Here is a 115,343-nt window from a genome sequence, read left to right as displayed (position 1 = left end):
GCCGCGCGTGTTCACGATGGTCTTCGCCGTCGGCACCGCGCTCGCCGCGCTCGGCGGCGTGATCGGCGCTCCGCTCGCCGTCATCGAGCCGGCGATGGCCGACGCGATGGGCCCGATCGTGTTCGTCGTCGTGGTAATCGGCGGTCTCGGATCGCTGGGCGGCGCGCTCGTCGCGTCGATATTGATCGGCTGCGTGCAAACCTTCGCGGTGGGCGCGAGCGTGTCGGCGGGCAGCGTCGCCGCATCGCTCGGCTTCGTTCTGCCGCCCGCGTGGGGCGCGTTGACGCTCGCGCAGCTCGCGCCCGTGCTGCCTTATCTCGTGCTCGTCGCGATGCTGGCCGCGCGGCCGCGCGGACTCTTCGGCGAGCGCACGCAAGATGCCTAGGTTTCTCGCGCTCGTCCTCGCGCTCGCGCTGCCGCTCTTCTTCGATGAAACCTGGCTGCTCGCGTATTGCGCGCAGACCGCGACGCTCATTGTCTTCGCGCTTTCGTACAACCTGCTGCTCGGCGAGACCGGCTTGCTGTCGTTCGGCCACGCCGTGCATTCGGGGCTCGGCGCGTTCGCCGCCGCGCACGTGTTCAATCGCTACGGCGTGCCGTTGCCGCTCTTGCCGATCGTCGGCGGATGCGCGGCGATGCTCGTCGCCGTCGTGTTCGGCGCGATCTCGACGCAGCGCGCGAGCACGGCTTTCGCGATGATCACGCTCGGCATCGGCGAGCTCGCCGCCGCGTGCGTCTGGCTCGTGCCGGGATGGTTCGGCGGCGAGGGCGGCGTGACGATCGATCGCGCGAGCGGGCCGTCGTTCTTCGCATGGACGTTCGGGCCGCCGCGCGAAGCCTATGCGCTGATCGCGTGCTGGTGCGTCGTGGCGGCGCTCGCGATGTTCGCGTTTTCGCGCACGCCGATGTGCCGCCTCGCCAACGCCGTGCGCGACAATCCCACGCGCGCGGCGGCGATCGGTTTCGCGCCCGCGCGCGTGCGATTCACGATGCTCGTCGTGTCGGCGTTCTTCGCGGGCATCGCGGGCGTGCTGGCGTTGATCAACGTGGAGCTGGTGTCGTCGGAAAGCGTGGGCCTCGCGCGCTCGACGAGCGTGCTCGTTGCCACCGTGATCGGCGGAACGGGCGCGTTCTTCGGGCCGGTGATCGGCGCGGTGCTGCTGACGTTTTTCAGCGTGGCGGTGGCGAGCGTGACCGCCGCGTGGCCGATGTATCTCGGTCTCTTCTTCGTGTGGATCGTGATCGCCGCGCCGGAGGGCGTCGCGGGGTTGCTTCGGCGCGACGCGCGATCGCTGTGCTTCGGCGCGTTCAGCGCGATGGTCTGGGGCGTCGCGGTCGTCGTACCGGTCGAGGCGCTCTATGCGGGACGAATCGATATACATGCGTGGCTCATTGCATTGCCGTGCGCATTGCTGGGTCTCTGGCTCGCGCGACGCACGAGGGCCGCGCGATGAACGCGCTCGAACTGCACGGCGTCACCCGGCGTTACGGCGCGACGCAGGTATTGCGCGGCGTCGATCTGCACGTCGCGCACGGCGAACGGCACGCGCTCATCGGACCGAACGGCGCGGGCAAGTCGACCCTCTTCGATCTGATCTCGGGACGTGCGCGGCCGGATGACGGACGCATCGCCGCGAACGGAATCGACATCACGGGCAAGCCGCCGCAGCGTGTGTCCCGAACGCTTGCGCGCAGCTTCCAGACGACGAGCGTGTTCGGGGGTTTGTCCGTGCTCGACAATCTGCGTTGCGCGGCGCTCGGCGCGGCGTCATCGCGCCTTATCGACCGATGGCGGCCTTCGAGAAAAGTCGATGCGCGCGCACACGCGATGCTCGACGCCATTGGCCTGGCCGAACGCGCCGGCGAACTTGCCGCGCGCCTCACCTACGCGGAGCAACGCGCGCTCGATCTCGGCATCGCGCTCGCGACCGATGCGCCGCTCATCCTGCTCGACGAACCCACTGCCGGCATGAACCGCGCGGAAGCGACGCGTGCGCTCGCGTTGATTCGCGCGACGACGGAAGGGCGCACGCTGCTCGTGATCGAGCATGACATGGACGCTGTGTTCAGTCTCGCGGATCGAATCTCGGTGCTCGTGCGAGGGCGCGTGATCGCGACCGGCACGCCTGCCGCGATACGTGCGAATCGCGATGTGCGGGAAGCCTATCTCGGCGGAGTCGCGACATGAGCGCGCCATTGCGCATCGACAATCTGCGTGCGTGGTATGGCGCGGCGCAGGTGCTGCACGGCGTGAATCTTCGCATCGGCGAAGGGGAAGTGGTCGCGCTCGTCGGACGCAACGGCTCGGGGCGTTCGACGCTCGCGAAGGCGATCATGGGACTCGTGCGATGCGCGGGCGATATGCGTTATGGCGATGTCCATCTCGTCGGTCTGCGGCCGCATCGCATCGCGCGGCTCGGCATCGGTTACGTGCCCGAAACGCGTGACGTGTTTCCCGCGCTGACCGTGCGTGAAAACCTGTTGCTCGGTGAAAGGAAAGGCACGCGTTTTTCGCTGAGCGACGCGTATGGGCTGTTTCCCGTGCTCGAAGAACGCGCGTCGGTGAAAGCGGGCGCGCTATCGGGCGGCGAACAGCAAATGCTTGCGCTTGCACGCACGTTCACGGGCGATCCGTCGCTCGTCGTCATCGACGAACCCGGCGAAGGGCTCGCGCCGCAAGTGCTCGCGCAAGTGGCCGCGTGTCTCGCGGCGCTGCGCGAACGCGGTGTGGCGATGCTGCTGATCGAAGAGAGATTGACGATCGCGCGCATGCTCCATGCGCGCGTCGCGGTGATGGGGCATGGGGCGATTCAGTTCGATGGGGCGTTCGCGGCGCTTGCTCAGAACGAGCAGGTCATGCGCGAATGGCTTTCCATCGGCTAGGTCGACGCCTTGCTATCCCTCTCCACGATCCACTCATGCTTCGGATCGTTCTTGAAGTGCCACGTGCGCTTGCTGCCCGCCATCACGTTCAGATAGTAGTTGTCGTAGCCATACGGCACGACCACCGGATGATATCCGCGCGGGACCATCACGACATCGTGATTTTCGACGGCCATGGTTTCGTCGAGATCGCGCTCGTCGGTATAGACGCGCTGAAACGCAAAGCCTTGCGGCGGATTCAATCGATGGTAATACGTCTCTTCGAGCGAACTCTCGACGGGCACGTTGTCCTGATCGTGCTTGTGCGGCGGATAGCTCGACGCATGACCGCCCGGCGTGCGCACTTCGACCACGAGCAAGGACTCGGCCGCTTCCGTTTGCGGAAGAATGTCGCACACGTAGCGCGTATTCGCGTTTTTGCCGCGCGTCGAGCGCTTCATCTGCGATGGCTCGATCAGCCGCGGCGGGAACTCGCCCTTCGCGGGCGCGCTCGCTACGCCGATTTCCGCATCGCGCTCCGCACGCACGATCGCCGCGAGCTTCGGCGGCACATAGACCGCATAGGGCGCCGCGTCTTCGAACACGCTGTCGCGCGAACCGATCGACTGATAATGCTCGTCGCCCGCCTCGACGCTCACGGTGCCCGTCAACACGACGATGCAGCTTTCGCGATCCGCGTCGTACACATGCACGACATCGCCCGCGTTCAGGCGATACGCCGCGAACCCGACATGCTTCCAGCCCGCGGAATCGGGCGTGACGCGCGCGATGGTTTGTCCTTCGCGCGATGCTTTCACCAGCAGGCTCATGCCGCCTCCTTGAATGTTCCGTCGACGAGCGCGCGCAGCGTGCGATAGCCCTTGTCGGCATACGCATAGCTCGGCGCGATCACCGGATCCTGTTCCGCTTCCACGACGAGCCAGCCGTCGTAATCATGCTGCGCAAGACACGCGATGATGCCCGGATAGTCCACGCAGCCATCGCCCGGCACGGAGAACGCGCCGTTGATGACCGCATCGAGAAAACTCCAGTTGCGATTGCGCGCGAGCTTCACGATGTCCGGGCGCACGTCCTTGCAATGCACATGACACACGCGGGCGATGTGTTTTTGCAGCACGCAGAGCGCATCGCCGCCCGCGAACGTGATGTGTCCCGCGTCGAAGAGCAGACCGACTGCATCGCTGGTCAGGGCCATCAGGCGATCGACGTCCGCGGGCGTTTCGACATACGCGCCCATGTGATGATGATAGGCGACGCGCACGCCGCGTGTGAGCGTGAATTCGGCGAAGCGGTTCAGGCGCTCGGCGTATTCGTTCCATTGTGCATCGGAGAAGAAGCGCGGACGTTGGTAGAGCGGACGCGGCGCGCCCTGGATCGAATGCGCCACTTCGCCGTAGACCATCACGGTTGCGCCGTTTTTTGCGAGCAGATCGAGGTGCGGGCCTACGGCTTCGATTTCCTCCTCGGCGGTGCGCTCGGCGAGCCTGCCTGAGTACCAGCCGGATACGAGGGCGAGATCGTATTGGGCGAGCAGCGTCTTGAGCGCTTGCGGTTCGCGAGGGAACTTGTTGCCTAGTTCAAAACCTTCGTAGCCGATCTGTTTTCCTTCGCTTAGTGCGGTAGACAGAGGGGTCTCTCCGCCGAGCGAGGGCAGGTCGTCGTTCATCCACGACAGTGGGTTTATGCCTATGCGTACGTTTATGGGCATGGTTTGGTCCTCGGGTTTTCGTTTGCCTGGGTTTTTTGCTTTTGCTTTCGCTGGATCCCGTATTGGTGTTGGTTTATTAGCACTGCCCCTATGCGGGGCGGCAGTCACTTTCTTTGCTGCTGCAAAGAAAGTAACCAAAGAAAGCAGCTCGAGACGCCCGCGGTCACACGCAGTTTGGCCATGCTTGCCAGGTGATCGTGGGCTACCTAAGTGTCGCCCCCACAAGACTAATCGGGCTTGGCTCGCGCACGGTCTGTCACCGCGCATCGCACAGCGGAGCGGTTCAGCACCAAATGGCTCCAGCCCGCTTCGCGGCTGACCGGTCCATCGGGTCTGCCCGTACTCTTTTTGCTAACGGCTCTATCTCGCTGCATTGGTAATTCGTTGGTTTTCGTTGCAAACCCAGCGGCAGCGCGTAGCGCTGTGCCGGCGCTGTTTTGTGCTGAACCAGCGCGTTTGAACAACTAGCTTGTCAGACCGTGCGCGATCCAAGCGCGGTTGGACCTGTGAGGGCGACACTTAGGCAGCCCACGACCGGCTGGCAAGCATGGCCAAACTGCGTGTGACCGCGGGCGTGTGGAGCTGCTTTCTTTGGTTACTTTCTTTGCAGCAGCAAAGAAAGTGACTGCCGCCCCGCACAGGGGCAACGCTAATAAACCAACAACAAAGCAGGCTTCCACGAAAAACCCCTTAAAGTCCCCTAGCCTCAAGCGCCCGCTCATAAGCCTCACGAGCAACGACGACCGCCGCGCGGTCCGATACTTCCGGCACGGCGACTTCCCACCACCATCCGCCTTCTTCGGTAGGCCGAGCCGGATCGGTATCGATCGAAATCAGATAGCTTCGATCCGCCGCCCGCGCGCGTGTCATCGCGTCTTGCAATTCATCGATGCCAGACACATGCTCCGACAACGCCCCAAGCGCCCGCGCATGCATCGCGAAATCGATCTCAGGCGCACCGGGCGCGCCTTGCCTGCAGTTATCGATGAGATTGTTGAACGGCGCCCCCCCACAAGCCCGCTGCAATCGATTGATGCAACCGAACCCGCGATTGTCGAGCAGTACCACGATCAACTTCGCGCCCAGCATCACGGAGCTGGCGAGTTCGCTATTCATCATCAGATAGCTGCCATCGCCGACGATCACGATCACCTCGCGCTCGGGCCGCGCGAGCTTCACGCCCAGCCCGCCCGCAATCTCGTAGCCCATGCACGAATAGCCATACTCGACGTGATAGCCACCCGGCCGTCCCGTGCGCCAGAGCTTCTGCAAATCGGCGGGCAGGGTGCCGGCCGCGCACACGACGATATCGTTCGCAGGCGACTCATCGTCCGAACGCTGCACCGCGCCGATGACATCGGCTTCGCGCGGCAACATGCCATCCGCGACAGGCGTGTTCGTCACGTGAGCGACGGTCTCGCGCCATTCGTTCGCGAGCCGATGCGCACGCGTCGTCCATTGGGGCGATGCGCGCCAGTCGCCGAGCGCAGCCGATAGCGCATCGAGCGCGACGCGCGCATCCGCCTGCAGGGCGACGGCGTTCTGCTTCAAGGCATCGAACGGATTGGCATTGATCGCGACGAGCCGAGCCTGCGCGAAGAGCGTGTTCGATCCGGTCGTGAAATCCTGCAAGCGCGTGCCGACGGCGAGCACGCAATCGCTCGCATGGGCGAGTTCGTTTGCGCCCGATGCGCCCGTCACGCCGATGCCGCCGACGTTCAACGCATCGTCCCACGCAAGCGCGCCTTTGCCCGCCTGCGTTTCCGCAACCGGAATGCCGTGTTTGTGCGCGAACGTGCGCAGCGCATCGGCCGCGAGTCCGTACAGCACGCCGCCGCCCGATACGATCATCGGCTCGCGTGCTTCGCGCAACATCGCGGCGGCGCGTTCGATCTCGCGCGGAACCGGCGCGGGCGCATGAAACTCGACGACCGGCGGCGCGAAGAACGACGCCGGATAGTCATACGCCATCGCCTGCACGTCTTGCGGCAGCGCGAGCGTGACGGGGCCGCACAGCGCCGCATCGGTGAGCACGCGAATCGCGCGCGGCAATGCGCTCAGCAATTGCGCGGGATGCACGATGCGATCGAAGTATCGCGAGACCGCTTTCAACGCATCGTTCGCGGATACGCCGCCGTCGTGAGCGTCCTCGACTTGCTGCAGCACCGGGTCCGGCGCGCGCGACACGAAGATATCGCCGGGCAACAGAAGCACCGGCAGACGGTTCACATGCGCAAGCGCGGCGGCGGTCACGAGATTGGTCGCGCCCGGACCGATGGACGTCGTCACCGCCATCATGCGGCGGCGCATGTGCGCCTTCGCATAGGCGATCGCGCTATGCGCCATCGCCTGCTCGTTGTGCGCGCGATACGTCGGCAATTCATCGCGATGCCGATACAGCGCCTCGCCCATGCCCGCGACATTGCCGTGCCCGAAGATCGCGAACACGCCGCCGAAAAGCGCTTCGCCATGTTCCGTGCGAAGCGCCGCGAGATAGCGCACGACGGCCTGTGCGGCGGTCAGTCGAATGGTGGCGTTCACGCCAGTTTCAGTTTGCGTTGCACGCTGGTTCATGCGGCCTGCTCCTGTTTGATCTGACGATCTTCCACATGCGACGCTCCACGCGCATCACGCCATGCGCCGATCAAGGTCTCGAACGTGCGGCGCACACGCGCGATCAATTCGCGGTCGTCGATTTCGTTTGCGAGCCACGCATGGCTCGGTTCGTGAAAGATCGTGCGTCCGACGGTGAAGCCCTTGCAAGTCTTCGACGCTGCCGCCGCCTTGAACCCGTCGCGCAACTGATCGACGGCCGCCGACAGCCCGAGCAGCACGACGCCGCGGCAATACGGATCGCGTTCGGCGATCAGCGCATCGATCGCCTGCCATTGCTTCGCGCTCATCGGTTCGAGCTTCCACCATTCAGGATAGATGCCGAGGTTGTAGAGACGCTTCAACGCGCGATTCACGGTGTCGTCGTCCACAGGCGGTCCGTTCTTCGGCACGATCACTTCGAGCAGCAGTTCGTTGCCGCTTTCCTGCACGGCATCGTAGAGCGCGCGCAACTGCGCTTCCTGTTCGAGCCGCACGTCATGCGGATGATCGGGGTGATAGTGCACGAGACACTTCGCGACCTGCTCGCGCGGCCATTGCACGAGCGTCGTGCCGATCGAGCGGCCGTGATCGAACACGAGCGGCATCGAGCCGGGCAATTCGACCGGACGCCCGATCCACCAGCCGCGGCCCGTCGCCGCGTTCAACGCATCCTGGCCGTAGCGATCGTCGATCAGCACGCCGATGCGTCCTTCGAGCGCGAGTTCTTTCTCCGTCTGCGCGACGGCTTCGACGAACAGGTTCTTCAAAGTCGCGATGCGCGTTTCGCTCGCACCCGTCTGCTGCGCGAGATCGAAGAACTGATTGCGATGATCGAACGCGAAGCCGAGCACTTCATCCCATTGCTTGCGCTTCGGGCTCACGCGATGCAGGCGTGCGAGCGTCGCATCGCGATCCGGCCGGCGCATGCGTGCGGGATCGGCCTTGGCCGCGGCGAGAAAGTAATCCAGTTCGGCGGGCGTGGGCATCGCGGGCGCGCAGCCGTGACGCGACACGACCAGCGCGCCGCATGCATTGGCCGTGCGCGCGCACGCTTCGAGCGGTTCGTCGCGCAGCCAGCCGGAGAGAAAACCGGACGCGAACGCGTCGCCCGCGCCGAGCACGTTGAGCACTTCCACTTCGACGCCGCCGTGTATCGGCGCATCGTCGATGGAAGCGGGCACCGCACCCTCGATGATCGAGCAGCCGAGCGGCCCGCGCTTCACGACGAGCGTCGCGCCCGTGACTTTGCGGACCATCGCGAGCGCATCGATCAAATGATCCTCGCCGCCCGCGATGCGAAACTCTTCTTCCGTGCCGATCACGAGATCGATCAACGGCAGAATGCGCTGCAAGTGCGCGGTGACGCCTTCGTTCGCGACGAAGCGCGTCTCGCCGTCGGCCTTGCCCGCGAGTCCCCACAGCACCGGCCGATAGTCGATGTCGAGAATCGTGCGCACGTTATTGCGCCGCGCATAGTCGAGCGCGCGGCGGCTCGTGCGGTTCACCTGCTCGGTCGAGAAGTGTGTGCCCGTGATGAGCAGCGCCTTCGACGACGCGATAAACGCTTCGTCGAAATCGGCTTCGTCGACGGCCATGTCCGCGCAGTTCTCGCGATAGAACACGAGCGGGAACGTGTCGCGATCTTCGAGGCCGAGCAGCACGAGCGCGGTGAGCCGTTCGGGATCGATGCGCACATGGCTCACGTCGCAGCCTTCGCGTTCCAGAGTCTCGGTGAGAAAGCGCCCCATGTGATCGTTGCCGACGCGCGCGAGCATCGACGATGCGAGACCGAGCCGTGCGCAGCCGAACGCGATGTTCGCCGACGAGCCGCCGAGATATTTCGCGAACGTCGATACGTCTTCGAGGCGCGCGCCGACCTGCTGCGCGTAGAGATCGACGGCGAGGCGGCCGAGGCACACGATATCGCGTGTGCGATCCGGCGCGAAGCGAGAGGTAATTTGTGTTGGCATGGCTTGGTGTCCTCAGATCGTCGCGCCTTCGAGTTCAGTCATCATCTGCTGCATTTCCGCGCCGCCCGCCATCATGTCGAGCACTTCGTTCTTGCTGATGGTGTCCTTCGTGTACGTGCCCATCGAGCGGCCGCGATTGAGCAGCGTGAACGAATCGCCGATCGGATACGCGTGATGCACGTTGTGCGTGATGAAGATCACCGAGATGCCTTTTTCGCGCGCCTTGTGGATCAGCTTGAGCACGTTGAAGCTCTGCTTCACGCCGAGCGCGGCTGTCGGTTCGTCCAGGATCAGCACGCGTGCGCCGAAGTGGATCGCACGCGCGATCGCGAGGCATTGCTTCTCGCCGCCGGACATCGTGCCGATGGGCTGATGCGGATCGCGCACGCTGATGCCCATTTCCGCGAGCTTGGCGCGCGAGGTTTCGGCGGCGAGATCGAGGTCCATCACGTTGATGAAACCGAAGCGCTTCTTCTGCGGCTCGCGTCCCATGAAGAAATTGCGCGCGACGGAGAGCAGCGGCACGAGCGCGAGATCCTGATACACCGTCGCGATGCCGAGATCCAGCGCTTCCTTCGGCGAATCGAAATGGACCGGCTTGCCATCGACGAGATAGTCGCCGGAAGAGGGCGTATGCACGCCGGCCAGCGTCTTGATGAGCGTGGACTTGCCCGCGCCGTTATCGCCGAGCAGGCAATGCACTTCGCCGCGCTTGAGCCGCAACGTGACGCCGTTGAGCGCGATTACCTTGCCGAAAAACTTGCTGACGTTCTCGAGTGCGAGGATGTTGTCGTCGTTCATGTCGGTTCTCCTCTCATTGAGCCTGCGAGACGCGGCGGCGCACGTAGTGGTTGAAGAGCACGGCGATCAGCAGCATTACGCCGAGGAACACGCGGAACCAGTCCGAACTCACGTTCGTATAGGTGATGCCGATCTGCACGACACCGAAGATCAGCGCGCCGAAGCATGCGCCGACCACCGAGCCGTAACCGCCCGTCAGCAGCGTGCCGCCGATGACCGCCGCGATGATCGCTTCGAATTCCTTTTGCAGACCGCGGTCGGCCGCCGCGGAACCGATGTCGCACACTTGCAGCACGGCGAACAGGCACGAGCAGAACGCGGTCAGCACGAAGAGCGATATCTTCACGCGCTTCACCGGCACGCCGACGTTCTTCGCGGCGTTAGCATCGCCGCCGACCGCGAGAATCCAGTTGCCGTAGCGCGTCTTGGCGAGCACGAACGCGCCGATCGCCGCGAGCACGAGCCACCAGATGATGACCTTCGGAATGCCGGGCACGAGCGGCTCGCCGCTATCGAGCAGCTTGCCGATGCCCATGTGCGCGAGCCACGTGAACATGCCGTGCAGCGCGACGCCATGAAAGAGCGTGTTGGCGATCGGATCGGCCTGCGCGAGATCGCCCACGCCTGAGATGATGGTGCGGTCCGCGAACATGATCGACAGCGCGAGGGTCAGGCCGCGCAGGATGAACAGGAACGCGAGCGTGACGATGAACGACGGCAGGCGCGTTCGCATCACGAGATAGCCGTTCAGTGCGCCGAGCAGCATCGACATGACGAACGCGAAGAGAATCGAAATCGACAACGGCCAGTGAAAGTAGACCGAAGGCAACGCGACCATCATGCCCGCGAAACCGATCATCGAACCGATGGACAAGTCGAACTCGCCCGCGATCATCAAGAGACACGCGCCGACCGCGAGCAGCCCGAGATAGGCGGCGACCTGCGACCAGTTCATGACGCCGTCGAGGTTGAACATGCCCGACGAGCCCGCGCCGAAACCGAAGATGATAAACACGAGCACGGTGCCCGATATCGCCGCGAATTCAGGGCGGTTCAGCAAATGGCCGAACCACGATTGCCGACGTACGCGCTCATCGGAAGGCTTTGCCGTGTCAGGTGTGTCAGCGTTGTCCTGCTGAGGGTTCACGTGATGAGGGTAATGCTTGCCGGCTACGCCCATGATGGCTCCTTGAGACTCGATACGAAGTACAGTCCAGTCGCGATGCGCGTGTCTTTACCGCGTCCGTGAACGGACGCGGTAAAGACACAATGGACTTGAGAAAAGCGGGCGGTTCGTGGCTTACCGAAGCCGCCCGAAGAAGGTCATGCCGGTTTCAACGATATTGACCGGCGTACTTCACGACCTTGTCGAGATTTTCTTTGGTGATGAAGCCCGGTCCCGAACGAATGTTCTTGGGACCATAGGACGGTTCCAATCCGTAGGTTGCGAGGCGCGCCTTGAACTTCGGATTCGCTTCGAGAATCTGACGGATCTTCGCCGGATCGGTGGTGTGCTCCTTGTGCACGATCGCGAGCACAGCCACCGGGATATAGCCTTGCAGATACGGCTGCTGATCGATCGCGAACTTGATCGTGCCGTCCTTGATCGCCTTCGCGATGTCGTCGGAGAAGTCGAAGGTCACGAAATAGATCTTGTTTTGCAGACCCATTTGCGCGACTGCCTTGAGCGTCGCGGAAGCGGGCGTCGGTCCGAGCGTGAGGATCGCGCCCGTGTCCGGATGATTGCGCAGATACGCCGATACCTTCGATTGAATCTCGGTCGGGTCTTGTCCCGAATCGATCGTCGAGGCCTTGTAGTCGATGCCGAGCGCATCGGCGAAGCCCTTGCATCGATCGAACGAAACCGTGTTGGTCGCGATGTGATTCACGCACAGAAACGACTTCACGCCCGCGGCCTTCGCCTTTTCTCCCGCCGCTTTGCCGGCGACATATTCCGGCTGGCCGACGTGCATGATCGCGCCCAGTTGCGCGCTCTGTTCTTCGGTGCCGGAGTTGATCGTCACGAGCGGAATCTTCTTCGCGGTGACCTTGTTGAGCGAACTCTTCAGCACGTCGAAGTCGGCGATGGTAGTGATGACGCCGTCGTAGTTGCGCGCGGCGGCCTGCTCGATCAGACGCGACATGTCCGCGATATCGCCGTTGGGCGGATTGCGATAGTCCGTCTGCACGTTGAAGTCTTCGTCCGCCTGCTTGATCGCGTTCTTGATGGTGTTCCACCAGGAATCCGAATCCGGCGCGTGGCTGATCAGCACGAACTTCGCGTCCGGCGCCGCCTGAGCGGGACTCGCCGCCATCAACGTTGCGCTGCACAACGCAGCAGCAGCCACCAGCGCGCGCAGCGCGGCCCGACCGTTGCAAATGGTCATTGTCTCCACCTATCTCGGTTGTTGTTTGGTGTGATGTCTCGCGAGCCGACTTTTTGATGTGCCGTGCTCAGGACCAAGAGTAGGTCAGTTTCAGGAGCTCTGCAATAGATATTTTATTGGTGCGGCAAATGGAAAATACGTTCCAATTTGCGGGCCGCCTTCCTATAATCGGTCCTACAACGAACATCGAAAGAGCCTGTGATGGATGACGCCAGCACCGACGTACAAAGCGTCGACGAACTCATGCAGCGGATCACCGACGCCTACGACTCCCTGCCGCGCCAGTTGAAGAGCGTCGCGACTTATATCGAGCAGCATCGGCCAAGCGTGATGATGGATCGCACGAGCGATATTGCGAATGCGTGCGGCGTACACGCGTCGGCGGTCGTGCGTTTCGCGCAGCGCTTCGGCTTTTCCGGCTTCTCCGACTTGCAGGCCGTGTTCAGACAGGCCTACACGGGCGCGGGCGGCTCGCAGCAGAGCTATCAGCAGCGTATCCGCAAGCTCATCGACGAGAAGGCGGGCGAGGCGTCGGGGCTGTCGGTGGCGCGCGAATTCATCGCGGCGAGCCGCGCGGGTCTCGACGAGCTCGAAGCTGGCCTCGACGACGAGCAGTTCGAAGCCGCCGTCGACATGCTCTCGCAGGCCGAGAACATCTACGTGATCGGCGTGCGCCGGTCGTTCGCGGTGGCGAGCTACATCGTCTATGCATTGCAGCACACGAAGAAGCGCGTGCATCTGATATCAGGCTTCGGCGGCATGTTCCGCGAGCAGGTCCGCAGCGTGAAGAAGGGGGACGTGGTGGTCGCGATCAGCTTCGCGCCCTACGGCAAGGAGACGCAATATTGCGTGCGCGCCGCGCAGCATCACGGCGCGAAGACCCTCGTCATCACCGATAGCCAGCTTTCGCCGCTCGCGCGACATGCGAGCGCGAGTCTGTTCGTGAAGGAAGGCAGCGCGTTCGCGTTCCGTTCGCTCACGAGCACCATTTGCCTGTGCCAGGCGTTGTTCATCGCGCTCGCGTACCGGCTGGAGTTGAATGTCGAGGAATCCAAGGAGACAGGTGGCTATGACGATTGATGTGGCGGTGTTCGGGGCAGGACGCATCGGCAAGATTCACGCGGCCAATCTCGCGCGGCAGCCGGGCGTGCGTTTGAAATACGTCGTCGATGTGAACCGTGACGCGGCTTCGGCGTTGGCAGCTTCATATGGCGCGCAGGTCGCCGATGTCGACGGCGCAATGGGCGATGCGTCCATCGGCGCGACCGTCGTGTGTTCGAGCACTGATACGCACGCGGATCTGATACTGGCGTCGGCGGCGCAGAAGAAGCATGTGTTCTGCGAGAAGCCCGTCGATCTCGCGATCGAGCGAGCGCGTGCATGCGCCGACGCCGTCGAGAAAGCGGGCGTCGTCTGCATGATCGGCTTTCAGCGCCGCTTCGATCCGAGCTTTTCGGCGCTGAAGGCGCGCATCGATGCGGGCGAGATCGGCGAACCGGAGATGCTGATCGTGACAAGCCGCGATCCGGGCGCGCCGCCCGTCGAGTACATCAAACATTCGGGCGGCATCTTCAAGGACATGCTGATCCACGATTTCGACATCTTCCGCTGGATTCTCGACGACGAAGCCGACACGCTGCACGCCACGGGCAGTTGCCTGAGCGATCCGGCCATCGCCGATGCGGGCGACATCGATTCGACGGCGGTGACGATCCGCACGAAGCGCGGGCGGCTGTGCCAGATCAACACGGCGCGGCGCGCGGCGTATGGCTACGATCAGCGCTTCGAATTGCTCGGCAGCGCCGGCATGCTGCAAGCGGGCAACGTGCGGCCGACCGAAGTCACCGCTTATACGTCGACGGCGGTGTCGAGCGACAAACCCGAGGCGTTCTTTCTGGAGCGCTATCGCGCGGCGTACGCGGCGGAAATCGCGCATTTCTTCGATGCGGTCGAGACGGGCAAGCCGGTGCGCACCACGGTCGCGGACGGATTGAAGGCGCTGGAACTGGCCGAAGCCGCGACGTTGTCGTGGCGCGAGAAGCGCATCGTGAGGCTCGGGGAGAACGTCGCATGAATCCGTTGCGCGTCGGTATCGTCGGACTGGGGCGGCTCGGGCGCCGGCATGCGGAAAATCTCGCGTGGCACGTGCCGGGCGCGAGACTCGTCGCGGCGTGCAGCCCGGAAAAGGAAGAGCGCGCGTGGGCGGAGGCGTCGTTGCCCGAGTCGTCTCTGTACGCGAACTTCGACGAACTGCTCGCGGATGCTTCCATCGATGCCGTGTGGCTCGTCACGCCGACATCGCTGCACGCGCGGCAGATCATCGCCGCGTTGCGCGCGGGCAAGCATGTGTTCTGCGAGAAGCCGCTGTCGCTCGATCTCGCCGAATGCGATGCCGTGCTCGAAGAGCATGCGCGTCATCCGCATCTGCATGTGATGATCGGCTTTGTGCGACGCTTCGATGCCAGCTATCGCGATGCGTTCGACGGCATCGCGAAAGGCGCGATCGGCCGGCCCTTCATGGTGCGCTCGCAGACTTGCGACAAGAACGATCCCGACGGCTTCTTCGTGCGATTCGCGCCGACATCGGGCGGGCTCTTTCTCGATTGCAGCGTGCACGACATCGATCTCGCGCGCTGGCTGCTCGGCAATCCGCGCGCGCGACGCGTGTATGCGAGCGGTACCATCGCGATTCACGACGGCTTGCGCGAGTGCGGCGACATCGACAATGGCGTGGGCACGATCGAGTTCGACGACGGGCGGCTTGCGGTGCTGTACGCATCGCGCACGATGGCGCATGGGCACGACACGCAGACGGAAGTGATCGGCACGGCGGGCGCGCTGTCGGTGGGGCGCAATCCGCGCGCGAACCGCGTTGAAATTGCGGATGCGCACGGCATGCGCAATGCCTGCACGCCGACGTTCTTCGAGCGCTTCGAGGATGCGTTCTTGCGCGAGGCGCAGGCGTTCGTGGCGTGGCTGAAGGATGGGAAACCGACCGGGCTTACGCTGGACGACGCGAGGGAAGCGACGCGTATCGGCATCGCGATGCGACAGGCTTATGAAAGCGGGCGGCCGGTAGAGTTGTGACTGCTGCGCTAGAATCGAACCTTCACCGAGCGCTCACCCCCAGGCAAAGAAAGGTTCAATCGCGATGGAAGTTCACAAGGAAGTCGACGCGCGCGGGCTCAACTGTCCGTTGCCGATTCTGCGGGCGAAGAAAGCGCTCGCCGACATGACGAGCGGTCAGATTCTGAAAGTGCTCGCAACCGACCCGGGATCGCAGCGCGATTTCGCGGCGTTCGCCAAGCAGACCGGCAACGAGATCGTCGAGTCTTCGGCGCAGGACAAGACGTTCATCTTTCTGATGCGCCGGCGTTGAAAGACGCAAGCAGGCGCCCAAAAACAAAATGCCCGTCACGCAGGTGACGGGCATTTTTTTCAGCCGGATCGGCCAGTGCTTCAGCCTTCGAGAATCGGCGCGAGGTTGCGCAGGTACTCTTCGAAGTCCGCCTTCACTTCCGGATGACGCAGCGCGAATTCCACCGTGGCCTTCAGATAGCCCAGCTTGCTGCCGCAGTCGAAACGGGTGCCGTGGTACTTGTACGCGAGCACTTGCTCGTCCGAAAGCAGGGATTGAATCGCGTCCGTCAGTTGCAGCTCGCCGCCCGCGCCCGGCTTCAGCGCGCGAATGTGATCGAAGATGCGCGGCTTCAGCACGTAACGGCCGACCACGCCCAGGTTCGACGGCGCCACGGCCGGTTCCGGCTTCTCGACGATGCCCGCGAGCTTGAAGATGTTGTCTTCCCACTCCTTGCCGTCGATGACGCCGTAGGACTTCGAATCCTGAGCCGGAATCTCTTCGACGCCAATCACCGAGCTGTGATAGTGGTCGAACACTTCGATCATCTGCGTCATCACGGGCGGCTTGCCGTACAGCAAGTCGTCCGCGAGGATCACGGCGAACGGATTGTCGCCGACGAGCTTTTCAGCGCAGAGCACCGCGTGCCCGAGACCGAGCGCTTCGGCCTGACGCACGTAGAAGCAGTCCACGTGGCTCGGCTTGATGCTGCGCACGAGCTCGAGCAGCTTGTCCTTGCCGCGCGCTTCGAGTTCCGCTTCGATCTCGTAGGACTTGTCGAAATGGTCTTCGATGGCGCGCTTGCTGCGGCCGGTCACGAAGATCATTTCGGTAATGCCGGCCGCCATCGCTTCCTCGACCGCGTACTGAATCAGCGGCTTGTCCACGACTGGCAGCATTTCCTTCGGGCTTGCCTTGGTCGCGGGTAGGAACCGCGTGCCCAGACCTGCGACGGGGAAAACCGCTTTGGTAACTTTTAGCATGTGATGACCCTGATCCTCTTAAATCATTGAAACGTCGAGACAACCGGAACGGATCGATAAATGATTCGAACCCCCAATTCAAGCCGGCAGACGCAATAATTGGGCCTGAAGTTTCTCGATAGTGGTTCCGTATTCTGCCAGCCTTTTGCGCTCCTGTTCAACGACAGACGCCGGCGCTTTTGCAACAAAGCTTTCATTGCCGAGCTTCGCATTACATTTCGCGATTTCGGCATTCAGACGGTCCACTTCCTTCGTGAGACGCTCGCGCTCCGCGGCGACATCGATCTCGACTTTCAGCACGAGCTTGTTCGTGCCGACGATCGCGACCGGCGCGCCGTGCGCCTCTTTGTCGAGGGCGGCTTCGTCGTCGATGATCTTCACTTCGGAAAGACGCGCGAGGGCGGCGATATACGGTGCGAACGCGGTGAGGCGCGCCGCGTCGCCGTGCGCGAGCAACGGCACCTTCACCGCGGGCGACAGATTCATTTCGCCACGCAGATTACGACACGCATCGATGACACTCTTCAGTTCGGCGGCCCACTGTTCGGCGGATTCATCAATCTTTTTCTGCGCGGCGCGCGGGTAGGGCTGCGTCATGATCGACACGTCGCCTTCCTTCGCGCCCGACGGGAACGCGTCGGTCAACGGGGCGACCTTCTGCCACAGCGCCTCGGTGATGAACGGAATGATCGGATGCGCGAGGCGCAGCACCGTTTCCAGCACGCGCAGCAGCGTGCGGCGCGTCGCGGTCTGCTGTTCCGGCGTCCCGGTCTGGATCTGCACCTTCGCGAGTTCGAGATACCAGTCGCAGTATTCGTCCCACACGAACTTGTAAATCGCGCTCGCGACATTGTCGAATCGATAGTCCGCGAAGCCCTTCTCGACTTCCGCTTCCACGCGCTGAAGCAGCGACACGATCCAACGGTCGGCCTGCGAGTAGTCCGTGTAGCCGCCCGGACCGCAATCGCCCGGCTTGCATGCGCCGGGATTCGCGAAGCCGCAATCGTGACCTTCGCAATTCATCAACACGAAGCGCGTGGCGTTCCACAGCTTGTTGCAGAAGTTGCGATAGCCCTCGCAGCGCGCGAGGTCGAAGTTCACGTTGCGGCCTAGCGTGGCCATCGACGCCATCGTGAAGCGCAGCGCGTCCGTGCCGAACGACGGAATGCCTTCAGGGAATTCCTTGCGCGTCTTTTTCTCGATCTGCGCGGCCGCCTTCGGGTTCATGAGGCCCGTGGTGCGCTTCGCGACGAGCGATTCGAGATCGATGCCATCGACGATGTCGATCGGGTCGAGCGTGTTGCCCTTGCTCTTCGACATCTTCTGGCCTTCGGCGTCGCGCACGAGGCCGTGCACATAGACGGTGTCGAACGGCACCTTTCCGGTGAAGTGCGTCGTCATCATCACCATTCTGGCGACCCAGAAGAAGATGATGTCGAAGCCGGTCACGAGCACGGAAGAGGGCAGGAACGCCTCGAGTTCCTTCGTCTCGTTCGGCCAGCCGAGCGACGAGAACGGCACGAGCGCCGACGAGAACCATGTGTCGAGCACGTCTTCATCGCGCTTGAGCGGGCCTGCGTAGCCTTGCGCGTCGGCATCGGCGCGGGCTTCTTCCTCGGTCTTCGCGACGAAGATCTCGCCGTTCTCGCCGTACCATGCGGGAATCTGATGGCCCCACCACAACTGACGCGAGATGCACCAGTCCTGGATATTCTCGAGCCATTGATAGTACGTCGTGGTCCAGTTCTCGGGCACGAATTTGATCTGGCCGTTTCTCACGACATCAAGCGACGTCTCCGTGATCGACTTGCCCGGATTGAACGTGCCTTCGGGCGCTGCCTTGGTCATCGCGACGAACCATTGGTCCGTGAGCATCGGCTCGATCACGACTTGCGTGCGATCGCCGCGCGGCACCATCAGCTTGTGCGGCTTGACGGATTCGAGCAGGCCGAGCGCTTCGAGATCCTTCACCACTTCCTTGCGCGCGTCGAAGCGGTCCATGCCGCGATATTTCTCGGGCGCGTTGTCGTTGATTTTCGCGTCGAGCGTGAGGATCTCGATCTGCGGCAGCTTGTGCCGCTGGCCGACGGCGTAGTCGTTGAAATCATGCGCGGGCGTGACCTTCACGACGCCGGTGCCGAATTCGCGATCGACGTATTCATCGGCGATGACCGGGATTTCGCGATCGCACAGCGGCAGCACGACCGTCTTGCCGATCAGATGCCGATAGCGCTCGTCCTCCGGATGCACCATCACGGCGACGTCGCCGAGCATGGTTTCGGGACGCGTCGTCGCGACCGTCAGATGGCCCGAGCCGTCCGGCAGCGGATACTGGATGTGCCACAGGCTGCCGTTCTCTTCCTCGCTCACGACTTCGAGATCCGACACGGCCGTGCCGAGCACCGGATCCCAGTTCACGAGGCGCTTGCCGCGGTAGATGAGTCCTTGCTTGTAGAGCGTGACGAACACGTCGCGCACGGCGGCCGACATCTTGTCGTCCATCGTGAAGTATTCGCGCGACCAGTCGATCGACGCACCGAGGCGGCGCACCTGATTCGTGATGGTCGAGCCGGACTGCTGCTTCCACGCCCAGACGCGCTTCAGGAATTCCTCGCGGCCGAGGTCGTGGCGCGAGACGCCCTGCGCGTCGAGCTGGCGTTCGACGACGATCTGCGTCGCGATGCCCGCGTGGTCCGTGCCCGGCACCCACAGCGTGTTCTCGCCGAGCATGCGGTGATAGCGCGTGAGACCGTCCATAATGGTCTGGTTGAACGCATGCCCCATGTGCAGCGTCCCGGTCACGTTCGGAGGCGGCAACTGGATGGAGAAATTCTTCGCGCCTTCTTTGAACGTGGGCGCTGCGAGCCCGCGTTTTTCCCATTCCGGGCCCCATTGGGACTCGATGTTTTGAGGCTCGAAGCTTTTGGCAAGCGTGTTGTCGCTCATTGTGGAATCTGCCGAGAGATGCGTGAAAAAATGCGGGGGAATCTCCAATTATAAGGTTCCGCGCGGGCCGTCGGACGAATTCGGCCCGTCGGCAGGGGCGTTGCGGCGGCCGGCGGCTCCATCGGCGCGGTCTTATAATGACCGGCCCGTCGCCAGAATTATTTCTGGCCCGCTCTTCTGCCGCTGCACTTTCCCCATGCCCGACCTGCTCGCGAACCTCAACCCCGAACAACTCGCCGCCGTGACGCTGCCGAACGAGCCCGCGCTCATTCTCGCGGGCGCCGGCAGCGGCAAGACGCGCGTGCTCATCACGCGCATCGCATGGCTGATCCAGCAGGGCTATGCGTCGCCGCCGACCGTGCTGGCCGTCACCTTCACGAACAAGGCGGCGCGCGAAATGATGGCGCGCCTCTCCGCGCTTTTGCCGATCGACACGCGCGGCATGTGGATCGGCACCTTTCACGGCCTGTGCAACCGCATGCTGCGCGCGCATTACCGCGACGCCGGCCTGCCGCAGACCTTCCAGATCCTCGATACCGCCGATCAGCTTTCGGCCATCAAGCGTCTGATGAAGGGCCTGAACGTCGACGACGAAAAGTATCCGGCGAAGAACCTGCAGTACTTCATCAACAACGCGAAAGAGCAGGGCCTGCGTCCGAAAGACGTGGACGCCACCGACGCGTTCAATCGCAAGTTCGTCGAGCTCTACGAAGCCTACGATCAGCAATGCCAGCGCGAGGGCGTCGTCGATTTTCCGGAGCTGCTGCTGCGCTGTCATGAGCTGCTCGCGCACAATCCGCCGCTGCGCGCGCACTATCAGGCGCGCTTTCGCAACATTCTCGTCGACGAATTCCAGGACACGAACAAGCTGCAATACGCGTGGCTGAAACAGCTCGCAGGCGAGCACAACGCGATCTTCGCGGTCGGCGACGACGACCAGTCGATCTACGCATTTCGCGGCGCGAACGTCGGCAACATGCACGACTTCGAGCGCGAGTTCCGCGTGCGCAATCTCATCAAGCTGGAGCAGAACTACCGCTCGCACGGCCATATTCTCGACACGGCGAACTATCTGATCGCGAACAACGCGCGGCGGCTCGGCAAGAATCTGCGCACCGACGCGGGCCACGGCGAGCCGGTGCGCATCTACGAAGCCGCAACGGATTCGCAGGAAGCGGGCTGGATCGTCGAGGAGATCAAGGCGCTCATCAATACGGGCGTGTCGCGCGGCGAGGTCGCGGTGCTTTATCGCAGCAACGCGCAGTCGCGGACCATCGAGCACACGCTCGTGAACGCGGGCATTCCGTATCGCGTGTATGGCGGCCTGCGCTTTTTCGAGCGCCAGGAAGTGAAGCATGCGCTCGCGTATCTGCGTCTGATCGACAACCCGAACGACGACACGGCGTTCGCGCGCGTCGTCAATTTCCCGACGCGCGGCATCGGTGCGCGTTCCATCGAGCAACTCGCCGACGCCGCGCGTCTCTATAACTGTTCGATGGCCGCCGCCGTGCCCTATGTCGCCGGGAAGGCCGGCTCGAGCCTCGGCGCGTTCGCGACGCTCATCGCAAAGATGCGCGCCGAAACGCAGCAGATGAGCCTGCCGGAAACGGTCGAATACGTCGTGCGCGCGAGCGGCCTCGCCGCGTTCTACGAAACCGAGCGCGAAGGTCAGGATCGTCTCGAGAACTTGCAGGAACTCGTGAACGCGGCGGCTGCATTCGTCAGCGAGGAAGGTTACGGGCTCGACACGCCCGCGCGCTCGATTCCGCTGCGTCCGGGCGCTACGGCTGTGCCGGAGATCGTCAGCGAGGACGGCGAGATCGAAGTGCTCGACGCGCCCGGCATCGCCGATCCCGCGCAGAATCCCGACACGATGACGCCGCTCGCCGGTTTCCTGTCGCACGCATCGCTCGAAGCGGGAGACAACCAGGCGCAGGCCGGCCAGGACGCAGTGCAACTGATGACCGTGCACGCGGCGAAGGGCCTCGAATTCACGGCGGTGTTCATCACCGGGCTGGAAGAGGGCTTGTTCCCGCACGAGAACAGCGCGCAGGAATCTGACGGGCTGGAGGAAGAGCGGCGTCTCATGTACGTGGCGATCACGCGGGCGAAGGAGCGGCTCTATCTGTCGTTCGCGCAGAGCCGCATGCTGCACGGCCAGACGCGCTACAACATCCGCTCGCGCTTCTTCGATGAGTTGCCCGAAGGCTCGCTCAAGTGGCTCACGCCGAAGGTCGAACCGGGTGCGCGCTGGGGCGGTCGCGCGGACAACGCCGGCTGGGGCCGCGACTGGTTCGCGCGTCCCGGGCAGGAGCGCGGCGGGTCCACCTACGGCGGCAGTCAGACGAGCGCCACGCTGCCTGCGTTCGCGAACGAGCAGCGCGCGGCCGAGTCCGGCTTCAAGGTCGGCCAGGCCGTGTTCCACACGAAGTTCGGCGAGGGCACGGTGACGGCGCTCGAAGGCTCCGGCGGCGACGCGCGCGCGCAAGTGCGCTTCAAGCGCCACGGCGAGAAGTGGCTCGCGCTGTCGGTCGCGAAGCTTCAGGCCGTCGAATGAACGTGAAGCGGCTCGGGATCATGGCGGCGCTGCCGCAGGAATTGGGCGATCTGATCGCGCAGATGCAGGCGGCGGGCGAGGTTCGCACGGTCACGCTCGGGCGGCGCGAGTACTACGCCGGCGATGCGCATGGCCGGTCCGTCGTGGTCACGCTCGCGCGCATCGGCAAGGTGGCGGCGGCGGCGACCGCGAGCGCGCTGATCCATGTGTTCGAGGCCGATGCCATCGTCTTCACCGGCGTCGCGGGCGGCGTTCGGGCGGATGTTCAAGTGGGCGATATCGTCGTCGCGGATGCGTTGATGCAGCATGATCTCGATGCGTCGCCGCTCTTTCCGCGTTACGAAGTGCCGCTGCTCGACCGCGCGCGATTCGACGCCGATCGCGCGCTGTCCAATGCGCTCGCCGCGGCCGCCGATGCGTTCATCGACGAAGAAGGCGGCGCGCTCGAACGGCGCTTCGCCGTCGCCGGGGCGCGCGTGCATCGCGGGCTCGTCGTGAGCGGCGATCGCTTCATCGCGAGCCATGACGCGCTCTTCGCGTTGCGCGATGCCTTGCCGGACGCGCTGGCGGTCGAAATGGAAGGCGCGGCCATCGCGCAGGTCTGCTACGAGCATGACGTGCCGTGCGCGGTCGTGCGCACGATTTCCGATACGGCGGATGCCGCCGCGCCCGCATCCTTCGCCGGATTTCTGACGTCGATCGCTGCGACATACTCGTCGGGCATCTTGTCGCGGTTTCTGCGCGACGCGGCCTGAATACGCCCGCCTTCCTCAAAATTCCCGCTTGTAGTTGAGAATGATTCTCAATACAATGACCCGCACGACGTGAGGCAGTCATCGAGCAAACAGGAGGTCCGACGACATGACCAACGATTTCACCGCCATCGGCATGAAGGAAGGTGGACGCGGCGAACGTTGCGCCATTTCGGCGAACGCCGCCAAAGTCCTCGAAACGACGCGCCGCGCATGGAACGACGCGGCGACCCACGCGCCAAACGAGGCGACGCAACGTCCACCGCGCGTCACGCAACCCAAGAAACGTGTGGTGCCGCGCCGTTCGCGCTGGCCGTCGCTCGTCGCCGCGCTGAACTACTGGAGCCCGAAACCGCTGTGAACGCCGCCGATTCCACTTCGACATCCATGACGCCGCCCTCGCTCACGCTCGACGAGCGCCTTTTCGACACGAGCCGATTCCCGCTCGTGCGCCTGCGTCCTCGCGCCGTGAAACCGGGCTATGCGTTCGCATGGAGCACGCAGATGCGACGCCTCGTGGCGCTATCTACGCCCTTCGTGCTGGTCGCCGAGCACGACGAAAACGAAACCGCCGACGACGCGCGGCTGCGCGCCGCATGGATGCGCACGCATCGCGCAATGCTCGCCGCTTATTGCCGTGGCCTGATCGTGATCGAGCCGCGTATCGCGGCGCGCGCCACCACGCGCGAAACCTTGCGCGCGCTGACCGAAGGCATCGGCGTGCGCACGGTCGTCGTGTCGAGCATCCGGGTCGCGGGTGAACTCGCGCCGGTGCTGCTCAAGCATTCGGCCCCCGAGGCCACGCCCGTTCCCGCCACGCGCAGCCGGGCGATCTGAGCGATGATCGAACCGATCGGACCGATCAGGGCGCGCCCTGTCTAGCAAGGGTTCGGTGGCTGCTCTATCCTGTGTCGACCGGAGTCGGCGCTTCGATGCTTTCTCCGGTCCCATGCACCGCATTTGAAGCCAGCCAACGCCGCTTTGCAGAGGACGCGCATGCCGACTTACCAGGAAGCGTATCGAAGATCGACCGACGAGCCCGAAGCGTTCTGGGCCGAGCAAGCCCGACGCATTCATTGGCAGACGCCGTTCGATCAGGTGCTCGACCGCAGCAAGCCGCCGTTCGCGCGCTGGTTCGTCGGCGGCAAGACCAATCTGTGTCACAACGCGGTGGATCGCCATCTGGCGTCGCGCGCGCAACAGGACGCGCTCGTCTACGTGTCGACGGAAACGGGCATCGAGCGACGCTACACCTACGCCGAATTGCACGCGGAAGTGAACCGCATGGCCGCCGTCATGCGTTCGCTGCATGTGAAGAAGGGCGACCGCGTGCTCATCTATCTGCCGATGATCCCCGAAGCGCTCTTCGCGATGCTCGCGTGCGCGCGGATCGGCGCGATTCATTCGGTCGTGTTCGGCGGCTTCGCGGCGCCGAATCTCGCGGCGCGCATCGATGACGCCGAGCCTGCGCTCATCGTCACCGCCGATGCCGGCGCGCGCGCGGGCAAGGTGATCGACTACACGCCGCTCGTCGACGAAGCGCTGTCGCGCGCCGAATACAAGGTGCCGCAAGTGCTGCTGATCGACAGGCAACTCGCGCCCGAACGTTTGCAGGCGAGCTATCTCGTCTCGTACGAGCCGCTGCGCGAGCAATTTTTCGATGCCCACGTGCCCTGCGAATGGCTCGAATCGAACGAGCCTTCGTACGTGCTCTACACGTCCGGCACGACGGGCAGGCCGAAGGGCGTGCAGCGCGATGTCGGCGGCTATGCGGTGGCGCTCGCTGCATCGATGGAGCACATCTTTCAGGGCGCGCCGGGCGACACGATGTTCACCGCATCGGATGTCGGCTGGGTCGTCGGGCACAGCTACATCATCTACGCGCCTCTGATCGCCGGATTGACGACGGTGATGTACGAAGGCACGCCGATCCGTCCCGATGGCGGCATCTGGTGGCGGCTCGTCGAGCAGTACAAGATCAACCTGATGTTCACCGCGCCGACCGCGATCCGCGTGCTCAAGAAGCAGGATCCGGCGTTGATGGAGAAGCACGATCTGTCGAGTTTGCGCGCGTTGTTTCTCGCGGGCGAGCCGCTCGACGAGCCGACCGCGCAGTGGATCCAGAGCGCGTTGAAAAAACCCGTCATCGACAATTACTGGCAGACGGAAACCGGCTGGCCGATGATCGCAATTCCGCGCGGCATCGAGGAACTGCCGACCAAGCTCGGCTCGCCGGGCGTGCCGTCGATGGGCTTCGACCTCAAGCTGCGCAACGAAGCGACCGGCGATGTCTGCGCGCCGGGCGAGAAGGGCGTCGTCACGCTGTCGTATCCCTTGCCGCCGGGCTGCATGCAGACCGTGTGGCGCGACGACAAGCGTTTCGTCGATACCTACTGGCAGAGCGTGCCGGATCAGATGGTCTACTCGACCTTCGACTGGGGCGTGCAGGATGAAGACGGTTACGTGTCGATTCTCGGGCGCACCGACGACGTGATCAACGTCGCGGGACATCGGCTGGGGACGCGCGAGATCGAGGAGGCGTTGTCGGCGCATCCGGCGGTGGCCGAAGTGGCGGTCGTCGGTATCGCGGATTCGGTGAAGGGGCAGGCCGCGGCGGCGTTCGTCGTGCTGCGCGACGCGGATCGCATCAATGCGCCCGGCGCGCGCGAAGGCATGGAGGCGGAGTTGTGTCACGCGGTCGATTCGCAGCTCGGGGCGATCGCGCGCCCCGCCCGAGTGCACTTCGTGACGATGCTGCCCAAGACGCGCTCGGGCAAGTTGCTGCGAAGAGCGATCGCAGCGCTGGCGGAAGGGCGCGATCCGGGCGAGTTGCCGACGATCGAAGATCCGGGCGCGTTGATGCAAGTGAGAGAAGCGTTGGGAAACTAAGCGCCTGAAACGCGACGGGCGCGCGGTTCGCTGAGGAACCGGCGCGCCCGCCGCGATACATCACCACGTAGTGCGATCAGCCCTTCGCATGCGCCTCATGTGTCTTCGGCAGCAACACCGTCAGCACGCCGAGCAAGGGCAGGAACGCGCAAACCTTGTACACGTAATCGATGCTGGTGGCATCGGCGAGATGGCCGAGCACCGCCGCGCCGACGCCGCCCATCCCGAAGGCGAATCCGAAGAACAGGCCCGCGACCATGCCGACCTTGCCCGGAATCAACTCCTGCGCATAGACCAGAATCGCCGAGAACGCCGAAGCCAGCACGAGCCCGATGATCACCGACAACACGCCCGTCCAGAACAGATTCGCATAAGGCATCAGGAGCGTGAACGGCGCGACGCCGAGAATCGACACCCAGATCACCGCCTTGCGCCCGACCTTGTCGCCGACCGGCCCGCCGATGATCGTGCCCGCCGCCACCGCCGCCAAGAACACGAACAGGTGAATCTGCGCGGCCTGCACCGACAAGCCGAACTTGCTGATCAGATAGAACGTGAAGTAACTCGTGATGCTCGCGAGATAGAAATACTTGGAGAACACGAGCAGCACGAGCACGCTCATCGCCATGACGACCTTGTTGCGCGGCAGCGTCGCGTGCGCAACTTGCGCGCGGCCTTTCTTCGTCGCCGGATGACGCTTGTACCAGCGGCCGATATTCGCCAGCACGAACATCGCGACGAGCGCCGCCGCCGAGAACCACGCGATGCTCTTCTGCCCGTGCGGAATGACGATCAGCGCGGCGAGCAGCGGCCCGAGCGACGAGCCCGCGTTACCGCCGACCTGAAACAGCGACTGCGCGAGCCCGTGTCGGCCGCCTGACGCCATGCGCGCGACCCGCGACGACTCCGGATGAAACACCGACGATCCGCAGCCGACGAGCGCCGCCGCGATCAGCAGCGTGCCGAAATTGCCCGCGACCGACATCAGCAGCAGACCCGACAGCGTGAAGCCCATGCCGACGGGCAGCGAGTAAGGCTTCGGATGCTTGTCCGTATACAACCCGACGAGCGGTTGCAGCAGCGAAGCCGTGACCTGATACACCAGCGTGATGAGGCCGATCTGCCCGAACGAGAGCGCGAACTCGCTCTTGAACATCGGATAGATCGCGAGGATCAGCGACTGGATCATGTCGTTCAAAAGGTGCGAGAAGCTGATCGCGCCCAGAACGGAATAGACGGTGCGTTGCGTGCCCGTGCTCGCGGAAGCCGCGGCGGTTGCGCCGGCCGATGCGCCGGAAGGCGACAAAGCGCCCTTGTCGATGCTCGTTTGCATGATGAATAGCTGATGAAGGCGGAAAACGTCCGGGAATTTTTTGATCTGTTTCAGTGCGGCATTTATGCGCAAGCTGAATTTCTGACAAGTGTAGGCTGTCCTCGTTGCATTGTCCTGCCAAGCTTTGTCGCGAATCGGACAGGATAAACGCTGGCGTTACCGGCGTTTCGTCTTACGCAAGGATTTTTGGCCGGTTATAAAAAAGCGCGGTGGCGAACGCGTGTTCGCTTTCCGATAAAAAGGCTCAAGAAAGCCGGCAAACTTGCCGTACTCCCGGCAGGGGACCAGACCAGGACTCGCCGCACGATGGCCCAAGTCCGCAGATCAAATCGGGGAATCGATCGATGAAACTGTTTTCGCTACGCGCCGCAAAAGACGCGGGCTTCGTGGCGCACGCCGACGCCGCGGCGACCGAAGCACCGACACGCGCGGGCACGCCGACGAAGCGCGCGCTGTCCGTCAAGGCATCGCTCAGGCTCGCGTTCGGGCTCGTGCTCGCGGGCACGCTCGCTATCGGCGCAATTTCGCTCACGCAGATAAGCCGTCTGAACGGCGCGACCGAATCCATCTATACGCAGGGCTATGTCGCGAGCCGCGCGGCCGAGGAAACGCGCGGCTATCTGCTGCGCGCGAGCCGCTCGCAGAAGATGCTGCTCACCGCGTCCACCGCGAAAGAGCGCGACGATCTCGGCGCGCAGATCGAGCAATCGCTCGCGGATATCGGCCGTGAGCAGGCGCAACTCGCGCAATATGTCGATCACACCGACAAGGACGCGCTCGCGCAGCAAAAGAGCTTCTCGACCGCGCTCGCGAAGTGGAGCGACAACCTGCGCACCTTCGTGAAGCTCGTGAAAGAGCAGCCGCTCGATCTCTCGCAGATGAACTGGCAAGTCGGCACGCAGGACGTGTCGCTGCTCGTCGAAACGGGCAAGCTCGAAAAGATGGTCGACGATCTCGTGGCGCGCCGCGGCGCCGCGGCCAAGGCGACGATCGATTCCGCCGCGTTCATCTTCCATTCGTCGTTCGTGATGGTGTCGGTGCTCACGCTCGGGCTGTTCGTGCTCGCGATCGTCGTCTCCGAATGGGTCGTGCGGCGCCTCGCCGGACAACTCGGCGGCGAGCCTGCTTATGCGAAGGACATCGCGCGGCGCATCGCGTCGGGCGATCTCGCGTATCCGGTCAGGTTGAAGCGCCGCGACGATGCCTCGATGCTGCACGCGCTCTCCGAAATGCAGGCGGGCCTTTCGTCGACGGTCGGCGATATCGCCGCGAGCGCAGAGGCGATCGCATCGGCGTCGAGCGAGATTTCCACGGGCAACGTCGACCTGTCGCGCCGTACCGAAGAGCAGGCGGTCGCGCTGGAGAAGACCGCGGCCAGCATGGAGCAGCTCACGTCGACGGTGCGTCAGAACGCCGACAACGCGAAACAGGCGAGCACGCTCGCCGCGAACGCATCGGCGATCGCGGAGAAGGGAGGCGCGGTCGTCGGTCGCGTCGTCGAGACGATGCAGCGCATCGACGCCAGCGCGAAGAGCATCGGCGACATCATCGGCGTGATCGAAGGCATCGCGTTTCAGACCAACATCCTTGCGCTGAACGCGGCGGTCGAGGCCGCGCGCGCGGGCGAGCAGGGGCGCGGCTTCGCGGTCGTCGCGGGCGAGGTGCGCAGTCTCGCGCAGCGCTCGTCTTCGGCGGCGAAGGAGATCAAAGGCCTGATCGATACGTCGGTGTCGCGCGTGTCGGACGGCTCGGCCTACGCACAGGAAGCCGGTGCGACGATGGAGGAAGTCGTGAAGGCCGTGCGCCGCGTCACCGACATCATGGGCGAGATTTCGGCGGCATCGGCGGAGCAAAAGACGGGCATCGAGTCGATCGGCGATGCCGTCACGAAGATGGACGCCAACACGCAGCAGAACGCCGCGCTCGTCGAAGAGGCGGCAGCGGCGGCGCAATCGCTCGACGATCAGGCGCGGGCGCTGAAGTCGCTCGTCGGCAAATTCCAGTTGGCCTGACGCAAGACGTCGATATAGAATCGCGGACGGGCGCGGCAGGGCGCCCGGTCTCGCGAAAGTCTTACGCACCTGCCACGCTTCGAATCAAACCTGGATCGAACCGCAACGTCGAACCTTTATAGCCGCAGCGAGAACGGCGCAACAAAGGAACAACGTCATGTGGTCCACATCCTGTCCGGTTTCTTCTTCCGTTTCCAACAGCGACTTTCTGCGCGAACACGCGCGGCGTCTGCTTCGCCACGCGCGCGACGGCGACACGAGCGCATCCATGCCCGTCTTGCGCCGGCTGCTTGCGGCAAACGTCACGCGCGCGCAACGTCTCGCCGGCCTGCACGCGATCCGTCACGATCTGCAACTGAAGCATCTCCTTGCGATGCTCGCCGCCGAACTCGGCTACGCGAGCTGGGACGCTTGCAAGCTGGATATCGACGAACAAACGGGCGCGGCGATCGACCGCTATAGGCTCGACGCTGGCGCGTTCAACGACTATGAAAAGAACTGGTTCGCGAACGAGGCCCGCGCGCTCGAATGGCAGCGCGCGCACGGTGGCTATATCGTGCGATACGGCGAGCAGGCCGTGGCGATCCTGAAGAGGGAATGAGGCGATGCGCGCAAGAAGGAAGCCGATCAGATCAGCTCGACTTCCTTCCAGTTCGCGCTAAGAAAAAAACGGCTCAGCTCCTTCGTGAGCTCGTTCAGCGCGCTCATCTCGGGCGCCGAGATTTTGCGCACGTGCTGCGGGGACGTCCAGTCGCCGTAGATGAGCGCGACGGTCGAATCGTTCGATTTCACCGGCAGCAGCACGAAAGCCTGCGCCTCGCCGAGCGTCTCCTTGTACCAGCGCGGCAGGCGCGCGTCGATACGCGCGTCGTGCGCGTTCTCGATGAAGATGCCGACCGGATTCGTGATCGCGAGATGGAACACGTCGGGCCGGAAATCCGCCGAGAAGCGCAGTTGCGAGAGCATCGGCTCGACGCCGCCGCCGAGCGCGAGACGCGCCTGGAACTCGTTGTTGGCCTGGCGCACGAATACCACGGTGCGCGACAGGTGCAGGCTCCCCAGAATCGACTCCGAGGCCATCGCAAGCGCGGGCGCGAGCGCATTTTTCGACGGCAACGCGCGCAAGTCCTCGACGCTCGCGCCGATGCGCGCTTCCGCCGATACCTTCGCGCGCGCCATGGCGTCGGCGTTCGCCTGCAACTCGGAGATCTCGCGGATCACGCCGTCGCTCGCTTCCTCGTTCGCGAGCGCGAGGCTCATCGTGGTGAGCGTGTCGGCGTCGGTCTTGAGCGGGCCGCTGTAACGGCTGGCGATATCGAAGAGCACCGATTCGCGGCCGTCCACGGCCACGTTCTGCGTGGTGAGCGCGTCGGCGACTTCGGTCGAATAGTTGGAGATGGCGCGCAGCCAGCGCACGTGCTTCGGCACGGTTTCATCGACGGGCGCGTTCGGATCGGTCGCGCGCATGCCTTCGCGGATCGTCTCGGGCAGCCGCCAGCGATCCGCCGCTTCGAGGCCGATTTCGTCGAAGGTGACGCCGAGCAGCGCCGCGCACGCGTCGCTGTCCGGAATGTTCTCCGACGCCGCCTTGCGCCGCAATTGATCCCACTCGTGCTCGAGATAGAACGCGACGAGCAGCTTGCCGATCTGCCGCATCAGCGTGCAGACGACCGCTTCCTCGGCGGAGCGCAGATCCTTGTGCTCGGTGAGCTGCCGCGCGACCGCGCCCGAGAGCAAGGTGCGGTTCAGTTCGAGCTTCGCGTCGATGCGGCGCGGCGCGCTCTGATGAAAGTGATCGACGAGCTTCAGTCCCACGACGAGATGGCCGACCGCGTCCATGCCGAGGACCATCAGCGCGCGCGTGACGGTGGTGATGTTGCCGCCGAACGCGATGTACATCGCCGAATTGGCGAGGCGCAGCACCTTCTGCGTGAGGCCGACGTCCGACAGCACGACATGCACGAGCGACGTGAAGTCGAGGTCGTTGTCGCTCATCGCGGACACGGTGGTGCGCAGCGCCTGAGACAGCATGGGGAAGTCCCCGCGCTCGCTCATGCGCGCCCACAGCTTGTCCAGTAGTTCGGCCTTGGTGCGTGCCATTGCTAAAAGTAAGAAGCCTGTTCGTTACGCGACGGCTAACCCGAGGCGGCCCAGCAAAATTCAATCCGCCCTGACAACGAAATGTACACGTTATTAGGGAGTTACGGCGCGTCGTTCGATTAGAACACGAACTATCGCCCGTTCATCACGGCTCATGCAACACGAGCGAATTCGACTTGAACGAGCGCGCCAGCTCGTCCGACGGCAACGCATGGCTGATGAGCCAGCCCTGAATATGATCGCAGCCGAGGTCCGCCAGCAAATCGCGCTGCGCCTCCGTTTCGACGCCTTCCGCAACCAGTTCCAGCCCGAGCGATTGCGCGAGCCCGACAACGGCGCTCACGATCGCGCGGTTGTTGCGGGACGTAATCAGGTTCTCGACAAAGCTGCGGTCGATCTTGAGCTTCGAAAGAGGAAAACGTTGCAAATAGGCGAGGCTCGAATAACCGGTGCCGAAATCGTCGACGGCGAAGCGGATGCCGATCGACGTCAGCGCTTCCAGAAGGCGCGTCGCTTCTTCCGGGTCGTGCATCAGCAAGCTCTCGGTGATCTCGAAGACCAGCCGGCGCGCGTCGATGCCGGTGAGCGCGAGCGCTTCCTTCACGGCCGCGGTGAAGCGCTTGTCGCGGAACTGCTGCGGCGACACGTTCACCGACACGTAATCGAGCCGGATGCCGATCGCATCCCACTGCGTGATCTGCATGCACGCGGCCTTCAGCACCCAGTTGCCCAGATAGTTGATGAGGCCGATCGATTCCGCGAGCGGGATGAACGTCGACGGCGGCACGAGCCCGTGCACCGGATGATTCCAGCGCATCAGCGCTTCCACGCCGACCACCGCGCCCGTGAGAATCTTCGTGATCGGCTGGAAGTAAAGCGAGAACTCGCCGTTGCGCACGGCTTCGTACAGGTCCGCTTCGAGCTTAAGGCGTTCGGCGTCGGCGAGGTTGTCGTCGATCGTATGGAAGACGAGCGTGTTGCCGCCCGATTCCTTCGCCTGCGCGAGCGCGTGATCGGCCATGCGCAGAAGACTCGTCTGCGCGCCGCTCCGCGCGTTCTTGCCGCTCTGATCCGGATACAGCGCGACGCCCACGCTCGCCGACAAATGCGTGTGCTGTCCGCGATGCCGGTACGGCTGCGCGATCGCGGTGAGCAGACGCCGCCCGAGACTCTCGGCGAGTTCCGCCGTGGTGCCGGCGGGCAGGAGCACGGCGAATTCGTCGCCGGCCACGCGTGCGACGCGCTCGCCGTGCCCGGCCGTGTGCTGGATGCGGCGCGCGGTTTCGCGCAGGAGTTCGTCGCCGGCGTCATAGCCGAGCGCGCGGTTGATGCGCTGATAATCGTCGATGTCGAGCAGCACGAGCCCGGCGTGCGTGCGCATGAGTTCGGCTTCGTCCTGCGCCGCGCCGATCGCCGTCTTGAGCGCGACGAGGTTGTCGAGGCCCGTGAGCGCATCGTGATTGAGCGTGTGCGTGAGTGACGCCTCGCGTTCCCGCCAGTGCGTCACGTCGAACGCGGCGAGCGCGAAGCCGGGCGTGCCGCGCGCGGCCGTCGATACGAGCCGCAGCTCGACGCAGATCGGATAGGTGAGCGACTTCACGACCGTCAGCGTTGCCGATTCGAGCTTGCCGCTCGCGCGCGCCCGGGCGACGAGCGCGTGCAGCTCGTCGGCCTCTTCGGATGCGACGAGATCGTGCAGCGTCAGCATGCTCAAATAGTCGCGGTGATAGCCGATGAACTCGATGCTCGCATCCGACACATACTGAAAGCGCAGCGCGTCGTCGAGCTGCGCGAGGAAATCGACCGCGCCGAGCGCGGCTTCGGTCGCGCCGGCGAGCGCGGGCGCGGCGATGACGGCAGCCGTCGCGCTCGTCGCGGCGTCGCCGGACGGCTCGGGCGGGCTTGCCTCGGGATGCGGGTCGGGCGCGTTGTCGGGGCGCTCGCGCGTGGCGCTTGCCCATGCGCGTGCGAGCGCATCGAGCGCGGTGCGCCAGGGCGCGCGGCGGGAGACGTTGATCCGGTTCGCTTGCATGGTCTCGTAGGGTTCTGGCGGCTGCGCTCGCCCGTGTCGGGCGAACGGCGGCGCGCGAAACGCCGCGTCTCGCGGGTTCCGGAAGGGACGTGCCGCAAGGCGCGCGGCACGCTCTATCAGGCGAGTTATCGGCGTTGCGGGGGATTTCTTTAACCGGACACGCAAGTGCAACAATTCCAGTTGGGCATCAAGTTTGTCCAGGAATTGTCGATATAAGGTTTCATATTATCTCGTCAGGCAAATTCGGTTACAGTGGCGCGTTTCCAGTGGGAACGGTTCCCCCGCCGGCCCTTCGTCGCGCTGTTGTCCACCCGAATTCCGTTCGACTCGTTCGCCCCATGATCGAATCCAATATGCCGCCGGCCTGCGCCATCGCGAGGATCGCCGAGCCGGCCTTCATGCAAAGCTTCTCCGAGCGGTCGCTGTCATGCCCGACTCGTTCGTAAAGCGCGCGGCGTCGGCGAGGCGCGCTCAGAGCGTCTATGTCGGGCGCCAGCCGATCCTCGATGCCGACGGCGTCCTCGTCGCCTACGAACTGCTCTTTCGCGATAGCCCCGACAATCGCGCGCGCGTCCACGACGACCTGCAGGCGACCGCGCATGTCGTCGCGCGCACGATCGGCGAGATCGGCGTGCCCGCGGTGCTCGGGCCGCATCCGGGCTACGTGAACATGAGCCGCGAACTGCTGTTCGACGACATCGTCCACATCATGCATCCCGAGCGCTTCGTGCTGGAGCTGCTTGAAAACATCGCGTTCGACGAGACGCTCTTCAAGCGCTGCGCGCAACTGCGCAACGCGGGCTTTCGCTTCGCACTCGACGATGTCGTGCGGCTCGACGATGCGCTGCTCGCCGCGTTGCCCTCGGTGGATATCGTCAAGGTCGATTTTCTGGCGTCGGATCATGACCATCTGCCGGAACTCGCGGCGGCGGTGAAACGGCGCGGCAAGCTGCTGGTGGCGGAGAAGGTCGAGACGCCCGACGATTTCACGCAAGCGAGAGAGCTCGGCTTCGACTTCTTTCAGGGCTATTTTTTTGCGCGGCCGCAGGTGCTGTCGGCACGGCGCGCCAGTCCCGCGCGCGGCCCGCTTCTGAGCCTGATGGCCGTGCTCGCCGGCGAGCCGGGCATGCGCGAGCTGGAGGCGGAGCTGAAGCGCAATCCGGACATCGTCGTGCAATTGATGCGCCTCGCCAATTCGAGCGCGCAGACGCGCGGGCGGCGCGTGTCGTCGCTGCGCGAGGCGATCGCGGCGACCGGCACGCGTCAGCTCATGCGCTGGACGCAGTTGCTGCTCTACGCCGACGGCAGCGGCCTGCCGTGGCGCTCGGATCCGCTGCTGCAACTCGTCGGTACGCGGGCGCGCTTCCTGGAGCTCGCGGCCGGCATGCTGCGTCCCGCCGACGAAGCCTTATCCGATGCCGCATTCATGACCGGCATCTTCTCGCTCGTGCATGTCGTGCTCGATATGCAGCCGGCGGAAATTCTCGATAAGCTCCATCTGGCGGCGGAAATCCGCAACGCCATTCTGTCGGGCGACGGACCGCTCGGCGCGCTGCTTGGCATCGCGCGGGCGGCGGAGCGGGGCGACGGGTCCGCAATCGACGCGAGCCGGCGCGCGCAGCCGTCGCTCGACGTGCTCACGCCCGCCGTGCTCGCGAAATTGCAGTTCGACGCGGCGGCGTGGTTCGCCGGACACCGCATGGACGAGGGCGCGGACGACGCGTAGAACGAGATCATCTAAAGGAGCGCGCATGAAGAGCAGGATTCTCAGCTTTACGGTGGGCGGCGCCCTGGCGATCGCGGCGGCGCTGCATTCGCTCACGGCAGGCGCGACGCTCAAGCCCGGCGATGCCGCGCCCGACTTCACCGCGCAGGCATCGCTCGGCGGCAACGTCTACGACTATTCGCTCGCCGACGCGCTCAAGAAGGGGCCCGTCGTGCTGTACTTCTACCCGGCGGCGTTCACCAAGGGCTGCACGATCGAGGCGCACGAATTCGCCGAAGCGGTCGATCAGTACAAGGCCGAGGGCGCGACGGTCATCGGCGTGTCGCATGACAACATCGATACGTTGAAGAAGTTCTCCGTGAGCGAATGCCGCAGCAAGTTCCCGGTCGCGGCGGACGCGGACTCGAAGATCATCCGTTCCTACGACGCCTCCATGCCGATGAAAAGCACGATGGCCAATCGCGTGTCTTACGTGATCGCGCCCGACGGCAAGGTCATTTACGAGTACACGAGCCTGTCGCCGGACCAGCATGTCGCGAACACGCTGCAGGCGCTGCGTGACTGGAACGCGAAGCACAAGACGCAGTGATGCGCGTCTCTTCGATCTGGTGAGCCGGCCATGCCCATCGTTATCGCATTTGTCATTCTGGCGTTGCTGATCTACGGCGCCGTGTGGTCGTTCAACGCGCTTCATGTGCACTTCGGGCTGGGCGTGGCGGTCGCTGTGGCGATCGTCGTATTGCTCGCGATCGTTGCGGGTGTGATGCGCTGGCTCGCGAGCCGCCGCGAGATCGCGCCGAATCTGCGGAAGGGCGAGAGCGGCGACTGGACGCACGAGCTCAAGAGCGACTGGGGCGGCGTGCGGGTGGCGGCGGGCAAGCGTCTGTGCGATGTGCGCATCGGCGGCGAGCGCGGCAGCTATATCTTCGCGGACCTGCGCGGCGCACGCGTGCAGGAGCCGGGCGGCCGGAGCGGCGTGTGGCAGGTCGTGCTCGACGTGCAGGATGCGAAGCACGGCGCGTGGATTCTGCCGATGCGCGATCGCGGGGAAGCGCGGAAGTGGGCGCGGATTCTGTCGCTGGCGACGCAGCAGAAGCTCTGATACGCCTTAGAGCGTGATGGGCGGTCTCGTTGAGAGATGCTTCTTCGGCGGATGGTTTCGGCGATGAAAGCCTAAAACCTCTCAAGCGTGATACCCAATATCCCCCCGCACCTTCCCGCGAAACACCCAGTACGACCAGATCACATAGATCATGAGCACGGGCAGCAGAAACATCGTCCCGATCAGCAGAAACTGATGCGATAACGGCGCGGCCGACGCATCCCAGAGCGTGACGGAAGGCGGCGCGATGAACGGCCACAAGCTGATCACGAGTCCCGTGAACGCGAGAAAGAAGAGGCCGATCGAGCACACAAACGGCAGCACTTCGCGGCCCTTCGCGAGGCTGGACCACAACGTCCACGCGAGCAGCACGGTCAACACAGGCACCGGCGCGAACACGAAGCTCTGAGGAAAGCCGAACCAGCGGGCCGCGATGCGCGCATCCTTGAGCGGCGTCCACAGGCTGATCAGCAGAATGAACACGATCACGCCGAAGAGCGCGTAGCGCGCCATGCCGCGGCTCCATTGCTGCAATTCGCCTTCGGTCTTGAGCACGAGCCAGGTCGTGCCCTGCAGCGCATAGCCGAAAATCAGCCCCACGCCGACGAGCAGCGGAAACGGCGCAACCCAGTTCCAGCTCGTGCCGACGTACACGCGGCCTTCGATCGGAAAGCCCTGTATGAACATGCCGAGCACGATGCCCTGCGAAAACGTCGCGACGAGCGAGCCGCAGCCGAACGCGCCGTCCCACAGCCACTTGCGCGCACCGATCACCTCGCGGAACTCGAACGCGACGCCGCGAAAAATCAGCCCGAGCAGCATGAAGAGAATCGGGAAATACACGGCCGGCACGATGATCGCGAACGCCAGCGGAAACACCGCGAAGAGCCCGCCGCCGCCGAGGATCAGCCAGGTCTCGTTGAAGTCCCAGACCGGCGCGACGGAGTTGATCATGGTGTTGCGCGACTCCGGGTCGCGACGCAGCAAGAACATCATGCCGACACCGAGATCGAAGCCGTCGAGCAGCACGTACATGAACACGGCCAGCGCGAGAATGGCGGCCCACAGCGGCACGAGATCGAGCATCGCGTTCTCCGTTATCGACGTTGATTGCGCCCGCGGCCCGGCGGCACGATATCGTCGTCGCTGACGGGCTGCGCCGTGCCGCCCGCACTCGCCGATACCGCGGAGAGCGGTCGAGCCGCGCGTGTCTTCGCGTCCAGTTCGTCCTTCTCGTGCGCGTGCGCGACTTCCGCCGGCCCCACACGTACAAGCCGCCGCAGCAGGAAAAATCCCGCGCCGAAGATGACGACATACGCCAGCATGTAGAGCAGCCACGAGAGGCCGACATCGGTCGCGGTGAGCGATGGCGTCACCGAATCCTTCGTGCGCAGAATGCCGTACACGGTCCACGGCTGGCGGCCGGCTTCGGTCGTCGTCCAGCCGGCGACCACGGCGATGAAGCCGAGCGGCATCGCCCAGGTGGCCGCGCGCAGCCAGCGCGAACTCGTCTCGATCCTGCCGCGGGCGAATTGCACGATGCCCCACAGCACGAGCGCGAACATCAAGAGCGCGACGCCGACCATGATGTGAAACGCGAAGAACACGACCGCCACGGGCGGCCGGTCCTCACGCGGAAAGTCCTTCAGCCCGCGCACGAAGCCGTTCGGATCGTGCGTCAGATATAGGCTGCCGAGCACCGGAATCGAGATCTCGAAGTGATTGCGCTCTTCGTCCTGATCGGGAATCGAGAAGAGATTGGCCGGGATGCGCGTGCCGGACTCCCAGAGGGCTTCCATCGCCGCGAGCTTGGCGGGCTGATGTTGCAGTGTGTTGAGGCCGTGCGCGTCGCCGATCACCATCTGGATCGGCACCATGATGATGAGAAAGATCAGCGACATCTTCACCATCACGCGGCTTTCCTCGAGCGCGCGGCGCTCGCGCAGGTACATTGCTCCGACGCCGAGAATGACGAAGCCTGCGGTCACGAGGAACGCGCTCACCGTATGTCCGAGCCGGTACGGAAACGACGGCGTGAAGATCACGTCGAAAAAGCTCACTACTTCGAAGCGGCCGTCGGGCAGCATGCGATGACCCTGCGGCGTCTGCATCCAGCTATTGACGGCCAGTATCCAGAACGACGAGATCACCGTGCCCGCCGCGACGAAAATCGCGGACATCACATGCGCCCATTGCGGCACGAGCTTGCGCCCGAAGAGCAGCACGCCGAGAAACGCCGATTCGAGAAAGAACGCCGTCAGCACTTCGTAGCCCATCAACGGGCCGACGACGTTGGCTGTCGCGTCCGAAAAGCGGCTCCAGTTGGTGCCGAACTGGAACGGCATGACGATGCCCGAAACCACGCCCATGCCGAACGACACCGCGAAAATCTTCAGCCAGAACGCCGAGAGACGCCGGTAGACATCGCGCTTCGTGATCCACCAATTGAATTCGAGCGTCGCGATGTAGCACGACAGGCCGACCGTGAACGCCGGCAGCAAGATATGAAACGCGACGACCCACGCGAACTGGAAGCGGGAGAGCAGGACGGAATCGACATCCATGAACGCTCCTTTGTTCAGGCTTTTTGCAGCGGCTATGTCGAAAAGGGCGCGCCCCGCGCGGGCGCTTGTTACTTAATACACGGTTTTCACGAACGCGGCCATGCGACGCGCGACGTGGCATCGCATGTGCCCGGCCGTGCATGCACCAATTTGATACAATTGCCGGTCTTGTCTTAGGCCGTGCGGACGACCGCATGCGCCTCGCTTCATCGGGGACGGCCCCATTTTCAAGGGAGTCGCTCGATGTCCTGGATTCTTCTTTTCATCGCCGGTCTGCTCGAAGTCGCGTGGGCTGCGGGTCTCAAATCGTCCGACGGCTTTACCCGGCTCGGACCGTCGATCTTCACGATCATCACGGCCATCGGCAGTTTCGTGCTGCTCGCCATCGCGATGAAGCAGTTGCCGCTGGGCACGGCCTACGCCGTATGGACGGGCATCGGTGCGGTCGGCGCGTTCGTGTTCGGCATCGTGTTCATGGGCGAGGCGTTGTCGGCGGCGCGCATCGTGAGCGCGGTGCTGATCGTCGCGGGGCTGGTCGGACTCAAGATCTCGTCGGGGCACTGAGGTTTCGTCGAAGTATCGTCCGTTGCGCCCGCGCCACCCCGCCGTGTGCGAGACACTGGGAACGGCATTCGCTCGAACCGCTGCTGCACCGCGCCTATTTGCGTCGATATAATGGTCTAAGGTCACCGGCTTTCGTCTGATTCCAAGTCCCGCTTTTTTGTTCATCTTCCGGGATGCAGGCGGCTTCTTTCGATATTTTCGGGCAGACCGCTCTTTTCAGCCGGCAATTGGTCCATCAGCGGCGGACGCCGGCAGCAGGCAGCACAAGGGAGGCGGCAATGCTTGAGTCACTTTCGCTCGCAGCGGGCCTGTCATGGGCGAGCGGGCTGCGCCTGTACCTCACCGTCTTCATCGCCGGCATGTTCCAGCGCATGGGACTCGTTCATCTGCCGGATACGCTCGCGGTGCTCGGCTCGCCGTGGGTGATCGGCGTCGCGGCGGTGCTCGCGCTCGTCGAATTCCTCGCCGACAAAATCCCCGCCGTCGATTCCCTGTGGGACGCGGTTCACACGTTCATCCGCATTCCGGCGGGCGCCGTGCTCGCGGCCGGCTCGCTCGGCCATGCCGATCCGGCCATGCTCACCATCGCGGCGCTCGCGGGCGGCACGCTCGCCGGGGCATCGCATTTTGCGAAGGCGGGCACGCGCGCGCTCATCAATCTGTCGCCGGAGCCCGTGTCGAACTGGGCGGCTTCGACGACCGAGGACGTCGGCGCGCTCGCGGGCATCACGCTCGCGCTCTTCGTGCCGTTCCTGTTCCTCCTGCTTTTGCTCGCGTTTCTGGTGCTCGCGGGATGGGCGCTGCCGCGGCTCGCGCGCGGCGTGCACGGCGGCGTATCGCGCATGGCCAAGCACATGTTGCCGAGCTCGGACCGCATAACCCGGCTGCGGAGCAAGCACGATTGAGCACCGCATTCCGGAACGATCAGGCTGCAGTCAAGGCAGGGCGTTCGCATCCCGCCATCAAACTCGGTTTCGTACAGACGGTGCACCAGGCATGGCGCATGACAGCGCGAGACTGGCGCGCGGGCGAGCTCACGATGCTCCTGCTCGCGCTGGTGCTAGCCGTGGCCGCACTGTCGAGCGTCGGATTTCTTGCGGATCGCATGCGTCAAGGCCTCGCGCGCGACGGCCGTCAGATGATCGCCGCCGATTTCGTCGTGCGCGCCGATCACCCCGTCGATCCGATGTTCGCGACCGAAGCGAAGTCGCTCGGACTCGCTACTGCAGGCACCACGATTTTCCCCAGCATGATCAGTTCGACGGCTGCGGAGCCGCTATCGAGGCTCGCGGCGATCAAGGGCGTGACGCAGGGTTATCCGTTGCGCGGCGCACTGCGCATCGCGCCCGGCACCGACGCCGCCGATGCGCCCGCGCACGGCATTCCCGCGCCCGGCACCGTCTGGGTCGACCCTGCCTTGCTCGATGCGCTCAAGACGCGGGTCGGCGGCACGGTCAAGGTCGGCACGCGCACGTTCATGGTCGCGGGCGTCATCACGCGCGAGCTGGATCGCGGCTTCTCGTTCATCAACTTCTCGCCGCGCCTCATGATGCGCGCCGACGAGATCGCGGGCACGGGACTCGTCGGCTACGGCAGCCGCGTGACGTATCGATTGCTCGTCGCCGGTTCCGACAGCCAGGTCGAGCAGTTCGCGAAATTCGCGCGCGAGCAGGTCGATGGCGGCAAACTGCGCGGCGTCGGCCTGGAATCGCTGTCCGACGGCCAGCCGCAGGTGCGTCAGACGATCGATCGCGCGAGCCACTTTCTCACGCTCGTCTCGCTGCTGACGGCGCTGCTCGCGGCGGTCGCGATCGCGATGGCGGCGCATCGTTTCGCGCGGCGGCATCTCGACGGCTGCGCGGCGATGCGCTGTCTCGGCGTCAGCCAGCGCACGCTGCGCGCGCTCTTTCTGAACGAATTCCTCGCGATCGGCGTGATCGGCGGCGTGGCCGGCGTCGTGCTGGGTTTCGGCGGTCATCTCATGCTGCTGAACTGGCTCGGCTCGCTCGTCGATGTCGAGTTGCCGCAGCCGAGCGTGTGGCCGGCGCTGCAAGGCATCGCGATGGGCCTCGTGCTCCTGCTCGGCTTCGCGCTGCCGCCGCTCCTGCCGATCACGCGAGTGCCGCCGGTCCATGTGATCCGTCGTGAACTCGGCGATGCCCAGCGCGTCGCGTATGCGGCGTACGGCGTCGGCGTGCTGCTGTTCGCGGCGCTCCTGATCGTCGCGGCGGGCGAAGTGAAGCTGGGCGGCATTGTCGCGGGCGGCTTCGCGGCCGGGCTGCTCGTCTTCGGCGTGATCGCGCGCGCGGCGCTCTGGGCGGCGGCGCGCTTCGTGCGCCGCGAGAAGAGCCGCGCGGGCGTCGGCTGGCGTTATGCGCTCGCGTCGCTGGAGCGGCGCAGCGGATCGAGCGCGCTGCAGATCACCGCGCTCGGCATCGGCTTGATGTGTCTGCTGCTCATCGGGATGACGCGCAACGATCTCATCAAGGGCTGGCGCGACGCGACCCCGCCCGACGCGCCGAATCAGTTTCTCATCGACATTCAGCCTGACCAGCGCCAGGGCGTGCTCGACTACCTGCACACGCACGGCCAGCCGAACGCCGCGCTTTCGCCGATGGTCCGCGCGCGCCTCGTCGCCATCAACGGCAAAGCGGTGAATCCGGACAACTACGACAAGGCCGATGCGAAGCGCCTCGTCGATCGCGAATTCAACCTGTCGTACACGACCGAGCTGCCCGGCGACAACCGCTTGACGCAAGGCGCATGGTTCGGCAAGGACGGCAAGCCGCAGGTGTCGATCGAAGAGGGCATCGCGAAGACCATCCGCGTGAAGATGGGCGACACGCTGCGTTTCGATGTCGCCGGGCTGCCGGTCGAAGCGCCCGTGACGAGCGTGCGCAAGGTCGACTGGAATTCGTTCAAGGTCAACTTCTTCGTGCTGATGCCGCCCGAGGCGCTCGCCGATCTTCCCGCGACATTCATCACGAGCTTTCATCTGCCGACGGAAGAACAGCGCGTGATCGACGGCCTCGTCGCACGTTATCCGAACGTGACGGCCATCGATATCGCGCCGATCCTCGCGCAAATCCATCGCACGCTCGCGCAGGTGATCGGTGCGGTGCAGTTCCTGTTCATCTTCACGCTAGCGGCGGGCGTGCTCGTGCTGTACGCGGCGCTCGCCGGCACGCGCGACGAACGCGTGCGCGAGTCGGCGCTGCTGCGCGCGCTCGGCGCATCGCACAAGCAGGTGCGCTCGGTGCAGATCGCGGAGTTCGTGGCCGTCGGCGCGCTGTCGGGGCTGATGGCGGCGATCGGCGCGCAGGCCATCGGCTATGTGCTCGCGGCGCGCGTGTTCGAGTTTCATATCGATTTCAATCCGTGGCTCGTGCCGACGGGCATCGTCGCGGGCGTCGCATGCGCCGGGCTCGGCGGCTGGCTGAGCCTGCGGCGCGTGCTGGCGCGCCCGGCGTTGCAGTCCCTGCGCGACGCGTAGTTTTCTGAATCAAAGCAATGACCGACGTAAATCCCGAAGACGAAGTACAAAGGCCGACCGCTTTCGAACTGATCGGCGGCGAGGAACGCGTGCGCGCGCTCGTCGACCGTTTCTACGACCTGATGGATCTTGAGCCGGAATTCGCGGGCATCCGCGCGCTGCATCCGCCGACGCTCGACAATTCGCGCAACAAGACCTTCTGGTTTTTGTGCGGCTGGATGGGCGGGCCGAACCATTACATCGACCGCTTCGGGCATCCGCGTCTGCGGGCGCGCCATTTGCCGTTCGCGATTGCATCGGGCGAGCGCGATCAGTGGCTGCGCTGCATGGCTTGGGCGATGGAGGACATCGGCATCGACGAAGCCCTGCGCGAGCGCCTTCTGACGTCCTTCTTCGATACGGCCGACTGGATGCGCAACCGTCCCGGTTGATTCGCGCGGTTTTGTATCGGTTCACGCAAGGCGCGCGTGATGCATCATCGTCTGCGAATCGTCTTTAACTTTCCGCAAGACAAGGAATCGAAGTCATGAGCACACGCGCACTCTTTCGCGAGGACGCCTATCTGACGCGTTGCGACGCGACCGTCACCGCCATCGACGAGCAGGGCATCCACCTCGATCAGACCGTGTTCTATCCGCTCGGCGGCGGTCAGGCCGGCGACGCGGGCACGCTGACGGTCGCCGACGGCACGGTCATCGCGATCGCCGAGACACGCAAGGCGAAGTTCGAAGGCGCGACGCCGGATGACGCCGTGCATGTGCCCGCGCCGGGCCAGGAAGACGCGCTGGCGAAGCTCGCGGTTGGCGACACGGTGAGCGCGGAGATCGACTGGGCGCAGCGTTATCGGCGCATGCGGCTGCATACGGCGAGCCATCTGATCTGCGCGGTGCTGCCGTTTCCCGTCGACGGTTGCAGCATCACCACCGATTACGCGCGCCTCGATCTCGCGACCGTCGAGCCGATCGAGCGCGAAGCCGTCGAAGCGAAGCTGAACGCGCTGATCGGCGGGGCGCACGGCGTGCATACCGAATGGATCACCGACGACGAGATGGCCGCGCGTCCCGAACTCGTGCGCACGATGAGCGTGAAACCGCCGATGGGCCTCGGCCGCGTGCGCCTGCTGCGCATCGACGATGTGGATCTGCAGCCGTGCGGCGGCACGCATGTGCGCAATACCGGAGAGATCGGCGCGTTGCGCATCGCGAAGCTGGAGAAGAAGAGCGCGCGCACGCGGCGTCTGGTGCTGGAACTGGTGTGAGCGTGGATCCTCGCGCGCAGGCGGTGCTGGACTTCTGGTTCGGCGCCCCGGGTTCGGCGGAGTTCGGCACCGAGCGCAAGTTCTGGTGGAAGAAAAAGCGCGCGTTCGATCGCATGCTCACCGAACGATTCGGCACGTTGCTCGACGAGGCGCAGGCGGGTGGTTTGCGGTCTTGGGAAAGCGGGCCGCTTGCCACGCTCGCGCTCGTCGTGCTGCTCGATCAGTTCTCGCGCAACTGTCATCGCCATACGCCGCGCGCGTTCGCATCGGATGCTCGCGCGCTTGCTCTCGCACGAAAGCTGGTGGAAGCGGGCGACGACCTGCGCATGCCGAGCGCGTTCCATCGCGCGTTCGTCTACATGCCGTTTGAGCACGATGAAACCATCGAAGGTCAGCGCGAGGCGGTTCGGCTCTTCGAGCGGCTGAAAGACGATACCGGCGTCGATTCGATGCTGCGTTATGCGCGCGAGCATGCGGATGTCATCGAACGATTTGGGCGCTTTCCGCATCGCAACCGGATTCTCGGGAGACAGACGACGGCCGATGAAGAAGCGTGGTTGGCAGAGCACGGCGGCTTTTGAGAAATGGGCGCGGAACGGCGCGGCACTACTGAGCTGGAGGCCATCGGGCTGCGGTTCGCACCGCTTGAATCATCTGAGCGCTTTTCCTTCGAACATGCCGCGCTCAGCCACGCGGGGGCGGATCTTCATAAAGTCTTTGGCATTGCACGGCGCGTGGGGCCGGCCATTCAGTGTCGATCCGCCGACCCATTCACTATGCCGCTGCCTTGAAGATCACATTTTCGAGCCGCCCGTGATGAGAATGCTCGAGGCGCGCGGCTACCGTCTCGAATCCGTGCCAGAGCGCGCCTAAACTACCGCCCCCCCGTCACATCCAGAATCGCCCCCGTTACATACGAGGACGCATCCGACAACAGCCACACGATCGACTCGCCGACCTCATCCGCCGTGCCCGGACGGCCGATGGGCGTCGTCACGCCCAGCACCTGCGCGCGGTCGGGCTTGCCGCCGCTCGCGTGAATGTCCGTTTCGATCAGCCCCGGACGGATGGCGTTCACGCGCACGCCGTCACGCCCAAGTTCCTTCGCGAGCCCGATGGTCAGCGTATCGATCGCGCCTTTCGATCCCGCGTAATCGACATACTCGCCGGGACCGCCCAGCCGCGCCGCGGCCGACGATACGTTCACGAGCGATCCGCCCTTGCCGCCGCGCGATGTCGACATGCGGCGCGCCGCCTCGCGCGCGCACAGATACGCGCCGAGCACGTTGATGTCGAAGATGCGCTTCATGCGCGCGAGGTCCATATCCGCGAGCGCCGAGCCGGGCGCGACGATGCCCGCGTTGTTCACGACGCCGTCGAGCTTGCCGAAGGCTTTCTCGGTCGCATCGAACATCGCGATGATCGCGGCTTCGTCGCTCACGTCGCCGTGGATGGCGATCGCCTTGCCGCCCGCCGCCTGCACGGCCGCGACGGTCGCATCTGCGGCGGCCGCGTTCGACGCATAGTTCACGCCGACGGACCAGCCGCGCGCGCCGGCGAGCACCGCGGCCGAGCGGCCGATGCCACGGCTTGCGCCGGTAATCAGGATGACTTTGGACATGCGCTCTACCTCAGACGGCGTCGCGTTTTTCGGACCACTTGTCGTTCGCGGGCGGAATGTAGCGCGCGAGTTTGTCGATCATCCCGGCGGGTTCGGCGGCGACCTGGATCATGTCCAGATACGGCGCGCGCATGAAACCCTCTTCGACGGTATGGCGCAGCATCGCCAGGAGCGGATCGTAGTAGCCGTTCACGTCGAGCAGGCCGACCGGCTTCTGGTGATAGCCGAGCTGCGCCCACGTATAAACCTCGAAAAACTCTTCGAACGTGCCGACGCCGCCCGGCATCGCGACAAACGCATCGGAGAGATCGGCCATCTTCTTCTTGCGCTCGTGCATGTCGGGCACGACGTGCAGTTCGGTGAGATCGGTATGGCCGACTTCCTTCGCGAGCAGCAATTCGGGAATCACGCCGACCGCGCGGCCACCGGCGGCGAGCACTTCATCGGCGATGAGGCCCATCAGGCCGACACGGCCGCCGCCATACACGAGAGAGAGATCGTTCTGAACGAGCGCGCGGCCGAACGCCTTGGCCGCTTCCGCATAGACGGGGCGGGCTCCGTTCGAGGAGCCGCAATAGACACATACTGCCTTCATTTATCTGGAATCCTTTGTTTCTGTCTTCGATACGAGTTGCTGCGACTCGTCGCGCGGCGGCAGGAAATCTGCATACTCGCGCTTCGGCAGCTTACCGGAAACGAGATCGTCGAAGAGCTGGCGCGAGCGTCCGCGCAGATACGGCGCCATGATCGAGATGATATGCAGGCTTGCCTGATGCAGCTCGGCGCGGATCGCTTCCTGATCGTTGTACTTGCGCGGATTCATCACGTACTGGTACGAAAGCCAGTACGTGGCGATCACGCCGATGTTCGTCGCGATCACCTTGATCTCTTCGGGCGTCGCGACCATTTCCTGATCGGCCACGAGCGCCTCGCACAGCCGGCTCGCGAAGTGCACCTTGTGCGTGATGATCTGCTTGAAGTGCGTCTCGAGCGTGCGGTTGCGCGCGAGCAGGTCGTTCAGATCGCGATACAGGAAGCGGTAGGTCCAGAGGAAATCCGCCATGTATTGCAGATACGACCACATCTCGTCGATCGTCGGGCGATGATCGTCGGGAAAGCGCAGGCGCTTCTGAATCTGCTGCTCGAACTGCGCGAAGATGCTGTTGATGATGTCGTCTTTGTTGCGGAAATGGTAGTACAGGTTGCCTGGACTGATTTCCATCTCTTCGGCGATCGTCGTCGTGGTGACGTTCGGCTCGCCGATATCGTTGAACAACTTCAGCGACAACTCGAGTATCCGTTCGCGGGTGCGGCGGGGTGGTTTGGCTTCCATGTCGTCCGACCTTGGGATCGGGCCGCGTCGGCTCGGGATGAGCGTTCGCGCGGCCGCTTCCGTTGCTATTTTTTGAGAATGTCGGACGATTATAAACCGGTCGTTCGGCTGCACGGACGCGGGCTTCGCGCGCGGTGCTCTCCTTTATAAGATACGCGCGAGCCACGCGGATGCAAGCGGCCACAGAATCAGGCCCCACGTGATGACGCAAACGCCGAGCGCGACCATCACCGCCGCGCTGCCGAAATCCTTCGCCCGCTTCGACAGTTCGTGACGTTCGAGCGAGATGCGGTCGATCGCCGCCTCGACGCTGGAATTCAGCAATTCGACGATGAGCACCAGCAGCACCGACGCGATCAGCGCCGCGCGCTCCACCGGCGCGACCGGTACGAAGAGGCTGCACGGCAACAGGATCGCGGCGAGCGTCAGCTCCTGACGGAACGCGCTTTCCTCGCGGATCGCGACGCGAAAGCCGTAGAGCGAATTCTTCATCGCGTGCCAGGCGCGCGTGAAGCCGCGATTGCCCTTGTACGGATTGAAGGGCAGATCGTCGGGGCCGAGCGGCTCGGCCGGTTGCGCGGACGTATCGTCGATATCTTCGACGTCGTCGTCGAACGGATCGCGCGCGCGGGCCGCCGTGTACGTCCCGGCACGTGCATTCGCTTCGGCTTTCTCCTGCGCCACGGCGCGTCGCGTCATGCGGCCGCCCGGTCCGAACTGGCGGCGCGCGGCTCGAACTGCCGCAGATGCGAGGCGAACTGCTCCGACGCCGCGCGCCACGAAAAGCGCTCGGCCCACGCGCGGGCATCGGCGCGCTCGATCTTCAGCGCCTGCAGGCAGGCTTCGCGCAGATCGTCGTAGAGCGCGCCAGGGCCGTGTTCGCCGAGCACGTCGATCGGGCCCGTCACCGGATATGCCGCGACCGGCGTGCCGCAGGCCATCGCTTCGAGCAGCACGAGGCCGAAGGTATCGGTGCGGCTCGGAAAGACGAACACGTCCGCCGCGGCGTAGACCTTCGCCAGCTCCGGCTGCGACAGCACGCCGAGGTAATTGACATTCGTGTAGCGCGACCTCAGTTCCGCGAGCGCCGGGCCTTCGCCCGCGACCCACTTCGAACCGGGCAGATCGAGCTTCAGAAATGCCTCGACGTTCTTCTCGACCGCGACGCGCCCGACATACAGAAAGATCGGCCGCGCGGTGTTGAGCACCTTCGAGTCCATCGGACGGAAGATGTCGAGATCGACGCCGCGCGTCCACAGCACGACGTTGGTGAAGCCGTAGTGTTCGAGATCGCTCTTGACGACGGGCGTCGGCGCCATCACCGCCTGCGAGTGGCGATGGAACCAGTGCAGGAAGCGATACGTCATCGCGAGCGGAATGCCGAAGCGCGCCTTCACGTACTCCGGAAAGCGCGTGTGATAGGCGGTCGTGAACGGCAGCTTGTGACGCAGTGCATAGGAGCGCGCGGCGAGCCCGAGCGGGCCTTCGGTCGCGATATGCAGCGCGTCGGGCGCGAAAGCGTCGATTCGCCTGGCGACGCGCTGTCCCGGCAGCAGCGACAGGCGAATCTCGGGATACGTCGGGCAAGGAATCGTTCTGAATTCGAGCGGCGTGAGCAAGTCCACGCGATGACCGAGCGCGGTGAGTTCTTTCGTCGTTTGTGTGAGTGTGCGCACGACGCCATTGACCTGCGGCTCCCATGCGTCGGTGACGATCATGATTTTCATCGGGGATTCCTTATAGGCTTGGTGCGATGGCTAGACGGTCGCGCGTGCGCGCGTCGGGCGCGCTTCCGGCGAACGCATCACGGTCCAGTAGACGACCTTCAGTTCACCGTCGTAAGTCTCGACGAGCGCCGACAGACTCTCGACCCAGTCGCCGTCGTTGCAATAGAGAACGCCGTCGATGTCGCGGATCTCGGCCTTGTGGATGTGCCCGCACACGACGCCGTCGCAGCCGCGGCGGCGGGCTTCGTCGGTCATCACGCGCTCGAACTGCGAGATGAAGTTGACCGCGTTCTTCACCTGATGCTTCAGGTACTGCGACAGCGACCAGTAATTGAAGCCGAGCTTCGTGCGCACGCGATTGAACCAGCGGTTGAGCAGCAGGATCATCGTGTAGGCGGTGTCGCCGAGATAGGCGAGCCATTTCGCGTGCTGGATCACGCCGTCGAAGAGATCGCCGTGCACGATCCACAGGCGCTTGCCCGCGAGCGTCGTGTGGAACGCTTCGCCGCGCACGTGGATGTCGCCGAATGCGAGATCGCAGAACTGCCGCGCGGCTTCATCGTGATTGCCGGGGATGTAGACGACCTGCGTGCCCTTGCGCGCCTTGCGCAGGATTTTCTGCACGACGTCGTTGTGCGCCTGCGGCCAGAACCAGCCTTTGCGCAACTGCCATCCGTCGATGATGTCGCCGACGAGATACAGATATTCCGACTCGTGATGCCGCAAAAAATCGAGGAGATAGTGCGCCTGGCAGCCGCCCGAACCGAGATGGATGTCGGAGAGCCAGATCGTGCGATATCGATGCGGCTGGTCGGCTGAATCTGGCAGTTCGTCGCGATGAATGGGCGCGCCACCGGAAGCGGGCCCCGATGATTCGTTGGACTCCGATCGCAGTGCGAAGGGGCCGGTACGCTTGCTATGGTCGAAGCTGAAGGGAGAGGGCGGGTCGATCGCCGGGTGAACTGACGAGTTGAAGGCCATTGGCTCGCGCATCGGGTTTCGGTATGCGCATTGCGCCATGCGGCTGTGACCGAGCCGTGACAGTCACGAGAAGTTCTTATTACTTGGCGGGACGTTGAACCGCGACGATGCGCGTGCCGGCGAGGCGATCATGAAGGAATTGACGCGCCGGATCCAGCCACACGGCGGCGGCCCACAGCGCAACCCATGCCGCGAAGACGGCGAGCGTCTGCGGCACGGCGAGGGAAAAGAGCGGATGCAGCGCGAGCGGCGGCAGGAACCACAGCCACGCGAGCAGGTAGCGTGCGAAGGCGCGCGCGGGTTTGACGGGCTCGCCGTGCGCATCGACGACCTTGAGGCGCCAGGTTTTCATCGGCAGGGTCTGGCCGCCGTGCGTCCAGAAATACACGAAGTAGGCTGCGAGCACGATGCCGATCCACGACATTAGCCAGTTGTGATGTGTGAGGCCGTTACGTTGCTGCGTGAGCGTGCTGAAGAGATAGCCCGCGAGGAAGACCACGCCGAAGAGAATTACGCTTTCGTAGAGCATCGTCGCGAGGCGGCGGCGCAGCGCCGGCGCGCGCAGCGGATCGATGGTGATGACCGCGGGCTCGCCGCTCACGAGCCGTTGTACATCGAAGGCGCCTGCTGCGGCGATACGGGGATCGGCGTGGCCGGGACGATACTCGCGGCGTTCGGAATGGCGGGTTGCGTCGGCACGCCGGAAATGGGCGCAGCCGGTGCGGCCGCCGCGCCCGATCCGCCTTCCGCGTGTCCGGGAACGTGCCCTTGTTCGCGCGCGGTGACGAGGCGATTGATGTCCTTCACTTCGGTCTTGCCCGTGGGCGGTGCCGAGACGATGGTCGGACGGCGCACATGCTCGCTCGCGGCCAGCTTCTTCTTCTGCTCTTCGGAAAGCTTCTGATAGGCGTCCCACGCCTTCTCGCGCTTATCCGGCGGCACCGATTTGGAAACCTGATAATTCTCGCGCGCGACCTTGCGCTGGTCGGGCGTGAGGCGCACCCATTCCTCCATGCGCTGATGCAGATGCTTCTGCGCCTCCGGCGACATCCGATGAAACCGCGACGCGATCTTCAGCCACTTCTGCTTGCGCTCGTCGGAGAAAGAATCCCATTGCGCGGCGAAAGGTGCGAGCGCCGCGTGCTGCGCTTCGGTGAGACGGCTCCAGGAGAGCGGGCCGGTGGAGGATAGCGCGGAGAGGGTGGAGGTGTTCGAATCGGCGGTCGTGCCCGAACCGCCGCTCGGGGCCGCAGCGGACGAAGGCGGGGCTCCCGCGGTGGAATAAAAGCGCGGATAAGTCGCGGCGAACGCAACCAGACCCGCAATCGCGCAACCAAAGACAATCGCGAGACCGCGCTTGTAACTCACCCGAAGATTCCCCCGCTGTATTCAGTGCTTAATGGTTGCGCGTCAGATACGCGTTGAAACCGTGATCCAGATAGGCGTCGATCGGAAGGCTGTCGCTCATCATGGCGGCGTCGATGTCGGCGAGTTCCGCCTTGCGCTGCTGATCTTCCCAATAAGCGATGCCCGCCAGCCCGATGACGAGCGCCGCGAGCGGCCAAGCGAGGCCGAGCCCGCCGAGCCGCGCGAGCAGTCCCTTCGGCCGATGGTCGTCTCCGGCGCCGCCCGTGGTGTGCGTCGCGCCGGCGCCGGCGAAGGCCGGCGTGAACGCGGGCGCGGCGATCGCCACGGCCACTTTCTCCGGCTTCTTGCGCGCGATCGCGGCACGGCGCGCCTCGCGCAGCCGGTCGACGGCGGCAGCCGGAATATTCGACGTGTTTTCGTCCAATGCGCGCACGACCTTCAGCGCGAACTCGTTTTCCTTCGTTTCAAGAGCGGAACTCATAGCGTGATCCCTTTGGCTTTCAGGGCTTGTGCGAGAGCGTGCGTGGCGCGTGAGCAATGTGTCTTCACGCTGCCCTCGGAGCACCCCATCGCGGCGGCCGTCTCAGCGACATCCATGTCTTCCCAGTAACGCATGAGAAAGGCTTCCCGTTGACGCGCCGGCAGTTTCTGGATTTCCGCGTCGATCAGATTCAGCACCTGTTCGCGCTCCAGACGGTTCTCGCTGCTCTCGCTGCCGACCGCGCCGTCCTCGGATTCGAAGGTCTCGAGCGGGTCGAATTCGTCGTCGTCCGCGTTGCCGAAGGACGAGAAGAGGCTGACCCAGGTGTTGCGCACCTTCTGGCGACGGAAATAATCGTGCGTCGCGTTCTGAAGGATACGCTGGAATAAAAGCGGAAGCTCGGATGATGGGCGGTCGCCGTACTTCTCCGCCAGCTTGATCATCGCGTCTTGCACGATGTCGAGCGCCGCGTCGTCGTCGCGAACGGTGTACACGGTCTGCTTGAACGCGCGTCTTTCGACGCCCGCCAGGAAGTCGGCGAGTTCCTTGTCTGATGCCATCCGTTGGGGACCCGGCGCAACGAACTTGCGTCGAAAGGGATCGTGGAGTTCTAGGAAAACCTGCGAATCCTAGCAAAGTTTCGCGGCATCCGGAGAAATTGAGAGCTTTTGTTGCCACTTGCGACGTTCGACGGACCGAATGGCCGTGCATTCGACAGGTTGCGCTTGCACGCGGCTTTCATCCGTTCGAGCCGCGTGGTTGCCGCAATCGGCACAATCGGAAACTTTTTGCTTGACCCGCCGCGCGCGCCGCTGTTACATTTTCTGACTCGCATCATCAGTGAAATGTCTGCTTTGAGGCGAGCCCAAGAAGTTCGCCTGTCAAACCTAGACGCGCCGCTTGAACCCGAGCCACAAGCCCGGCAGAGAGCACCCGATCAATTTTTTGCCGAAAATTCGAAAGGTGATGAATGAACATGCCTAGCGCGGAATTCTCCACGTCGGATACCACACCCCCTCACGAAGCTGACTCCATCGGCGGCACCGTGCTCATGCGCGCGCTCGCTGACGAGAACGTCGAATTCATCTGGGGCTATCCCGGCGGCTCGGTACTCTACATCTACGACGAGCTGTACAAGCAGGACCAGATCCAGCACATCCTCGTGCGCCACGAACAGGCCGCCGTGCATGCCGCCGACGCCTACGCGCGCTCGACCGGCAACGTGGGCGTGTGCCTCGTGACCTCGGGCCCTGGCGTCACCAATGCCGTCACCGGTATCGCCACGGCCTACATGGATTCGATTCCGCTCGTCGTCATCAGCGGCCAGGTACCGACCGCGGCCATCGGCCTCGACGCATTCCAGGAGTGCGACACCGTCGGCATCACGCGTCCTTGCGTGAAGCACAACTTCCTCGTGAAAGACGTGCGCGACCTCGCCGCGACGGTCAAGAAGGCGTTCTACATCGCGCGTACCGGCCGTCCCGGACCGGTGCTGATCGACATTCCGAAGGACGTGTCGAAGGCGCCATGCAAGTACGAGCCGATCAAGAGCGTGTCGCTGCGTTCGTACAATCCGGTCACGAAGGGCCATTCCGGCCAGATCCGCAAGGCGGTGCAACTGCTCTTGTCGGCGAAGCGTCCGTACATCTACACGGGCGGCGGCATCATTCTCGCGGATGCGTCGCGCGAGCTGAACCAGTTCGCCGATCTGCTCGGTTATCCCGTCACCAACACGTTGATGGGCCTCGGCGGCTATCGCGCGTCCGACAAGAAATTCCTCGGCATGCTCGGCATGCACGGCACGTACGAAGCCAACATGGCGATGCAGAACTGCGACGTGCTGATCGCCATCGGCGCGCGCTTCGACGACCGCGTGATCGGCGATCCGAAGCACTTCGCGTCGTCGCCGCGCAAGATCATCCATATCGACGTCGATCCGTCGTCCATTTCCAAGCGCGTTAAGGTGGACATTCCCATCGTCGGCGACGTCAAGGAAGTGCTGAAGGAACTGATCGAGCAGCTTCAGCACGCCGAGCACGGCCCGGACACGCAGGCGCTCAAGCAATGGTGGGACGAGATCGAAGGCTGGCGCTCGAAGGATTGCCTCGCCTACGACCGCAAGAGCGAGATCATCAAGCCGCAGTACGTCGTCGAAAAGCTCTGGGAGCTCACCGACGGCAACGCGTTCGTGTGTTCGGACGTCGGCCAGCATCAGATGTGGGCGGCGCAGTTCTATCCGTTCAACAAGCCGCGCCGCTGGATCAACTCGGGCGGCCTCGGCACGATGGGCTTCGGCCTTCCGGCGGCGATGGGCGTTAAGATGGCCTATCCGGACGACGAAGTGGTCTGCATCACCGGCGAAGGCTCCATCCAGATGTGCATCCAGGAGCTCTCTACGTGCAAGCAGTACAACACGCCCGTCAAGATCATCTCGCTGAACAACCGCTATCTCGGCATGGTGCGCCAGTGGCAGCAGATCGAATACAAGAAGCGCTATTCCAGTTCGTACATGGACGCGCTGCCCGATTTCGTGAAGCTGGCTGAGGCGTATGGCCATGTCGGCATTCGTGTCGAAAAGACCGCGGACGTCGAACCGGCGCTGAAGGAAGCTCTGCGTCTGAAGGATCGCACCGTATTTCTCGACTTCCAGACCGATCCGACCGAAAACGTATTCCCGATGGTGCAGGCAGGCAAAGGCATCACGGAAATGCTGCTCGGCTCTGAGGATCTATAACGGCTTTGTCTCGCGAGGCTCGCGCGCGCCTGTCTTCACAAAAGACGAGCGCGGCGCGCGGGTTTTTCGAACGAACGCCTCTTCTGGACACATTCGGGAATCACGCACATGAAACACATCATCTCCGTTTTGCTGGAAAACGAACCGGGCGCGTTATCGCGCGTCGTCGGGCTCTTTTCGGCGCGCGGCTATAACATCGAAACGCTGACGGTGGCGCCGACCGAAGACAGTTCGCTGTCGCGGCTGACCATCGTCTCCATTGGCTCGGACGACGTGATTGAACAGATCACGAAGCACCTGAACCGCCTGATCGAGGTGGTGAAAGTGGTCGACCTGACAGAGGGCGCCCACATCGAGCGCGAGCTGATGCTCATCAAGGTCAGGGCGGTCGGCAAGGAACGCGAAGAGATGAAGCGCATGGCGGATATCTTCCGCGGCCGCATCATCGACGTGACCGAGAAGACCTACACGATGGAACTGACGGGTGCGAGCGACAAGCTCGACGCGTTCATTCAGGCGCTCGACGCCACGGCGATCCTTGAAACCGTTCGCACAGGCAGTTCCGGCATCGGCCGGGGCGAGCGGATCCTCAAGGTTTAACCAGCGATTCTTTTCTCCGCGGCGCGGAGATAGCCCACTTCATTTTTCAGGACTCAAGGAACTACCATGAAAGTTTTCTACGACAAGGACGCCGACCTCTCCCTCATCAAGGGCAAGCAAGTCACCATCATCGGTTATGGCTCGCAAGGCCATGCGCACGCGCTCAATCTGAAGGACAGCGGCGTGAACGTGACGGTGGGTCTGCGTAAGGGCGGCGCATCGTGGAGCAAGGCCGAGAACGCGGGCCTCAAGGTGAAGGAAGTGGCTGAAGCCGTGAAGGGCGCCGATGTCGTCATGATGCTGCTGCCCGACGAGCAGATCGCCGAAGTCTACAAGAAGGAAGTGCACGACAACGCCAAGCAAGGCGCGGCGCTCGCGTTCGCGCACGGCTTCAACGTGCACTATGGCCAGGTGATCCCGCGCGCCGATCTCGACGTCATCATGATCGCGCCGAAGGCGCCGGGTCACACGGTACGCAACACCTACAGCCAGGGCGGCGGCGTGCCGCACTTGATCGCCGTGGCGCAAGACAAGTCGGGCGCGGCGCGCGACGTGGCGCTGTCGTACGCGGCGGCGAACGGCGGCGGCCGCGCGGGCATTATCGAGACGAACTTCCGCGAAGAGACCGAAACCGACCTGTTCGGCGAGCAGGCGGTTCTGTGCGGCGGCACCGTCGACCTGATCAAGGCCGGCTTCGAAACGCTGGTGGAAGCGGGCTACGCGCCGGAAATGGCGTACTTCGAATGTCTGCACGAACTGAAGCTGATCGTCGACCTGATCTATGAAGGCGGCATCGCCAACATGAACTACTCGATCTCGAACAACGCCGAGTACGGCGAGTACGTGACGGGTCCGCGCATCGTCACCGAAGAGACGAAGAAGGCGATGAAGGCCGTGCTGAAAGACATCCAGACCGGCGAATACGCGAAGAGCTTCATCATCGAGAACCGCGCCGGCGCACCGACGCTGCAATCGCGCCGCCGTCTCACGTCCGAGCATCAGATCGAGCAAGTCGGCGAGAAACTGCGCGCGATGATGCCGTGGATCGCGAAGAACAAGCTCGTCGACCAGTCGAAGAACTAAGCGTCACGTTTTTTGCGCGATCGAAAGCCGTCCGGCAGCCCTGTGCGCCGGGCGGCTTTTGCTATCCTACGGTTTTTATAAAACACAGAACCCGTTCATGAACTATCCTCATCCGATCATTGCCCGCGAAGGCTGGCCGTTCATTGCCATCGCGGCTGTCGTCGCCATCCTCGTGCAAGCGATGGGCGGCTTCGGCTTCGCCTGGATCTTCTGGCTGATCGTGATTTTCGTCGTCCAGTTCTTCCGCGACCCGGCCCGCCCGATTCCGACCCAGCCCAACGCGGTGCTGTGTCCGGCCGACGGGCGCATCGTCGCGGTCGAAACCGCGCACGATCCGTACGTGGGCCGCGAGGCGCTCAAGATCAGCGTGTTCATGAACGTGTTCAACGTGCATTCGCAGCGCTCGCCGGTGGACGGCGCCATCACGAAGGTTCAATACTTTCCGGGCGCGTATTTGAATGCGGCCGTCGATAAAGCCTCGACTGAGAACGAGCGCAATGCGGTCGTGCTGCAGACAGCGAGCGGGCATACCGTGACGTCGGTGCAGATCGCGGGGCTGATCGCGCGACGGATTCTGTGCTACGTGCATGTCGGCGAGCCGCTCACGCGCGGACAGCGCTACGGCTTCATCCGCTTCGGGTCGCGCGTCGACGTGTATCTGCCGGTGGGCAGCCGCCCGCGCGTGTCGATCGGCGAGAAAGTTTCGGCTTCGTCGACGATCCTCGCCGAGTTCGCGGAATAACGCGGAGGACTCGATGGCGGCATTCAAACCGCGCCGTAACCGCGCGAACCCGACGCCCCCGCGCGCGTTTCGCCGCAACAAGGCCGCGCAGGACGTCGGCGCCGTGGAGACGCGTCGCGCGAAGCGGCAGCAGTTTCTGAGGAAACGTGGCATTTATCTGCTGCCCAACGCGTTCACCACGGCGGCGTTGTTCTGCGGCTTCTTCGCCGTCGTTCAGGCGATGAACGTCCGTTTCGAGATCGCGGCCATCGCCATTTTCGTCGCGATGGTGCTCGACGGCATGGACGGGCGCGTCGCGCGCATGACGCACACGCAGAGTGCGTTCGGCGAGCAGTTCGACAGCCTTTCGGACATGGTGTCGTTCGGCGTCGCGCCGGCGCTCGTAATGTACGAATGGGTCTTGAAGGACCTCGGGCGCTGGGGCTGGCTTGCGGCGTTCGTGTATTGCTCTGGCGCCGCGCTGCGGCTCGCGCGTTTCAACACGAACGTCGGCGTGGTCGACAAGCGCTACTTCCAGGGCTTGCCTTCGCCGGCCGCGGCGGCGCTGATCGCCGGATTCGTGTGGCTCGCGACGGATAATCGCGTGCCGCTCAAACTCGTGTGGCTGCCGTGGGTCGCGTTCGCGCTGACCATTTACGCGGGCGTCACGATGGTGTCCAACGCGCCGTTCTACAGCGGCAAGGCGCTCGACGTGCGATATCGCGTGCCGTTTGCGGGCGTGCTGCTGGTCGTCGTGGCGTTCGTGCTGGTGTCGTCCGATCCACCGGTCATGCTGTTCTGTCTGTTCGTGCTGTATGGCTTTTCGGGCTATATCTGGTGGGGCTATCTCGCGATGCGTGGGAGGCCGAATCCGGCACGGAGTTCGCAGCGGGAGCATTAGGCGTCGCATCACAGATGCGAATAAAAAGGCGGCAACCTGAGAGGGTTGCCGCCTTTTTGCTTTTTATCGAGTGTCGATCAACCCGCGACCAACGCCCCGTTCTGAATATGCACGCGCTGACCTTGCTGGAACGGCGGCGGGTTCTTATACGTGAAAGTGCGGGTATGGCCGTTTTCCATGCGCACACGCACCGAATAATCCGTCTCACTGCGCAGATGCTTTTCGACGGAGTTACCTGCCAGGCCGCCGCCGAGGGCGCCGAGCAGCGTCATCGCGGTACGGCCGCCGCCGCGTCCGAACTGGTTGCCGACGACACCGCCCGCCACCGCGCCACCGACCGCGCCGATCCCCGTGCCGTGGCCCTCCTGCTTCATGGCGGAGATCGCCTCGACGGTGCCGCAGGTCGAGCAATACGCGTGGTGCTGGGGCGGTTGCTGCGCATACGAAGGCTGTGCGGGTTGCGGCTGTGCCGGTGCTTGTTGCGCCTGCTGCTGGGCCGCTTGTTGCGCGGCGGCAGCCTGCTGTGCGGCCGCCTGCTGTTGTGCTGCCTGTTGCTGAGCCGCCTGCTGTTGCTGCGCGGCCGCGGCTTGCTGCGCCGGACTCGGCGCGGCGGAGTCGACCACCGGCTGCTGCGCGACCGCCGCCGCCTGCGTCTGCGGGCTCTGCGGCGAATTGCTCGATGCCTTCGGGAACAGTCCCGTCATCGCGGCGGTCGCCACGAGGCTCGCAACGATGACCGCGCCCGCTGCCGTCGCGACGAGCGGATGCAGGCGCCGCTGCGGCGGCTGAGAGCCGCCGGAGGAGGGCGACGTGCTGAGTTTGTTGGTTCCGTTATCCATTGTTGAACCTCCGTTCCGAGGCGAGACGCCGCTACCGATGTCGGCCGTTACAAATGATCCAAATACATTCTGGTCCAAACCGGAATTTTCCGCTTTTTCGACCTGTAACAATTTCCCCAACGCCGCGTGTATCGAGAAATAGCACGACCGGTGCCAGCGCTGGACAGCGCACGTCGACAGGGCATCCACGTGTTAGCGACCTTGAAACTTTTACCAGCGGTTACATCAAAATCTGCCAGCCGAAAAAAAAGCGCGCCTCGGTGGGCGCGCTTTTTTTGTCCATAGAACCAGAAAACTCAGTCTTCGCGACGCAGATGCGGGAACAGAATCACATCGCGGATGCTCGGGCTATCGGTCAACAACATCACCAGACGATCCACGCCGATACCGCAGCCGCCCGTCGGCGGCATGCCGTATTCGAGCGCGCGAATGTAGTCGGCGTCGAAGTACATCGCTTCCTCGTCGCCGGCATCTTTCTGATCGACCTGCTTCTGAAAGCGCGCAGCCTGGTCTTCGGGATCGTTCAATTCCGAGAAGCCGTTGGCGATTTCGCGCCCCGTGATGAACAGCTCGAAGCGCTCCGTGATGCCCGGCACCGAATCCGACGCGCGCGCGAGTGGCGACACTTCGACCGGATAATCGACGATATACGTCGGTTCCCACAATTGCGATTCGGCCGTCTCTTCGAATAGCGCGAGCTGCAGCGAACCGAGACCCGCATTCAGAAAAGCGGGCTGCGCCGTATCGACGCCGAACTTCTTCAGGTCCGTGCGCAGGAATACGGCGTCGGAGAGCTGCGCGTCGGTGTACTGCGGCGCGAACTTCCGGATCGCCTGATTGATCGTCAGCCGATGGAACGGCTTGCTCAAATCGAGCTCGCGACCCTGATACGTGATGGTCGCGGTGCCGAGCGCATCGACGGCGGCCTGGCGGATCAGTTGCTCGGTGAAGTCCATCAGCCAGCGGTAATCGGTGTACGCGGCGTAGAACTCCATCATCGTGAATTCCGGATTGTGACGGGGCGACACGCCTTCGTTCCGGAAATTACGGTTGATCTCGAACACGCGCTCGAAGCCGCCGACGATCAGCCGCTTCAGATACAGCTCGGGCGCGATGCGCAGGAACATCTGCATATCGAGCGCGTTGTGATGCGTCGTGAAAGGCTTGGCCGCCGCGCCGCCCGGAATCGGGTGCAGCATCGGCGTTTCGACTTCCATGAAGTTCGCTTGCGACATGAAATTGCGGATCGACGTGACGGCCTTCGTGCGCGCCATGAACGTCTTGCGCGACTCCGGCGTGACGATCAGATCGACATAGCGCTGGCGATAGCGCATTTCCTGATCGGCCAGGCCGTGGAACTTGTCCGGCAGCGGACGCAGCGCCTTCGAGAGAAGACGCAATTCCGTGCAGCGCACCGAGAGCTCGCCCTTGTTCGTGCGGAACAGCACGCCCTTCGCGGCGATGATGTCGCCCAGGTCCCACTTCTTGAAGGCGTCGTAGGTTTCGGCGCCGACATCGGCGGGCGTCACGAAGAACTGGATCTGGCCGCTGCCGTCCTGAACCGTCGCGAAGCTGGCCTTGCCCATCACGCGCTTGAGCATCATCCGGCCGGCGATAGCCACGGGCAGGGGATTCGCTTCGAGCGCGTCTTTATCCGTTTCGGCGTACTCGCTCTGGAGCGCCGCGGCCTGATGCGTCGGGCGGAAATCGTTCGGATAGGCGACGCCTTGCTCGCGCAGCGCGCGCAGCTTGTCGCGTCGCTCGGCGATGATCTGGTTCTCTTCCAGTTCGGGAGCGGCGCCCGGTTGAGTCGGTTCGGTCATGATGATTCTTGGCTTTTAATGCGGCAAATGCGCGGCGGGATGAAACGAAAGCGGCGCGGCCGGAAGGCCACGCCGCTGCAAGGCATCAAACGCCCTGTTTCAGGCTCGCGCCGATGAAGTCGTCGAGGTCGCCGTCGAGCACGGCGCGCGTATTGCTCATTTCCACGTTGGTGCGCAGATCCTTCACGCGGCTCTGGTCGAGCACGTAGGAGCGGATCTGATGGCCCCAGCCCACGTCGGTCTTGCTCGATTCGAGCTTGTCCTGCTCGGCCTGGCGCTTGCGCATCTCGAATTCGTAGAGACGCGCCTTCAGCATCTGCATGGCTTCCGCGCGGTTGCGGTGCTGCGAGCGGTCGTTCTGGCACTGCACGACGATGCCGGTCGGCGCGTGCGTGAGACGCACCGCCGAGTCGGTCTTGTTGATGTGCTGGCCGCCCGCGCCCGATGCGCGATACGTGTCCGTGCGGATATCGGCGGGATTGATTTCGATCTCGATCGAATCGTCGATTTCCGGATACACGAACACCGACGAGAACGACGTATGCCGGCCGCCCGACGAATCGAACGGCGACTTGCGCACGAGGCGGTGAATGCCCGTTTCGGTGCGCAGATAGCCGTACGCGTATTCGCCTTCGACCTTGATGGTCGCGCTCTTGATGCCGGCGACATCGCCTTCGGATTCTTCGAGGACTTCGGTCTTGAAGCCCTTGCGTTCGCAGTAGCGCAGATATTGGCGTAGCAACATGGACGCCCAGTCGCACGCTTCGGTGCCGCCCGCGCCCGCCTGGATGTCGATGAAGCAGTTGTTCGGATCGGCCGGGTTCGAGAACATCCGGCGGAATTCCATGTCCTCGACGCGGGCCCGCAGCGCGGCGGCGTCGGATTCGCAGGCAACGAGCGTGTCTTCGTCCTGTTCGTCGCGCGCCATGTCGAAGAGATCGCTGGCGTCGCGCAGATCGTTGTCGAGCGCGGTGATGGTCGAGACCACGCCGTCGAGCAGCTTCTTTTCACGACCGAGCGCCTGCGCGTTCTTCGAGTCGTTCCAGACGTTCGGGTCTTCGAGTTCCTTGTTGACTTCGGCTAGACGCGCGGACTTGGCGTCGTAGTCAAAGATACCCCCGTAGCTCGCCCGCGCGGCGGCGCAGGTCGGCCAGAAGGCTTTCGATCGCGTTGAGACGTTCCGCTTCCATTGTCGATCTTCGGCTTCGTAAAAAGATGAAATTATAGCCGATCGACGCCTTGCGCCCGCTGGCGACGGCGCACGCGGATGCACGCCTTGCAGGCGATACGGACCTGCCTACCGCGCCTCGCGCAGCGCTTCGAGCGCCGCGACGTGCTGCGCGGATTGTTCCGGCTTCGCGCCGATTTTCCTGTCGCAGAAAGTCTTTTCGATTTTCCGTACGCAGACGAAAGTCCGCAATCTTGCTTTGAGGCAACTCAGACAAAGACCGATGAAATCGATAGGGAGCGCCGAGCTTCGCTGGGCGTTTTTTGCGCGAAGAAAATCAGATCGTCGTCTTCGACATGGCGATACATATTGAACACGCCGTGAAACCGAAGGTCCGGTCGCGCTGCACGATGAAATCCGGCTGAAAACCGGTCGGCGATATAGCAGCACCCGGGGCGTCGAAATAAATTCGAGCAGTTGCGTCATGACGAAGACGCTATATTCTTCTCGCGATTTGATGGCGGTATCCAACCGATTCGCGCATTCGCTTCGATTCGCTGGTCGGTCAGGAGAACGAGTCGCCGAAGAGGCAATTTCTTTTGGAAGTATCCAGTGCACGGGCGGTAAGCGCGGGATTCAGGCAACCCACCGCGCAAAGCGTGACATTGCGCAAGTTAATTTTTTCAGGATTCGTCGACAGAAAAAAACGTCGGCTTCCGTAACCGCGTGATTTTATTTGCGCTGGCGCGGGAGGCGTGAGCACGTCCGTGAAAATGACAATTGACTGAGTCGCGCCGGCTGGCTTCCGCATGCGATCGTTTCGCCGAAGCCAGGCTGCTTGTTTCGTCAGACGGAGATCGGTGCGCAAGCGCGCTTCGATTCGAAGAATGCAACGAGTGCCGCGGCGTCCGGTCGACTAACGCCGTTGTGAATAAGGATTTGCTCGATATGCCGCGGAGGACGCACCTCTCGCATTCGCGCATACAGTTCATGTGCGACAGCGACTTTTTCCGGCGGAAAACAGTACATCCAGAGGGCGAAGAATTCGCCCGAAGCGACCGTGGCGGGATGAGCATTTTGCGCAAGGAACCGGAGCTCGTCGACGTCGACGAAACGAGCCATGTTGAACAGCGCATGAAAGCCAAATGTCGGACCTGCCGGTTCGGTCAGCTCGATGGAAAATCGATCGGCGATGCTTTCCGGCGCAAAGCGGATTGCATATTCCGTTTCGAGCACCGGACGAAAGTTTCGACAGATGAGTACGTCTTCCGCGATGGCTGGATCAGGCTGGAATCGTGGATCGTTTGCCAAGATGTGCAAAAGCCGGGTAGAACGCAAGGAGAACCCGCCGTTTCCAACAGCCATGCCATTGGGGGAATTCGGCCAGCGTGCGCCGATGTAGTCGTATTCGAGAAAGTCGTCCGTCCATAGTCCGCCATCCAGAACGAAGCCGTCCCACTGAACGATGAGGACCCACGGCGTGCTGATGTACTTGGCGAGCTCTTTCAGGATGAAGGCGCTGTACTGTGCCGCCGAGCTAATCGAAGGAATGGAAACGAGTCTCGCATGGGTGTCGATCTGCTTGTCCGTGAGCAGAATGGTCTCCCCGAAGAGGCAGTGTTTCTCTGAAAGAGCGAGCGCTCTCGATGCAAGCACAGGGTTCAGACAGTCCACCGCGCAAAGCGTGACGTTGCGCAGATCTATTTTTTCTTTTGGCATGAGGATCGAGGAAAACCTGGCGGGCACGCCCTGGCATTGATGTCCTTGATCTCAGGACGATCAGATTTTTCGATAAATGAGACGAGGCCGAATTTAAATTCGGCGTCCCGTGCGATGCCCGACACGTCGTTCAGTCTGCATGCTCGACAATCAATTGCACCCGCGCGACACCATTCCACGAATCGCTGACGAGCCGGTACGCGACCGTCGCGCGCGGCGGCAGCGGATCGACGTGATTGAACCAGATCGCGTTGAAGCGCTGACGCCCGCGCAAAAGCGACAGCTTCAGATGCTTCTCTTTGACGAGCGCCTGCGACGCGACTTCGAACTCGCCGGAAAACGTCGGCGCGGGAAAGCCTTGTCCCCAGACGGCGGCGTCGATCAGGTCGACGAATTGCGGCGTGAAGTACGCGTCTTCCAGCTCGCCATCGGTTTCGACGGTGCGCGACAGCGCTTCGGCCGTCAGCCATTCGCGGCCTACCGCTTCGAACGCTTCGGTGAAGCGCGCGATGTCGGCGGTGGAAATCGTCAGGCCCGCGGCCATCGCGTGACCGCCGAACTTGTGGATGAGGCCGGGCTCGCGCTTGCTGATCAGATCGACGGCATCGCGCAGATGGAAACCCGGAATCGAGCGGCCCGAGCCCTTGCAGAGCGATCCACTGTCGTCGGCGTGCGCGAACGTGAACGACGGCCGGTGAAACCGCTCCTTCAACCGCCCCGCGACGATGCCGATCACGCCCTGATGCCAGCTCGCATCGTAGAGCGTGAGCGTCGCGCGCTCGCCGGGATCGATCGTCTGCAGTTCGGCGAGCGCCTGCTGCTGCATGCCGGCTTCGATCTCGCGACGCTCGCGGTTCATCGAGTCGAGTTGCTGCGCGAGTTCCCACGCGCGGCCGATGTCGTCGGTCGTCAGGCATTCGATGCCGAGCGACATGTCGGACAGCCGTCCCGCCGCGTTCAGGCGCGGGCCGAGCGCGAAACCGAGGTCGAAGCCCGACGCCGCGCGCGCATCGCGGCCGGCGGCGCGAAAGAGCGCCGCGATGCCGGGCTGCATGCGGCCCGAGCGAATCCGCTTCAAACCTTGCGCGACGAGAATCCGGTTGTTGCAGTCGAGCTTGACGACATCGGCGACGGTACCGAGCGCGACGAGATCGAGCAGGCCGTCGAGACGCGGCTCGGGCGCGTTCTCATAAGCGCCGCGACGGCGTAACTCCGCGCGCAACGCGAGCAGCACGTAGAACATCACCCCCACGCCCGCGATGCATTTGCTCGGAAATTCACAGCCCGGCTGATTCGGATTGACGATCGCGCGCGCGGCGGGCAACTCGTCGCCGGGCAGGTGATGATCGGTGACGAGCACGTCGATGCCGAGCGCGTTCGCGGCGGCGACGCCGTCCACGCTCGCGATGCCGTTATCGACGGTGACCAGCAGATCGGGCAGGCCGTTCTTCGAACGCGCCGCCAGCTCGACGATTTCCGGCGTGAGCCCGTAACCGTATTCGAAGCGATTAGGCACGAGATACCCGATGCACGCGCCGAACATGCGCAGCCCGCGCACGGCGACAGCGCAGGCGGTGGCGCCGTCGCAGTCGTAATCGGCGACGACGAGCATGCGCTTGCCCGCGGCGAGCGCATCGGCGAGCACGACGGCGGCATCGTCGCAGCCTTTCAGGCCGGCGGGCGCGTGCAGGCGCTTGAACTCGGTTTCGACTTCGTCGGGCGAGCTCACGCCGCGCGATGCGTAGAGCCGCGCGATGACGGGATGCAGGCCGTGGCGCATCAGCGCTTCGGCGTCGGCGGGAGAGGAGGCGCGGGTGACGATTCGCGTCATTGCAAGATATGCCTTATTCGATGAAGAGCGCCGCGATCGGACGGCGCCGCCAGAACTTGCGCAGATCGGAGCGCGTGACGGAGAGTGTGACCGAGCCGGTGTCGCCGCACAGCGTGATGCTCAGGCGGCCGAGCGAGCCATCGCCGAGCGCCTGCAGCGCAGGGGCGAACCATGCGTCTTCGAGTTCCTTGAGCGACGCGTTCCAGCGCGCCCAGTCCTGCTCGATGAACGGCGCGGAAAACGGATTCAGCTCGACGAGCGTCGTGCCTTGCGCGCCGTCCTTCGGCAGCGATGCAAACGACTCGGGCGGCGCCGACGGCTGCACGCCCGACGCGAGCGCGAGACCGCGCGTCGCCGCGGCGTCTGACATCACGCGTGCGAAGGGTCTCTCCACGGGACGCATCGCGCCTTGTCCGTGGAGCCAGATCGAGTTGATCGCGGGCAGCCCGCGCGCTTCGCGTTCCTGATTCAGCGGATGCTCGAACCACGCCATCTGCACTTCGTTCTGCAGTTTCATCCACGCGCGCGAGCGCTCGCCGGTGCGGGCTTCGTGCGGCAGCCAGATTTCGATGTTGCGGCCCGTCGCGCGCAGCGGCGATGCGCCCGCGAGCGCACCGAGCGCGTCGCCCGACACGTACCAGCGCAACGGCGTCGGCGCCTGCAGCGTCACGCCGAGCTCTTCGATCACCGGCCGCGCGGTCTGGAAGAGCCCGCGCGCTTCTTCCGTATGCACGCCGAGCGTCTCGGGATCGATCAGCACCAGATGATCGTGCGCGATGCGTACGTGAACAGGCTCGATGCAGGCCCAGGACGCATTGCCGGGCGTGCCGCCGTCGGCGAGCAGCATGAAGGGCGCGAGCGGGGCGTCGTCGGCGTAGCGCTGATCGGCGGGCGTGACGGCGTTAAAGCGCCGCGCGATCCAGCGTTCGTGCGGCAGCGTGCGCTGAAAATCCTCGCCGATGACGCGTTCCTCGAGCGTCGCGCGGGCGAGCAGCTTGTCGAGCGCCGCGCTCTCCAGTCCGTGCAGGGCGATGGCGGCATCCGCGGCCGAAGGCAGGGCGAACGGCAGCAGGAGATGGAGGTCGTGAACGGGCATGATGCTCGGCATTGTAGGGCAAAGCGGGTAGGGCGATGACGCGCCTCATGCCGGTTTTGCCCTGCGATCGGCGCGTGCTCGTGCGTCGCTTTCTGCATATATGGCAAACTTTCGCAAATTTCACGCTTGCGTCGTATTACTTCGTCGCCACGCATCCGCGAAGATCGCCGCCGCGTATTCAAACGATGCGGCGATGCCGTGCAAAGACCGGCCACCGCGCCACCGGGGCATAACAACGCTGGACAGCAGCAGAAAGGAATCGCTTGAAACTTCCGTACGAATGGCAGATCGGCTGGCGTTACACACGCGCCAGCAAACGCACCACAGGCAACGGCTTCATCTCTTTCATCGCGCTCGTGTCGATGGCGGGCATCGCGCTCGGCGTCGCCGCGCTGATCGTCGTGCTGTCGGTCATGAACGGCTTCCAGAAGGAAGTGCGCGACCGGATGTTGTCCGTGCTCGCGCACGTCGAAATCTTCTCGCCGAGCGGCTCCATGCCCAACTGGCAACTGACCGCGCAGGAAGCGCGGCGCAATCCGGAAGTGACCGGCGCCGCGCCTTACGTCGAGGCGCAGGCGCTTCTGACGCGTCAGGGCGCGGTGAGCGGCGTCGCGCTGCGCGGCGTCGAGCCGTCGCTGGAGCCGGAAGTGTCGGACATCGGCAAGGAGATGCGCGCGGGCAAGCTGACGGATCTCAAGCCGGGCGAATTCGGCATCGTGCTCGGCAAGGATCTCGCCGCGAATCTCGGCGTGATGGACGGCGACAAGATCACGCTCGTCGCGCCCGAAGGCACCATCACCCCGGCGGGGATGATGCCGCGGCTCAAGCAGTTCACCGTGGTCGGCGTCTTCGAGTCCGGTCACTATGAATACGACTCGACGCTGGCGCTCATCGAAATCCACGACGCCGAGGCGCTCTTCCGTCTGCCCGCGCCGACCGGCGTGCGCCTGCGCCTGAAGGACATGCAGCGCGCGCCCGAAGTCGCGCGGCAACTCGCGCGCACGCTGTCGGGCGATCTCTATATCCGCGACTGGACGCAGCAGAACAAGACATGGTTCTCCGCCGTGCAGATCGAAAAGCGCATGATGTTCATCATCCTCACGCTGATCATCGCAGTGGCGGCTTTCAATCTCGTCTCCTCGCTCGTGATGACCGTCACCGACAAACAGGCCGATATCGCCATCCTGCGCACGCTCGGCGCGCAGCCCGGCTCGATCATGAAGATCTTCGTCGTGCAGGGCGTGACGATCGGCTTCATCGGCACGGCGCTCGGCGTGACTTTCGGCTGTCTCGTCGCATGGAGCATTCCGTGGCTCGTGCCGATGATCGAGCATCTCTTCAACGTCCAGTTCCTGCCGTCGTCCGTGTATTTCATCAGCGAACTGCCGTCGGAGCTCGTGCCGGGCGATGTCGCCAAGATCGGCGTCATCGCATTCCTGTTGTCGTCGCTCGCGACGCTCTACCCGAGCTGGCGCGGCGCGAAGGTTCGTCCGGCGGAGGCGCTGCGCTATGAGTGATCTGATTCCGGCCAACAATCTGGTTCTGCAGGCATCGGCCATTTCGAAGACGTTCGTGCAGGGCGGCTTCAACGTGCAGGTGCTCGACAACGCGCAGCTCGACGTGCTGCGCGGCGAGAAGCTCGCGATCGTCGGCGCGTCGGGTTCGGGCAAGAGCACGCTCTTGCATGTGCTCGGCGGGCTGGACGAGCCGAGCGCAGGCAAGGTGTCGCTGCTCGGCAAGCCGTTCACCGAGCTGAAGGAGAAGGAGCGCAACGAGTTGCGCAACCGCGCGCTCGGCTTCGTGTATCAGTTCCATCATCTGCTGCCGGAATTCACGGCGCTCGATAACGTCGCGATGCCGCTGCGCATCCGCCGCATGGCCGAAGACGACGCGCGCCGGCAGGCGCAGGAGATGCTGGAACGCGTGGGCATCGGGCATCGCGCGAAGCATCGGCCGGGCGAATTGTCGGGCGGCGAACGGCAGCGTGTGGCGATCGCGCGCGCGCTCGTCACGCGTCCGGCGTGCGTGCTCGCCGACGAACCCACCGGCAATCTCGACGGCGGCACCGCCGACACCGTCTTCAACCTGATGCTGGAGCTGTCGCAGACGCTCGAAACGAGCTTCGTGATCGTCACGCACGATCCCGATCTCGCCGCGCGCTGCGACCGCATCATGCGCCTGCGCGACGGCGTGCTGCACGAAGAGCCGCCGGTCCCGGTATAACGCGTTCCTGCGCGGAGGCGTCATGTGGATCGATACGCACTGTCATCTCGATGCCGGAGAGTTCGACGCCGACCGCGATGCCGTCGCCGGCGCGGCGCTCGATGCGGGCGTGACGCGCATCGTGATTCCGGGCGTCGATCGCGGCAACATCGCGACGGTGCGCGCGCTCGCGCATCGCATCGCGGGCGGCGCGTACGCGCTCGGCATTCATCCGCTATTCACGCCGGGCGCGCATGAAGACGATCTGCGTGTGCTGCGCGAGGAGATCGAAGCGAGTCTCGACGATCCGTTGTTCGTCGGCATCGGCGAAATCGGGCTCGACTATTTCGTGCCGACGCTCGACGATGCGCGCCAGCAATTCTTCTACAACGAGCAGTTGAAGTTGGCGCGCGAGTTCGGCCTGCCGGTCATTTGCCACGTGCGCAAGTCGCAGGACAAGGTGCTGAAGGGCTTGCGCGTGCACGACATTCATTGCGGCATCGCGCACGCGTTCAACGGCAGTTTCCAGCAGGCGCAAGCGTTCATCGCGCAGGGCATGCGTCTCGGCTTCGGCGGCAACCTCACGTTCGAGCGCGCGCTGCAGATCCGGCGGCTGGCGACCGAGCTTCCGCTCGACGCGATCGTGCTCGAAACCGATGCGCCCGACATCGCGCCTTCGTGGCGCTACAAACAGCGCAATACGCCGGAGCAGGTCGCGCGCATCGCGAAGGTGCTCGCGCAGTTGCGCGGCATCGACGAAAGCACGCTCGCCATAGGCACGACGGCCAACGCGCACGCTGCGCTCCCACGGCTCGCGTCCGCCTCTTCATAATCGTTTCGATCGACGTGCGTCTCTGCGAGCGTGCGTCTGCGGCAACGAGAACGAAGAGGAAGAAGTGCGGGCGATTCTGCTGGGATTTGCGCTGGGCGTGTGGGGATTGCAGCAGCAGGCTCGCTTGCCGGATGCAATCGTGTGGTTCGCAGTCTGCGCGGCGTTCGTCGTTGCGATGACGCTCGGCGCGATGAGGCCGCGTGTGCGTATCGCGAGCTTCGCGATCGGCGCTTGCGTGCTCGGCTTCGCGTCCGCCGCGATGCGCGCCGAAGTCCGGTTGCGCGAGCAGTTGCCTGCCGCATACGAGCAACGCGACATCGAGCTGACGGGTTTCGTGCGCGGGCTTCCCGAGCAACAGGCGGACGGCACGCGCCTTCTCTTCGAAGTCGAAGCGAACAGTGCGGGTCTGCATGACTTTCCGCGCATCGTGCGGTTGCTCTGGATGTCGCCCGATCGCGCGACGCTCCGCGCTGGCGAGCGATGGACGCTGACCGCGCGTCTGAAGCGCGCGCACGCCAACGCGAACTTCGGCCTGCGCGATGCCGAAGCGACCCTGCTCGAACACGGCATTCGCGCGACGGGCTCCGTGTCGGCTGCGCGTGCGCCGCGGCGCCTGACTCCCGATGCGGCTGGACCGCGTCTGATGATCGACCGTCTGCGTGCCCGCGCGCGCGATCGCATCGAAAGCGTGCTTGGGCAGGCGCCGCATCGCGGGATCATCGTCGCGCTCGCGGTGGGCGCGCAGGACGCGGTCAGCGATGCCGACTGGGCCGTCATGCGCGCAACCGGCACGAGTCATCTCGTCGCGATATCGGGATTGCACATCGGCTTCGTCGCGGGACTGGCGGCGTTGGTCTGCGGCTTCGTTTGGAAGCGCTTGAGATTGCGTGGCGTGCCAGCGCCCTTGATCGCGGCGGCCCCCAAGGTCGCGGCCGCCGGTGCCGCCGTGTTCGCCGCCTGCTATGCCGCGCTCGCCGGATTCAACGTGCCGGCGCAACGCACGCTCTTGATGCTGCTGATCTTCGCCGTCGCGTTTCTTTGGGGGCGACGGCCGGCGTCGTCGCTCGTGCTTTCGTGGGCGCTCGCGATCGTGCTGATCTCCGATCCGTGGGCGGTGACATCGCCGGGATTCTGGCTGTCGTTCTGCGCCGTGGCGGCGATCCTGCACGCGATCGCGTCGGCGGGGCGAGCGGAGTCGCGCGCGCAGGCGGAAGAGCACGACGACATCGATCAGTGGGATCGCGTCGATCCGAGCGAAGTCGGCCAGCGTCCGGCGCACTCGGCCAAGTGGACGCTGCGTCCTGACATCGCGCGGCTTCATGGTCGAATTCGGCGTCACATCGCATCGAGCATGCGCGTGCAATACGCGGTGACGATCGCGCTCGCGCCGCTCACCGTCTACTGGTTCTCGCAGATTCCGTTGCTCGGTCCGCTCGCGAATGCGTTCGCGATACCGTGGATCAGCGTGCTCGTGACGCCCGCCACGCTCGCGGGCCTCATGCTCCCCGCGCCGCTCGATGCGCCGATGCTCCACGCCGCGCATGCCGCGCTTTCGGTGCTCTGCGATGGACTCGCGCGCCTTGCTGAAACAGTGCCATCGCCGCTCTGGGTTCTGCCGAAGCCGGATGCGTTCGCGCTCGCAGCAGCGTGCATCGGCGTCGCGTGGGCGCTTGCGCCGCGCGGCTGGCCGTTGCGCTTCGCCGCGCCGCTGACCTGGCTGCCGCTTCTCGCTCCCGCGGCGCATCCCGCGCCCGAAGGCGCGTTTCGCGTCACGGCGCTCGATATCGGGCAAGGCTCGGCGCTCGTCGTCGAAACGGCGCGACATACCTTGCTGTTCGACGCCGGGCCCGGTCCCGAATCGACGCACGCGGGCGAGCGCATCGTCGCGCCTTATCTGCAGGCCGCGGGCGTTCGCACGCTCGATGCGCTCGTCATCAGCCATTCGGATTCGGATCACGCGGGCGGCGCTCCCGCGGTGATGCAGTCGATCGCCGTGCGCCAGTTGCTCGCGTCGCTGCCCGCGACGGACGCGTTGTGGTCGAACGCCCGCGCACGCGGCGCGCAAACGCTGCGCTGTGCGGCGGGGCAGCGCTGGACTTGGGACGGTGTCGAATTCCGCGTGCTGTGGCCCGAGCCGGGGCCGCTTTCGGGAAAGCCGAATCATCAGTCGTGCGTGCTGAAAGTGACGAACGCGGCGGGTCGCGCGGCGCTGTTCACGGCCGATATCGAAGCGGACGTCGAACGCGCACTGATCGCTCGTGAGCCCGCCGCCTTGCGCGCCGACGTGCTGATCGCGCCGCATCACGGCAGCCGGACGTCGTCGACCGAGCCTTTCCTCGATTCTGTCGGGCCGTCCGCGGCGATATTTCAGGTAGGCTATCGCAACCGCTTTCACCATCCGAACCCGACCGTGTTCGCGCGTTACGGGCTGCGCGAGATTGCGCTCTCGCGCAGCGACGACGACGGCGCGGCGCGCATCGACATCGGCGCGGACATCGTGCTCGAGCGCTATCGGCAAACGCACGCGCGCTACTGGATGGCGCGCTAAAAGAATAGAGACACGCTTGAAAGACATCATCCATTTCTCGCACGCCAACGGCTTTCCGGCATCGGTTTATCGCACGATTTTCGCGGAGCTCTCCGACGATTACGACGTTCGCAGCATCGAGCGCATCGGGCATGACGCGCGCTTTCCGGTGACGCGCGACTGGCCGTATCTCGTTGATCAACTCATCGATGACATGAGCCGCTATCGGCGGGAAGCGGACGGCGCGCATCCGAAGGTGTGGCTCGTCGGGCATTCGCTCGGCGGCTATCTGTCGTTGATGGCGGCGCTGAAGCGTCCGCAATGGGTGAAGGGCGTCGTGATGCTCGATTCGCCCGTGATCGCGGGCTGGAGGAGCAGTCTCCTGCGCGTCACGCAATGGACCGGGCTGGACGAGCGGCTGTCGCCCGCGGCGGCGACCAGAAAGCGCCGCACGCAGTGGGAAAGCCGCGACGACGCGTGGCGGCATTTTCTGTCGAAGCCCGCGTTCGCGCGCTGGGACGAACGCATGCTGTCCGACTACATCGACTTCGGCATTCCGCAGATGCATGCGAACGGCTCGCGCGCGCTCGCGTTCGATCGGCACATCGAATATCTGGTCTACCGCACGCTGCCGCATACGCTTGGCGCGCGGGTCGCGCACGGCGTGCCGGTGCCGGTCGGCTTCATCGCGGGGACGCGTTCGCGTGAAGTGCGGCAAGTGGGACTCGGCATGACGCGGCGCATCGCCGGCTCGCGGATCGAATGGATGGAGGGCAGCCATCTCTTCCCGATGGAGCGCCCGATCGACACCGCGCGCGCAGTGCAGCGCCTGCTTAAAGCGATGGAGTCATCGTCATGATGAAGCGCTCAAGGGGGCACGAGCACGCTCGCGGGACTTGACGAACGGCCGGTGCAGCGTTCCGCAAAAATGACGCGGAAAAGCGCAGTTTTGTCGTCAATCCCGGCGTCCGGCGCGCTTCGTGGGAATCTGCCTTTACGGTATAATCCGTTTTTCCCGCGAGCATCTAGCGATGACCAAATATGTATTCGTCACCGGCGGCGTAGTTTCGTCCCTTGGCAAGGGTATTGCCGCCGCCTCTCTCGCCGCGATCCTCGAATCGCGCGGTCTCAAAGTCACTCTCCTCAAGCTCGATCCCTACATCAACGTCGACCCCGGCACGATGAGCCCGTTTCAGCACGGCGAAGTGTTCGTGACGGAAGACGGGGCGGAGACGGACCTCGACCTCGGCCACTACGAGCGCTTCATCAGCACGAAGATGCGCAAGGCCAACAACTTCACCACCGGCCAGATCTACGAATCGGTGATCCGCAAGGAACGCCGCGGCGAATATCTGGGCAAGACGGTGCAGGTCATTCCGCACATCACCAACGAAATCCAGGCTTTCGTCGAGCGTGGCGCCGCGGCGGCGACATGCGGTCAGCCGGATGTGGCGATCGTGGAAGTCGGCGGCACGGTGGGCGACATCGAATCGCTGCCGTTCCTCGAAGCCGCGCGTCAGATGAGCCTGCGCATGGGCCGCAGCAGCGCGTGCTTCGTGCACCTCACGCTGGTGCCGTTCATCGCGACCGCGGGCGAGCTGAAGACGAAGCCCACGCAGCACAGCGTGCAGAAGCTGCGCGAAATCGGTATCTATCCGAACGTGCTGCTGTGCCGCGCGGACCGCCCGATTCCGGACGACGAGCGCGCCAAGATCTCGATGTTCTCAAACGTGCCTGAAGACGCCGTGATCTCGGTGTGGGACGCGGACAGCATCTACAAGATTCCGCAGATGCTCAACGATCAGCACCTCGACGACATCATCTGCGAAGAGCTCAAGCTCTCGCCGCCGCCGGCCGATCTGACGATGTGGTCGAACCTCGTCGAGAAGCTCGAGAACCCCAGGAGCGAAGTCACCATCGGCATGGTCGGCAAGTATGTCGAGCTGACGGAGTCGTACAAGTCGCTGATCGAAGCGCTGCGTCACGCGGCCATTCACACGTCGACGAAGGTCAACATCGAGTACATCGATTCCGAGCAGATCGACGCCGAAGGCACCGAGGCGCTCAAGCATCTCGACGCCGTGCTCGTTCCGGGCGGTTTCGGCCGGCGCGGAACGGAAGGCAAGATCAAGGCGATCCGCTATGCGCGTGAATCGAAGACGCCGTATCTCGGCATCTGCCTCGGCATGCAGCTCGCGGTGATCGAATTCGCGCGCGACGTCGCCGGTCTCGCCGATGCGAACAGCACCGAGTTCGATCAGGACACGAAGAACCCGGTCGTCGCGCTCATCACCGAGTGGTACGACCGCGCGGGCCGCATCGAAAAGCGCAACGAGGAGTCGGATCTCGGCGGCACCATGCGTCTCGGTTCGCAGAAATGCCCGATCAAGCCCGGCACGATGGCCGAGCGCATCTACGGCAGCGATGTGAACGAACGTCATCGTCACCGTTATGAAGTCAATAACCGTTTCGTGCCCCAACTCGAGGCCGGCGGGCTTATCATCAGCGCCCGTACTCCGAGCGAGGATCTGCCCGAGATGATGGAGTTGCCGCAGTCGCTGCACCCGTGGTTCGTCGGCGTGCAGTTCCACCCCGAATTCACGTCGACGCCGCGCGACGGGCATCCGCTCTTCAAGGCGTTCGTCGAAGCGGCGCGCGCGCACGCCGAATCCGATGACGCGAAGGCGCCGGTCCGGACTGCGGCGACTGCGGGAGCGCAAGCATGAAGCTGTGTCACTTCGAGGCCGGTCTCGACAAGCCGTTCTTTTTGATCGCAGGCACGTGTGTAGTCGAATCGGAGCAAATGACGATCGACGTCGCCGGGCGCCTCAAGGAAATCACGGAAAAGCTCGGCATTCCGTTCATCTACAAGTCGTCGTTCGACAAGGCGAACCGCAGCTCGGGCAAGTCGTATCGCGGCCCCGGCATGGATGAAGGCTTGCGCATTCTCGGCGAAGTGAAGAAGCAACTCGGCGTTCCCGTTCTCACGGACGTGCATGTCGAGGAAGAAATCGAGGCGGTAGCCTCGGTCGTCGACGTGCTGCAGACGCCCGCGTTTCTGTGCCGCCAGACCGATTTCATTCACGCATGCGCGCGCTCGGGCAAGCCGGTGAACATCAAGAAGGGCCAGTTTCTCGCGCCGCACGACATGAAGAACGTGATCGACAAGGCGCGTGATGCCGCGCGTGAAGCGGGTCTGTCGGAAGACCGCTTCATGGCGTGCGAGCGCGGCGTGTCGTTCGGCTATAACAACCTCGTGTCCGACATGCGCTCGCTTGCGATCATGCGCGAAACCAATGCGCCGGTCGTGTTCGACGCGACGCATTCCGTGCAGTTGCCGGGCGGGCAGGGCACGAGTTCGGGCGGTCAGCGCGAGTTCGTCCCGGTGCTCGCGCGCGCGGCGGTCGCGACGGGCGTCGCGGGCCTCTTCATGGAGACGCATCCGGACCCGGCATGCGCGAAGTCGGACGGCCCGAACGCGGTGCCGCTGCATCACATGGAGGCGCTGCTCTCCACGCTCGTCACCATAGATCGCGCGGTGAAGAGCGGCCCGTTCCTCGAGAACGATTTCAACTGAGCATCTGCGGCAAAAAGGAAGTGCGGCGCGGGCGTCGTCATCGGCGGCCGTGTCACGAAGACGGGTCGCCTGGAGCGACCGGAGCAACGGAGGAGCGTGCAACGCGTCGGGGCGCGCATCAAGGCAGTATCCGCGCACCCGCGCCGATCAGCGGGCCTGACGCCGCTTTCCACCAAAGCGATGCGGATCGAATCGCTATCCGAAACGACCGCTCTTTGCGCCGGCGCTGAGCCGGCGGTCATCGAAAGGGTCTGGGCGAAGCTGTGAAGCGCGTGCCGCCGCGTGTATCGAAGTGTAAAAACAGGCGGCGCGCTTCGTTGTGACTGACAGAATTCATCGTCATTTCTTGAGGAAACCATGAGTGCTATCGTAGATATCATCGGCCGCGAGATTCTCGATTCGCGAGGCAATCCGACCGTCGAATGCGACGTGTTGCTCGAATCAGGCACGATGGGCCGCGCGGCGGTTCCGTCGGGCGCGTCCACCGGTTCGCGCGAAGCCATCGAACTGCGCGACGACGAAGCCGGCCGCTACAACGGCAAGGGCGTGCTGAAGGCCGTCGAACATATCAACACCGAGATTTCCGAAGCCATCATGGGCCTCGACGCCTCGGAACAGGCTTTCCTCGACAAAACCCTGCTCGAGCTCGACGGCACCGACAACAAGTCGCGCCTCGGCGCGAACGCGATGCTCGCCGTGTCGATGGCCGTCGCGAAGGCCGCGGCCGAGGAAGCCGGCCTGCCGCTGTACCGCTACTTCGGCGGCTCGGGCGCGATGCAACTGCCGGTGCCGATGATGAACATCGTCAACGGTGGCGCGCACGCGAACAATAGCCTGGATATCCAGGAATTCATGATCGTCCCGGTCAGCCAGCCGACTTTCCGCGAAGCGCTGCGCTGCGGCGCGGAAGTGTTCCACGCGCTCAAGAAGATTCTGGCCGAGCGCGGCATGAGCACGGCCGTGGGCGACGAAGGCGGCTTCGCGCCGAACTTCGGCAGCAACGACGAGTGCCTGTCGACGATTCTGCAGGCGATAGAAAAGGCCGGTTATCGCGCCGGTGAAGACGTGCTGCTCGCGCTCGACTGCGCGGCAAGCGAGTTCTACCACGACGGCAAGTACCAGCTCGCCGGCGAAGGCCTGCAATTGTCGTCGGCGGAATTCGCCGACTACCTCGCCACGCTTGCGGATAAATTCCCGATCGTGTCGATCGAAGACGGCATGCACGAAAGCGACTGGGAAGGCTGGAAGCTCCTGACCGACAAGCTCGGCAAGAAGATTCAGCTCGTCGGCGACGATCTCTTCGTCACCAACACGCGCATCCTTAAGGAAGGCATCGAAAAGGGCATCGCCAACTCGATCCTCATCAAGATCAACCAGATCGGCACGCTGACGGAAACCTTCGCGGCAATCGAAATGGCCAAGCGCGCGGGCTATACGGCCGTGATCTCGCACCGTTCGGGCGAAACGGAAGATTCGACGATCGCCGATATCGCCGTCGGCCTGAACGCCGGGCAGATCAAGACCGGCTCGCTGTCGCGCAGCGACCGCATCTCGAAGTACAACCAGTTGCTGCGCATCGAGGAAGACCTCGGCGATATCGCAAGCTACCCGGGCAAGTCGGCGTTCTACAACTTGCGCTAAAGCTTTTGCCGCTTTGGTCGATAAGGACGCTTAGTCGTCTTTGAAGCGTCATCTTTTGAAGCCCGCCGCCCACGGCATCCTTGCCGCCGGGCGGCGTTTATTTCGGCTACGTGAATGCGGCTCGTAACTGTCGTTCTGATCCTGTTGCTGGTGCTGATCCAATACCCGCTCTGGTGGGGCCACGGCGGCTGGCTGCGCGTGCATGAATTGCAGCAGCAACTCGCGCAGCAGACGGATAAGAACACGAACCTGAGATTGCGCAACGAGCGCGTTCAGGGCGAAGTGCAGGACCTGCAAAGCGGCACCGCCGCCGTGGAAGAGCGCGCACGCTACGAGATGGGCATGGTGAAGGACAGCGAGGTATTCGTTCAGTTCGTCGCGCCGAATTCGAATGCGCCCGTCAATTCCGCGAACGTGCCGGGCATGAACGGTTCGACGCGCGGTCAGGTATCGGCGGCGCCGTTGCGGGTGGTGCCGAATCCGGTGTCGCGTTCGAAGCAGGAACTGCGCGATCTGGACAAGAAGGCGCAGAAGGAAAAAGCAGCCGAAGCGAAGAAGAAGCAGTCGGGGGGCGCGGCACAGTAGCGTGGCGGCTTTTCGGTCGGCAAAAAAATAGCGCGGTCATCGACCGCGCTTTTTTTTTGCCCAGCCCGTTGCCGGATCGATCACCACCAGGTGCCGAATCCGACGCCGGTGCCCCAGTACGGACCGCCCCAGCCGCCGCTCGAATAGCCGCCGTAGACCGAGACCGGCGCGGGCGCATAAAACTGCGACATGGTCTTTGCCGCATTGCCCGCGGCAGCGGCTTGCTGCGATTCGTTCAGCGCCTGCTTGTCGATGGCGTTGTAGCGTTCCATCTGCTGCTGCGACGTCAACGTCTGCTGGGGCGCGGGCGGCGTATCGGGCAGACGGCTATAGATCGGCGAAGGGCCGGGCGGATCCATCATGCAGCCGGCGACGAGCGCGACGCCGGCAAGGCACGGCAGCAATTTCCAGTTGAGCGTTGCGGTTTTCATATACGACCTCCAGCGGGCCGACATCTGTACAGGAGCCCCAATCATAGCTTGCGGAGTCTGTCGTGAGTCTTATGTCGCAGGCGACGCGCCGAATGGCCGCGGGGGTCGATTGGCCCCCGCGGCCATTCGGCGCGAGCTCCACTGGACAAGCCTTTCGCAGCGTTTCAGTGCCGCCGGTCCGACGCCGGACTCACGCCTTGTGAGAGTTCTTTTGCGACAAAAAGTTGCGCAACGTCGACGGCGTCGAAGTCGTATCGCTGATTGCAGAACTCGCAATGCACTTCGACGTTGCCGCGCTCCTCGATCACGCCGTCGACTTCCTCGCGGCCGAGCATCTTGAGCATGCCGCCGACTTTTTCGCGCGAGCAGGTGCACTGAAAGCGCGCCGGCGCGGGATCGAAGTGCTGCACGTTCTCCTGCCAGAACAGGCGCTTGAAAACAGTGTCCGGTTCTTCCTTCAGCAATTCTTCGTTCGAAAGCGTGCTGCCGAGATGGCAGACGCGCTGCCAGGTGTCCGCGTCGTGCTCGCCCGGGTGCGGAACGATGCCGCCATCGCCCGGCAGCTTCTGCAGGAGCATGCCGACGGCGCGATCGGTATCGGCGGCGAGCCACAGACGCGTGTCGAGCTGCTCGGAGTGATGCATGTAGTGCTCCAGCACCTCGGCCATCGACGAGAGCGGGCCGTGCTCGCCCGACAGCGGCACGATGCCCTGATACGGTTGCTGTCCCGGCTTCTTGTCGGCCGGATCGAGCGTGATGACGCAGCGCCCGCGCCCGTGCCGGTTCAACAGCTCCGCGAGCGACATCTCGTTCTCGAGCTCGCTCTCGGCCCCTTCTGCAAGCTTCGCGGTCGCGCGCAGCGAGAGGCTGGAATCGCACTGCACGACCAGCATCTTCACCGGGCCGTCGCCGTAGATCTGCATGACGAGCGTGCCGTTGAACTTGAGGTTCGCGGACAACAGCGCGCACGCGGCCATCATCTCGCCGAGCACGTTGCGCACGGCCGCGGGATACGAGCGGCGCGCGAGCACTTCCTGCCACGTGTGGCGCAATGAGACGATCTCGCCGCGCACGGGCGCCGCGTTGAACATGAATTTCTGCAACTGGTCGTTCACAACTCTTCCTTGGGTGTGGAGGCTCGCCCGTTCGTCCGGGTCTCAGCCGATGCGCACGAGCTGCGCCTTGTAATATTCGCGCCGGTCGGCGTAACTCGCCGTGGCCGCGCGCATTCGGGCGATATCCGCCTCGCCGATTTCCCGCACCGCCTTCGCGGGCGCGCCGAGAATCAGCGTATTGTCGGGAAACACCTTGCCTTCGGTGACGATGGCGCCCGCGCCAACCAGACAGTTGCGGCCGATCACCGCACCATTCAAGACCACGGCCTGAATCCCGATCAGCGAGCCTTCCTTGACCGTGCAGCCGTGCAGCATCGCCTGATGGCCGACGGTGACATCGTTCTCTATGGTCAGAGGAAAGCCGGGATCCGCGTGCAGCACCGCGCCTTCCTGCACGTTGCTGCCACGTCCGACGACGATCGGCTCGTTGTCGCCGCGCAGCGCCGCGCCGGGCCAGACGCTCGCGTTTTCCTCGAGCGTCACGCGGCCGATGATGGTCGCGGTGTCCGCGAGAAACACGCTTTCGTGGATAGTCGGTGCGTCGTCGCCGAGTTTGTAGATGGCCACATTGTCTCCTGGGGCGTGGTGTCGTAAGGGTGGGGCGCTGGCGGCGCTAAAATGCACGCCTGCCGGTGCGGCTCGACGGTCATGGCCGTCCTCGTTGCGCCGATGCCGCGCCGATGCCGCATCGATTGTTACGCGATGCGCGGCGTGAGCCGGGATTACCATTTTAGCTGTTTGCCGTAAGCGTCCGCTGGACCGCGCCGTTCGATGCCTGTTTTCGAGATAGTCCGATGCAAGACCCTGTGATCCCCGCCGAAGCTCATGCCGATGCCGACGCCTGTGCGCGCCTCGCGGCGCTCGCCATCCTGCGCGAGCGCGAACCCGCGACGAAAGCGGCGCGCGCCAGCGCGCTGTACGAAGCGGCGCGCGAGGAACGGTCGCGAATCGATCCGCAACTCACGCTCGACGAACCCGCCGATCTGCCCGGCCGGCCGGCGCGTCCGGCGCTCGTCGAGCCGTCGTCGCTGAAGCGTCGCAGCATGCAATCGGATGCGGGTCGCGCCGTGCTGGTGCATGCGCTCGCGCACATCGAATTCAATGCGATCAATCTCGCGCTCGACGCCGTCTGGCGATTTCCGTCGATGCCGCAGGACTTTTATCTCGACTGGTTGAAAGTGGCGGCGGAGGAGGCGCATCACTTTTCGCTGCTCAACGCGCGGCTGGCCGAATTCGGTCATGCCTATGGCGATTTCCCGGCGCACGACGGCCTGTGGGACATGGCGCAGCGCACGCGCGGCGACGTGCTCGCCCGCATGGCGCTCGTGCCGCGCACGCTGGAAGCTCGCGGGCTCGACGCATCGCCGCCGATACGCAAGCGCCTCGCGCAGGCGGGCGACCACGCGTCGGCCGCGATTCTCGACGTGATCTTGCGCGACGAAATCGGCCACGTGCTGATCGGCAATCGCTGGTTCCGCTTCCTGTGCGATGGCCAAGGTCTCGATCCGCACACGACTTACGAGCGCCTCGCCGGGCAGTATCACGCGCCGAAGCTGCGCGGCCCGTTCAACTTCGAGGCGCGCCGCGACGCGGGCTTCGACGAGGCGGAACTGCGCGCGCTCGCCGGCCTCGACGACGCAAAGTAGGGCGCACACATCGTCGTTATAATCGAACGATCATCCTTTTTAACCGAGACGACACCACGAACGAATCGCGCTCCGAATTCGTCGATGCGCGCGGCGTGCGTCTGCATGTACGCTGCTGGGGCTCGCCCGACGCGCCGATACTTTTCATGCTGCACGGCTGGATGGATATGAGCGCGTCGTTCCAGTTCGTCGTCGACGCGCTCGCCGGCGACTGGCAAGTGCTCGCGCCCGACGCGCGCGGTTTCGGGCTGTCGGACTGGCCCATCGCTCAAAAGGGCGGCGGCCATTACTACTTTCCCGACTATCTCGCCGATCTCGACATCCTCGTCGATCGATTCGCGCCGGGCGCGCAGGTGAATCTCGTCGGCCACAGCATGGGCGCGAACGTCGCGCTGCTCTATGCGGGCGTGCGGCCCGAGCGCGTGCGCCGCGTCGTCGATCTGGAAGGCTTTGGGCTGCCGGCGGCGCGCGCATCGCAATCGCCGGGGCGCATCGCGCAATGGCTCGACGATCTCCGCACGCCGCCCGCGCTGCGCAGCTATGCGAGCCTCGACGAAGTCGCCGATCGGCTGATCCGCACGAATCCACGTCTGCCGCTCGCACGCGCGCGCTATCTCGCGCAGCACTGGTCGCGCGAGGAGGGCGACGGGCGTTTCCATCTGCTTGCCGATCCGGCGCACAAGTTGCGTGGACCGACGCTGTACCGGCTGGACGAGGTGAGCGCCGCGTGGGGGCGCGTGACGGCGCCGGTGCTGCACGTCGAGGCGAAGGACTCGCCGACGCTCGCCACGTTCGCGGGGCAGACGCCCGTGGCCGAATTCAAGTCGCGCTTTGCCGTTTTTGCCGACTGGCGTGAGGAAATCGTCGACGATGCCGGGCACATGATCCATCACGATCAGCCGGAACGCGTCGCGGCGCTGATCGAATCGTTCTGCGCGTGAGCGTCGGGCCACGATTCGAAGGAACTACATAACCGGCGTGTCATGCCGTTACACTTAGAATGTCAGTGAAACCCCAGAGCCGAAAATGAACGCCGATCTGCATTGCCACTCCACCGTGTCCGACGGCCAGTTCGCGCCCGCCGAAGTCGCGGAGCGCGCGCATGCGAACGGGGTGACGCTGTGGTCGCTCACGGATCACGATCAGCTCGGCGGCCAAAAGGAAGCGCGCACGGCTGCCGAGGCGCTCGGGATGCGCTATCTGCCGGGCGTCGAGATTTCGGTGACGTGGGCGTCGCGCACGGTGCATATCGTCGGCATGAACGTCGATCCGGAAAACGAAGCGCTGCTCGCGGGACTCGAAGCGACGCGCAACGGGCGTGCGGCGCGCGGCGTGGCGATCGGCGAGGCGCTCGCGGCGGTCGGCATTCCGGATTGCTACCAGGGCGCGCTGCGCTTCACCGACGACCCTGACATGATTTCGCGCACGCACTTCGCGCGGTATCTGGTGGAGGCGGGTTACGCGCAGTCCACCTCGGACGTGTTCGCGCGCTATCTCGGCGACGGCAAGCCGGGTTTCGTCGGGCATCGCTGGGCGAAGCTCGCGGACGCCGTCAAATGGATTAAGGACGCGGGCGGCGAGCCGATCATCGCGCATCCGGGACGCTACGATTTCACGCCGGTCGAATTCGCCGCGCTCTTCGACGAATTCATTCAGTTTGGCGGGCGTGCGATCGAGGTCGTGACGGGCAGCCACACGCCCGATCAATACCGCGAATACGCCGATGTCGCGCGCCGCTACGGCTTCGAGGCGTCGCGCGGCTCGGACTTCCACGGCGCGGGAGAAGGGCGCGTCGATCTCGGCCTGCTTCCGCCGCTGCCCGACGATCTCACGCCCGTCTGGGAGCGCTGGCTGTAGCGTTCCCGCGGCGCGCGTCGTTGCAGCCTGCGCGCACGGTCTTTGCGTCACCCAGGATTTTCCGCACGCACATCGCGTCGGGCGCGTTCGCGCGCGATTCGCGCCACTTGGGCCTTCGCGATAACGATCGAAACAATAAGGCGTCGCCATGTCTCAATTTTTTCGCATTCATCCGGACAATCCGCAGCCGCGGCTCATCAATCAGGCCGTGCAGATCATCAAGGACGGCGGTGTCGTCGCATTGCCGACGGATTCGAGCTATGCGCTCGGATGCCATCTCGACGACAAGGACGCCGTCGAGCGATTGCGACGGATTCGCGGCATCGACGACAAGCAACTGCTGTCGCTGCTCGTGCGTGATCTCTCCGAGCTTTCCAACTTCGCAATGGTCGACAACCAGCAATACCGGCTGATCAAGTCGGTGACGCCGGGGCCATACGTCTTCGTGCTGCAGGCGACCAAGGAAGTGCCGCGCCGGCTGTCGCACCCGTCGCGCAAGACGATCGGGCTGCGCGTGCCGGATCACGCGATCACGCTCGCGCTGCTGGAGGCGCTCGGCGAGCCGCTCCTCGCCTCGACGCTGATCCTGCCGCCCGACACCGAGCCGCTCAACGACGCGGAGGAAATACGCGAGCGGCTGGAAAAGCAGATCGAGCTCGTGATCGATGCCGGCGCGTGTCCGGCGGAGCCGTCGACGGTGATCGACCTTTCATCGGGGGAGCCAGTGCTCGTGCGCGCGGGGAGAGGCAGTCTCGAACCGTTCGGGCTCACGGCGTAAGCGCCGCGCAGTAGCGCACACGGGCACCCGACCCGACCAGGCGTTATCGCATGTCATGGCGAAATAGTTGCGCGCCCCGCACCGTCGTGCGCGGCTGTTCGGACCTGCCTGCTTGATACAATAGCGCCCCATGGACCCTTCCCTGATACAGACCATCGCGGTTTACGCGCTCCCCGTGATCTTCGCGATCACGCTGCACGAGGCCGCGCATGGCTATGCCGCGCGCTTGCTCGGCGACAACACGGCCTACGTTCTGGGCCGCGTTTCCATGAATCCGATGCGCCATATCGATCCGATCGGAACGATCGTGATTCCGATCGTCCTGTATTTCGTGACGAGCGGCGCGTTCATGTTCGGCTACGCGAAGCCCGTGCCGGTGGCCTTCGGCAACCTGCGCAATCCGCGCTGGGGCAGCCTGTGGGTCGCCGCGGCCGGCCCCGGCAGCAACTTCGTGCAGGCGCTCGTCTGGGGCGTGATCGCGGTGCTGCTCGCGGCCTTTCACGTCGACGAACTGTTCTTCACGCGCATGGCGGCCGCGGGCGTCGGCGTGAATCTCGTGCTCGGCGTGCTGAATCTTTTCCCGTTGCCTCCGCTCGACGGCGGCCGTGTCGTCATGGCGCTCCTGCCGGTGCGCGCGTCGATCGCGTTTTCGAAGCTCGAGCCGTACGGCTTCTTCATCGTGATGGCGCTCGTCGTGACCGGCGTGCTGACCCGCTACTGGCTCGGGCCGCTCGTGAACGTCGGCTATACGGCGGTGTCGGCTATTCTGAATCCCCTCGCTTCACTATTCCCATAACATCATGTTCCCTGACCGTATCTTCTCCGGCATGCGGCCCACCGGGTCGCTGCACCTCGGCCACTATCACGGCGTGCTGAAAAACTGGGTGCGGCTGCAGTCCGAATACCCGTGCTTCTTCGCGGTCGTCGACTGGCATGCGCTCACGACGCACTACGAGACGCCCGAGGTCATCGAGAAAAACGTGTGGGAGGTGCTCATCGACTGGCTGGCGTCGGGCATCGATCCGGCGCAGGCGACGCTCTTCATCCAGAGCCGCGTGCCCGAGCACGCCGAACTGTCGCTGCTGCTCGGCATGGGCACGCCGCTCGGCTGGCTCGAACGCGTGCCGACCTACAAGGAGCAGATCGAGAAGCTGCGCGAGAAGGATCTGTCGACCTACGGCTTTCTCGGCTATCCGGTGCTGATGGCGGCGGACATCCTGCTGTATCGCGCGTCGCTCGTGCCGGTCGGCGAGGATCAGGTGCCGCACGTCGAGATGACGCGCGAAATCGCTCGCCGCTTCAACTACCTGTACGGCCGCGAGCCGGGCTTCGAGGAAAAGGCGATGGAAGCCGCGAAGAAGCTCGGCGGCAAGCGCGCGAAGCTGTATCACGAGCTGCGCGTCGCGTATCAACAGGAAGGCGACGACGAAGCGCTCGAGCAAGCGCGCGCAATGCTGCAGGAATCGCAGAGTCTGTCGATGAGCGATCGCGAGCGCCTGTTCGGCTATCTGGAAGGTTCGCGCAAGATCATTCTCGTCGAGCCGCAGGTGCTGCTGACCGAAGCGTCGCGCATGCCGGGGCTGGACGGACAGAAGATGTCGAAGTCTTACGGCAATACCATCGGTTTGCGCGAGGATGCGGCGACCATCGAGCAGAAAGTCCGCAAGATGCCGACCGACCCGGCGCGCGTGCGGCGCACCGATCCGGGCGATCCCGACAAATGCCCGGTCTGGCAACTGCATCAGGTCTATACCGATGAAAAGACGCACGAATGGGTGCAGAAGGGCTGCCGCAGCGCGGGCATCGGCTGCCTGGAATGCAAGCAGCCGGTGATCGAAGGCATTCTGCGCGAGCAGCAGCCGATGCTCGAGCGCGCGCAAAAGTACATGGACGACCCGTCGCTGTTGCGCGCGATCGTCGCGGACGGCTGTGACAAGGCGCGCAAGTTCGCCACGGAGACGATGCGCGACGTGCGCGAGGCCATGGGCCTGTCCTACAACTGATGGAAGGGGCGCCGAGTCCGTGGGTCGCGCGCTGGGCGCATCTCGTTGCGCCCGGCGGCGCGGTGCTCGACGTCGCCGCGGGTAGCGGGCGTCACGCGCGCTGGTTCGCGGCGCGGGGTTTTCCGGTGCTGGCCGTCGACCGCGATGCCGGCGCGTTGTCGTCGATGTCCGCGATCACGCGCGTCGACACGCTGGCCGCCGATCTCGAGAATGCGCCCTGGCCGTTACCGAGCGACCGAACGTTCGATGCAGTCGTCGTCACGAACTATCTGCATCGCCTGCTGTTCGGGCACTTGATCGACGCGCTCGCGCCCGGCGGCGTGCTGATCTACGAAACCTTCGCGGCGGGCAACGGCAGCATCGGCAAACCGTCGAATCCCGCGTTTCTGCTCGAACCGGGCGAACTGCTCGAAGCGGTGAGAGGGCGGCTGCGCGTGATCGCCTACGAGGACGGATTCGTCGACGACCCGCGTGCTGCCTACGTGCAGCGAATCTGCGCGGTTCGCGAAATGCAGCCAGCGAAGGCGTCGGCGGAAAACGCGCTCACGATTGGTAACACACCCTCGGGTCCGCCGCGTTACGCGCTCGGCAGCTAATCCGCTACAATCGCGTAATATCGCTTTTCGCGATTAAATTCACGATTAAATTCATAGAGTTTCATGACAAACGGAACACACGGCGGCATCCAGATCCGCGGCAGCATTCCTGCCATCGTCACACCGATGCACGAGGACGGTAGTCTTGATCTGCCGGCGTTTCGAAAACTGATCGACTGGCATGTCGAGCAAGGATCGAACGGTCTCGTCGTGGTCGGCACCAGCGGCGAATCGGCCACGTTGTCGGTCGAAGAGCACATCCTGATGATCCAGACGGCCGTCGAGCACACGGCGAAGCGTTTTCCGATCATCGCGGGCGCGGGCGGCAATTCGACGGCCGAGGCCATCGAACTCTCGAAGCAGGCGAAGAAAGTCGGCGCCGACGCCACGCTGCAAGTCGTTCCCTATTACAACAAGCCGACGCAGGAAGGCATGTATCGCCATTTCCGCACCATCGCGGAAGCGGTCGATCTGCCGGTGCTCCTGTACAACGTGCCGGGCCGCACCGTTGCCGACATGAGCAACGAAACGATCCTGCGCCTCGCTGACGTGCCGGGCATCATCGGCGTGAAGGAAGCGACGGGCAATATCGATCGAGCGGCGCATCTGATCAAGCACGCGCCGGCGAACTTCTCGATTTTCAGCGGCGACGATCCCACGGCCATCGCGCTGATGCTGCTGGGCGGCCACGGCAATATCTCGGTGACGGCAAACGTCGCGCCGAAGGAAATGAGCCAGCTCTGCCGCGCCGCCATCGAAGGCGATGCGATCACCGCGCGCCGCATCCATCTGAAACTGCTGTCGCTGCACAAGCAACTCTTCTGCGAATCGAATCCGATTCCGGCCAAGTGGGCGCTGCAGGCGCTCGGCCGCATGGAAGGCGGCATCCGTCTGCCGCTCACGCCGCTCGACGCGCGTTATCACGACGTAGTGCGTGACGCGTTGTGCGACGCCGGGCTTCTCGCCTGATCGCACGTGGCGGCGCGCCAGTCACAAAGAATCGAAAGGCCGCGCCGCCGCACGTGATCGAAATGGACCACACCTTCAGCCATCAACCGCCGCTCATTTGCCTCGCTGAGCCGCTCGGGTAGAGCGGATTCAGTGCGAGGCAATGCGTCATCAGCAGCAAAGAAGGACCTCATGAAACTTTCCGCTCTTCTTACTCATGCCAAACGCGTGAGCGTGCTGTCGCTCGGCGCCGGCGCGCTCTTCTCGCTTGCGGGTTGCGATACGCTCAACGACTGGCTCGCGCCGGATCGCGTCAACTACAAGGCAGCCGAAACCGCGCCGTCGCTCGCGGTCCCGTCCGACCTGACCACGGCCGACATCAGCCAGCGCTATGCCGCGCCGCCGAAGATCAACGCGCTCGGCGGCGCCGCGGAACGTTCGGTCACGCCGGCCGGCAACGCGACGCTCGGCGTGCCGAATGCGCAGGATCCGTTCGGCATGCACATCGAGAGCGACGGCGATCGCCGCTGGCTCGTCGTCGATGGCCGCTCGCCCGATCAGATCTGGGGTCCGCTGAAGGAGTTCTGGGAAGAGAACGGCTTCACGCTCAAGACCGATGCGCCGCAGACTGGCATCATGGCCACCGACTGGGCCGAGAACCGCGCAAACATTCCGAACGACTGGTTCAGAAACAGCGTGGGCAAGCTGCTCGATTTCGCGTACTCGTCGGGGACGCGCGACATGTTCCGCACGCAAGTGGACCGCGCGTCGGACGGCTCGACGGACATCTCCGTCACGCACAGCGCGATGGAAGAAGTGCTGACGGGCCAGGACAAGACCTCGTCGCGCTGGGAAGCGCGGCCGCGCAATCCGCAGCTCGAAGCCGCGGTGCTCACGAAGCTGATGCAGAAATTCGGCCTGACCGAAAAGCAGTCGCAGCAGCTGATGACGCAGGCGCGTCCGTCGGGCGCGAAGGTCGCGGTGGATCAGAGCGCGGGCGGTTCCACGCTCGATCTCGCCGAGCCGTTCGATCGCGCATGGCTGCGCGTGGGCCTCGCGCTCGATCGCACCAACTTCACGGTCGACAATCGCGATCGCGACAAGGGCATCTACTACGTCCATTTTTCGGACTCCATGGCGGAGCTGAAGAAGGACGGCCTCTTCGGCAAGCTCTTCTCGAGCAACACGCCGAAGCCGACACGCCAGTTCCTCGTCAACGTGAGGCCGAAGGCGGACGCGGTCACGCAAGTCGGCGTCGTCGATGCGAATGGCCAGCCGGATACGTCGTCCGATGCGCAGCGTATCGTGTCGTTGCTGCATGCTCAGTTGAACTAGACGAACACGTTACCAGTCGATGATGAGTTCATTGTGAGATTCGCCAGTCTCGGCAGCGGCAGCGAGGGCAATGCATTGCTCGTCGAGGCATCGAGCGGCGCGACGACGACGCGCGTGCTGCTCGATTGCGGATTCTCCGGCAAGGAAATCGAGCGCCGCCTCGCACGCCTGAACTGCCGCGCCGAAGACCTGGACGCCATCGTCATTACGCACGAGCATACGGACCATATCGGCAGCGCACTGACGCTCGCGCGCCGCTGGTCCATTCCGTTGCACATGAGCTGGGGCACGGCGCGCGCGATCGGCGCCGATGAAGCCAACGTCGAATTGAACGTGCTGTGGGGCGATGAAAGCGTCGCCATCGGCGATCTGAACGTGATGCCGTACACCGTGCCTCACGATGCCCGCGAGCCGCTGCAATACGTTTTCTCCGACGGCGCGTGTCGTCTAGGCGTGCTGACGGATGTCGGCGTGTCCACGCCGCATATCACGAACGTGCTGAGCGGCTGTGACGCGCTCGTCCTCGAATCCAATCACGACGTCGAGATGCTTGCCGCGAGCCGCTATCCGCCATCGCTGAAGGCGCGCATCGGCGGGACGCACGGGCATTTGAACAACGAAGCGGCGGCCGCCATTCTTGCGTCGCTCGATCGTTCCAGGCTGCGTCATCTCGTGGCCGCTCATCTCAGCCAGCAAAACAATCTGCCGCATCTTGCGCAAGCTGCGCTTGCCGCCGCGATGGGCGCCTGCGCGGTCGATGTCGTCGTGGCGACTCAGGCCGAAGGTTTCGACTGGCTCACGCTCTAGACAGATCACGCGACGCACAGCGCGAATACGAACAGAATGCGGATACAAAAAAACCGGCCCAAGAGCCGGTTTTTTCGTTTGCAGAACCGCATCGAGCGGCCTGCGGCGAGCGCCAATAAGCCTTACTGGCTTGCGCCCGATGCCGGAGCAGCAGCCGAAGCGGCACTGTCCGAAGCTGCGCCAGCAGCCGAAGCTGCGTCGCTTGCAGCGGCCGAAGCGCTCGATGCAGCAGCGTTTGCGTCCGAAGCAGCAGCAGCCGGAGCCGAAGCAGCCGACGTATCGCTTGCAGCGCTCGGAGCAGCCGTTTCGCTAGACTTGTTGCATGCAGCCAGAGCAACAGCAGCCAACAGGGATGCTACGAGGAGGGATTTCTTCATGATCACGTCCTTTTATGGTTAAAGGTAAGCAACAGCGCAAAGTACCGGTAATGTGTGCTCCAACACCGACCTGGGCCGCTGTGGAGACTCACAATTCTTTTTTGTGTGAGACTTCCTACGGCTTGGCCGGAAATTATAGGCACTTTCGTAACGACCGTCGATAAATCAGGGGACGATACGTTGTCTTTCTCATACAAACTTTCATATTGCGGAACAGCAAAATTCTAGCATCCGCAGCGTGTCAGGAAGTCTCGTAAAGGCAAGCCTGTCAAGGCAAAGCACCCAATCGAAGCCAGCCCGCACAATACCATTCGTGAAGCAGCGCTGTCATTGACGATTCGTCTGTAAGTGTTACAAAGCGTTTCGCCTCCAGAGAGCGACTATCCGCCAATTCAGGGAGCCACTTTTTCAGCTTCGACGACAACACCGCAGCTTCACCATTTACGAAATATGACCGCGCGTCGTAGAGCAAAATAGTCTTTCTATCCAGCCTGACGCCCGTTCTTTTCGCTCGCTCTACAAATTTTTGCTCATTTAACGCGCGCTCGGGGGCGTCGAATACGACATTCGCTTTCGGCTCGCTCAAATACGTGCCCAGAAACGCCGCAACAGCCTTTTCATCCCAGTTGACGTTCGCAAGGATCGCGCCAACGCGGTCGATGAGCAACGGGGGCAGCGCCGCTGGACTCGACACGGGTTCCTGCGCCGGATCGCGATAGCGCGCGTTGCCTTTGGCACCGTCGGACGCATCGCCCATGCGCTCGGCGAGGTGATAGAGGAACTGCGCCGTGAGCTCGTGCGCGGAGGGCGCGCGAAAGCCGATCGACGCCGTCATGCATTCGCCTTCCGCGATGCCGTCGTGCGCGATATGCGGCGGCAGATAGAGCATGTCGCCGGGCTCCAGCACCCATTCCTCCGCAGGCTCGAAGTGCTGTAAAACTTTCAACGGCAGTCCTGGTTTTAGCGAAAGATCGCGCTGCGCGCCGATGCGCCAGCGGCGCTTGCCATGAACCTGAAGCAGAAAGACATCGTAGGAGTCGAAGTGCGGTCCGACACCGCCGCCATCGGTTGCATACGAGATCATCAGGTCGTCGAGACGCGCGTCGGGAATGAAGCGGAACTGGCTCATCAGCGCGTGCGCGCGATCGTCGTGCAGGTTCACGCCTTGCACGAGCAGCGTCCACTCGCGTTTCTTCGCCGAAGGCAATTCGTCGGGCGCGAACGGGCCATGCTCGAGATTCCAGGTATTGCGAAAATGTGTGATGAGACGCGACTCGACATCGTCGAGATCGGCGAGTTCGAACAACTCGTCGCGTGCGAGCGGCGCCGCAATATTTGGAATGGCCTGCCGGATCAGGAGCGGCTTTTTCTGCCAGTAACGCCGCATGAACTGTCGCGGCGTACGGTTGCCCAACAGGGGTGTGAGTTCGTCGGGCAAAGGCGCGCGAGCACGCGCGTGAAGGCCGGAAACGGGGATGGGTGTTGCGTCAGGGGGCCGCTTGGGCATCGTATAATCGAGGCTTGTATCTTGGAGGATCCAATGAAAATTGCGAAAGACACTGTCGTTTCGGTCGCGTACAAGCTATCGGATGCGCAAGGCAATCTGATCGAGGAGAGCGACGAGCCGATGGTCTATCTGCACGGCGGCTATGATGGCACGTTCCCCAAGATCGAGGAAGCGCTCGACGGTCACGAGGCGGGCTATGAAACGCTCATTCAGCTCGAACCGCAAGATGCGTTCGGCGAATACGATCCCGAACTCGTCAAGGTCGAAGAGCGCAGCCGCTTTCCGGAGCCGCTGGAAGTCGGTATGCAGTTCGAGGGCACGCCCGAAGACGGCGATGACGACATCGACTCGCTCATCTACACCGTGACCGACGTCGCCGAAGACAAGGTCGTGCTCGACGGCAATCATCCGCTCGCGGGTATGGCGCTGCGTTTTTCGTTGTCGGTGCAGGAAGTGCGCACGGCGACGGATGACGAGATCCAGCATCAGCACGCGCATGGCGCGGACGGCCTGCACGTCGTCGATGAAGACGAAGACGACGATGACGACGAACCCCGCAAGGACGCCGGTCCGACGCTGCACTGAGCGCGTCGGCCGATGAAGAAAGCGCAGCTTCGGCTGCGCTTTTTTATTGCCCGCTCGCGCCGTTCTGCACACCCGATGCCGGTACCGGATAGATCGGCGGCAAGGACTGCGGCGGCGTGAAGATCGGCGGCAGACCGGAGGCGGGCGACGGCATCGATGGCGGCGGGGGCAGCGACTCAGGCAGATCGTTGCGCGGCAGCTCGGGCGGCGTCGATGCCGGCAATGTGGCTTGTGGCGCCGCGTAGGGCGCCGGATAAGGCGCGTAAGACTCGCTCGATTGCGCGGGCGCTTCGGGCGGCGGCGCGTTCGATTCTCGCGTGTGGCTGTCCTTCACATCGCGCACGCGCAGCCGAAACGGCGGATGCCATTGCGCATCGCTTTGCACTTCGAGCCATTGCGATTGCGGCTTCCTGAACGCGATCGCCACGCGCGTCAGATTCGTGACGATCAAACCCTTGTCGTTGCGCAAAGGCTGATCGATATGAAAGCCGTTCGGCTCGGGCGCATCGGTGCCGTGAATCACGATGACCGGACCGCGAAAGATCTCCGCCGCCTTCACGAGACTGCGCTTCAGTTCGAGGAAGCCGTCGCGCGGCTGGTTCGAGCGCGAAAAGTGCAGCCATGCGAAACGTTCGCGCCGCTCGTATCGGGAGAAGTCGGGATCGGCCTGAAGCATGACGACGAGCGCGCGCATCTCCGTGCGTCGCGCCGATTCCGCCGCATGTTCGAGCCAGAAGGTCGTCGCGACGGCGCGGTCTTCGAACTCGCCGTTGCGTCCGCCCGCGGTCAGATAGTGATTGTTCGGACTCGGCACGTTCAGCCCTATGAACGCGATGCCTTGCGCCTGCCAGCGCACGATTTCGCGGAATGTGCGAAAGCGCGCGACGTCGCTTTCGCGCGAGAGCATGAGCGGGCTTTGTCCGAGCGAACTGGCATCGGCGAAGAAAAGCTGGCGCACGAAATCGAGCCGTTCGACCGGATCGTAAGCGCCCGCATGCGCGAGAGCGCAATCGGCCCAGTCGTGTTGACCGGGGAGCAGCACGAGAGGCGTGCGCGACGCGTCCAGCAGATCGTGCCGCGACTGGTAGATGCTGTCGCGACACGGCTCTGTGCTGCCCTTGAAATTGCCGTCGTAGACGATGAAAGCGATGCTGCCGTCGCGCGCGATCGCATCGAGCATGCGGCGTACCGGCGCTTCGTCGGCGGGGCGGGTGAGGGCGTCGGAGATCACGGCGAAGCCGAGCGGCGTGCCTGCTTCGGCGTGCGCATGCACGACCGCGCCGCACGAGAGTGCGAACGCGATCACGGCGCTTGTCAGGCGCGCGGCGAAGACACGATCAACGCGATGCATCCGGCGGACGATTCGCCAGTTCATGCAGTTCGTAGAGCAGATCGAGCGCTTCGCGCGGGCGCAGATCGTTCGGATCGAACGCGCGCAGTTTCTCCATCACAGGATGTTCCGGCGCTTCAGGTGTCTCCTGATCGTCCTGCGGCAAATCGTCTACATAAGGCGCATACGGCTGGCTCGCGAACAGATCGAACTGCGCGGCGGGCTGGCTGACCGACTGCTGTTCCAGATGCACGAGATGCTTGCGCGCCGCGCGAATCACCGCGGCCGGCACGCCCGCGAGTTGCGCGACCTGCAGACCGTAGCTCTGATTGGCCGGACCTTCGCTCACCGCGTGCAGGAACACGATGCCATGATCGTGTTCGACCGCCGACAGATGCACGTTCGCCGCCTGCGCAAACTCCGCGGGCAATTGCGTGAGCTCGAAGTAATGCGTCGCGAAGAGCGTGTAGCAGCCGTTGTGCGTGAGCAGATGCCGCGCGATGGCCCACGCGAGCGCTAGGCCGTCGAAGGTCGAGGTGCCGCGCCCGATCTCGTCCATCAGCACGAGGCTCGATGCGCTCGCGTCGTTGAGAATCGCCGCCGCTTCGGTCATCTCGACCATGAAGGTCGAGCGGCCGCCCGCCAGATCGTCGGCCGCGCCGATGCGCGTGAAGATGCGGTCGAGCGCGCCGAAACGCGCGCGTTTCGCGGGCACGTAACTGCCGACGTACGCCATCAGCGCGATCAACGCGGTCTGACGCATGAAGGTCGACTTACCGCCCATGTTCGGGCCGGTGATGAGCAGGAGCTTGCGGTCCTGGCTCAGACAACAGTCGTTGCCGATGAACTGCTCGACCTGTGCCTCGACGACCGGATGCCGTCCCTGTTCGATATCGATGCCCGCATCGGCGGTGAACTCCGGCGCGACCCAGTCGAGCGCGCGGGCGCGTTCGGCGAACGCGCACAGGAGATCGAGTTCCGCGAGCGCGCTGGCGACACGCTGGCAATCCGGGATGAAAGGCAACAGATTCTGCAGCAGCGTGTCGTACAGCGCGCGTTCGCGGGCAAGGGCGCGCTCCTGCGCGGAGAGCGCCTTGTCCTCGAACGCCTTCAATTCCGGCGTGATGTAGCGCTCGGCGTTCTTCAGCGTCTGACGGCGGCGATAGTCGTCGGGCACCTTGTCGGTCTGTCCGCGCGTGACTTCGATATAGAAGCCGTGCACCTTGTTGTATTCGACGCGCAGATTCGCAATGCCCGTGCGCGTGCGTTCGCGCGCTTCGAGATCGATCAGGAACTGATCGCAGTTCTCCGAAATATCGCGCAGCTCGTCGAGGTCCGGATCGTAGCCGCGCGCGATCACGCCGCCGTCGCGAATCAGCGCGGCCGGCTCGGTCGCGATGGCGTTCGTCAGCAGATCGAGACACTCGTGCGGCGGCTCCAGCGCCGCGCCGATGCGCTCCAGCGCCGGCGTATGCGCGGCGACGCCCGCGACGAGCGCGCGCAGATCAGGCAGCGCGGCGAAGGTATCGCGCAGGCTCGACAGATCGCGCGGCCGCGCCGACAGCAACGCGAGGCGGCCCGTGATGCGCTCGATGTCCGAGATCTTGCGCAGCGCGCCGCGCAGGGTGTCGAGGCCGCCGCTCGCGGGCGCGTCGAGCAATGCGCCGATCGCTTGCTGGCGCGCCTGCGCGATCGATGCATCGCGCGGCGGATGATGCAGCCAGTGGCGCAGTAGGCGGCTGCCCATCGTCGTGCAGCAGGTGTCGAGCAGTGAGAAGAGCGTGGGCGATTCGGTGCCGCGCAGCGTCTCGGTGAGTTCGAGATTGCGCCGCGTGGCGGGATCGAGCCCGATGTATTCCGATTCGTACTCGACCTTCAGACTGCGCACGTGGCGCAATTGCTGGCCTTGCGTCGCGGCGGCGTAGAGCAGGAGCGCGCCGGCCGCGCCGCACGCGCACGTAAGGGTTTGCGCGCCGAAGCCGTCGAGGCTCGCGACGTCGAGTTGCTCGCGCAGGCGCTGCGTGCCCGAGCCGACATCGAAGTGCCATGCCGGAACGCGCGTGGTCGCGCCCGGATTCGTCATACCGAGCGATGCCGGAACGTCCGTGATCGAGTCCGCGACGAGCGTTTCCGCCGGACGGATGCGCTCGAGCGCCGCGCTCACTTGCCCCGGCGCGACTTCGGCGAGACGCAATGCGCCGCTCGCGAGATTGAGCCACGCGAGACCGACGCTCGTCACTACGCCGCGACGGTTGTGCGCAGGGCAGAGCGCCAGCAGGTAGACGTCGCTCTTGTCCGAGAGCAGGGCGGCGTCAGTCAGAGTGCCCGGCGTGACGACGCGCACGACCTTGCGCTCGACCGGTCCCTTCGATGTCGCCGGATCGCCGATCTGCTCGCAAATCGCAACCGACTCGCCGAGCTTCACGAGCTTCGCGAGGTACTGCTCGCATGCGTGATGCGGCACGCCCGCCATCCTGATCGGATTGCCGCCCGACGCTCCGCGCTGCGTGAGAGTGAGATCGAGCAGGCGCGCGGCCTTCTCGGCGTCGTCGAAGAAGAGTTCGTAGAAGTCGCCCATCCGGTAGAAAACGAGCGTGCCAGGATGCTCCGCCTTGATGCGCAGATACTGCTGCATCATGGGCGTGTGCTGCGACAGGTCCGCGAGCGGCGCGGCGGTGTCGGTGGAGGTGTCAGGGGATGCCGTGTGAGTGCCCATCTTGCATGCTGTGAAAGCCGGAACGACCCAACGGCCGGACGCGACGTGCGCCGGCCGCCAATCAGCCGATTAGGGCATGAGTTTAACCTGTCACGGGATCGCGGCGGAGCCGGCCGGATGGCCAATTGAATGTTGCCAAGGGGCAGAGGTCGTGCGTGGGCGAGTGCATCGCGCCCGCGCGGCTGGCGCGAGGGCGCGGCACGCCGCCGGAACGAACGCGATGCCGTTCCGGCGGCAAGTTCGATAAAGCCTGGGTGCCTCAAGCGCGCCCGGCGAGATAACCGACGAGCAACGCGAGACCGGCCACCGCGCCGAGCGTATGCCACGGCTTGTCATGGACGAAGTCGTCGGCATAACCGGCGGCATCGTTCAACTTGCCGGTGATGGCGCCGCCCGCGCCGTTCATCTGCGAACGCGCGGTCTTGAGCTTCGACTGCAACTCCTTGCGCAACTTGTCCGCATCGATGTCCTTCGCGTTCTGGATCGAGCTTTCCAGATCGTCGAGAAGACTGCGCAACTGCCCGCTGGCCGAATCGACGGCGTCGCTCGCACCGCGCACCGCGCGCTGGCCGATATCGGCTGCGCCATTGATCTTGCTGTCGAGCGTCGAACGTGTGAACAATCCCATTTCCTTGCTCCTTTATTGACGTTGCCGAGGAATGAATGTCGCCGGGTCCGCTTTTCTGTCGTCACTGTCGTCACGACCCGCGCGAGAAAGCCCGGCGCGCGCCTGCAACATTACGACTTCTTCCCCGCGCCCGCGTTCCTCCCCGCTTCCTCGTCGGCCGGCGCCGGGTACACACCCAGAGTACACCGTAGAGCAAGGTTCATTCCTCGACGAGCGCGACGAGATCCGTATCGCGTTCGTTCTGTGTGTGGCGACGCATCGCGAGCGCCATCATCAGACACACGAAAAGACCGAATATGACGATGATCCACTGCACCGGCACCTTGCTCGTCAGCAGGAGCGCGTAGGCGCCGAGCATCGCGAGCACGGCCAGATTCTGGTTGAAGTTCTGCACCGCGATGGAATGTCCGGCGGACAGCAGCGTCGCGCCGCGATGCTGCAGGATCGCATTCATCGGCACGATGAAGAAGCCGGACAGACTGCCGAGTGCGATCATCAGCGGATACGCCATCAGAATGTACGCCGGCGCGAACAACGGGCCAATGTGCACGCCCGAGTCCGCCGGGAACAGATCCTTGTTGTAGAACGCCATCGCGACCGCAACCGCGCCGATGAGCACGCCCACCGGCAGCACCTTGAGCGACTGGCGCAGCATGATCCACGCGGACGCCGCCGCCGCGCCGAGCGCGATGCCTATGCCCGTCACGCCCTGCAGCACGGCGGCTTTCGAGAGCGAGAGGCCGAGATTCGCGTCGGCCCATTTGAGCACGAGCAACTGCAGCGTGACGGCCGAGCCCCAGAGCAGCGTCGTGACCCACAGCGCGATCTGCGCGAGCTTGTCTTTCCACAGCACCGCGAAGCTATGCGAGAAATCGTGGACGAGCCTCGTCGGTTCGGTCAGAAGGTTCGGATAGCGCGCGCCGGTGTCGGGAATGAACACGTTGACGACGGCCGCCGACGCATAGATCACCATCACCGCGAATAGCGCGGCGTGCGCGGCGGTGTTGACGAGCGGCACATGCGCATGCGTCACCCAGCGTCCGACGGCCTGGCTCACGAGCGCGCCGCCGATCACGGTGCCGAGAATCGTCGAGCCGACCGTCGCGGACTCGAGCCACGCGTTCGCCGCGATCAGCTTCTGCGGCGGCAGCAGCTCGGTGAGAATGCCGTACTTCGCGGGCGAATAAGCGGCCGCGCCGAGACCGACCACGCCGTACGCGATCATCGGATGGACGCCCGCAATCATCATCGCGCAGCCGGCCGCCTTTAGCGCGTTGGAGACGAACATGACGTGACGCTTCTGGATGGCGTCGGCGAATGCGCCGACGAACGGAGCGAGCACCACGTACGAAATCGTGAAGAAGATTTGCAGAAGCGGTGTGACCCACGGCGCCGAATGCACGACGGCGAGCATGGCGATCGCGGCGATCAGCAGCGCATTGTCGGCGAGCGACGAAACGAACTGCGCGGCGATGATCGTGTAGAAGCCTTTCTTCATGAGATGGCGTGACGTGTGGCGCGGGAGCGGGGCAGGGGTGGGAAAGCGCACATCGCCCGTGCGGATACGAGGGGCAAAGCTTGCACTGTAGCGGAGGCCTGCATTCGTTGCAGCAGGCGGTGCGCGCGGGACGCGAGGGAAGAGAAAAAAACGGGGCGCCAGGCGCGCCCCGTGGATGCGGCTTATTCGCCGGTCAGACGCGTGCGCGAGTACATGTCGAGAATCTTGACCATCTGCGCGTACACCTTGGGGTTCGCGGCGACGATCTCGTTCTTGAACAGGAAATCCGATTCGCCCGTGTAGTTGCCGACGAGCCCGCCCGCTTCGGTCACGATCAGGCTGCCCGCGGCCACGTCCCACGGATGGATGCCTTGCTCGAAGAAGCCGTCGAGACGCCCGGCCGCGACGTTCGCGAGATCGAGCGCGGCGGCGCCCGGACGGCGCAGGCCCGCGCACGACAGCGTCATTTCGCTGAAGAGGCGCATGTAGCCGTTCAGGCCCTGGCCGTCGCGGAACGGAAAGCCCGTGCCGATGAGCGCATCCGACAGGCGATCCAGCTTGCCGACGCGAATGCGCCGTTCGTTCAGATACGCGCCGCGGCCGCGCGATGCGGTGAAGAGGTCGTTGCGCGTCGGATCGTAGATGACCGCCTGCTGCACGACGCCCTTGTGTGCGAGCGCGATCGACACGCAATAGTACGGAAAGCCGTGAATGAAGTTGGTCGTGCCGTCGAGCGGATCGATGATCCACTGGAATTCCGATTCGCGATCCGTTTCGCCGGATTCTTCGGCGAGGATGGAGTGATCGGGATAGGCGGTGTGCAGCGTCTCGATGATGGCGGCTTCGGACGCCTTGTCGACTTCCGTCACGAAGTCGTTGTGCTGTTTCTTGCTGACCTGGATGCGGTCCAGATCGAGCGACGCGCGGTTGATGATCTGTCCGGCGCGGCGTGCGGCCTTGACAGCGATGTTGAGCATCGGATGCATGAGCGAAATCCTCTGACCGCCGCGCGCTCATGTACATGAATGCGCGCGGGCGGAAAAGTTGGCGACAACGACTATGTCGACGAAAGACGAATTGAATAAGAGCGGTGCGTTCGCGCGAAGGTTCGACTGGGTGAATAAACCGTTCGCGGCGCGCGAAGGGGCCATTTTACCTGAAAGTGGGCGCGCGTTTTCGCCGCTTCGGCAAAGCGCGTTAACATAACGGGTTCGCACATCAGCACACATCGCCTTGGAACCCAACGAACTCTCCGCGCCCGCAGGCGGCTTCACCTCCACGCGCTTCATCCTCGTCGAGCCGAGTCATCCAGGCAATGTCGGCGCGGCCGCGCGCGCGTTGAAGACGATGGGCTTCGCGCGCCTCGTCCTCGTCGCGCCGCGCTTGGCCGACGTCAAGAACGAGCCCGAAGCCATCGCGATGGCCTCCGGCGCCGACGATGTCCTCGCGTCCGCTCACGTAGTCGATACGCTCGCCGATGCGCTCGTCGGCGTGCACTGGTCGGTCGCGCTCACGGCGCGCATGCGCGAATACGGTCCGCCGCAGATGCCGCCGCGCGCGCTTGCCGAACGCGCGCATGAATTCGTGCGTCAGGGCGACATCGCGCTCGTGTTCGGCAACGAGCGCACGGGGCTGTCGAACGCGGATGTCGAACGCTGCAGCGCGCTTGCGCATATTCCCGCCAATCCCGCCTACAGCTCGCTCAATCTCGCGCAGGCCGTCCAGGTGCTCGCCTACGAACTGCGGCTCGCGTTCCAGGCGCCCGCGAGCGCGCTTGCCGTGGTCGAACCGGCGGGGCAGAGCGCATCGAGCGATGAAATCGAAGGCATGTACGCGCATCTCGAAGACGCGCTCGTCGCGCTCGATTTCCTCGATCCGGCCAATCCGAAGAAGCTGATGTCGCGCGTGCGGCGGCTCTTCGCGCGCGCGGGGCTGGAGCGCGAAGAGGTGAATATCCTCCGCGGGATGGCGAAGCACATCCTCTTGCACGCGAAGAAAGACTAGAACGCGCGTGCTGTCGTTTGAACGATGGCAGCGACCGCGCTGCCATCGGGGGCATCGAGCGAACTCCGCGGGCTCGCCCTACAATCGGCGAAAAACGGCGACAGCCGATATAAGCTTTGCGCGTTCCGTGCTTTAGCGCTTTGCCGGGCTCCGATCGCACGAGTATTCGCGCGCCCCTTCCCCTAATCGAGACATCGCCATGTTCGACCGACTTCGCGAAGACATCGCCGCCATCCGCGAACGCGATCCCGCCGCTCGCAGCGCCTGGGAAGTCGTCACCTGTTATCCGGGGCTGCACGCGATCGTCCTGCATCGCCTAGCGAACGCATGCTGGCGCGCGCGATGGCGCTGGCTCGCGCGATTCGTGTCGCAGATCGCGCGCTTTCTCACGGGCATCGAGATTCATCCGGGCGCGACGCTCGGGCGGCGCGTGTTCATCGATCACGGCATGGGCGTGGTGATCGGCGAGACTGCGCAAATCGGCGACGACTGCACGATCTATCAGGGCGTGACGCTCGGCGGCACGTCGCTCACGCGCGGCGCGAAACGCCATCCGACGCTCGAGCGCGGCGTGATCGTCGGCGCGGGGGCGAAGGTGCTCGGCGGCTTTACTGTCGGCGCGGAGGCGAAGATCGGCTCGAATGCGGTGGTCGTGAAGCCGGTGCCGGCGGGCGGCACGGCGGTGGGCAATCCGGCGCGCATCGTGATGCCCGCGGTTTCAAAGCCGAAGCAAACGAAGCAGGAAGGTTTCTGCGCCTACGGCATCACGCCGAATGCGGACGATCCGGTGTCGCTCGCGATCCACGGCCTGATCGATCACGCGTCGACGCAGACGCAGCGCATCGACGACATCGTCGCGGCGCTCGAGCGGCTCGGCGCGCGCGTGGAAGCGCTCAATGCCGTCGATGGCGCCGCACTCGTCGATCTCAAGCGCCTGTGCACGTCGATGGACGGCAAGGCGACGGAAGAGCGCGCCGCGTCCCTCGAACGATAGCTTAGAGCGGCAGCGCGCGCACGCCTTCGCCGTCGAGGCGCAGATAGCCGCCGCGCGGCGTGTTCGCGTCCAGTTCCCAGTCGGGCAAGACCCAGCGCGTGCCCGCGACTTCGCGATGCATCGCCGGACGATGCGTGTGGCCGTGAATCAGCGTATCGGTGCGGCTCTTGATGAAGAGCTCGGACACCGCTTTCTTCGTGACATCGTATTTCGCCTTGTCGCCCATCACGCGCGAGCCTTCGCTCTTCGTGCGCATGCGCTGGCCGATTCCCAGCCGCGTATCGAGCGGCAACGCCAGAAAAAAACGTTGCGCGATCTTGTTGCGCGCGAACGCGCGAAAGCCCTGATAGGCGCGATCCGCCGTGCACAGACCGTCGCCATGTGCGAGCACGATGCGCTTGCCGAACGCCGTGATCACGAACGGATCGGGCAGGGGCAGCGCGCCCGCAGCCTTCATGAAGCGCTTGCCCAGCAGGAAATCGCGATTGCCGTGCATCACGTAGAGGCCGATGCCGCGTTCGGAGAGCGTGTGCATGAGGCGCGTCATGCGGCGCGCGAAGTCGGCGCGCGGGTCGGTCGCGGGACCGTCGAGGATGTCGTCGCCGATCCAGAATTCGAACAGGTCGCCGAGAATGAAAACGGAGTCCGCGCCGTTCGCCGTCACTTCGACGAAATGCTCGAAGGCGGCGACCGTTTTCGGAATCGCTTCCGAGAGATGCAGATCGGCAATGAAAAACAGCGGGCGCGCGTTGTTCGCTGCGCCCGCTGCTTCGCGATCGAATGAAGTCTTCGTATCGATCATGCAGTGACCAGGATCAGACCACGACGGCCTTCTCGATCACCACGTCGTCCACGGGCACGTCCTGATGGAAACCCTTCGAACCGGTCTTGACCTTCTTGATCTTCTCGACCACGTCCATGCCTTCGACCACACGGCCGAACACGGTGTAGCCCCAGCCTTGCGGCGTCGGCGACGAGTGGTTCAGGAAGTCGTTGTCCTTCACGTTGATGAAGAACTGCGCGGTCGCCGAATGCGGATCGTTCGTGCGCGCCATCGCGATCGTGCCGTTGTCGTTCTTCAGGCCGTTGTTGGCTTCGTTGTTGACCGGCGCATCGGTCGGCTTCTGGTTCATGCCCGGCTCGAAGCCGCCGCCCTGGATCATGAAGCCGTCGATCACGCGGTGGAACACGGTGTTGTCGTAATGACCCTTCTTCACGTAGTTGAGGAAGTTTTCGACGGTCTTCGGCGCCTTCTCGGCGTCCAGTTCCAGCTTGATGATGCCGTGGTTCGTATGCAGTTCGACCATGATGATGTTTTCTCCAATGTGTTTGATTGAGCCCCGGCGCGGCGTGCGCGCCAGGCCGGCGACAGGCGCTTCGGATTACTGCGGGACCACGGTGGCCGACTCGATCACGGTCGGCTTCTGCGGCACGTCCTGCATCGGGCCGCGCGTGGTGGTCGGGCTGCCTTCGATCTTCTTCACGACGTCCATGCCCGCGACGACCTTGCCGAACACGGCATAGCCGTTGCCGTCCGGGCTCGGATAGTCGAGACCCGCATTATCGACCGTATTGATGAAGAACTGGGCGGTGGCCGAGTTCGGGTCGCTCGTGCGCGCCATCGCGATCGTGCCCGTGGCGTTCTTCAGACCGTTCCTGCTTTCGAGCGGGATCGGCGCGCGCGTCGGCTTCTCGGCGAAGCTCGTGCTGAAGCCTCCGCCCTGGATCATGAAGCCCGGAATCACGCGATGAAAGATCGTGCCGCTGTACTGACCGGACTTCACATAGTCCAGAAAGTTCGCGACGGTCTTCGGCGCCTTCTCCGGATACAGCTCGACCTTGATGTCGCCTTGCGTGGTCTTGAAGAGCACGGTAGGGTGCGCGGCTTGCGCATTCGGCTGCGCGAACGCCGGCGCGCTCGCGATCAGGGCAGCGCTCGAAAGCGCCAACATCAGGAATTTCATGAAGGATCGATCCTCGTGTGGTGAATGCGGACAGTCGGCGGCGAAGGGCGCTTACGGCTGCGCCTTCGGTGCGACATAGGGCATGGTCGGCAGCGGGCCGGTCGGGCCGCCGAACGGCGAAAACTCGTCGGGCGCGGGCATGGCCGGCGAGACGGCGCCGGACGCGGGCGCCCATTCGTCGGCGGCTGGGCGCGGCACCGTTGCGGCGCCCGTTCCGGATGCTGCGTCCGCCGAACTTGCGCGCTTCTTCGGCGGCGTGTAGATGTTCTGGATCGCCGTAATGCGCTGGCTCGTAAGCGGACTCTTCGAGCCGAGCGATTGCGCGCGCTTGTACGACTCGCTCGCGAGACGAAGATAGAGATCGCCGAGGTTGTCGTAGGCGAGCGCATAGCCGGGGTTCGCCTTGACCGCCGTTTCGAGCGCGGCGCGCGCATCTTCGTAGCGGCCTTTCTTCGCGTAGAGCGCGGCGAGATTGTTGTATGGCTCGGGCAGTTCGGGATAGGTCTGCGTGAGTTCGGTGAAGGCGGCGATGGCTTCGTCGTCGCGGTTCAGGCGCGCGAGCACGGTGGCGCGCTTGAACTTCGCCTGCGCGTCGCGCGGATTCGCGGCGATGCGCGCATCGAGTTGCGTGAGCGCGGCGTTCCAGTCCTTGTTCGCGATGGCCGAATCGATCTGCGGCGTGTCATCGCGCGTGGCGGTCGAGGTCTGCGCGAGCGCGGCCCCGGACATGCCGACGCATGCGGCGAAAGCGAATGTGCCGAGCGTCCGGGATACGAACCGGCAAGAGAGTTGCAGAGACATGCGCGCTTTGCGATGAGTCACTTGGAATCGAGTCAATGAATGATGCAGCGAAAGAAGCCACGAAAGCGGCGAAAGAGACCGCGAGCGCGTGGAGGCGTGAACGATCGCGAAGACCGGAGAGCGAGCAGATTTGCCCGATGCGGCGCATTGTCCGGCAAGGCTTTCGGCCTGGCCCGGAGCGCGGCTCGTGAAGCCCGCCGCGCGGCCGCTTCGACATTTCATAGGCTCAAGTCCCGGTGTTATACTCCGACCCATTCTAACAAAAGGTCTGCACGTCCCGCGCACGTGTCTTGCGCCTGGTTCGCCAGGCACGCATGCCGCGCCGACGCCAGACTGTCTTTCGCCACTCGTGGCCGCCTCCGTCCTGGTCGCATGACCGTCGTGTTCGTGCTCGCGTGTGGGTCTCGTTTGCTCCCGCGCGTATCTATCACGCCGCCTGCTGCCCGGCACACGGTCGACTCCGGTCCATGCTTCGCCTTCTATGAACTCGCTGCGCATCTACAACACGCTCGCCCGTGACAAGCAACCCTTCACGCCGCTCAAAGCCGGCGAGGTACGCATGTATGTCTGCGGAATGACGGTGTATGACTATTGTCACATCGGCCATGCGCGCGTGATGGTGGTCTTCGATATCGTGCAACGATGGCTGCGCACGATCGGCTACAAGGTCACGTTCGTGCAGAACATCACGGACATCGACGACAAGATCATTCGCCGCGCGGTCGAGAACAACGAGCCGATCAAGTCGCTCACCCATCGCTTCATCACGGCGATGCATGAAGATGCCGACGCGCTCGGCGTCGCGCGCCCGGACATCGAGCCGCGCGCGACCGACTTCATCCCGCAGATGCTCGGCATGATCGATGCATTGCAGGCGAACGGCTACGCCTATCAGGCGAAGGACGGCGACGTGAACTACGCAGTGCGCAAGTTCGCCGACTACGGCAAGCTGTCGGGCAAGTCGATCGAAGACCTGCGCGCGGGCGAGCGCGTCGCCGCGAACGACGCGAAGGAAGATCCGCTCGACTTCGTGCTGTGGAAGCAGGCGAAGGCCGGCGAGCCTGCCGACTCCGGCTGGGATTCGAAGTGGGGACGCGGGCGTCCGGGCTGGCATATCGAATGTTCCACGATGGGCTGCACGCTGCTCGGCGAACATTTCGACATCCACGGCGGCGGGCAGGACCTGCAGTTCCCGCATCACGAGAACGAGATTGCGCAGAGCGAAGGCGCGACCGGCAAGACCTTCGTGAACTACTGGATGCACAACGGTTACGTGCAGATCGACAACGAGAAGATGTCGAAGTCGCTCGGCAACTTCTTCACGATCCGCGAAGTCCTTGAAAAATTTGATGCCGAAGTCGTGCGCTTCTTTATTGCGCGGGCACACTATCGGTCGCCGCTGAATTACAGCGACGTGCATATCGACGATGCGAAGAACGCGTTGACGCGCTTATATACGGCGTTGAAGGATGTCGAGCCGGACAATCAGCAACTTGACTGGAACGAGGCGAACGCGCAGCGTTTCCAGTCTGCGATGAACGACGACTTCAACACGCCGGTGGCCGTGTCAGTGCTGTTCGATCTCGCGAGCGAAGTGAACCGCACGCGCGAGCCCGCGCTCGCTCGGCAGCTCAAGGGTCTCGCGGGCGTGCTCGGACTGCTCGGGCGCGAACCGCGTGCGTTCCTGCAGCAGGCGAGCGGCACGGGCTCGGAGCCGCGACTGTCGCCGCAAGAGATCGAAGCGAAGATCGCCGGACGCATTGCCGCGAAGCAGGCGAAGAACTACGCCGAAGCAGACCGGATTCGCGCCGAATTGCTCGAAGCCGGTGTTGCGCTTGAAGACAAACCGGGTGGGTCGACCGAATGGCGCCGCGTTTGAACGCGGCCATTCGAACCCTCTGATCGGCTCACCAGGCAGGAGGCAAGATGGCAACGGCCAGGAAGACGCCGGTCAAACGACCCGCGTCTGTTAGCGATGCGTCGGGCGCGGGAAAGCGCACGCGCGGCGCGCAAACGAAAGCGGACACGCAGGGATTCGATGGCGCAGGCGCGACGGGCGGCCGCAAGACAGCGGTCAAACGTAGCGTCGCCGGCGCGAAGCCGGCACGAAGCGCAGCGCTCAAGGCGGCGAAGCCCGAGACGGCGGCGCGCCTGAACGGAGCCGCGCGCCCATTGAAGGCGGGCACGGAAGAAGCCGAAGCGTCGCCCGCGAAGGGCAACGGCCGCGCGGTCGCCGGCGATGGCGCAAGCGCGCAGGCGCTCGTCGCGGAGCGTGGCGAGGTCGTGCGCAAGTCGCGCGTCGTCACGTCCGACGCGGCGGTGCCGGTGCAGATCGGCGGGCTTACGCGCGAGATCGTTCGTCCCGACTACTGGGATCGCGCGTGCGCCGATCTCATGAAGCGCGACCGCATCCTCAAGAAACTGATCCCGAAGTTCGGCGAGATCCATCTCGTCAATCTCGGCGATCCGTTCTCGACGCTCGCGCGCTCGGTGGCCGGCCAGCAGATTTCGGTGAAGGCCGCGCAAGCCATTTGGGAACGCGTGAAAGGCGCATGCCCGGAAGTTCACCCTGCGCATTTCATCCGGCTCGGTCACGAGAAGCTGCAGGCGTGCGGCTTGTCCAGACGCAAGGCCGAATACATTCTCGATCTCGCGCAGCACTTCGAATCCGGCGCGCTGCACGTCGATGCATGGACGTCGATGGACGACGAAGCCGTGATCGCCGAGCTTACGCAGATTCGCGGCATCGGCCGATGGACGGCCGAGATGTTCCTCATCTTCAATCTGTCGCGCCCTGACGTTTTGCCGCTCGACGATCTCGGCCTGATTCAGGCCATCAGCGTCAACTACTTCAGCGGCGAGCCGGTGACGCGCAGCGAGGCGCGCGAAGTCGCGGCGAACTGGGAGCCGTGGCGCACGGTCGCGACGTGGTACATGTGGCGCAGTCTCAATCCGATTCCGGCGGATCACTAAAATACACTCGCGCGGGGCGCGCGAATTTCGCGGACTATCGTTGATTTATAATCGATAGTTCCCGCGCAGATTTTTGAGGGACGGTCGCGGTTAGAATACGCGCTGCCCGATGTTCTAGGACTCGAACATATGAAGACCACGTTTCTGGATTTCGAGCAGCCGATCGCTGAACTCGAAGCGAAGATCGAAGAACTCCGCTTCGTTCAGGACGATTCCGCTGTCGATATTTCGGAAGAAATCGAGCGGCTGTCGAAAAAGAGCCAGCAGCTCACGAAGGATCTCTACGCGAACCTGTCGCCGTGGCAGGTTTCGCAGATTGCGCGTCACCCGCAGCGTCCGTACACGCTCGACTATGTGAGCGAACTTTTCACCGATTTCCACGAATTGCATGGCGACCGCGCCTTTGCGGACGATCTCGCGATCGTCGGCGGCTTCGCGCGTTTCAACGGTCAGCCGTGCATGGTCATCGGCCATCAGAAGGGCCGCGACACGAAGGAACGCGCGCTGCGCAACTTCGGCATGCCGCGCCCCGAAGGCTATCGCAAGGCCGAGCGTCTCATGCGCACGGCCGAGAAGTTCAGCCTGCCGATCTTCACGTTCGTCGATACGCCGGGCGCGTATCCGGGCATCGGCGCGGAAGAGCGCGGACAGTCCGAAGCCATCGGACGCAATCTGTATGTGATGGCCGAACTCAAGACGCCGATCATCACGACGATCATCGGCGAGGGCGGCTCGGGCGGCGCGCTCGCGATCGCGGTCGCCGACACCGTGATGATGCTGCAGTTCTCCACCTACTCGGTGATCTCGCCGGAAGGCTGCGCGTCGATTCTGTGGAAGAGCGCGGCGAAGGCGCCGGAAGCGGCCGAGGCGCTCGGTCTCACGGCGCATCGGCTGAAGGCGCTCGGTCTCATCGACAAGATCGTGAATGAGCCGCTCGGCGGCGCGCATCGCGATGCGAAGGGCATGGCCGCGCTTTTGCGCCGCGCGCTCGCCGATTCGCTGCGTCAGTTCCAAGGCATGAGCGTCAACGACTTGCGCGAGCGCCGCTTCGAGAAGCTGATGGCGTACGGCAAGTACAAGGAATCGCTGCCGGGCGTTTGATCGAGCCTTCTTCGGCATCTCATCTTTCACGAACTCTCGTGACATCCGATATCGAAACCCCAGCCGGCCGCCTCGTCTTCGAGGCGGTGCGCGCGACGGTTTCGGATGCGGATCTTTCCTCCGATGCGCTGCTCGCGGTCGCGTTGAGCGGCGGACTCGACTCCACCGTGCTGCTCGACGCGGCCGTCCGTTGCTTCGGCGCGCGGCGCATCGTCGCGCTGCATATTCATCACGGCCTGAGCCCCAACGCGAACGCGTGGGCCGCGCATTGCGAGAGCTTCGCGGCGTCGCTCGACGTGCGATTTGCCGTGCGTCATGTCGATGTCGCGCGCGCGGGCGGCGAGAGCCTCGAAGCCGCGGCGCGCGACGCGCGTTACCGCGCGCTCGACGACCTTTGCGACGAGCACGGCGCGAAGGCGCTCCTGATCGCCCATCACGCCGACGATCAGGCCGAAACCGTGCTGCTGCAACTGCTGCGCGGCGCGGGTGTCGCGGGCCTCGCGGCGATGGCGCCGCAGCGGGCGGACGGCGCGGTGCCGCGTCTGCGTCCGCTTCTGCGATTGCTGCGCGCGCAACTGGAGCAATACGCGCATGAACGCGATCTGAGCTGGATCGACGACGAATCCAACGGCGACACGCGCTACTCGCGCAATGCGCTGCGCCATGACGTGCTGCCCGTGCTCGCCGTGCATTTCCCCGGTTTTCGCGACGCGCTCGCGCGCACGGCATCGCATGCGGCGTCGGCGCAGCGGCTTCTGGATCAACTCGCGCGCATCGATCTCCACCACGTGCAAAGCGCGGGCGAAGAGGGCGCGCTCACGCTCGACACGTTCCTCGCACTCGACGACGACCGCGCGATCAACCTCATGCGTTTCTGGATTCGCTCGCGCGGCTTGCTCGCGGCATCGACGGCGCGTATCGCCGACATGCTGCGTCAGTTGCGCGATGCGGCCGCCGCGCGCGACGGTCACGCGCTGCGCGTCGATCATGCGGGGCATAGCTTGCGCGTCTATCGCAATGTTCTGTTCTGGGAACCGGGCGACAGCGGCGACGCGCCCGATCTCGATGAGGGCGCGAGCCCGTTCAAGGCCGCGGTGGAACTGCAATGGCGGGACGAGGAAGTGTGGCGTCTGCCGCAATGGCGCGGCTCGTTCGTGTTCGAACGGGTCGATATTCCCGCTGACGATGTGATCGGGGAAGGCGTGTTGCGCGCAGCACCGCTCGCCGTGCGCTCGCGTGCCGGCGGAGAACGCATGCGCGTCGCGCCCGAAGCGCCGAGCCGCACGCTCAAGAATCTGTTTCAGGAGCGCGGCGTGCCGTCCTGGAAGCGCGATGTGCCGCTGCTTTTCGTCGGCGAGGCGTTGCTGTTCGTGCCGCATGTGGGCGTGAATCGCGAGGCGGCGCCGAGCGCGGCGCATGGTCCGCTGCGCCGCATCTCGTGGCGGCCGGATTTGCTGCTGGCGTGAGGCGCGGCGCGGCGTCATGCGAGGCCGGTAAAATCGCCGTCACGGGCGCGCCATCTTGTAATTTCAGCCTCGATCGGGTACGGTAACTCGTTTTCGCCCAAGCGCGTTTTTGCGCGGCATCTCCGTTCAAAAGACTCGATTCGCCCGCAACCACGCATCCGTGCGCCGCGTACAACATTGGTGCGAGCGCGCGACGGGCGTGCGGCAGCGCCCGCTGTTCGTAGGCTTCGACATCCCCTGAAGCACATCGAGCGCGAGTCTCAAGCGCTCTCGCGCCAACGCGCGTGAAGCGCGGTTTTCCCTCCAGTTCAAAACGACAATGGCACTCATCGTACACAAATACGGCGGCACTTCGATGGGCTCGGTCGAGCGCATCAAGAACGTCGCCAAGCGCGTCGCCAAATGGCACAAGGCCGGCCACAAGATGGTCGTCGTGCCCTCGGCGATGTCCGGCGAAACCAATCGCCTGCTCGGCCTCGCACGAGACGTCAAGGCCGATCCGGACCCGCGCGAACTCGACATGATTGCCTCCACCGGCGAGCAGGTGAGCGTGGGCCTTCTAGCCATCGCGCTGCACGCCGAAGGCCTCGACGCAGTGAGCTACGCCGGCTGGCAAGTGCCGATCAAGACGGACAGCGCGTTCACGAAGGCGCGCATCAGCGAGATCGACGGCGAGCGCGTACTGAAGGATCTCGACGCGGGCAAGGTCGTGGTCATCACGGGCTTCCAGGGCGTCGATCCCGATGGTCATATCGCGACGCTCGGCCGCGGCGGCTCGGACACGTCGGCGGTGGCGATCGCGGCGGCCATGAAGGCGGACGAGTGCCTGATCTACACCGACGTCGACGGCGTCTACACGACCGACCCGCGCGTCGTCGAAGAAGCGCGCCGGCTCGACCGCGTGACCTTCGAGGAAATGCTGGAAATGGCGAGCCTCGGCTCGAAGGTGCTGCAGATCCGCTCGGTGGAATTCGCCGGCAAGTATCAGGTGAAGACGCGCGTGCTCTCCAGCCTGACCGATCCGCTGATGCCGCTCGCCGACGAGATGCACTCCGGCACCCTGATTACTTTTGAAGAAGACGAGAACATGGAAAAAGCAGTGATTTCTGGCATCGCGTTCCAGCGCGACGAAGCGCGCATCGCGGTCATGGGCGTGCCCGACAAGCCGGGCGTCGCGTATCAGATTCTCGGGCCGGTCGCCGATGCGAACATCGACATCGACATGATCATTCAGAACCAGAGCGTGAACGGCAAGACCGACTTCACGTTCACGGTCGGTCGCGGCGACTATCAGCGCGCGCTCGAAATCCTGAATAACCAGGTGAAGGGCCACGTTCAGGCGGAAACCGTGCTGGGCGACCCGAAGGTGTCGAAGGTGTCGGTGGTGGGCGTTGGCATGCGCTCGCACGTGGGCATCGCGAGCACGATGTTCCGCACGCTGTCGGAAGAGGGCATCAACATCCAGATGATCTCGACTTCCGAAATCAAGATTTCTGTGCTGATCGACGAGAAGTACACCGAACTCGCCGTGCGCGCGCTGCACAAGGCGTTCGAACTCGACCGCGCGTAATTGATTGCGTGTGGTCGCGTGCAACACGCGTATACAGGCTCGCGGCGGGTTCGAGTCTTCGCACCGTTACGGTTCGCGGAGCAGGGCAATCCGGTATTGATCGTTTTGAAAAAAATAATCATGCGAATTTGACCCGGGCCTTCGAACACGCTATTATCTCGATCTCGTTGCACTGCACTCCCGGTGCGACGAAAAGTTTGGGAGACGTGGCCGAGAGGTCGAAGGCACTCCCCTGCTAAGGGAGCATCTGGCTAAAAACTGGATCGAGGGTTCGAATCCCTCCGTCTCCGCCAGTAGTCGTAAAAAAGCCCCGCAAGTTAAAAACTTGCGGGGCTTTTTCTTTTCGCGCCGCGATCCGCTTTCGAGCTACGACATTACTTCGTCATCCTGTCTTTTGAAGGGCGTACAAGCCCCGCATAGGCAGTCGCCGGCCCTTATGTCGGCGCCAAGTTCGTCGTCGGCTTCCGTGGGCGTGCACTACTACTTCTTCTGATTGTCTCGCCAATGCGCGCGCGTTCCTGTATGCGCGCGCATTGCGCTCAACTACGCATCACTTGCCCGACGCGATCCGATCCTGAATATGCTTCGCACGCGCCGGCGACGACGGATGCGAACTCAGCATGCTCGACTTGCCGCCATCGATCGATGCGAGCTTCTGAAGCGCGGTGACGAGTCCCGCCGGGCTGTATCCCTTCTTCTTTTGCGTGTCGAACGAGTAATCGTCGGCGGCGCTTTCCTGCGTTTGCGAGAACTGCGCGTTCACGAATTTCTCCGACAGATCGCCGAGCTGCGAAGCCGACAGATTCGCGACGACGCCGCCCGCCGACGACGCCACCGAGCGCGCCGCCGACGTCGCATACGCGACTTGCATCGCCTTCTTGGTGTGGCCGAGCGCCACGTGACCCATTTCGTGGCCGACGACGCCGCGCACTTCGTCGTCGTTCATCAGGTCCATGAGGCCGCTATAGACGCGCACGCAGCCGTTCGCCATCGCCCACGCATTAACGTCCTTCGTCATGTAGACCTTGTAGTTGACGGGCACGCCGTTGATGTTGTCGCCGAGCTGCTTCGAAATCTTGTTCAGGCGCTGCGTGTATTGGCTCGACGCGGGCGCGATCTTGTTCTCGCTGTCCAGCTGCGCGCACGACTTGTCGGAGATCGTGCGCACGTCGGAATCGCTGAGCGACAGTGCCTGTGTCGCCAGCTGCCCGGATTGCAACAGCTGGTTCGGATCCATGCTGCTCATGCTGCTGCACGACGCGAGGGTGAATACGGCGGATGCCGCCAGCGCGATGCGGAAGATCGTCATAGTTTTACCTTTGGAATGTCATTGTGGTTGTCGTTGCGCGCGGATGCGCGGACGCCGGCGAAATGCTAATGACAGTCGACTTGTAAGCAACGCGAAAATTCCGATTTTGCTGGCAGAAAGCTTAGAAACGCCAGCGCGAAGCGCGAATCAGTCGCGCACGGGAAGCGAATCAATCGTTCGCGCGGTTCTGTGCGATGCGCACGCGCGCGGCGATCGTGCCGATCGGCGCTGCGTCCGTCGCGTAGGCGGGCGCGCCGGGCAGGGTGTCGGCGATAAGCGAGGTCAGCGTCTGTCCCGGCGGCATCTCGACGAAAACGTTCGCGCCGAGTTCGGAGAGCGCGATCGTCGAATCGTGCCAGCGCACCGGATAGCGCAGATTGGTGGCGAGGTCTTCGCGAATGGCGTCGGCGCGTCGCAGCACGCGGGCGCCGCGATTGCCGACATACGCGATGCGCGGCGTATCGATGCGCACGTCGCGCGCCGCTTCGATCAGCTTTTCGGCGGCGCCTTCGAGCAGCACACAATGCGACGGCACGCTCACGCTGAGCCGTTCGGCCTTGCGCGCGCCGCGCGATAACGCGATATCGCGGACCTGCGCGAGCGCGGCATCGCTGCCCGACACGACGATCTGGCGCGGCGCGTTCAGATTGCCGATGTAGGCATCGGCGCCGCTATCGGAGATCGCGCGGGCGATCTCGCTCTCGTTCAATCCGAGCACGGCGAGCATGCCGTAACCGCGCGGATACGCGTCCTGCATCAGTGTCGCGCGCAGGCGCACGAGCTTCAGCGCGTCGTCGAAGGCGATCGCGCCGCACACGACCGCCGCGCCGTACGCGCCGACAGACAGCCCCGCGACGCCTTCCGGTTCGATGCCTTCCTCCGCGAGGGCACGCGCCGCCGCCACGCCCGCGACGACGAGCGCGATCTGCACGGCGACCGTCGACGCGAGGGCATCGGCGGTATCGAGCGTGAGCACGTCTACGCCGAGCACGGCGGACGCTTGCGCGAGCGTGCGCGCGATCGCGGGATGCGGCGGGTCGCCGCCGAGTCGATGCAGAAAGCCGGGCGTCTGCGCGCCTTGTCCGGGAAAGAGATACGCGATCATGCCGTCGTCCACGGATCGTCGACGAGCCTTGGGCCGTCAGCATGCCGCAGCATCACGCGTAGATTGGCGCGCGCGAATTCGGCGAGCGAGAACGCGGCGTCGGGCGTTTCGATCTGCACGTCGATGCGCGTGGCTTCCGTCTGCGCGGCGCGCGAGAGCGCGTCGAACAGCGACGATGCGTCGGCGCGCGACAAAGGCGACGGCGCGCGCACGACGATATCGAGGTCGCTGTCGCGCGTGATCGTCGGCATCGCGCTCGCGAGCTCGAAGCCGGCGCTGCCGGCCGGACCCCAGTCGAGGCCGTACCGGTCGATGATCGAATGCACCGCGCGCAGCAGCGCGAACGCGGGCAGGGCGGCGCGCGCGGAATTGGGTTCGCGCATGCGCAGATCTTCCGGCCCGAGGATCGCTTCGATCCAGCGCGGCTCGATCCACGTGCCGAAGCGTTCGCCGCGCGTCGCGCCGCGCACCCCGATTGCGATCGCATCGCCGATACGGGGCGCGCGCCGCACGACGACGAACGGCGCGCGCGCGAGCGACGCGGCGACCCAATCCGGCGCTTCGTCGGAGAGCGCCGCGCCGGGCGCGAGCCGAAGCAGATCGTGCGGACGCGGCGTCCGGTTCATCATGCGCTCCACTGCTCGCGCATGCGCCTGCGCACTTCGATCGACGCCGCGCGCATGCGTTTCGCATCGGCGGAAGCGAGACGGACGGACAAATCGCGCGGACCGTTGCGTGCATCCTTCACTGCAGCGGCGAGCGACGCCTTGACGCGCTCGATATCGGCGGAAGAGGGCGCATCGGCATCGACGCCTTCGATCAGTTCGTGCAGCAAGCCGAGCTTCGCGTACGCGCTCATCTTGTACGACATCGGCAGAACGGTGTCGCCGAGCGCGTCGAGACTCTCGACGCTGCGTCGCGTGACGCGCGCGGCGGCTTCCTTGCCCATCGCGTGAACGGCCGTGCCGGGTGCGTCCAGCGCGACGATGCGGTTCGCCTGATAACCGTGCGCGAGATACGCGCCCGACATCGCCGGCCCGACGATCAGCGCGATCACCGGATGACCCGCGAGCCGTGCGCTCGCGTAGGCGTCGACGGCGGCCGCGCACGCGAGATGAATGCCGAGCAGTTCCTCGCGGCGTCCGTACGCCTGGCTTTTGACGTCGACGACGGCGACGATCGGGCGTTTGACGTCGGCATCGCGGTCGGCGTCGATCGCCTCGCGCACGGCGCGCGCGAGCAGCCAGCCTTGTTCGAGTCCGACGACGTTATCGGTCGCGCGGGGATAGCGGTTCTGCGGATCGGGCACGACGGCGAACAAGCGCGCGCGTTCGCCGTCGAGCAGGCCGTCGCGGGCGCGGACCGGTCCGCTTTCGGTTTGCGCGGATGGCGAAGTCAGCGCGTCGAGCCAGCGCTCGCCGCGGGAAAGTGCGTCGGTCATGATGTGCCCCAGAGTGTGCGCAGCATGTCGGGATCGATCGCGTCCGGGTTCACTTGCGCAAGACGCGCGATGAAGCCGTCGACGTTCTCGCTGCGATGCTGCTTCGGCACGCCGCGTTCGAAGGCGGCGAGCACGGCGTCGCGGACCTGATCCGTATCGTCTTCGACGAGCGTATCCGCAAGCCCCACCGCGACGCGTTCCTCGCCGCCGATCATCGACCAGATCAGACGCCGGTCGCCGGAATCGAGTTCTTCGATGCCCGCTTCCTGTTCGATCACTTCCGGCCCGTTCATGCCGAGCCGCGCCTGACGCGTCATCACGAGTTCGGTGCACAGCGCGGCCGCGAGCGACATGCCGCCGAAGCAGCCGACCATCCCGCCGATCACGCCGACCACCGGCACATGACGCCGCAGCGCGACGATCGCCGCCTGAATTTCGGCGATGGCAGCGAGCCCGAGATTCGCTTCCTGCAGGCGCACGCCGCCGGTTTCGAACAGCACGACGGGGCGGATCGCGCGTCCGGCTTCGAATTCGCCCAAGGCCATTTCGAGCGCCGCGGCGATCTTCGCGCCCGACACTTCGCCGATGCTGCCGCCCTGAAACGCCGGCTCGATCGCCGCGATCAGCGCCGGCTCGCCGCCGAGCGTGCCGCGCGCGATGACGGCGCCGTCGTCGGCCTGGCAGACGATGTTCTGCATCGGGAGCCACGGCGATTCGATCCGGTCGAACGGACCGAGCAGCTCGCGGAACGTGCCTTTGTCGAAGAGCGCGCGCGTGCGTTCGCGCGCCGTCAGTTCGATGAAGCTGTGCCGCGCGAGAAACGTGTCGTGCGCGTTCATGGCGTGTCTCCTTCGCTCGCTTCGACGGCTTCGTTCAGTCTCAGCATGACGACGCCGGGCGTCGCGCCGAAATCGTTCAGCTCGATCTTCGCGGCGCCGTCGTAGCGCTGGAAGAAGCGGTCGAGCACGCTTTTCCACACGTGCCCGTAACCATCGACGCTCGTGCGGATCACCACTTCCGCGTTCGCGTTCTGCGACGGCGAGAGCAACACTTCG

The 115,343-nt window shown here is 64.2% G+C and carries 107 protein-coding genes and 1 tRNA gene (2 of these 108 only partly in view); 57 read left to right on the top strand and 51 right to left on the bottom strand.

The annotated features are described in order from the left end of the window. The 4 genes in view from NCS28_RS09205 to NCS28_RS09190 are tightly spaced (each overlapping or abutting the next) and all read left to right on the top strand, a layout consistent with a single transcriptional unit that may run on beyond the window. Positions 1-385: the end of a branched-chain amino acid ABC transporter permease gene (locus tag NCS28_RS09205; RefSeq protein WP_250513672.1), read on the top strand. Its footprint begins 497 nt before the window's first position; only the last 385 of its 882 coding nucleotides appear in the window; the start codon falls outside the window, past its left edge; it ends in the stop codon at positions 383-385. Then, entirely contained in the window at positions 378-1,454 is a 1,077-nt protein-coding gene (locus NCS28_RS09200) for a branched-chain amino acid ABC transporter permease (RefSeq protein WP_250513537.1), read from the top strand. The genes NCS28_RS09205 and NCS28_RS09200 overlap by 8 nt, the downstream gene beginning before the upstream one ends. Further along, positions 1,451-2,188, top strand: a complete 738-nt coding sequence (locus NCS28_RS09195) for an ABC transporter ATP-binding protein (RefSeq protein ID WP_250513536.1) — start codon at positions 1,451-1,453, stop codon at positions 2,186-2,188. The genes NCS28_RS09200 and NCS28_RS09195 overlap by 4 nt, the downstream gene beginning before the upstream one ends. Then, positions 2,185-2,883, top strand: a complete 699-nt coding sequence (locus NCS28_RS09190) for an ABC transporter ATP-binding protein (protein ID WP_250513535.1) — start codon at positions 2,185-2,187, stop codon at positions 2,881-2,883. The genes NCS28_RS09195 and NCS28_RS09190 overlap by 4 nt, the downstream gene beginning before the upstream one ends. On the opposite strand, the gene iolB is transcribed toward NCS28_RS09190, so the two are convergent. From iolB to NCS28_RS09155, 7 genes are all read right to left on the bottom strand, one after another. Continuing rightward, positions 2,880-3,692 (bottom strand): 5-deoxy-glucuronate isomerase, encoded by an 813-nt coding sequence (iolB, locus tag NCS28_RS09185; RefSeq protein WP_250513534.1) that lies wholly within the window; start codon positions 3,690-3,692, stop codon positions 2,880-2,882. The two genes, NCS28_RS09190 and iolB, sit on opposite strands and share 4 nt — an antisense overlap. Next, positions 3,689-4,591, bottom strand: coding sequence for a myo-inosose-2 dehydratase (gene iolE, locus NCS28_RS09180; RefSeq protein ID WP_250513533.1), 903 nt, complete (start codon positions 4,589-4,591; stop codon positions 3,689-3,691). Before iolE ends, iolB begins: the two co-directional genes overlap by 4 nt. Before the next feature lie 690 nt (positions 4,592-5,281). After that, entirely contained in the window at positions 5,282-7,165 is a 1,884-nt protein-coding gene (iolD, locus tag NCS28_RS09175) for a 3D-(3,5/4)-trihydroxycyclohexane-1,2-dione acylhydrolase (decyclizing) (RefSeq protein ID WP_250513532.1), read from the bottom strand. Then, on the bottom strand, positions 7,162-9,156 hold the full coding sequence (locus NCS28_RS09170) for a bifunctional 5-dehydro-2-deoxygluconokinase/5-dehydro-2-deoxyphosphogluconate aldolase (protein WP_250513531.1): 1,995 nt from the start codon (positions 9,154-9,156) through the stop codon (positions 7,162-7,164). The genes iolD and NCS28_RS09170 overlap by 4 nt, the downstream gene beginning before the upstream one ends. 12 nt (positions 9,157-9,168) lie before the next feature. Continuing rightward, entirely contained in the window at positions 9,169-9,957 is a 789-nt protein-coding gene (locus NCS28_RS09165; RefSeq protein ID WP_250513530.1) for an ATP-binding cassette domain-containing protein, read from the bottom strand. Between the two features lie 13 nt (positions 9,958-9,970). Beyond that, positions 9,971-11,137 carry an ABC transporter permease gene (locus NCS28_RS09160; protein WP_250513529.1) on the bottom strand — a complete coding sequence of 389 codons (1,167 nt, stop codon included), beginning with the start codon at positions 11,135-11,137 and terminating at the stop codon, positions 9,971-9,973. A gap of 154 nt (positions 11,138-11,291) precedes the next feature. Next, positions 11,292-12,344, bottom strand: a complete 1,053-nt coding sequence (locus tag NCS28_RS09155) for a sugar ABC transporter substrate-binding protein (protein WP_250513528.1) — start codon at positions 12,342-12,344, stop codon at positions 11,292-11,294. A 201-nt stretch (positions 12,345-12,545) separates the two neighbouring features. On the opposite strand from NCS28_RS09155, the gene NCS28_RS09150 reads away from it, so the two are divergent. From NCS28_RS09150 to NCS28_RS09135, 4 genes are all read left to right on the top strand, one after another. Continuing rightward, entirely contained in the window at positions 12,546-13,424 is an 879-nt protein-coding gene (locus NCS28_RS09150; protein WP_250513527.1) for a MurR/RpiR family transcriptional regulator, read from the top strand. Then, positions 13,414-14,418, top strand: a complete 1,005-nt coding sequence (gene iolG, locus NCS28_RS09145; protein WP_250513526.1) for an inositol 2-dehydrogenase — start codon at positions 13,414-13,416, stop codon at positions 14,416-14,418. Before NCS28_RS09150 ends, iolG begins: the two co-directional genes overlap by 11 nt. Further along, positions 14,415-15,431, top strand: a complete 1,017-nt coding sequence (locus tag NCS28_RS09140; RefSeq protein WP_250513525.1) for a Gfo/Idh/MocA family oxidoreductase — start codon at positions 14,415-14,417, stop codon at positions 15,429-15,431. The genes iolG and NCS28_RS09140 overlap by 4 nt, the downstream gene beginning before the upstream one ends. A gap of 64 nt (positions 15,432-15,495) precedes the next feature. Continuing rightward, entirely contained in the window at positions 15,496-15,723 is a 228-nt protein-coding gene (locus NCS28_RS09135) for a sulfurtransferase TusA family protein (protein ID WP_250513524.1), read from the top strand. A gap of 80 nt (positions 15,724-15,803) precedes the next feature. Here the strand turns inward: NCS28_RS09135 and galU are convergent, their stop codons facing one another. Together galU and NCS28_RS09125 are read right to left on the bottom strand one after the other, a co-directional pair. After that, positions 15,804-16,685 carry a UTP--glucose-1-phosphate uridylyltransferase GalU gene (gene galU / locus NCS28_RS09130; protein ID WP_250513523.1) on the bottom strand — a complete coding sequence of 294 codons (882 nt, stop codon included), beginning with the start codon at positions 16,683-16,685 and terminating at the stop codon, positions 15,804-15,806. A gap of 78 nt (positions 16,686-16,763) precedes the next feature. After that, a complete protein-coding gene (locus NCS28_RS09125) occupies positions 16,764-19,631 on the bottom strand; it encodes a valine--tRNA ligase (RefSeq protein ID WP_250513522.1) in 2,868 nt (955 codons plus the stop codon). A gap of 196 nt (positions 19,632-19,827) precedes the next feature. On the opposite strand from NCS28_RS09125, the gene NCS28_RS09120 reads away from it, so the two are divergent. From NCS28_RS09120 to NCS28_RS09100, 5 genes are all read left to right on the top strand, one after another. Further along, a complete protein-coding gene (locus NCS28_RS09120; RefSeq protein WP_250513521.1) occupies positions 19,828-22,188 on the top strand; it encodes a UvrD-helicase domain-containing protein in 2,361 nt (786 codons plus the stop codon). Next, positions 22,185-22,943, top strand: a complete 759-nt coding sequence (locus NCS28_RS09115; protein ID WP_250513520.1) for a 5'-methylthioadenosine/adenosylhomocysteine nucleosidase — start codon at positions 22,185-22,187, stop codon at positions 22,941-22,943. Before NCS28_RS09120 ends, NCS28_RS09115 begins: the two co-directional genes overlap by 4 nt. A gap of 106 nt (positions 22,944-23,049) precedes the next feature. After that, entirely contained in the window at positions 23,050-23,301 is a 252-nt protein-coding gene (locus tag NCS28_RS09110) for a hypothetical protein (protein ID WP_250513519.1), read from the top strand. A 26-nt stretch (positions 23,302-23,327) separates the two neighbouring features. Then, complete coding sequence (locus NCS28_RS09105; protein WP_250513518.1) at positions 23,328-23,777, top strand: hypothetical protein; 450 nt, start codon at positions 23,328-23,330, stop codon at positions 23,775-23,777. Positions 23,778-23,921: 144 nt separating this feature from the next. After that, the gene (locus NCS28_RS09100) at positions 23,922-25,829 is read left to right on the top strand and encodes a propionate--CoA ligase (RefSeq protein WP_284504814.1); all 1,908 of its coding nucleotides are present in this window, start codon (positions 23,922-23,924) and stop codon (positions 25,827-25,829) included. A 76-nt stretch (positions 25,830-25,905) separates the two neighbouring features. Here the strand turns inward: NCS28_RS09100 and NCS28_RS09095 are convergent, their stop codons facing one another. Continuing rightward, on the bottom strand, positions 25,906-27,162 hold the full coding sequence (locus tag NCS28_RS09095; protein WP_250513516.1) for an MFS transporter: 1,257 nt from the start codon (positions 27,160-27,162) through the stop codon (positions 25,906-25,908). Between the two features lie 344 nt (positions 27,163-27,506). Here NCS28_RS09095 and NCS28_RS09090 point away from each other — a divergent pair, with 344 nt between their 5' ends. Further along, positions 27,507-29,174 carry a methyl-accepting chemotaxis protein gene (locus NCS28_RS09090; RefSeq protein WP_250513515.1) on the top strand — a complete coding sequence of 556 codons (1,668 nt, stop codon included), beginning with the start codon at positions 27,507-27,509 and terminating at the stop codon, positions 29,172-29,174. Positions 29,175-29,331: 157 nt separating this feature from the next. Beyond that, positions 29,332-29,775: a hypothetical protein gene (locus NCS28_RS09085; protein WP_250513514.1), complete on the top strand. Its 444-nt coding sequence runs from the start codon at positions 29,332-29,334 to the stop codon at positions 29,773-29,775. A 26-nt stretch (positions 29,776-29,801) separates the two neighbouring features. Here the strand turns inward: NCS28_RS09085 and NCS28_RS09080 are convergent, their stop codons facing one another. Both NCS28_RS09080 and NCS28_RS09075 read right to left on the bottom strand, forming a co-directional pair. Next, the gene (locus NCS28_RS09080) at positions 29,802-31,274 is read right to left on the bottom strand and encodes an HDOD domain-containing protein (protein WP_250513513.1); all 1,473 of its coding nucleotides are present in this window, start codon (positions 31,272-31,274) and stop codon (positions 29,802-29,804) included. Positions 31,275-31,419: 145 nt separating this feature from the next. After that, a complete protein-coding gene (locus NCS28_RS09075) occupies positions 31,420-33,306 on the bottom strand; it encodes a putative bifunctional diguanylate cyclase/phosphodiesterase (protein WP_250513512.1) in 1,887 nt (628 codons plus the stop codon). Positions 33,307-33,733: 427 nt separating this feature from the next. On the opposite strand from NCS28_RS09075, the gene NCS28_RS09070 reads away from it, so the two are divergent. The 3 genes from NCS28_RS09070 to NCS28_RS09060 are packed head-to-tail and all read left to right on the top strand — an operon-like array spanning position 33,734 to position 36,134. Beyond that, positions 33,734-35,032 (top strand): EAL and HDOD domain-containing protein, encoded by a 1,299-nt coding sequence (locus NCS28_RS09070; protein WP_250513511.1) that lies wholly within the window; start codon positions 33,734-33,736, stop codon positions 35,030-35,032. Positions 35,033-35,057: 25 nt separating this feature from the next. Further along, on the top strand, positions 35,058-35,621 hold the full coding sequence (locus NCS28_RS09065; RefSeq protein WP_250513510.1) for a peroxiredoxin: 564 nt from the start codon (positions 35,058-35,060) through the stop codon (positions 35,619-35,621). A 30-nt stretch (positions 35,622-35,651) separates the two neighbouring features. Continuing rightward, positions 35,652-36,134 (top strand): fibroblast growth factor, encoded by a 483-nt coding sequence (locus NCS28_RS09060; protein WP_250513509.1) that lies wholly within the window; start codon positions 35,652-35,654, stop codon positions 36,132-36,134. An 81-nt stretch (positions 36,135-36,215) separates the two neighbouring features. Here the strand turns inward: NCS28_RS09060 and cydB are convergent, their stop codons facing one another. Together cydB and NCS28_RS09050 are read right to left on the bottom strand one after the other, a co-directional pair. Beyond that, a complete protein-coding gene (gene cydB, locus NCS28_RS09055) occupies positions 36,216-37,220 on the bottom strand; it encodes a cytochrome d ubiquinol oxidase subunit II (protein ID WP_250513508.1) in 1,005 nt (334 codons plus the stop codon). Positions 37,221-37,231: 11 nt separating this feature from the next. Beyond that, positions 37,232-38,698 (bottom strand): cytochrome ubiquinol oxidase subunit I, encoded by a 1,467-nt coding sequence (locus NCS28_RS09050; RefSeq protein WP_250513507.1) that lies wholly within the window; start codon positions 38,696-38,698, stop codon positions 37,232-37,234. Positions 38,699-38,941: 243 nt separating this feature from the next. Between NCS28_RS09050 and sugE the strand changes: the two genes are divergently transcribed. The 6 genes from sugE (at position 38,942) to NCS28_RS09020 (ending at position 44,594) form a co-directional block, all read left to right on the top strand. Beyond that, positions 38,942-39,262 carry a quaternary ammonium compound efflux SMR transporter SugE gene (gene sugE / locus NCS28_RS09045; protein WP_250513506.1) on the top strand — a complete coding sequence of 107 codons (321 nt, stop codon included), beginning with the start codon at positions 38,942-38,944 and terminating at the stop codon, positions 39,260-39,262. 278 nt (positions 39,263-39,540) lie between these two features. Next, positions 39,541-40,167 carry a DUF4126 domain-containing protein gene (locus NCS28_RS09040; protein ID WP_250513505.1) on the top strand — a complete coding sequence of 209 codons (627 nt, stop codon included), beginning with the start codon at positions 39,541-39,543 and terminating at the stop codon, positions 40,165-40,167. Positions 40,168-40,265: 98 nt separating this feature from the next. Continuing rightward, the gene (locus NCS28_RS09035; protein ID WP_250513504.1) at positions 40,266-42,755 is read left to right on the top strand and encodes an ABC transporter permease; all 2,490 of its coding nucleotides are present in this window, start codon (positions 40,266-40,268) and stop codon (positions 42,753-42,755) included. Positions 42,756-42,772: 17 nt separating this feature from the next. Further along, entirely contained in the window at positions 42,773-43,186 is a 414-nt protein-coding gene (locus NCS28_RS09030; RefSeq protein ID WP_250513503.1) for a group II truncated hemoglobin, read from the top strand. A gap of 95 nt (positions 43,187-43,281) precedes the next feature. Further along, a complete protein-coding gene (locus tag NCS28_RS09025) occupies positions 43,282-44,013 on the top strand; it encodes an alanyl-tRNA editing protein (RefSeq protein ID WP_250513502.1) in 732 nt (243 codons plus the stop codon). A 2-nt stretch (positions 44,014-44,015) separates the two neighbouring features. Beyond that, the gene (locus NCS28_RS09020; RefSeq protein WP_250513671.1) at positions 44,016-44,594 is read left to right on the top strand and encodes a DUF924 family protein; all 579 of its coding nucleotides are present in this window, start codon (positions 44,016-44,018) and stop codon (positions 44,592-44,594) included. A gap of 293 nt (positions 44,595-44,887) precedes the next feature. Here NCS28_RS09020 and NCS28_RS09015 read toward each other — a convergent pair whose 3' ends face one another. From NCS28_RS09015 to NCS28_RS08970, 10 genes are all read right to left on the bottom strand, one after another. Then, positions 44,888-45,634: an SDR family oxidoreductase gene (locus NCS28_RS09015; protein WP_250513501.1), complete on the bottom strand. Its 747-nt coding sequence runs from the start codon at positions 45,632-45,634 to the stop codon at positions 44,888-44,890. A 10-nt stretch (positions 45,635-45,644) separates the two neighbouring features. Further along, positions 45,645-46,229: an LOG family protein gene (locus tag NCS28_RS09010; RefSeq protein ID WP_250513500.1), complete on the bottom strand. Its 585-nt coding sequence runs from the start codon at positions 46,227-46,229 to the stop codon at positions 45,645-45,647. Next, positions 46,230-46,967 carry a TetR/AcrR family transcriptional regulator gene (locus NCS28_RS09005; RefSeq protein WP_250513499.1) on the bottom strand — a complete coding sequence of 246 codons (738 nt, stop codon included), beginning with the start codon at positions 46,965-46,967 and terminating at the stop codon, positions 46,230-46,232. Positions 46,968-47,111: 144 nt separating this feature from the next. Next, complete coding sequence (locus NCS28_RS09000; RefSeq protein WP_250513498.1) at positions 47,112-47,666, bottom strand: diacylglycerol kinase; 555 nt, start codon at positions 47,664-47,666, stop codon at positions 47,112-47,114. After that, positions 47,663-48,694, bottom strand: coding sequence for a glycosyltransferase family 4 protein (locus NCS28_RS08995; RefSeq protein WP_250513497.1), 1,032 nt, complete (start codon positions 48,692-48,694; stop codon positions 47,663-47,665). The genes NCS28_RS09000 and NCS28_RS08995 overlap by 4 nt, the downstream gene beginning before the upstream one ends. A gap of 30 nt (positions 48,695-48,724) precedes the next feature. Continuing rightward, complete coding sequence (locus NCS28_RS08990; RefSeq protein WP_250513496.1) at positions 48,725-49,687, bottom strand: UDP-2,3-diacylglucosamine diphosphatase; 963 nt, start codon at positions 49,685-49,687, stop codon at positions 48,725-48,727. Positions 49,688-49,754: 67 nt separating this feature from the next. Then, entirely contained in the window at positions 49,755-50,276 is a 522-nt protein-coding gene (locus NCS28_RS08985) for an RDD family protein (RefSeq protein ID WP_250513495.1), read from the bottom strand. Beyond that, positions 50,273-51,043, bottom strand: a complete 771-nt coding sequence (locus NCS28_RS08980; RefSeq protein WP_250513494.1) for a DUF3106 domain-containing protein — start codon at positions 51,041-51,043, stop codon at positions 50,273-50,275. Before NCS28_RS08980 ends, NCS28_RS08985 begins: the two co-directional genes overlap by 4 nt. A gap of 28 nt (positions 51,044-51,071) precedes the next feature. Next, entirely contained in the window at positions 51,072-51,524 is a 453-nt protein-coding gene (locus tag NCS28_RS08975; RefSeq protein WP_250513493.1) for a DUF3619 family protein, read from the bottom strand. Continuing rightward, the gene (locus tag NCS28_RS08970; RefSeq protein WP_250513492.1) at positions 51,521-52,084 is read right to left on the bottom strand and encodes an RNA polymerase sigma factor; all 564 of its coding nucleotides are present in this window, start codon (positions 52,082-52,084) and stop codon (positions 51,521-51,523) included. Before NCS28_RS08970 ends, NCS28_RS08975 begins: the two co-directional genes overlap by 4 nt. Before the next feature lie 410 nt (positions 52,085-52,494). On the opposite strand from NCS28_RS08970, the gene NCS28_RS08965 reads away from it, so the two are divergent. From NCS28_RS08965 to pssA, 5 genes are all read left to right on the top strand, one after another. Then, positions 52,495-54,258, top strand: a complete 1,764-nt coding sequence (locus NCS28_RS08965; protein ID WP_250513491.1) for an acetolactate synthase 3 catalytic subunit — start codon at positions 52,495-52,497, stop codon at positions 54,256-54,258. 108 nt (positions 54,259-54,366) lie between these two features. Next, on the top strand, positions 54,367-54,858 hold the full coding sequence (ilvN, locus tag NCS28_RS08960; RefSeq protein WP_008341906.1) for an acetolactate synthase small subunit: 492 nt from the start codon (positions 54,367-54,369) through the stop codon (positions 54,856-54,858). Positions 54,859-54,924: 66 nt separating this feature from the next. Next, positions 54,925-55,941 (top strand): ketol-acid reductoisomerase, encoded by a 1,017-nt coding sequence (gene ilvC / locus NCS28_RS08955; RefSeq protein WP_061119684.1) that lies wholly within the window; start codon positions 54,925-54,927, stop codon positions 55,939-55,941. A 97-nt stretch (positions 55,942-56,038) separates the two neighbouring features. Continuing rightward, the gene (locus NCS28_RS08950) at positions 56,039-56,683 is read left to right on the top strand and encodes a phosphatidylserine decarboxylase (protein ID WP_035510022.1); all 645 of its coding nucleotides are present in this window, start codon (positions 56,039-56,041) and stop codon (positions 56,681-56,683) included. Between the two features lie 13 nt (positions 56,684-56,696). Further along, positions 56,697-57,563 (top strand): CDP-diacylglycerol--serine O-phosphatidyltransferase, encoded by an 867-nt coding sequence (gene pssA, locus NCS28_RS08945; RefSeq protein WP_250513490.1) that lies wholly within the window; start codon positions 56,697-56,699, stop codon positions 57,561-57,563. 77 nt (positions 57,564-57,640) lie between these two features. On the opposite strand, the gene NCS28_RS08940 is transcribed toward pssA, so the two are convergent. From NCS28_RS08940 to NCS28_RS08910, 7 genes are all read right to left on the bottom strand, one after another. After that, positions 57,641-58,402, bottom strand: coding sequence for a glycine zipper 2TM domain-containing protein (locus NCS28_RS08940; protein WP_250513489.1), 762 nt, complete (start codon positions 58,400-58,402; stop codon positions 57,641-57,643). Between the two features lie 296 nt (positions 58,403-58,698). Next, positions 58,699-60,225 (bottom strand): lysine--tRNA ligase, encoded by a 1,527-nt coding sequence (gene lysS / locus NCS28_RS08935; RefSeq protein ID WP_250513488.1) that lies wholly within the window; start codon positions 60,223-60,225, stop codon positions 58,699-58,701. Between the two features lie 85 nt (positions 60,226-60,310). Beyond that, positions 60,311-61,415 (bottom strand): peptide chain release factor 2 gene (gene prfB / locus NCS28_RS08930; RefSeq protein WP_250513487.1). Its coding sequence is split into 2 segments (ribosomal slippage): positions 60,311-61,333 and positions 61,335-61,415, totalling 1,104 coding nucleotides; the frame shifts between segments, so codons are not numbered across the junction. A 107-nt stretch (positions 61,416-61,522) separates the two neighbouring features. Further along, entirely contained in the window at positions 61,523-61,924 is a 402-nt protein-coding gene (locus tag NCS28_RS08925; protein ID WP_250513486.1) for a hypothetical protein, read from the bottom strand. A 315-nt stretch (positions 61,925-62,239) separates the two neighbouring features. Continuing rightward, positions 62,240-63,112: a DUF5672 family protein gene (locus tag NCS28_RS08920; RefSeq protein ID WP_250513485.1), complete on the bottom strand. Its 873-nt coding sequence runs from the start codon at positions 63,110-63,112 to the stop codon at positions 62,240-62,242. 130 nt (positions 63,113-63,242) lie between these two features. Continuing rightward, a complete protein-coding gene (gene recJ, locus NCS28_RS08915; RefSeq protein ID WP_250513484.1) occupies positions 63,243-64,943 on the bottom strand; it encodes a single-stranded-DNA-specific exonuclease RecJ in 1,701 nt (566 codons plus the stop codon). Between the two features lie 13 nt (positions 64,944-64,956). Beyond that, complete coding sequence (locus NCS28_RS08910; RefSeq protein ID WP_250513483.1) at positions 64,957-66,051, bottom strand: regulator; 1,095 nt, start codon at positions 66,049-66,051, stop codon at positions 64,957-64,959. A gap of 251 nt (positions 66,052-66,302) precedes the next feature. On the opposite strand from NCS28_RS08910, the gene NCS28_RS08905 reads away from it, so the two are divergent. The 9 genes from NCS28_RS08905 to ftsB all read left to right on the top strand — a co-directional run bounded on the left by NCS28_RS08905 (position 66,303) and on the right by ftsB (position 77,403). Beyond that, positions 66,303-67,556, top strand: a complete 1,254-nt coding sequence (locus NCS28_RS08905; RefSeq protein ID WP_250513482.1) for a lipoprotein-releasing ABC transporter permease subunit — start codon at positions 66,303-66,305, stop codon at positions 67,554-67,556. After that, positions 67,549-68,262: a lipoprotein-releasing ABC transporter ATP-binding protein LolD gene (lolD, locus tag NCS28_RS08900; RefSeq protein ID WP_250513481.1), complete on the top strand. Its 714-nt coding sequence runs from the start codon at positions 67,549-67,551 to the stop codon at positions 68,260-68,262. The genes NCS28_RS08905 and lolD overlap by 8 nt, the downstream gene beginning before the upstream one ends. A gap of 22 nt (positions 68,263-68,284) precedes the next feature. Further along, positions 68,285-69,073: a TatD family hydrolase gene (locus NCS28_RS08895; protein WP_250513480.1), complete on the top strand. Its 789-nt coding sequence runs from the start codon at positions 68,285-68,287 to the stop codon at positions 69,071-69,073. Positions 69,074-69,137: 64 nt separating this feature from the next. Continuing rightward, positions 69,138-71,621, top strand: coding sequence for a ComEC/Rec2 family competence protein (locus NCS28_RS08890; protein ID WP_250513479.1), 2,484 nt, complete (start codon positions 69,138-69,140; stop codon positions 71,619-71,621). A 16-nt stretch (positions 71,622-71,637) separates the two neighbouring features. Then, on the top strand, positions 71,638-72,459 hold the full coding sequence (locus tag NCS28_RS08885; RefSeq protein WP_250513478.1) for an alpha/beta fold hydrolase: 822 nt from the start codon (positions 71,638-71,640) through the stop codon (positions 72,457-72,459). 172 nt (positions 72,460-72,631) lie between these two features. Next, positions 72,632-74,326 (top strand): CTP synthase, encoded by a 1,695-nt coding sequence (gene pyrG, locus NCS28_RS08880; RefSeq protein ID WP_250513477.1) that lies wholly within the window; start codon positions 72,632-72,634, stop codon positions 74,324-74,326. Further along, complete coding sequence (kdsA, locus tag NCS28_RS08875; RefSeq protein WP_250513476.1) at positions 74,323-75,177, top strand: 3-deoxy-8-phosphooctulonate synthase; 855 nt, start codon at positions 74,323-74,325, stop codon at positions 75,175-75,177. Before pyrG ends, kdsA begins: the two co-directional genes overlap by 4 nt. A 357-nt stretch (positions 75,178-75,534) precedes the next feature. Beyond that, positions 75,535-76,818 carry a phosphopyruvate hydratase gene (eno, locus tag NCS28_RS08870; protein WP_250513475.1) on the top strand — a complete coding sequence of 428 codons (1,284 nt, stop codon included), beginning with the start codon at positions 75,535-75,537 and terminating at the stop codon, positions 76,816-76,818. A gap of 114 nt (positions 76,819-76,932) precedes the next feature. Beyond that, entirely contained in the window at positions 76,933-77,403 is a 471-nt protein-coding gene (gene ftsB, locus NCS28_RS08865) for a cell division protein FtsB (RefSeq protein WP_250513474.1), read from the top strand. An 80-nt stretch (positions 77,404-77,483) separates the two neighbouring features. Here the strand turns inward: ftsB and NCS28_RS08860 are convergent, their stop codons facing one another. From NCS28_RS08860 to NCS28_RS08850, 3 genes are all read right to left on the bottom strand, one after another. After that, the gene (locus tag NCS28_RS08860) at positions 77,484-77,834 is read right to left on the bottom strand and encodes a hypothetical protein (protein WP_250513473.1); all 351 of its coding nucleotides are present in this window, start codon (positions 77,832-77,834) and stop codon (positions 77,484-77,486) included. Between the two features lie 164 nt (positions 77,835-77,998). Then, the gene (gene hslO / locus NCS28_RS08855; protein WP_250513472.1) at positions 77,999-78,949 is read right to left on the bottom strand and encodes an Hsp33 family molecular chaperone HslO; all 951 of its coding nucleotides are present in this window, start codon (positions 78,947-78,949) and stop codon (positions 77,999-78,001) included. A gap of 42 nt (positions 78,950-78,991) precedes the next feature. After that, entirely contained in the window at positions 78,992-79,516 is a 525-nt protein-coding gene (locus NCS28_RS08850) for a gamma carbonic anhydrase family protein (protein WP_250513471.1), read from the bottom strand. A 227-nt stretch (positions 79,517-79,743) separates the two neighbouring features. Between NCS28_RS08850 and NCS28_RS08845 the strand changes: the two genes are divergently transcribed. From NCS28_RS08845 to NCS28_RS08800, 10 genes are all read left to right on the top strand, one after another. Next, positions 79,744-80,595, top strand: a complete 852-nt coding sequence (locus NCS28_RS08845; protein ID WP_250513470.1) for a ferritin-like domain-containing protein — start codon at positions 79,744-79,746, stop codon at positions 80,593-80,595. Positions 80,596-80,627: 32 nt separating this feature from the next. Further along, positions 80,628-81,536, top strand: a complete 909-nt coding sequence (locus tag NCS28_RS08840) for an alpha/beta fold hydrolase (RefSeq protein WP_250513670.1) — start codon at positions 80,628-80,630, stop codon at positions 81,534-81,536. Positions 81,537-81,621: 85 nt separating this feature from the next. Further along, positions 81,622-82,452, top strand: a complete 831-nt coding sequence (locus NCS28_RS08835; protein ID WP_250513469.1) for a 3',5'-nucleoside bisphosphate phosphatase — start codon at positions 81,622-81,624, stop codon at positions 82,450-82,452. Between the two features lie 148 nt (positions 82,453-82,600). Further along, positions 82,601-83,230 (top strand): L-threonylcarbamoyladenylate synthase, encoded by a 630-nt coding sequence (locus NCS28_RS08830; protein ID WP_250513468.1) that lies wholly within the window; start codon positions 82,601-82,603, stop codon positions 83,228-83,230. 130 nt (positions 83,231-83,360) lie between these two features. Then, entirely contained in the window at positions 83,361-84,026 is a 666-nt protein-coding gene (locus NCS28_RS08825) for a site-2 protease family protein (protein ID WP_250513467.1), read from the top strand. Positions 84,027-84,030: 4 nt separating this feature from the next. Beyond that, the gene (locus tag NCS28_RS08820; RefSeq protein ID WP_250513466.1) at positions 84,031-85,233 is read left to right on the top strand and encodes a tryptophan--tRNA ligase; all 1,203 of its coding nucleotides are present in this window, start codon (positions 84,031-84,033) and stop codon (positions 85,231-85,233) included. Beyond that, positions 85,233-85,829, top strand: coding sequence for a class I SAM-dependent methyltransferase (locus NCS28_RS08815; protein ID WP_250513465.1), 597 nt, complete (start codon positions 85,233-85,235; stop codon positions 85,827-85,829). Before NCS28_RS08820 ends, NCS28_RS08815 begins: the two co-directional genes overlap by 1 nt. 63 nt (positions 85,830-85,892) lie before the next feature. Then, positions 85,893-86,798, top strand: coding sequence for a 4-hydroxy-tetrahydrodipicolinate synthase (gene dapA / locus NCS28_RS08810; RefSeq protein WP_250513464.1), 906 nt, complete (start codon positions 85,893-85,895; stop codon positions 86,796-86,798). Between the two features lie 171 nt (positions 86,799-86,969). Further along, positions 86,970-88,112 carry an NlpB/DapX family lipoprotein gene (gene bamC / locus NCS28_RS08805; protein ID WP_250513463.1) on the top strand — a complete coding sequence of 381 codons (1,143 nt, stop codon included), beginning with the start codon at positions 86,970-86,972 and terminating at the stop codon, positions 88,110-88,112. A 33-nt stretch (positions 88,113-88,145) separates the two neighbouring features. Next, a complete protein-coding gene (locus NCS28_RS08800; RefSeq protein ID WP_250513462.1) occupies positions 88,146-88,919 on the top strand; it encodes an MBL fold metallo-hydrolase in 774 nt (257 codons plus the stop codon). A 122-nt stretch (positions 88,920-89,041) separates the two neighbouring features. Here the strand turns inward: NCS28_RS08800 and NCS28_RS08795 are convergent, their stop codons facing one another. Further along, positions 89,042-89,296, bottom strand: coding sequence for a hypothetical protein (locus NCS28_RS08795; RefSeq protein WP_250513461.1), 255 nt, complete (start codon positions 89,294-89,296; stop codon positions 89,042-89,044). A 268-nt stretch (positions 89,297-89,564) separates the two neighbouring features. After that, positions 89,565-90,803, bottom strand: coding sequence for a cupin domain-containing protein (locus NCS28_RS08790; protein WP_250513460.1), 1,239 nt, complete (start codon positions 90,801-90,803; stop codon positions 89,565-89,567). Between the two features lie 33 nt (positions 90,804-90,836). Here NCS28_RS08790 and NCS28_RS08785 point away from each other — a divergent pair, with 33 nt between their 5' ends. Next, positions 90,837-91,388, top strand: coding sequence for an FKBP-type peptidyl-prolyl cis-trans isomerase (locus tag NCS28_RS08785; RefSeq protein WP_250513459.1), 552 nt, complete (start codon positions 90,837-90,839; stop codon positions 91,386-91,388). Positions 91,389-91,431: 43 nt separating this feature from the next. Here the strand turns inward: NCS28_RS08785 and NCS28_RS08780 are convergent, their stop codons facing one another. The 5 genes from NCS28_RS08780 to NCS28_RS08760 all read right to left on the bottom strand — a co-directional run bounded on the left by NCS28_RS08780 (position 91,432) and on the right by NCS28_RS08760 (position 98,546). Continuing rightward, positions 91,432-92,739: a hypothetical protein gene (locus tag NCS28_RS08780; RefSeq protein WP_250513458.1), complete on the bottom strand. Its 1,308-nt coding sequence runs from the start codon at positions 92,737-92,739 to the stop codon at positions 91,432-91,434. Further along, entirely contained in the window at positions 92,726-95,434 is a 2,709-nt protein-coding gene (gene mutS / locus NCS28_RS08775; RefSeq protein ID WP_502801171.1) for a DNA mismatch repair protein MutS, read from the bottom strand. The genes NCS28_RS08780 and mutS overlap by 14 nt, the downstream gene beginning before the upstream one ends. A 259-nt stretch (positions 95,435-95,693) precedes the next feature. Beyond that, positions 95,694-96,062 (bottom strand): ElaB/YgaM/YqjD family protein, encoded by a 369-nt coding sequence (locus tag NCS28_RS08770; RefSeq protein ID WP_250513457.1) that lies wholly within the window; start codon positions 96,060-96,062, stop codon positions 95,694-95,696. A gap of 199 nt (positions 96,063-96,261) precedes the next feature. Beyond that, entirely contained in the window at positions 96,262-97,560 is a 1,299-nt protein-coding gene (gene lplT / locus NCS28_RS08765) for a lysophospholipid transporter LplT (protein WP_250513456.1), read from the bottom strand. A 182-nt stretch (positions 97,561-97,742) separates the two neighbouring features. Next, positions 97,743-98,546: an inositol monophosphatase family protein gene (locus tag NCS28_RS08760; protein ID WP_061119646.1), complete on the bottom strand. Its 804-nt coding sequence runs from the start codon at positions 98,544-98,546 to the stop codon at positions 97,743-97,745. A gap of 247 nt (positions 98,547-98,793) precedes the next feature. Here NCS28_RS08760 and NCS28_RS08755 point away from each other — a divergent pair, with 247 nt between their 5' ends. Next, a complete protein-coding gene (locus NCS28_RS08755; protein WP_250513455.1) occupies positions 98,794-99,564 on the top strand; it encodes an RNA methyltransferase in 771 nt (256 codons plus the stop codon). 199 nt (positions 99,565-99,763) lie between these two features. Continuing rightward, positions 99,764-100,558, top strand: coding sequence for a serine O-acetyltransferase (cysE, locus tag NCS28_RS08750; RefSeq protein WP_250513454.1), 795 nt, complete (start codon positions 99,764-99,766; stop codon positions 100,556-100,558). Position 100,559: 1 nt separating this feature from the next. Here cysE and NCS28_RS08745 read toward each other — a convergent pair whose 3' ends face one another. The 4 genes from NCS28_RS08745 to NCS28_RS08730 all read right to left on the bottom strand — a co-directional run bounded on the left by NCS28_RS08745 (position 100,560) and on the right by NCS28_RS08730 (position 103,251). Further along, positions 100,560-101,360, bottom strand: a complete 801-nt coding sequence (locus NCS28_RS08745; RefSeq protein WP_250513453.1) for a UDP-2,3-diacylglucosamine diphosphatase — start codon at positions 101,358-101,360, stop codon at positions 100,560-100,562. 13 nt (positions 101,361-101,373) lie between these two features. Beyond that, positions 101,374-101,865 carry a peptidylprolyl isomerase gene (locus NCS28_RS08740; RefSeq protein ID WP_250513452.1) on the bottom strand — a complete coding sequence of 164 codons (492 nt, stop codon included), beginning with the start codon at positions 101,863-101,865 and terminating at the stop codon, positions 101,374-101,376. Between the two features lie 75 nt (positions 101,866-101,940). Further along, on the bottom strand, positions 101,941-102,522 hold the full coding sequence (locus NCS28_RS08735; RefSeq protein ID WP_250513451.1) for a peptidylprolyl isomerase: 582 nt from the start codon (positions 102,520-102,522) through the stop codon (positions 101,941-101,943). 51 nt (positions 102,523-102,573) lie between these two features. Further along, positions 102,574-103,251, bottom strand: coding sequence for a tetratricopeptide repeat protein (locus NCS28_RS08730; RefSeq protein WP_250513450.1), 678 nt, complete (start codon positions 103,249-103,251; stop codon positions 102,574-102,576). A gap of 553 nt (positions 103,252-103,804) precedes the next feature. On the opposite strand from NCS28_RS08730, the gene cysS reads away from it, so the two are divergent. The 6 genes from cysS (at position 103,805) to NCS28_RS08700 (ending at position 110,726) form a co-directional block, all read left to right on the top strand. Then, positions 103,805-105,202: a cysteine--tRNA ligase gene (gene cysS / locus NCS28_RS08725; RefSeq protein ID WP_250513449.1), complete on the top strand. Its 1,398-nt coding sequence runs from the start codon at positions 103,805-103,807 to the stop codon at positions 105,200-105,202. A gap of 47 nt (positions 105,203-105,249) precedes the next feature. Continuing rightward, a complete protein-coding gene (locus tag NCS28_RS08720) occupies positions 105,250-106,296 on the top strand; it encodes an endonuclease III domain-containing protein (RefSeq protein ID WP_250513448.1) in 1,047 nt (348 codons plus the stop codon). A gap of 129 nt (positions 106,297-106,425) precedes the next feature. Continuing rightward, positions 106,426-107,397 (top strand): acetyl-CoA carboxylase carboxyltransferase subunit alpha, encoded by a 972-nt coding sequence (locus tag NCS28_RS08715; protein WP_250513447.1) that lies wholly within the window; start codon positions 106,426-106,428, stop codon positions 107,395-107,397. 38 nt (positions 107,398-107,435) lie between these two features. Then, positions 107,436-108,863 carry a tRNA lysidine(34) synthetase TilS gene (tilS, locus tag NCS28_RS08710; protein WP_250513446.1) on the top strand — a complete coding sequence of 476 codons (1,428 nt, stop codon included), beginning with the start codon at positions 107,436-107,438 and terminating at the stop codon, positions 108,861-108,863. A gap of 319 nt (positions 108,864-109,182) precedes the next feature. Next, positions 109,183-110,433 (top strand): aspartate kinase, encoded by a 1,251-nt coding sequence (locus NCS28_RS08705; protein ID WP_250513445.1) that lies wholly within the window; start codon positions 109,183-109,185, stop codon positions 110,431-110,433. A 200-nt stretch (positions 110,434-110,633) separates the two neighbouring features. Continuing rightward, positions 110,634-110,726 (top strand) — tRNA-Ser (locus tag NCS28_RS08700). A gap of 257 nt (positions 110,727-110,983) precedes the next feature. Here NCS28_RS08700 and loiP read toward each other — a convergent pair. The 6 genes from loiP to NCS28_RS08670 form a co-directional block, all read right to left on the bottom strand. Beyond that, positions 110,984-111,742, bottom strand: a complete 759-nt coding sequence (gene loiP, locus NCS28_RS08695; RefSeq protein ID WP_284504801.1) for a metalloprotease LoiP — start codon at positions 111,740-111,742, stop codon at positions 110,984-110,986. Between the two features lie 169 nt (positions 111,743-111,911). Then, positions 111,912-112,847: a malonate decarboxylase subunit epsilon gene (gene mdcH / locus NCS28_RS08690; RefSeq protein WP_250513444.1), complete on the bottom strand. Its 936-nt coding sequence runs from the start codon at positions 112,845-112,847 to the stop codon at positions 111,912-111,914. Further along, positions 112,844-113,473, bottom strand: a complete 630-nt coding sequence (locus NCS28_RS08685) for a malonate decarboxylase holo-ACP synthase (protein WP_250513443.1) — start codon at positions 113,471-113,473, stop codon at positions 112,844-112,846. Before NCS28_RS08685 ends, mdcH begins: the two co-directional genes overlap by 4 nt. Next, positions 113,473-114,288: a biotin-independent malonate decarboxylase subunit gamma gene (gene mdcE, locus NCS28_RS08680; protein ID WP_250513442.1), complete on the bottom strand. Its 816-nt coding sequence runs from the start codon at positions 114,286-114,288 to the stop codon at positions 113,473-113,475. The genes NCS28_RS08685 and mdcE overlap by 1 nt, the downstream gene beginning before the upstream one ends. Continuing rightward, positions 114,285-115,127: a biotin-independent malonate decarboxylase subunit beta gene (locus tag NCS28_RS08675; protein ID WP_250513441.1), complete on the bottom strand. Its 843-nt coding sequence runs from the start codon at positions 115,125-115,127 to the stop codon at positions 114,285-114,287. Before NCS28_RS08675 ends, mdcE begins: the two co-directional genes overlap by 4 nt. Continuing rightward, positions 115,124-115,343: the 3' portion of a malonate decarboxylase subunit delta gene (locus NCS28_RS08670; protein WP_250513440.1), read on the bottom strand. It continues 83 nt past the right edge of the window; 220 of the gene's 303 nt are visible here — the last part of the coding sequence; its start codon lies beyond the right edge, outside the window; its stop codon occupies positions 115,124-115,126. Before NCS28_RS08670 ends, NCS28_RS08675 begins: the two co-directional genes overlap by 4 nt.

The organism is Caballeronia sp. INDeC2 (assembly GCF_023631325.1).
Lineage (GTDB): Bacteria > Pseudomonadota > Gammaproteobacteria > Burkholderiales > Burkholderiaceae > Caballeronia.
Note: the sequence above shows the minus strand (reverse complement) of the source record. Positions and strands in the feature narration are given on the sequence as shown.

Coding starts and splice junctions, on each gene's coding strand:
- NCS28_RS09200 (WP_250513537.1), top strand. CDS start 378: ATGCCTAGGTTTCTCGCGCTCGTCCTCGCGCTCGCGCTGCCGCTCTTC.
- NCS28_RS09195 (WP_250513536.1), top strand. CDS start 1,451: ATGAACGCGCTCGAACTGCACGGCGTCACCCGGCGTTACGGCGCGACG.
- NCS28_RS09190 (WP_250513535.1), top strand. CDS start 2,185: ATGAGCGCGCCATTGCGCATCGACAATCTGCGTGCGTGGTATGGCGCG.
- iolB (WP_250513534.1), bottom strand. CDS start 3,692: ATGAGCCTGCTGGTGAAAGCATCGCGCGAAGGACAAACCATCGCGCGC.
- iolE (WP_250513533.1), bottom strand. CDS start 4,591: ATGCCCATAAACGTACGCATAGGCATAAACCCACTGTCGTGGATGAAC.
- iolD (WP_250513532.1), bottom strand. CDS start 7,165: ATGAACCAGCGTGCAACGCAAACTGAAACTGGCGTGAACGCCACCATT.
- NCS28_RS09170 (WP_250513531.1), bottom strand. CDS start 9,156: ATGCCAACACAAATTACCTCTCGCTTCGCGCCGGATCGCACACGCGAT.
- NCS28_RS09165 (WP_250513530.1), bottom strand. CDS start 9,957: ATGAACGACGACAACATCCTCGCACTCGAGAACGTCAGCAAGTTTTTC.
- NCS28_RS09160 (WP_250513529.1), bottom strand. CDS start 11,137: ATGGGCGTAGCCGGCAAGCATTACCCTCATCACGTGAACCCTCAGCAG.
- NCS28_RS09155 (WP_250513528.1), bottom strand. CDS start 12,344: ATGACCATTTGCAACGGTCGGGCCGCGCTGCGCGCGCTGGTGGCTGCT.
- NCS28_RS09150 (WP_250513527.1), top strand. CDS start 12,546: ATGGATGACGCCAGCACCGACGTACAAAGCGTCGACGAACTCATGCAG.
- iolG (WP_250513526.1), top strand. CDS start 13,414: ATGACGATTGATGTGGCGGTGTTCGGGGCAGGACGCATCGGCAAGATT.
- NCS28_RS09140 (WP_250513525.1), top strand. CDS start 14,415: ATGAATCCGTTGCGCGTCGGTATCGTCGGACTGGGGCGGCTCGGGCGC.
- NCS28_RS09135 (WP_250513524.1), top strand. CDS start 15,496: ATGGAAGTTCACAAGGAAGTCGACGCGCGCGGGCTCAACTGTCCGTTG.
- galU (WP_250513523.1), bottom strand. CDS start 16,685: ATGCTAAAAGTTACCAAAGCGGTTTTCCCCGTCGCAGGTCTGGGCACG.
- NCS28_RS09125 (WP_250513522.1), bottom strand. CDS start 19,631: ATGAGCGACAACACGCTTGCCAAAAGCTTCGAGCCTCAAAACATCGAG.
- NCS28_RS09120 (WP_250513521.1), top strand. CDS start 19,828: ATGCCCGACCTGCTCGCGAACCTCAACCCCGAACAACTCGCCGCCGTG.
- NCS28_RS09115 (WP_250513520.1), top strand. CDS start 22,185: ATGAACGTGAAGCGGCTCGGGATCATGGCGGCGCTGCCGCAGGAATTG.
- NCS28_RS09110 (WP_250513519.1), top strand. CDS start 23,050: ATGACCAACGATTTCACCGCCATCGGCATGAAGGAAGGTGGACGCGGC.
- NCS28_RS09105 (WP_250513518.1), top strand. CDS start 23,328: ATGACGCCGCCCTCGCTCACGCTCGACGAGCGCCTTTTCGACACGAGC.
- NCS28_RS09095 (WP_250513516.1), bottom strand. CDS start 27,162: ATGCAAACGAGCATCGACAAGGGCGCTTTGTCGCCTTCCGGCGCATCG.
- NCS28_RS09090 (WP_250513515.1), top strand. CDS start 27,507: ATGAAACTGTTTTCGCTACGCGCCGCAAAAGACGCGGGCTTCGTGGCG.
- NCS28_RS09085 (WP_250513514.1), top strand. CDS start 29,332: ATGTGGTCCACATCCTGTCCGGTTTCTTCTTCCGTTTCCAACAGCGAC.
- NCS28_RS09080 (WP_250513513.1), bottom strand. CDS start 31,274: ATGGCACGCACCAAGGCCGAACTACTGGACAAGCTGTGGGCGCGCATG.
- NCS28_RS09075 (WP_250513512.1), bottom strand. CDS start 33,306: ATGCAAGCGAACCGGATCAACGTCTCCCGCCGCGCGCCCTGGCGCACC.
- NCS28_RS09070 (WP_250513511.1), top strand. CDS start 33,734: ATGCCCGACTCGTTCGTAAAGCGCGCGGCGTCGGCGAGGCGCGCTCAG.
- NCS28_RS09065 (WP_250513510.1), top strand. CDS start 35,058: ATGAAGAGCAGGATTCTCAGCTTTACGGTGGGCGGCGCCCTGGCGATC.
- NCS28_RS09060 (WP_250513509.1), top strand. CDS start 35,652: ATGCCCATCGTTATCGCATTTGTCATTCTGGCGTTGCTGATCTACGGC.
- cydB (WP_250513508.1), bottom strand. CDS start 37,220: ATGCTCGATCTCGTGCCGCTGTGGGCCGCCATTCTCGCGCTGGCCGTG.
- NCS28_RS09050 (WP_250513507.1), bottom strand. CDS start 38,698: ATGGATGTCGATTCCGTCCTGCTCTCCCGCTTCCAGTTCGCGTGGGTC.
- sugE (WP_250513506.1), top strand. CDS start 38,942: ATGTCCTGGATTCTTCTTTTCATCGCCGGTCTGCTCGAAGTCGCGTGG.
- NCS28_RS09040 (WP_250513505.1), top strand. CDS start 39,541: ATGCTTGAGTCACTTTCGCTCGCAGCGGGCCTGTCATGGGCGAGCGGG.
- NCS28_RS09035 (WP_250513504.1), top strand. CDS start 40,266: ATGACAGCGCGAGACTGGCGCGCGGGCGAGCTCACGATGCTCCTGCTC.
- NCS28_RS09030 (WP_250513503.1), top strand. CDS start 42,773: ATGACCGACGTAAATCCCGAAGACGAAGTACAAAGGCCGACCGCTTTC.
- NCS28_RS09025 (WP_250513502.1), top strand. CDS start 43,282: ATGAGCACACGCGCACTCTTTCGCGAGGACGCCTATCTGACGCGTTGC.
- NCS28_RS09015 (WP_250513501.1), bottom strand. CDS start 45,634: ATGTCCAAAGTCATCCTGATTACCGGCGCAAGCCGTGGCATCGGCCGC.
- NCS28_RS09010 (WP_250513500.1), bottom strand. CDS start 46,229: ATGAAGGCAGTATGTGTCTATTGCGGCTCCTCGAACGGAGCCCGCCCC.
- NCS28_RS09005 (WP_250513499.1), bottom strand. CDS start 46,967: ATGGAAGCCAAACCACCCCGCCGCACCCGCGAACGGATACTCGAGTTG.
- NCS28_RS09000 (WP_250513498.1), bottom strand. CDS start 47,666: ATGACGCGACGCGCCGTGGCGCAGGAGAAAGCCGAAGCGAATGCACGT.
- NCS28_RS08995 (WP_250513497.1), bottom strand. CDS start 48,694: ATGAAAATCATGATCGTCACCGACGCATGGGAGCCGCAGGTCAATGGC.
- NCS28_RS08990 (WP_250513496.1), bottom strand. CDS start 49,687: ATGCGCGAGCCAATGGCCTTCAACTCGTCAGTTCACCCGGCGATCGAC.
- NCS28_RS08975 (WP_250513493.1), bottom strand. CDS start 51,524: ATGAGTTCCGCTCTTGAAACGAAGGAAAACGAGTTCGCGCTGAAGGTC.
- NCS28_RS08970 (WP_250513492.1), bottom strand. CDS start 52,084: ATGGCATCAGACAAGGAACTCGCCGACTTCCTGGCGGGCGTCGAAAGA.
- NCS28_RS08965 (WP_250513491.1), top strand. CDS start 52,495: ATGAACATGCCTAGCGCGGAATTCTCCACGTCGGATACCACACCCCCT.
- ilvN (WP_008341906.1), top strand. CDS start 54,367: ATGAAACACATCATCTCCGTTTTGCTGGAAAACGAACCGGGCGCGTTA.
- ilvC (WP_061119684.1), top strand. CDS start 54,925: ATGAAAGTTTTCTACGACAAGGACGCCGACCTCTCCCTCATCAAGGGC.
- NCS28_RS08950 (WP_035510022.1), top strand. CDS start 56,039: ATGAACTATCCTCATCCGATCATTGCCCGCGAAGGCTGGCCGTTCATT.
- pssA (WP_250513490.1), top strand. CDS start 56,697: ATGGCGGCATTCAAACCGCGCCGTAACCGCGCGAACCCGACGCCCCCG.
- NCS28_RS08940 (WP_250513489.1), bottom strand. CDS start 58,402: ATGGATAACGGAACCAACAAACTCAGCACGTCGCCCTCCTCCGGCGGC.
- lysS (WP_250513488.1), bottom strand. CDS start 60,225: ATGACCGAACCGACTCAACCGGGCGCCGCTCCCGAACTGGAAGAGAAC.
- NCS28_RS08920 (WP_250513485.1), bottom strand. CDS start 63,112: ATGCCAAAAGAAAAAATAGATCTGCGCAACGTCACGCTTTGCGCGGTG.
- recJ (WP_250513484.1), bottom strand. CDS start 64,943: ATGACGCGAATCGTCACCCGCGCCTCCTCTCCCGCCGACGCCGAAGCG.
- NCS28_RS08910 (WP_250513483.1), bottom strand. CDS start 66,051: ATGCCGAGCATCATGCCCGTTCACGACCTCCATCTCCTGCTGCCGTTC.
- lolD (WP_250513481.1), top strand. CDS start 67,549: ATGAGTGATCTGATTCCGGCCAACAATCTGGTTCTGCAGGCATCGGCC.
- NCS28_RS08895 (WP_250513480.1), top strand. CDS start 68,285: ATGTGGATCGATACGCACTGTCATCTCGATGCCGGAGAGTTCGACGCC.
- pyrG (WP_250513477.1), top strand. CDS start 72,632: ATGACCAAATATGTATTCGTCACCGGCGGCGTAGTTTCGTCCCTTGGC.
- kdsA (WP_250513476.1), top strand. CDS start 74,323: ATGAAGCTGTGTCACTTCGAGGCCGGTCTCGACAAGCCGTTCTTTTTG.
- eno (WP_250513475.1), top strand. CDS start 75,535: ATGAGTGCTATCGTAGATATCATCGGCCGCGAGATTCTCGATTCGCGA.
- ftsB (WP_250513474.1), top strand. CDS start 76,933: ATGCGGCTCGTAACTGTCGTTCTGATCCTGTTGCTGGTGCTGATCCAA.
- NCS28_RS08860 (WP_250513473.1), bottom strand. CDS start 77,834: ATGAAAACCGCAACGCTCAACTGGAAATTGCTGCCGTGCCTTGCCGGC.
- NCS28_RS08845 (WP_250513470.1), top strand. CDS start 79,744: ATGCAAGACCCTGTGATCCCCGCCGAAGCTCATGCCGATGCCGACGCC.
- NCS28_RS08835 (WP_250513469.1), top strand. CDS start 81,622: ATGAACGCCGATCTGCATTGCCACTCCACCGTGTCCGACGGCCAGTTC.
- NCS28_RS08830 (WP_250513468.1), top strand. CDS start 82,601: ATGTCTCAATTTTTTCGCATTCATCCGGACAATCCGCAGCCGCGGCTC.
- NCS28_RS08825 (WP_250513467.1), top strand. CDS start 83,361: ATGGACCCTTCCCTGATACAGACCATCGCGGTTTACGCGCTCCCCGTG.
- NCS28_RS08820 (WP_250513466.1), top strand. CDS start 84,031: ATGTTCCCTGACCGTATCTTCTCCGGCATGCGGCCCACCGGGTCGCTG.
- NCS28_RS08815 (WP_250513465.1), top strand. CDS start 85,233: ATGGAAGGGGCGCCGAGTCCGTGGGTCGCGCGCTGGGCGCATCTCGTT.
- dapA (WP_250513464.1), top strand. CDS start 85,893: ATGACAAACGGAACACACGGCGGCATCCAGATCCGCGGCAGCATTCCT.
- bamC (WP_250513463.1), top strand. CDS start 86,970: ATGAAACTTTCCGCTCTTCTTACTCATGCCAAACGCGTGAGCGTGCTG.
- NCS28_RS08795 (WP_250513461.1), bottom strand. CDS start 89,296: ATGAAGAAATCCCTCCTCGTAGCATCCCTGTTGGCTGCTGTTGCTCTG.
- NCS28_RS08790 (WP_250513460.1), bottom strand. CDS start 90,803: ATGCCCAAGCGGCCCCCTGACGCAACACCCATCCCCGTTTCCGGCCTT.
- NCS28_RS08785 (WP_250513459.1), top strand. CDS start 90,837: ATGAAAATTGCGAAAGACACTGTCGTTTCGGTCGCGTACAAGCTATCG.
- NCS28_RS08780 (WP_250513458.1), bottom strand. CDS start 92,739: ATGCATCGCGTTGATCGTGTCTTCGCCGCGCGCCTGACAAGCGCCGTG.
- mutS (WP_502801171.1), bottom strand. CDS start 95,434: ATGGGCACTCACACGGCATCCCCTGACACCTCCACCGACACCGCCGCG.
- NCS28_RS08770 (WP_250513457.1), bottom strand. CDS start 96,062: ATGGGATTGTTCACACGTTCGACGCTCGACAGCAAGATCAATGGCGCA.
- lplT (WP_250513456.1), bottom strand. CDS start 97,560: ATGAAGAAAGGCTTCTACACGATCATCGCCGCGCAGTTCGTTTCGTCG.
- NCS28_RS08760 (WP_061119646.1), bottom strand. CDS start 98,546: ATGCATCCGATGCTCAACATCGCTGTCAAGGCCGCACGCCGCGCCGGA.
- cysE (WP_250513454.1), top strand. CDS start 99,764: ATGTTCGACCGACTTCGCGAAGACATCGCCGCCATCCGCGAACGCGAT.
- NCS28_RS08745 (WP_250513453.1), bottom strand. CDS start 101,360: ATGATCGATACGAAGACTTCATTCGATCGCGAAGCAGCGGGCGCAGCG.
- NCS28_RS08740 (WP_250513452.1), bottom strand. CDS start 101,865: ATGGTCGAACTGCATACGAACCACGGCATCATCAAGCTGGAACTGGAC.
- NCS28_RS08735 (WP_250513451.1), bottom strand. CDS start 102,522: ATGAAATTCCTGATGTTGGCGCTTTCGAGCGCTGCCCTGATCGCGAGC.
- NCS28_RS08730 (WP_250513450.1), bottom strand. CDS start 103,251: ATGTCCGGGGCCGCGCTCGCGCAGACCTCGACCGCCACGCGCGATGAC.
- cysS (WP_250513449.1), top strand. CDS start 103,805: ATGAACTCGCTGCGCATCTACAACACGCTCGCCCGTGACAAGCAACCC.
- NCS28_RS08720 (WP_250513448.1), top strand. CDS start 105,250: ATGGCAACGGCCAGGAAGACGCCGGTCAAACGACCCGCGTCTGTTAGC.
- NCS28_RS08715 (WP_250513447.1), top strand. CDS start 106,426: ATGAAGACCACGTTTCTGGATTTCGAGCAGCCGATCGCTGAACTCGAA.
- NCS28_RS08705 (WP_250513445.1), top strand. CDS start 109,183: ATGGCACTCATCGTACACAAATACGGCGGCACTTCGATGGGCTCGGTC.
- loiP (WP_284504801.1), bottom strand. CDS start 111,742: ATGACGATCTTCCGCATCGCGCTGGCGGCATCCGCCGTATTCACCCTC.
- mdcH (WP_250513444.1), bottom strand. CDS start 112,847: ATGATCGCGTATCTCTTTCCCGGACAAGGCGCGCAGACGCCCGGCTTT.
- NCS28_RS08685 (WP_250513443.1), bottom strand. CDS start 113,473: ATGAACCGGACGCCGCGTCCGCACGATCTGCTTCGGCTCGCGCCCGGC.
- mdcE (WP_250513442.1), bottom strand. CDS start 114,288: ATGACCGACGCACTTTCCCGCGGCGAGCGCTGGCTCGACGCGCTGACT.
- NCS28_RS08675 (WP_250513441.1), bottom strand. CDS start 115,127: ATGAACGCGCACGACACGTTTCTCGCGCGGCACAGCTTCATCGAACTG.